This is a genomic window from Niabella drilacis (assembly GCF_900101395.1).
GTDB lineage: Bacteria > Bacteroidota > Bacteroidia > Chitinophagales > Chitinophagaceae > Niabella > Niabella drilacis.
The window spans coordinates 488,197-603,539 of sequence record NZ_FMZO01000002.1 but is presented as its reverse complement, the minus strand read 5'-3'; the positions used below and the strand labels follow the sequence as shown (position 1 = coordinate 603,539).

Sequence of the window (115,343 nt, the reverse complement as noted above, 5' to 3'; positions counted from 1 at the left end):
TTTCTGTACCGGCCATCTGTGCAGTACCTACCACGCGCTCCCCTTTTTCAACCTTTAATGAAGAAATGATCCCGTTTATCGGCGAAAAGATCGTAGCCCGGCCCAGCACTTTATTGGCTGCTACCAACCCTGTTTGAGAAGAACGCACACCGGCCTGCAGGCTGCGTATATTCTGCAGGCTTGCATTATAACTGGCCTTTGCAGATGCCAGGTCCGTTTCGTACTGTTCAAACTCTGCCTTTGAAATAACCCGGTCGTCATAAAGCCGTTTGTTCCGGTCATAGGCCTGCTGGGCCCGCACCATTGTAGCTTTCTGAACACCCAGGGCCTCCTGGCTGTTCGCTACATTTGCCTGCGATTGTCCAAGGCGGGCCGAAGCTTCATCGCGGTCCAGCGCATAGTTATCCGCGTAAACCCGCGCCAGCACCTGCCCTCTTTTTACGCTGTCGCCCTCCTCAACATTTAATTCCGTGATCTCCCCGCTTACATCCGGGCTGATCTTCACTTCATACTCCGGGTAGATCTGCCCGCTGGCAGTAACCGTTTCGGTGATCGAGCGGATGGCTGCTTTCTCCGCAGCAACTTTTACCAGGTTCTTATCTTTATTGGAAAACACTGCATACAAAACCAGTAGTACGATCACACCGGCTATAATCAGCAAAATCCGCTTCCATTTCTTTTTCATGATCAAAATTTAAACAGGATGCCTGTTAATGATGCAATTTGATACCGCTTCCTTTATAAAATTCCAGCAGCTTCAGCTTAAACACGTAATCATACTGGGCTGAGAGCATATTGATCTTTGCCTTGAACAGGTTGTTCTGGTTGGTGATCAGGTCTATTGGTTTTAACAAGCCCACCTCAAACCGTTTCCGCGCAAAATCATAGGCCTTCTGCGCGGAGGCTGCGGCGATCTCCGACGCATGGAATTTTTCAATAGCGGCCACCGCATTGGTATGTGCCTGGTAAATATCCTGCTTCAGCGTTTGGGCATCCTGCTCCTGTAATAATTCCTGTGATGCTACATTCAGCTTTGCTTTTTTCCAGTTGGTACGGGCCTGGTTACCGTTAAAGATCGGGATGTTTAGCCCAATGCCCAGGTTTTGGCTGAAATTATTGCTCAGCTGCCGGAAATAGGTATTCTTATTAAAGCCGGCAGGTATATTCTGCAGGCTGTTCACCACATAGTTTGTTCCGTTAATATCCACAAACCCGATGGGTACCACACCACTCTGAAAATTGGCCGGTAAAAGTTTCTGCGTATTAGAGTACCGGGTATCCAGCCCTCCAAAGAGTCCGATCGAAGGATACATCGCAGCCCTGGCCACCAATACATTTTTAGCCGCGGCTTTTACGTTCAGTTCATTGATCTTCTGCTGCGGCAGGTTCACCAGCGCGGAGTTAAAAACGACGGCCGGCTCCAGCTCCGAAAGGGGCTCTACCGGTATACTATCCACAGGGGGCGCCTGAACATCAAAAACCGTGGCCGCATCCAGGTTCAGCAGCGCCTGCAGCTGCAGCAACCGCAGCCGGTAATCGGCCCGCGTTCCGATCAGAGTGGCGCTGTCGTTGGCCAGTTGCGTTTCCATTTCAGCAAGATTCAGCTCGGGAAGCGCCCCGGCCAGTACCTGTTTCTTTACATTATCCCTTTGCTCCCGGCTTTGCTGCAGCTGTACCACAGCCGCGTTGATCTGTTCATTCGACAACAAAGCGGCCAGGTATGCATTGGCCACATTCAAAGCCACATCATTCCGCGCCTTATCAAATTTTGCCACACTGGCCTCGTAAGAAAACCCGTTTGCGGCCACCGTATTCCGCTTGCGGAACCAGTTGAACAGATCGGCATTTACATTCAGCGAATGATTGGCGAACAGAATTTCATTCGTGGTGAACTGATTCGACGTCGGATCAATGGAACGCCCGAACTGGTACCCTGCACTATGCTGCGAGTTGGCCGTAGGATATAATGCCGCCTTGCTTTGATCCAACGTAAGACGGTCCATACGTGCCTGTACATCGGCCTGCTTTACCGAGATATTATGCTCCACGGCATATTCCACGCACTGCTCCAGGCTCCATTTTACCTGGCTATGGACAGCAAGGGCGGCTCCCAATGCGGTTAATACCAGTAATGTATGCTTCATTTGACAAAAATAGACGAAAAAGGCTGAATGCAGGACATCCGATATTGAAGGCAGAACGCTGAGCGCCTCCATACCTGTTTCAGGCCGGGCTACGGTGCATTTCCCTGCTCACGGGCCACCGGCTGCGCTAAAGTTCCGGTTGAAAATGTGAAAATGTTCATCAAGTATAAAGCCGTTTCATTCACCGGGAGGACTCTTGAATTGCCGGACCTGAAAACGCAGAAAACGGATCACCGGACCTCATCCGGGCCCGGCAAAAAATCGCGGGGATCAAAATCCTCCTCCGAATCATCCGGGGGAAAATCCGCCGGGTCATTAAACAGATGCCACTCATCCGGGTAATCCTTTGTTTTATCAAAGGTCTTCACCCATTGGATAAACAGCAACCGGAAGGCTTCTACCTCCTCTTTGATCACCTCCAGGTATTCCCTGTTGCCTTTGTAAAATTCCTTTGCTGCAAACAGCTGCACTTTTAGCTCGGTCAGGTTCACCTTTACCAGTACGGCGTTTTCCATCAGTGCGTGATACACATCGTACAACATTTTGGCGCCACTGAGCTTGGCACTGGCAACGGAAATATGCTGCATCATCAGGTGTACCGGATGGGTCTGCTCCTGTTCATCAATCTCAAAGCTGGCCTCAAGGCTCAGGACCAGCTGCAACAGTTTCCTGGCTTTTGCTGATAGTTGCTTCTGCAAACGGAAAAAGGGCTTCCACTGCTCACCCTCTTCAAAAAGATCATCCTCCATATCTGTGCTTTTTATAAGATACTGCCATCCGCACCGGCCGGTTCAAACCGTAACGAGCTCCCGGCCGATAAGGCAATTTACTAAAAAAAATAATGTACATCAGTTCGGGTGCCTTACATTTGCACCGGATCTGGTTTCCCGCATGCGGGAATGAAAAGGGAAGTCCGGTGCAAGTCCGGCGCTATCCCCGTAGCTGTAAGGGTCTCTTTAATTTTCAAAAGAAAATAAAGAACACTTTAATTATTGCCACTGCAGTGCTTTGCGCTGCGGGAAGGTTTTAAAGTGACCCCGAGCCAGAAGACCTGCCAGGACCGTGTTCCGCCACAGAGCGGAGAATAACAATATTCAGCTTTCGGGAGAAAAGTATAATATTAGCGGCGTTTTGCAGGCAACATTCCAGGCCCCTGCCTAAACAATTTCCTGCTATTTTTTATTTCCACCGGGAGCAGTCATTGAAGATCCATTAAAAATGAAGCAAACGATTTTAATGATGACTGCTGTGCTTTGCAGTCACGTGCTGATGGCACAGGAAGACACTACCTCCCTGGACAATGTAACCGTTACGGCAACCCGGTTTCCTAAAAAACTCAGTGAAACAGGGAAAGTAGTTACCATCATTACGAAAGAAGACCTTGAAAAAGCCGGCGGCAAGGATCTCCCTCAATTACTGAACGAACAGGCCGGCATCATCATCAACGGAGCCGGCAGCAACCCGGGCAAGGATAAAAGTGTGTATATCCGCGGGGCTAATTACAATTATACGGTTATCCTCATCAATGGCGTTCCGGTGGTAGATCCTACAGGAGTAGGAGGCGCATTTGACCTGAGAATGTTGCCGGTTGATCAGATCGAGCGCATCGAGATCCTGAAAGGCGCCCAGAGCGCCCTTTACGGATCAGATGCCGTTGCGGGGGTTATCAATATCATTACCCGGAAAGGCGGCGACACCCCTGCCCGTTTATACGGAGGTTTTTCATATGGAACACGGCACACCCTGAGAGCCCATACGGGACTGAACGGGAGCTTCGGGGCTTCCTCTTATAATATTTCTTTCGTACACAATGAAACCCGTGGTATTTCTGAAGCAAAAGACACCCTGGGTACACAGCATTTTCCTAGTAACGGGATGCTTCAGAACGCCATCAGCGCCGACCTCGACGGAGCCCTCACCCATTCACTTCATATAAAGCCGTTCGTCCGGTACGCCTATTTTACCGGCAGCTATTCTCCCGAAGCTTTTAAACCCGGCGGGGACCGGTTCCGCGCCAGCCTGATGACGGCAGGAAGCCAGGCCAGCTACAACTTCAGCAAAGGAAGCCTCACAGGATTGTTCTCCTATGATGAAGTGAGCCGGAGCTACCCCGATGGATTTATAAAAGAATTCAACGGCAGCAAAAAAACGGCTGAAGTATTTACCCGGTATGACCTTCACCCGTATTTCCAGACCCTGCTGGGATTGCGCTACGATGAGGTGTCCATGAAACAGCCCAATGCAACCACACCAGACACCTCCAGTAAGATCATCAGCCCTTACCTTTCGTTATTCCTGCGGAACCTGGGAGGCTTTAATTTTGAAGCAGGGGGAAGATTGACCAATCATTCGAAATACGGCAACAATTTTACATACACCCTGAATCCCTCCTACCTCATAAACGACCGGGTAAAACTATTTGTCAATTTCGGAACCGCTTTCCGCGCGCCGGCGCTGTCGGAGCTGTTCGGTCTGTATGGTGCCAATCCCAACCTCAAACCGGAGGAGTCGCAAACCCTTGAAGGCGGAGCCCAGTTTACAACAACCGATAAAAAAGCAGATGCCCGTATCACCGGCTTTATCCGGAATACAAAAAACATCATTGCCTACGTAAGTAACCGGTATACAAATTATAACCGTCAGAAAGACCATGGTCTTGAGCTGGAGACCACATTGCGGCCGGTTGATCCGTTAACAATAAAACTGTTCTATACTTTTACCGAGGGGAAAGTAACGACAGCAAACAGCAGTAACAACGGCGATACCACATACAACAACCTGTTCCGTCGCCCCAAAAACAGTTTCGGCGCCCATATCGGGTACCAGGTAATACCGGCATTGTATATAAGTACCAACATCAATTATTACGGGGACCGCCGGGATCTCGACTTCAGCACTTATCCTTCCTTAACGGTACCCTTAAAGGCTTACACTCTTTGGGACTTATATACAGAATACAGTTTCCTGAAACAAAAACTCCGCGTTTTTGCACAGGTCACCAACCTCCTGGATGCCGACTATTATGAAACCTACGGCTACGCTGTCTGGGGACGCGCGTTTAATGCAGGTCTCCGGTTCCGGTTATAACAATAAATGCGATGAAGAAGACCCCGATCCTCCTCAGCTGGAGTGGCGGCAAGGATGCGGCTTATACATTGCACAAACTGCAAAAGGATGGTTGGTATGAGGTAGCTACCTCCTCACTGTTTTTAATAAGGACCGGAGGGTGCCCCTGCATGAGATCCCAGAATCCCTTATCGACATACAGGCCTTTCATACCGGCATTCCCCTGTTAAAAATATACCTAACCAGTGATGAAGGCGGCAATTATGAGGCTGAAATGCTGCAGGTATCAGAGCGCGTAAAAAAGGAAGGGATCGGTACCGTAGCGTTTGGCGATCTGTTCCTCGAAGACCTGCGGCACTACCGGGAGCGGCAGCTGCGGCAGGCGGGCATGGAAGCAGTGTTTCCCTTATGGCAAATCAACCCCGACCTCTACTGGCAGCACTTCTTCCGATCCGGTTTTGAAGCAGTCATCTGCTCTGTCAACGGATCGATGCTCGATACCGGGTATTGTGGCCGGCATCTTAAATTGGGCAGCGGGCAACCCGGGGTTACGGTTTTGTAGCCTTAACAAATTACCTTTGCAGGAAAACCAGGGTATGGATTCTCTGAACTATAAAGCAATACTTACCGTTACTTTTACGCTTTTTGCCATTATTGATATTATTGGCTCAATCCCCATTCTTATTTCTATGAAGAATAAGATCGGCGGTATCCGCGAATTTAAAGTAACTGTTATTGCCGGATCTCTGATGATCTTATTCCTTTTCCTTGGAGAACCTATTCTGAATGTATTGGGACTCGATGTAAAATCCTTTGCCGTAGCCGGCTCCATCGTTATTTTCATCCTGGGAATGGAAATGGTACTGGGTGTGGAATTTTTTAAATCAGATGGCGATGTCAAAGCGTCTACCCTGGTACCCCTGGCATTTCCCCTTATTGCCGGATCAGGAACGCTCACCACTATCATGTCATTAAAGGCCAACTATAAAGAAGTAACCATCCTGATCGCTATCCTGCTGAACCTGCTGATCATTTATATGGTATTGAAATCCCTTACAAGCCTGGCAAAACTACTGGGGCCCAGCGGCCTTATTGCGATCCGGAAGTTCTTTGGTGTGATCCTGCTGGCCATTGCTATCAAAATTTTTGCCTCCAATGCAGCGGGTTTATTTCAACATATCCAATAAATTGATGTAATTGTAATAAAGTTCTTTATATTTGCCGACCCTTAAGCGGTATGGCCTCGTAGTACAATGGATAGTATAAGAGTTTCCGAAGCTCCAGATACAGGTTCGATTCCTGTCGAGGCTACAAAAAAAATGACAATCAACAATTTATAATATTGATTGTCATTTTTTTTGTCTTTCCCCATTCATCCGCCTCCGGTCTGTTGCTGACAGCCCCCGAACAAGCCCCCAAGCCAAAGGAAATGCCCAAGCCGGGCTACCAACACGGGACATTTACAATGCCTGATAGTCTTCCAGATCCCTCTTTATACTCCCAATGGAGATGCTTTTGTCCGGCGGCTAATGACCCTGCGTCCCAGGCCAATACTTCACTTTTCATTATCTTTGCGAAAACTTCTGTTTATGTACTACTACAAGCTTGTAGTTCAACCCCGGCACGTTAACAACAATCTTTCTTATATATTTCTGCACGCATCCGAAAAGGAGCTGTCTCCCTCGGCAAATGATTATTTATCCGAGCTGGTAAACCGGAAATTTACCAATGGATCTTTTGCCTACCTGATCGCCATCTCCGTTGAAACATTCAACGAGCTAAAACAAACAGTACTGGAGATCGCCTGAGCCCCCTGTTTTTCAGGCAATCCCCTTCAGGAACACCACCAGGTCCGTTTCCTTGTCAAGATCAAATTTCTGCTTTAGCCGGTATTTCGTCATGCGTACGCTTTTGGGTTCTACGTGCAGCAACCCTGCAATCTGCTTGGTATTCATTCCCAGGTATAAATAGGCACAATACTTCAGATCCAGCGAAGTGAGCTTTTGAGCAGCCCGCTCATGAACATTTTTAAAAAAATCGGGATGCACTTCCTGGATATTAAATTTGGCTTTTTCAAAGTCGCCATCCAGCAGATCCTCTTCCCGGATGATCTGCTGGATATTCACCGGCTGTTCCTCTTTTAACTTTTCTTTCAGGTGCAGCAGCAATTCATTTTTATGCTGCACCTGCAGCTGGCTCATCATGATCTCATTCCTCAGTTTTTGCTGTTGCAGCTCCAGCAGTTCCTGCTCCGCCTTTAAACGTGCCCGTTCTTCCTCCTGCAAACGCATGCGGGTTTGCGCATCATGTTGCTCTGCTTTTAATTTTCTCTCTCGTTCTACAGAGTATTTCAGGTTAAAATGATACGACCGGAACATAAAAAAAGCGCCCAGCAACCCGATGCCGGCCAGGCCCAAATAGAGGTTCTGCGCTTTTTGGCGGCTGCGGGCCTTATCCTTTAACACCTGCACTTCCTGTTCTTTCTTTTCGGCTTGGTACTGTGCCTCCAGCTTATTCACCATTAAGACCTGGTCTTCATCAAATAATTTTGTATTGTTGTCCAGCAACTCCTTTTCCAGTTCATAGGCTTTTATATAATTGCCCTCCGCAGCATGCAGGGCGGCCATATCCGATAACAGCGTATTGCGGGTATGATAAAAGGGTTTGGCGGCTGTGTCCAGTGTCTGCTTCGCCTGCAGGTAATAACGTTCTGCCTGGCGGGAATCATTGGCGCTCCGGGCCAGCGTACCCAGCATACCATAACAACTGGCGATGATATCCTGGTTATCAGCCAGGCCTTTTGCGGCAAACTGAAGCACAGACCGGAGTGTATCTGTAAGAGCCTGCCGGATCTGCGGGTCGCCGGTAGCATAATATTTAAGATAGTAACTGCACAGGTTCATCCGGGCCAGGGCATAAGTATGATAGGCCACTCTCCCGGGATATTTAAAAAACAGGTCACCGGCAGCCCTGGAATAATACATCGTAGAATCCAGGTCGGCCTGCCTTTTTTCCTTGTCGTACCGGTAAGGATATACCACAGCAAGCGCCGAATAGGCAGAACTCAACAGGTTCAGGTCGCCCGCTGCGGCTGCAGCTTCCGCAGCTTTACTGGCATAGTAAAGGCTTTTGGAAAAATCATTATACATCGTATAAACAGCATATAAATAATAATAGCACTTGGCCAGCAGAAACGGATCTTTACCGGAAGGTTCCACATCCTTCAGGATTTGCTGACACAGGGTTACCAATACATCATCTTTATCGATATTATAATAGAAGACAGCCCGGGCCAGCAACGCATAATCCTTCACGAGGCGATCGCCCGACATCCCGGCTGTCATTGCTGCAGAATCAAGGTATTGCTGCGCCCGCTTATAATCTCCCTTGTTGAGCTGAATATGCGTCAGCAGCCCGTAGGCCCGAACCTTTTCCAGGCTGTTCTTTTGCATGCCCGCCATTGCCACATAACTTTTCGCCGTTTCAACGGCACGCTCATAATCGTCGTTATACCGGTATGCCTCCGTCAATTTAAAATACAGGCCTGTTGTGGGAGCACCGGCAAGCGCTTTTTTTAAACTATCAATATAGGGATTTTGGGCACTGACACCCATAAAAAACAGAGGCAGGATCCCCAGGACTGTTACAACGCTTTTCATGGAGTGAATTTATAGAATTTATTACAGCCGGGTTTTATATACCCTAAAAAAACCTTCCAGCCCAACACACCTTTAATAATATGAATAACAATAAGTTACAATACTTGTAGACAGTTTGTAGACAGTACCGGTTCTTATTGTAGCCATTATGTAATAGTGTAAAATTTGGCAAAGAAACTGTCTGTTCTCAGTTTTGAGGCGGTTAACAGCAACCTTTAAAAATTAAAAAATCATGAGCAACAAAGAACTTTCCGTAGTCTCTTACCTTACTATTTTCGGCTGGCTATATGCCTACATCAAAGGAAAAGAACAGGCCGATAGCCTGCTGAAATATCATTTACGACAGTTCTTCGGGCTTTTCCTGCTGGCGCTTGTTGTCAACATTGTAATTACAGTCCTGATCCGTATGGTTCCCGGGGTTGGCCCTCTTTCTTACCTGAGCGGTATCGTGTTCCTTGTTTTATGGGTCTTCGGATTGCTGAATGCCGTCAACGGGGTTGAAAAAAGTATCCCCCTGGTAGGAAAACTCTTTGAGGGCAAATTCGCTTTTATCGGGTAGTATCAGCACCCGGCCGTTGCCAGCCTTCCCCGGTTTTATTATTCATAAACCGGTAAAAACACACTGAGACATCACATTGCCATACAGGTTGCAGCAGTTCCTCGGGGAAGATCCCCGGCGCTTGCCTGCAAAAAATACCGGGGACAAACCATCCCGGCAAAAACGCGGTTATGAACTCATTCAAGCATCTTTTTTCCCCCTACGGCATCTGTCATACAAAGCAGTACCCCATGACCGGCTTTCAGCATTTTTCCCCGGGGAAAATCATTTATGCCCGGATCTTCCTTTATTTTATGTTCATCACCCATTCTGACCTGAACGGGAAACCGAAAAAGTTTGTACTTTCACCAGCAGGGGCTGCAGGAACCCCGCAGGAACTTATGAATGAATGAACCGGCCTCCCCGATCTACCGTTATTTAAAATTTAAAACATGAGCTTACCGTTTATTGAAATCATAGAGTCCCCCACACCCGACCCCAACCTCCTGATGTGGAAATTTGCCGATACGGACAAGGAAATTAAGAATGGAGCTAAACTGACCGTAAGGGAAAGTCAGCAGGCGCTTTTACTGAATGAGGGGCAACTGGCGGATATTTTTTTACCCGGGATGCACACACTTTCAACAGAAAACATCCCCATCATCAGCCGGCTCAAAGGATGGAAATATGGTTTTGAGAGCCCCTTTAAAGCGGATGTTTACTTTTTCAATACCTATCATTTCATTAATAACAAATGGGGAACACCCGCTCCCATTCTAATGAGCGATCCCCAATTCGGACAGGTGCGGATACGGGCCTTTGGCAGTTTTGATATAAAGATCGCCGATCCCGGCACTTTTTTCAGAACCTATGCCGGTACGTTTCCCCGGCTGACCATTTTTGAGCTTCAGTCCCAGCTGCGCGATTTTGTAGCACCCAAGTTTGGAGAAGTACTGGCAAACGAACAGATCCCGGTTACTGCTGTTGCCGGAAACATCACCGAGCTGAGCAAAAAGATCGAGCCACACCTGAAGCCCTATTTTGCCACGCTGGGCCTTGAGCTGACGCAGTTTGTCATTACCAGTGTAACCCTGCCAGAAGAAGTGACCGCGTTCTATGATAAGGTTACCAATATGAATATGGTCACCGATATGGACAAATTTACAAAGTTCAATACAGCCAATGCAATCGGTGATAAAGGTACAGCCCTGAATGATGCTACCCAAACGGGGATGGCCATGGGCCTGATGATGAACCAGCTTCAGCAAAACAACTCAACCATTGCAGCGCCGGCGTCAGCAACTCCCCAGGAAGATATTACCGCAAAGTTGCAAAAGCTCAAAACACTTTTTGAAAACGGGCTGATTGACGAAGAAGAATACAAGACAAAAAAAGCAGAACTCTTAACCCTGTTATAATGGAAGAAAAAAAAGCACAATCCTTTTTAGAAAAACTCAAGGCCAAAGCGCAGGCACAGGAAAAATACGGCGGCCCTGTAGCGGAAAAAGAGGCCAGCATGGGCGCCCGCACCTGTCCTAACTGCGGGGCCGGGAGGGCCAAAGACGATGGTCTTACCCATTGTGCCTATTGCGGTTTTGAATTTTTGCAGGTAACGCTTACAGATGGGCTGCATATCAAAAAAGAAGACAATTCCAGGGAAAATCAATAGCCGGTCTTAAGAATCTGTTTATAAAATTATTTCCGGACCGGTTCCGGAATTTTATGAATGTAACCAGGAGACGCAAACGATACGCGCATCTTCACACTTTTAAAAAACAACCTATGTTTGGTTTATCTGGAAATAATAAAGAGGCCGGTGATCCGGTACCACCGGAATGGACAGAACAGATCCGCGAAACCCGGGAACGCTGGTTCGCCTTTCTTCAAAAACTGGAAGAGCGGGTGGAGGAGCTTTGCCAGGCAGCGATACCCGAACTGAAAGCCATGCGCAGCAGCACCGATGCCGTATATGAAGCCAATATCGGCCAGGTATGGAGCGGCATCCGCGGACAGATCAACCAGGTACGGGAAAAAGCCCGGCAAACAGAAGAGCAAAAGATCCGCCCGTTTTACCGCCGGCTGGACAGCACAGGTATTGCTTATACTACGGCATTGCAGTTCAGCGAAGCCTGCGCGGAACGCTATCGCCGGTTTGAAGTTTTTTGTCATAACTGGCAGGAACAACTGGAAGCCGCTACCAAACAGGACCATGAAGCCTTGTATCAGAAGATCCTGAACGAGCACGAGCAACTGAAGCACCAGTTTAAATGCCTGCAATGCGGAGCACCCATTTACCTGGAAAAAATTTATTTTTCCACCAGTTATCTGCAATGTCCTGCATGCCGCACGCAAAACACCTATGAACCCAGTACCCTTGCCAAAAGCCTGAGCTGGATAGCACGGGATCTTGCCGAAGAGCGCACGGCGCACTTGCTGGATGCTTACAACAAGGATGCAGCGCGGAACCCGGATCTTTACCGCAGCTATCTCCGAAGCATGTTCGACGAATGGAACCGGATCGTGCCGGATATGGCCGCCTCCAATGAAAAATTTTACCAGCGGCTGCTCGATGATTTCAACAAATCTGTATGACCATCTATCTATTCATAACACTCAAAAGCAATCACCATGTTTAAAAAATTCCTGAATAACCTCCTGGGCAATGAAGACGAACCGCAAAAACAACAGGAGCAAACACAAAGCGCATTCAGCCAGCCTGCTGCCCCTCATACAGATCAAGATGACGATGACGACGACGACACTTCGCCGATACAAGATCATCACCAGTACCAGTTTGATCCTCAAACGCAGCATGGCACCCACTACTCTAAAGCCGCATTTGATGCAGCCGCTAACCAGCACTACGAGGGACTGCTGGCTGACCAGGACGAAGCTCCGAGCGAAAATGAAAAACGGAATTTAAAAAGGGAAGCCATTACGCAGCTGTACCTGCAATGGAACGGGCATAATTATGACCAGCTGGTACAATTTGAAATGGCCAACTCCCTTGAACTTACCGGCTATGCCACCCAGGGCTTCAACCAGGTCAAAGAAGAAGGGAATCCGTTGTACGAGCCAATCCATGGTATTTCGCTTTACGACTATGCAGGCATTGCGCACGCAATGACGCAGGGAATTCCTGAAGCAACAATACTAAAAGCCATGGGCATTGAAAAAGCAGTATGGGAAGAAGTAAACCTGCTTTGGCCGGAACGGATGAAAGAAGATGCCAGCTTTGGCATTATGACCAAGTATGGCGAATATTTTGCCATTGCCGGCGAACATCCCAAACTGGCAAACCTGAAACCCGCCGCGGCAACCGCCACGGGAGGAAACGCCAATCTCGAAAAGTTAAAAACCGACCGGTATTTTTACGAAGAGCTTTGTGGCGCAAGGACGGCAGCATACGAATACGGGCTGGATGGAGCCCAATGGATACTGGAGCATTTCGGCATCAACCTCTCCGATTTCCAGGCGGTGGCTATGGACTGGATGACCGCACAAAACCAGCAGTTCAACAGCAACGAGATTCATCACTACATGGATTACCAGTTGCAGAAACAAAAAGAATACGCGGAAAGGTTTGCGAAAGAACAGGGCGGCAATATTGCAGATGATGTGGAGTTCTGAGATCCGATAATACCGCATTCAGGGAAACAGGTATATACAGATCGTTTGTATTCTTTGTGATCCTCTCCCCGGGGTTAAAAGAGTGCATAAAAAACGACGTACCCCCGGCAGGCGCTTACTGACGGCCGCTAAAACATTTCATACACAGATGCAGCAATCGCTGCGGTTATGCACCGGATAATCCGGTGCGCAGCCATCCTTTATTTCATTCATACACACACTATAAAAAAACACATGCAATCCTTCAAACACTTTACGGCAGATGGGAACGTTTACAAAATGAAGCATTCCTATTTCCTGCCCATTGCCCTCATTCTTATCTTACCCTTCTTCAGTTATTTTATATTCAGAGAGGGTAAATATCCCCTCATTGGCTGGCTCCTGCTGGCATTGGCCATCCTGGGGTTTTCAGGATTGATCTCCCGTTCATTGGTCATTGATCTGAACGCCCTGGAAATACGCGCCAAAACGGCCCTGCTCCGGCCGGCTGTGTGCATCCCCCTGGACCATTTCCAAAGCTTTGAACTGCATCAGTTGAAACAGGGCTTTTTCACCACCAATACATCTTTGAATATTTGCTACCTCAAAGACGGGAAAACGAAACGGGCCCTTATAGCCCAGGGGATCACCACCAGGGCCATGCAACATATTCTGAACGAAATCGACGAAATCATTAGTAACTATGACAGCCCGAGATAAATATAAAGCAGAAGAAACCCCGCAGTCCTTTTCCTTGCAACCGCATTATCATTTGCTCAAAAGCCTGTTCTGGTTTTTTATAGCCATCCTGGGCATTGCGGGAGGCATGTACTTCTTTTATCAGCAACTGGGGGAAGGTGGCCAGGTACTTGGCTATTCCATTATCATTTACCTGTTCCTGCATGGCCTGTATGATTTTATTTTCCGGGTTAATGTGCGTTATGTATTTGACAAAGCCAGCAATGCGGTCTATAGGATCAATACCCCGTTCCCTAAAAAACAATTAATGACCCTGGATGAGCTGGTGATCTTTACCAGTGCTGAACAGGGATGCTGGCATTACGCAATGGGTGCAAGAAAAAGGCAATTTATAAAGAGCTATACCCTCAGCGAAGACTTTGGCCCGGGGAAGAAAAGTATGCGCCTGCTGGGAGCCTATGAGGCCGAAGTACTGGACCCCATCCTTCGGCTAAGCGCCAGTTCTGCAGTGCGCGGCAGGTATACACCCGCAGGATAATTACAGCCGAAGGAAGGGACGGCCCCATTTTTACAACAGTCCCTGGTTCCCTGCGCCCCCTGCGGTTTCATGCACTTTACGATTCTACACAGATTCTTTACGAAATGAGCAATAAATCCCTCATTTTTGCCAACAATCAACAACGTAACGATTATCATGAAAGAGCATGCACTCAAAGCGAACAGGCGTTCGTTTTTAAAAGGCGGGCTGGCCATAGGAGGAATGGCCCTGCTGAATCCTCAAAAAGCCCTTGCTACCGGGAATGACCGACAGGATGAAGGCCTTAAAATTCTTGCGGGACCTTATTTACAAACCAATTTTGGCAACAGCATTTCTATTTTATGGATCACCAATAAAAATGCCGCCAGCTGGGTGGAGTATGGTACTTCTGCAGAAAACCAGGATCAAAAAGCATTTGGCAAAAGCGAGCTGGGACTGAAACCGGCCGGCAGGATCAACTGTGTTACACTCGACCATCTAAAACCAGGTGCAACCTATTATTACAAGATCGTTTCAAAGGAAATAAAAGACTTTCAACCCTATAAACTTACCTATGGTGAAACCGTAACAGGTGCTCCCGCATCGTTCATTAATACGGATACCGCCAAAGACAGTGTTTCCTTTGTAATGCTGAACGACATCCACGACCGGCCCCGGTCTATTCCGCACCTGCTGAACCTGGACAAGGGCAATCAAAAAGATTTCGTGTTCTTTAACGGGGATGTATTCGATTACCAGACTGATGAACAACAGATCATCGATCACATGCTGCAACCCTGTACCGACCTGTTTGCAAAGAACCTGCCGTTTATATATGTACGTGGTAATCATGAAACCCGGGGGAAATTTGCCCGCGACTTTTCCGCCTATTTTCAACATGTGGGCCATGCCGCTTTTACCCTGGGTCCGGTCCGTTTTGTGATCCTCGACACCGGTGAGGACAAGGAGGACACTCATCCTGTTTATGCCGGCATTGTGGATTTCGATGTTTACCGGCAGGAACAGGCCCGGTGGCTGGAACAGGAGATCCGCAGCAAAGCATTTAAAAGTGCCCCTTTCCGTATCGTGATGATGCACATCCCGCCCAGGTATTCGGGTAATGCACACGGTGCGGTACATTGTACCGAAGTATTTGAGCCATTACTGAACAAGGGAAAGGTAGATCTTGTACTGAGCGGGCATACACACCGGTACAAAGTACATGCGCCGGACAAGCAGGCCAACCATTACCCCATTATCATCGGCGGGGGCCCACAGGAGGGTACCCGTACCATTACCCGGGTAACTGCTACCAAAAAAGAGATCAGGGTAAGTATGCTGGATGATTCCGGAAAAGAAGTAGGGAGCTATCTTGTCAGCAAAAAATAAAAAGTTGCGTTCCTGCGCGTGATGGTGGCTCATTTCTTTGCCGGCATAGCATTGATCCACTCCATGATCAGCTTCACCCCTTCCTTATGGATCACGGTGCGTGCCAGCTCCGGCATAGCCGTTCCGGGTTCCGTACTGTTCATCCGGTAAGCCAGTATGGAATGCCCTGCGTCACCGGGTACAATATCATAGTTAAGTCCGCCGGCGCCTCCACCCGCCGATACCGGGGACTTCAGTATACCCAGCGCATGCGGATCTGTCTGTTCATATTCCAGGAACAGCCCGGTATTGTATGCGTCGCCGGTGCGCGTGTGGCAATGGGCGCAATTCATATCCAGGTAGGCACGCGCCCTTTGCTCCAGGGTATAATGCTGCGCATCATCCCAGCCGGGAAGCTGATCAACCGTTTTCAGGTCGGGCAAACCGGCCAATATCCCCCTGTTCACCCAATCCGTAAGCTGGTTATGTCCCAGGAAAGCCGGGGAAAAATTCAGGTTCCTCGCTTTGGGTCCTATCGGCATCAACGCTCCGTCCTGCGTATGACAACGCTTGCAGTCGTTGGTATTAGGCACCTGGTAAACGGTGGAAACCGGCTTCTGTTCCTCATCCAGGAAGCGGATCGGAACCCGGGCACCGGTTATATGTTTAACAGCGTCCGTCTGCTCTTTGTTCCACAAATAGTTCATCACTTTCCATTCATGATCGGCGGGATCCTTTACCAGCAGGCGCGTTTCAATAAGGACCTTCTGGTGTTGCTCGCTGGTATAGGCAAAGTTTTTGATGATGATCGTTGAATCCGGAAAATCCAGCGGGCCATGTGCTTGATAATGCACCGTACTATCGCGCGGCAATACGATGAAACGGTCCTTCAGCGAATAATCCGTAAATAAAGGAGTATGCAGCTCATAACGCGCTACACCGGGAAGAGGGTCCAGTGCCCTCAGCTCCCCCTTAAAAAATCCATAATCAGAGAGCCTGGCCTTAAACTCAAAACCTGCCTGCTGGGCCGGGCCATTTTTTTTTGCCGGTTTCCCCTTGCACTGCTGAAACAGGACCATTCCACAAGCAGCCAGTATTCCTGCTGTTATCACAAAGTATTTACGCATCGCTCATCCGTTTTTTAGAACATCATTATTGGCAGACAAAAGCCCGCATATCCGTTGAAGGCTTCCAGGCTGCGGGCTTTTCTATATTTAAAAAATCAGCATTCACAAATACATTATCCCCGGTTTGACGGATGCAGATGCTATCCGGGTTGGCTTCCGTTTTTTTTGTAAGGACATTTGTTGAAATACCATCGTACATGATCAGCGGAATACGTTTATTTTTCCTGTTTGGATCCTGTTGATTCAATTGCTGCTCAATCCCGATCAACAGCTTACCGATATGATGCAATGCCGCAGGTCCGGGAAACGCGGGGCCCATTTCAAGCGTGTTCTCATAGATCTTAATATTCTGTGCAACCGGAAAATACTGATCATTGATCTTATCAGGCGTTTCACCCACTGCAAAACCAGACGCTATTGTAATAGCTGAAGAATTATTATTGATGATCCGGTTCCTGTATAGTTCCACGTTAGAGGTAGCCAGGATAATGACGCCGCTGCCGGGCGCTGCATTGCCTACCCCCCAGGAAGTACCAAAGCTGCCGGCTTTAGCAAAGTTGATCCGGTTATTATCATGCAGGTAATTATCGTATGCCTTTACATGCCCGCCGCGCTGGGAGAGCCCGGGAAGATCAAAGACCAGGAACCCGGCAGTATTATCATAAAACTCGTTATTATATACCGCCGCATGCGTGGTATTCTCAATTTCACAGCCTGCAACATTTTTAGCGGCCTTACATTGCCGTACAACAGCGCTGTCCGACTGTCCTATGTAGATGCCCGCGTCTGATGCGCCTTCCGCATAACAATTTTCAACCAGCACATTTTTGCACAACACCGGATAAATAGCATATCCCCCGCTGGTGGAATCGGAAGTTTTCCATATCGCATTCAGCTCCCGCACCACAATGTCCCTGCTTTTATTGATCTTCAGCAGATCGCCTTTAGAATCCCGGATGGTCATATCCGATATGGTAAAACCGGCAACATCGGTGATACGCAGCCCTTCCCCACCCTGGGATTGCGCAGAAAAATCAAGAATGGTCCTGTCCTTTCCCTCTCCTTTCAACAGTACCTGCTTTGCCTTTACAATACTTAAATTATCGAATGTATAGGAACCCGCCTTAAGCAGGATGCTGGTACTGTCTTTAATGGTGAGCAACGCCTCCAGCACTTTAGCTTCATCGCCGGGTGCAAACACCAGCTGATGTACGTAAGCCTGCTGCTGCTCTTTGTCCGCATCGCTATTGCAGGAAACAAATGCTGCAAACACCAGGATAGGGAAACAATACCAATTATTTTTGATGATGCGGTTCATTGTACCGGGTTTTATGATTTAAAAAATATTATAAGCAAAAGTAGCATAGTAAACAGCGCCGATAGACGGATTGGCGATACCGGTTGAGTAGTACCGGTTGGTTATATTGGTACCGCCGATCCGGATACCAGAATGCGCCTTAATCAATTTATAACTGACCTGGGCATCGATCACCGCAGAAGCCGGCACAGTACCCTGCGCGAGCCCCCCGGATACCACATAGAAATAGCCGGGTTTATAACGCAGCGCCGTATTAAAGGACCACTGCTGTTTTTTACCAAGGCCGCTGTTCCCAAATTCCATATTGATATGATAATGCGGAGTATTGAAATTATTGACCTGGCTGTTGTTCCTGTTCTTGAGGTAGTCGGAATAATAATTCACTTTTGCCAGGAAGTTATGGTTCAGATCCACGCTTACACTGGCTGCATAGCCATAAGTATTTACCCGTTCCCCTCCGTTAAAGGCGATGTTATACTGAACGTACTTGCTGTGATCTTTAAAGGCCGCCGGATCCTGGGTGCCGGGTGTGTTGGCCACGTTTGCATACCCGATAAAATTCTTCCACTGGGAATAATACCCCAGCACATCGATCAGCACCCTTTTGCCGATCAGGGCTGCATAGCCCAGTTCAAACGCATCTACGGATTGTGGCTTGATATCATTGTATACAAACCGCTTTAATACCGAAGGATCTCCGGATTGCTGGTAAGCCTCTACGCTGCTGAGTGTATAGGGAGGATACTGGTCAAACTGGTACTTTCCATTCAGCAAAAACGAGGACCCCCCGGAAGAATAGCTGTTATAACCGTTCAGCGTATTCTGGAGCGCCTGTATATTTGAAGGGAAGCTGTATGCATTCTGATAAGAGAAGCGGATATAATGCTCCGGAGCGGCTTCAAATACCAGCGAGGCCCTTGAGGTAACCTTCGGTTCTTTAAACAGGGTATTCTTATCATAACGGAAAGAAGCTGCCGCGCTCAGCCGTTCCTGTATCATCTTTTTTGACAGCTGCAGATAGCCGCTGTATTCGTTTACATGAATGGGTTTATCATCATCCGGGAAAAGGGTGTTCCTGCTGTTCAAATTATACAGCCGCCAGTTGGCACCGGCAATCACGTTTACAAAGGGGATCAGGCCGGCAAAATTGTACTGCGCCTCGGTATTGTACAATTTGCTGCGGTCCAGGAACAGGGTTCCCCCTTCGGATATTGGCGTACCGGAGATCTTGCTTTTCAGTGCTTCAAATTCAGGAGTGCCCGGCAATAGCCTGCCCTGGTCGGCTGCCGCCCGGGCCGCAAGATGTGCATCGGTAAGCCCCGTCCCGCCGGCCAGCGCCGTCACCAGTCCCATGGTATACTGCGGATACCAGCCATCCTGGATGGCTTCATCATAGCTCGGTTTCCAGCCCTCGTTGATATACTGTGCCGTAGGTCCGGCAATCAGCGTTTTACCGGAATTTTCCTGGGTCGTATAGCTCCGGATAAACCATTTGTCGCCACGGGCCTCGAGGCGATATTGCCCCACTTTAAAATCCTTTATCTGGTAGCGGGTATCATTGGTATACACCACGCTTCCGGTGCCAAAGGTACCTGAAGCAATCAACTGTGTTTTGGGAGCAATAAAATACCGGAGCTCCGCGTTGGTCTTTAAAAGTCGGGCATTGTTATCAAGATAGCCGTATTCCGCATAACCCGTACGGGCAACGTAATTGGGTTGCTGCAGCAGCGGGTCGATCAGCGGGGCTAAAGATTCATCCATTGCCCGGGCGGCTTCCAGGAACGGGTTAATGTCTACCGATGTAGCACCCCCATAATAATTGGGGCTATTATAATTGGGGTCGGTAAACCGGCTGCCGGGACCATTTTTATTAGAAGTGTCGGTAGCCACCCAGTCCTTCGCCTGCGTGTACTGCACGTTTACCTTAAATGCCAGCTTTTCATTGATCTTTTTAGCCCAGCGCAGCGTCCAGTCATAATAAGGAGCCGCTCCTACCGGATCGTTGCTTTTCCTGTTCTTGATATGGTTGACGCCCTGGGTTACCAGCAGGCTGAGCCCCTGGTATTTGAACGGATCCTTGCCCGTCATCACCATGGTACCGTTCAAACCGCGGGAGCCATATAAAGCAGAAGAAGCCCCCGAAAGCAACTCGATATTATCCACGTCCAGCTGGGTAAGCCCGATGGCCGATCCCAGAGGAAAGTTCAATCCCGGCGCCTGGTTGTCCATACCGTCCACGATCTGGGTAAAATTCGTATTACCGCTGGTATTAAAACCGCGGGTGGTAACGCTGGTAAACCCGAGGCTGGACACCGTTACATCCACCCCCTTCAAGCCCTGCATCATGTCCATATAATTTAACTGCGGCGCATTGGCAACATCCTTATTGCTCAGCTGTTCGATGGTTACCGGTGATGCCAGTTTCCGCTGCCGGGTGCGGCTGGAGGAAACCACCACTTCCGTTCCCAAAACGGATGCCGGGTTCAGCAACACTTCCAGCGGCTGCCGGGCATCTGTGACCGCCACTTCCCGGGATTCATATCCAACACAAGATACCAACAGCGTCACGGGCAGGATCTTGTGCGTACGCAATTCGAACCGCCCCCGTTGACTGGTATAGGTTCCCTCGGAAGTATTCCGGATACTTACCGAAACAGCCGCAACGGTTTCCCCGGTAACTGCACTCCTGACAACACCCCTGATGGTTTGCTGTGCCCGGGACGCACCCGCCAGCCATAGCTGGAATACAATGCTCATCAATAAGACTTTCCTCATAGCCATTATGATTAGTGATCAATTAAAATACAGCATCAGCAACAGGCCCGCTCCTATACCGGGCCAACCGTTTCCTATTTTTTTAATCCCCGGAAAATGAGGGATACCAGCAACTTCATATCCTGCAGACTGCGTGCATAGTCAATACCCGGGTCTCTTTTCAATATGGCTTTCTGCTCTGCGCTGTGTTTCAGCGCGTCGCTGATATTGATCAGCACTGACGCGATCTGTGCCGGGTTAGCCTGTGCCAGCTCTCCCTTAGCAACAGCCTGCCGGATCAGTTCCGACAGGAACAATTTCTCCCGGCTCATAAGCGCATCATACAGCTCAAAAAAGCGCGGAAGGATCTTATTAAGCGTATCCGTAGATACCCGGTTCATGTTCAATACCTTCTTATAATAATTGAACCGCGCCTGCATATAATACGACACCTGGTTCTCAATACCTTTCCGCTGCTGTGCCTTTTCCTGCAGCGCAAGGATATAATCCTCTCCCTCCCGCAAAGCAGTTTCGACAAAAATATCTTCCTTATTCTTGTAATAATAATACAGGGATGCTTTGTTCAATCCAACCGTTTGTGCAATATCCTCCAGCGTAGTTTTATCAAGACCAAATTTTTCAAAACACTGCATCGCTCCTTTTCCGATCTGTTTTTTAACCAGGTCCCGTTTGTTCATTTGGCGCATCTTTGCTACTAAGATAATTTAATTTTTCAAACAAATCATTAAAATAGTTGAAAAAAAAATTCTTACCGGAACTGGAAGCTCCCCAACGCCCTCATCCGGGAAAACAGGTGCGTTGACCTGCATTCCGAAAAAAACAGGCACTTCTTTGCTTTTATCATTATAATCGTATTAGATTGCAGTGTTCGTGCGCTTATGCGCTTATTAAGCAAAAGATCCGCTAAAGCATCAAAACCAGTAACAACATGAACCGTTTGTTAATAGCCAGTATGTTTCTTTTTGTGTGCCTGCCGGTACGGGCGCAGGAACAGCCTCCCACAAAAAACATCAGTACCTACTTCATCTCAGAAAAAAAATACCTGGTCCTGCCGGTAAAGAACGGGGCTCCGAAACGGAACCTGGAGCTTTGGGTAGACGGTATCAATACCCGGTTCTGGGATATGGAGCTGGCGGAAGACCAGCCGGACTGGTATGCGTACCTGCGTATTGATGCATGGAAAGGCAAAGCTATTGAGCTTCGCGTAGATAAGGTAGCCGCCTCTTCAAAAGTATTTGAACCGGTGTTGCAAAGCGACCAGGACACGAATACGAACCAATACCAGGAAGCACTACGGCCGCAGTTCCACTTTTCACCCAAACGCGGCTGGACAAACGACCCCAACGGAATGGTCTACTTTAACGGGGAGTACCACCTGTTCTTCCAGCACAATCCCTATGGCCGCAACTGGGGGAATATGACCTGGGGCCATGCCGTGAGCAAAGACCTGATCCACTGGACGGAGCTGGACGATGCACTGCACCCCGACCAGGGCGGGCCGGTATTTAGTGGCGGGGCTGTAGTGGATAAAGAAAACACCAGCGGACTGGGAGAAAATGGCAAACCGGCCATGGTACTGTTCCATACGGGGGCCAGGGGCTGGGGCCAGTATATGAGCTGGAGCACCGATGGCCGTAGCTTTCACAACTATGGCAAGGCGGTGGTGCCCCGTATCAACAAGGACAACCGCGACCCTAAAGTGATCTGGCATGCGCCTACCCGAAAATGGATCATGGTACTATGGGTTGAACGGGGTAACAATGAGCAACACAGCATGCAGTTTCTAACCTCCCCCGACCTGAAGAACTGGACCCCTGCCAGCATTACCTATGGCGGCACCGGTAATGACCGGTATCTTTTTGAATGCCCGGAGTTTTATGAACTGCCGGTACAAGGCCTTAACGGGGTTAAAAAATGGGTACTTACCGGAGCCAATACACAGTATGCCATCGGGAGTTTTGACGGCATCCGCTTTACCGAGGAAGAGCGAAAACTACAAAACCAGTATGGACGCGACTTTTATGCACCGCAGACCTTTAGCGATGAACCCACCGGCCGCCGGATAGAGATGGGATGGTGGCGTACCAATACGGCTAAGGATCATATGCCCTTTAATCAATCCATGAGCCTTCCCCTGGAGCATAAACTGGTCAAGACACCCGGGGGCATCCGGTTAACACGTATGCCGGTGAAAGAAGTGGATCAACTGCGCGCCAGGGTCTACAACCCGGGAAATAAAATCATCAGGGAAAGCAGTGCAAACCCCTTAAAGGATATCCGAATTGAGCTGGCAGAGATCCGGATGGAGCTTATGCCGGGTAACGCAAGGGAGATCCGCCTGGATGTACGGGGTGTGCCTGTCATTTACGACGTAGCCCGGCAGCAACTGGTTGTGGATGGGGTAACGGCACCGGTACCTTTGCAAAATGGCAAACTATCACTGCTGGTATATGCGGACAGAACAGGGCTTGAGATCTTTGCCAGCAAAGGTCTCGTATTTATGCCCATCAACATCAATATCGACCGCAACAACCAGTCCCTGTCCCTGTCTGTGAAAGGCGGGCAGGTTCAAGTACCGGAACTTAAAGTGTACGAATTAAAAAGTATCTGGGAATAATCCTGCAGGAAACCCCAACAACCGTAATAAAACCCGCAAAGCGCTTTTGTTTTGCATGCCTACCCTGTCTCCTGTTGATACGGGCGCTGCATGTAGCGGAACCTGCGATCTGCAGCTCCGGCTATGCGGAAGCTTCCTTCTTGTAAAGTTTCCTGTATTCAAAGGGCGTCATACCGGTATACTTCTTAAAATGCCGGTAAAAATTGGAAACATTGTTAAACCCGCATTCATAACAGATCATAGCAATCGGATACCGGTCTTCGATAATCATCCGGCAGGTATGGCTGATCCTTACCTCGGTAAGAAAATCCAGGTAGGTCTTATTGGTTACCGTTTTAAAATAGCGGCAAAAAGAAGTAAGGCTCAGGTTGCCGACAGCCGCAGCTTCTTCGAGCGATATTTCCCTTTTAAAATTTGCCAGCGTAAATGCAAGCACATTATTGAACCGCACCGATTCATGCGCGCCGGGTTTATAAAAAGCATGCGCAGACGCAATGGTTGTAAACTCCTCCCGTTCGCTGATCACCTGCAATATCTGTAACAGGATAAGCACCCGTTCAAAGCGGGTTGCTGTTACAGACCGGTACATCAGTTCCTTTATGAGGCCAGACGATGTACCATGGAACAGCAATCCCTTTTTTGCCAAATCAAAGATCCGGGGCAGCAAATATGCTTCCGGCAATTGAAAAAACCCGCTGCCCAGGCATTCCGTTGAAAACTGGATTACGATGGCCTCCACCCAGGAGCCCTCCATAATGGTTCCGGTCTCCTGTTCTTTCCCTCTCCAGGCATGGGGAAGGTTCTCACCCAGCAAGATCACTTCGCCTTCTTTAAAGTGCGCCACATTGTCACCAATCAGCCGGATCCCCGTTCCTTTTATTGTAAAATGCAATTCCAGTTCAGGATGATAATGCAGGGGTTTACCAAAATTGGGAGCACGATCATGCCTTATCGAAAAAGAATCCTGTAATGGCACCGGCACTTTGTGAAAATGAAGCTTCATAAAACGCAAAACGTTAAGTTATAACAGGTCTTTCTATACAACCATCGGGCCCTGCCGCTGTTGTCATTATGTGTATCTCTACGAATTTATAGCTATTTCCTCTAAAAAAGCGACTTCACCATTGCAAAAGGTCCAGGTACTGCGCAAGGTGCTTTCCCTTTTAAAGGCTATACCTGTATCGTCAACGGCTCATTTCCGGGTCATACTGTTCAAAACAGGAGCTCGTCGGCTTCCCGCAGGAAAAGTTTATGCAGCCCCGTGTGACGGGAGCGCATAACCATTCAACCAACCGGCACCAGTCAGTGCAGCGCAACCGCCATAACCTGCAGCCATAGTTGCCCCTCCTGCGGCCTGTACTGGTTAAAGACCAGCATCCGGCCATCAGGAGAAAATGAAGGAGCGCCTGCTACCTTAGGATCGTCCGGCTTGTTAAACGTTACCTGCCTGCTTTTATTTGCCAGCAGGTCTAACAAATAAACATTGTTGTCCGTTACATAAGCGATATGGGTTCCGCCCGGGTTCAGGTTAAACGAATAGTCAACCGGGGTCGTATTGTGTGTCATATAGCTAACCTGGCCGTTATTGACCGTACAACGCACAACCTGTGCAATACCCGTATCATCCGGAGCCAGGGCATAAATAAACCGGCCATCCGGCGAAGAGCGCAGCCAATGTCTTACCTGCGATAAGCCTTTTTCGGTTCTGGTTGCCCTCCGCACCCTTACGCCGTTTGGAACATGCGGCCTTTCTCCGCAGGTGCCGGTTGCTGCAGTATCTTTTACTATTTCCGCAGGGTCAAGATCTGCAATAAATATTTCGGTAACAGTTTCCCCTCTCCGGTTCCGGGTGTTTCCCTGGAAGGCGATGGCATAAGCAATCCGCTGCCCGGAAGCATTGGTATAGCCAGACGTCCCCACCCAGCATTCATCAAACGCTTTGCTGATGTTGTCCGACCCCGGCTTCGGAAGCGGAACAACCTCCGCAATAACAGCCGCAAAATACAACCCACTGTTATTTCCGGATGCTGTGTCCACCAGAACAGGACGCCCCCCGTCCAACATCACTCCCACGGTCCGAAGCTCCGGAGCTATCAGTGCGTCATTGTAGGTAAAGCTGATCAAACGGCCGTCCCCGCTCCAGCAATGGGAATGGGTACCACCTCTTAAAGAACCCGGAATATAAGGAGCTGTCATATCCCTTGCATCCATAAAAACCGGCCGGAACGGTTGTTCCAGGTCAACGGCCACGCCTGTCCGGCGGGATATATCGTAAGGTTGTTCTTTACCGGCATCAACCAGCCCGTGAATAAACAGTACCCGGTTGATCACCGGGCTAAACGAAGCGGCGCCTACCCCCGGTCCATACGGAGTCGCATTTTGCGTTTGATAAATGGTCTTTTCTTCATGCGTATGGAGGTGCACCATACCGATCATACCCGTTTCCCCGATCCTGGTATCTTGATTTCTCCCGTCAAAAACAATCCAATGACCATCTTTTGAAAACACGCCGTTGTGATGCAGCGTATGTCCCATTGCGGTACTGGTCAATTGCATGACTGCCTTTTCCTCTTTTCCTGGTACACAACTATGCATTCCCATAAATATTCCTGCTATTGAACATATAGAAAACCACCTGTTATTAAACATTGCCGGGTAATTATTCATTCGTAAAACATCCGTATCACAAAATGCCGTATTCAAAAGTACTTACTCCATTCGTATTTTTCTTTCGCTTTCTTTGCATCCTGCTATACGATCTTACCGCTATTCATTTTATTATCGTAATTTTAAAGTGCACCTGTTAAAACACATAACCTATGCGCTTCGACGATTCCCTGTGGAAAGGTATCCTGGAGGACCTGTTTGCCGATTTTCTGCGATTCTTTTTCACCAATGCTGATCAGATCTTCGACATGAAAAGGGAATTTGTGTACCTCGACAAGGAGATGGCGCAGATCGCCGTGGAGGCAGCCACTGAATCGCCAAAATACGTGGATAAACTGGTGAAGGTATTTACCCGGGAAGGAAACGAGCAATGGATACTTGTTCATGTGGAGGTTCAGGGCTATGTGGACAACCAGTTCGAAGAACGGATGTACCGGTACTATTACCGCATCTTTGACCGCTACCGGCAGCGGATAACCGCTATAGTGTTGTTAACCGACAGGAATAAAAAATTCTATCCCAAAGAATACCGTTGCGAATTCCTGGGAACGGCTGTTCATTTCTGCTTTAACAGCTATAAGATCATTGCACAGGACGCAGAAACGCTGTTAAAAAGTAGCAATCCTTTTGCATTCGTGATCCTTACAACATTGCTGGCCCTGCAGCGCAGCCGGCTTACAGACAAGGCGCTTTTTGATCTTAAAACAGCTCTTGTACGCCGGTTATTGGAACAAAAATTTTCCAGGGCGGTCATAAAAGGGATCTTTTACTTTATCCGGAACTATGTAGTTTTTGCCAACCGGGAAAATAACAATAAATTTGATGAAGAAATTGATTCCATTACGCAAAAAAGCAGGCATATGGGTATCGTTGAAATGATAAGAGAAAGGGAAACCCAGGAAATTCTTCAAAAAGGAAGGACCGAGGGGAAATTGCAGGGAAAGATCGAAATCGTCGGTAATTTACTGACAGCTAATCAATTCACTGAAGATGAAATTGCGGCTTTCGCCGGCGTGCCCGTAGATTTTGTACTCGAAGTACGCAACACGCTGAAAAACAAATAAACATTTATAGCTGTTGATTTACGTCGGCAGCAACAGTCCGTTACGGAATGCGGTCAGCTCCCATACTCCTGAAATTCTTAATGCGGTGAAAGGTCAGAAAGTTGGCGTCGTGATTATTATGTGCTTCTTCCTTACCATCAAAACAGGCGGTCCGGCAAAGAAAGATGATATCCTTTCCCTCAAATGACCAGTCTACATATTGGAACCCATGTTTCAGTACATCCGGATGCTCCAGGATCACCTGTACATCCTCCCAATGGACCAGATCACCGGATTTTCGCAACATCAATACATTTCGGAAAGTTGCGGGATTACGTCCCGGATATTTGTCCCGGTATTTTTGTGGAACCGAATTTGTTAATGCGTAGTAGTAATGAGAAACGCTATCATACTTTATGACAAATTTCTTGCTTCCTCCATCAAAAGGAATAAACCCCTTTTCCCGGTCAAAACGTAAGGTCTTACCATCAGCCGATACAGCCACCATGGCCGCTTTTTCATCAAAGCTGGCCTTATCGTCTACCCTGAGCATATCCCATAGCTGTCCATTTTTATCCACTACAAAATTACCTTCCAGCCAGCCGCCAAACCGGCCATTCAGATAAGTACTATCATAGTACAGAACGCTGCTGGTGCTCCATGATCCCGCATTTAAAATATCTGCATCTACCGGCGCGGACATCACCATGGCACCATAACGTTTTCCCCATTGCAGAACCGGGCCATGGGCGGTTTCCATAGGGCGCCACAGCCGTCCGTTATAAGCCACAACCGGCATGGGGGCACAATGATACATTCCCTGGAGCAGTAACCCGTTACCCGCTCCCGTTGGCTTCGTCCAGGTTCTTCCTCCATCTTCTGAACGCCGGATCAATACGGTGCCATGATGACGATCCGGGCCCAGCAGGTACAGCATACCTTTATGCACAAACAGACTGGACCAGAAAGCACCTGATATTTCACTTACCTGCTTCCAGGTTCTCCCCCGGTCAGCTGACCGGAATACCCGGGTAACCGCCTGCACAAACTCTGAACTGCCCGGGCCAAAGAAATCATGTGAAGCCACATAATCGCCATTGGGAAGGGTGGCCAGGCTGGGTGAGCCTATATACTGCATGCTGGCAGCCGGGCTATAGGTCACTATGGTACCCGGAGCATCTCCTGATCCCTGTGCCCGGGCGTTCCCGCTGCCGGCCAGCGCCGCTGCGCCAAGAAGCAATACTGCCATCACTGTTTTTATCATAAATTCCCGTTTACGCAGAGGAATTGTAACACCTTCCCCCTTCAATTTAAAATTAGTCTAAGATATGGATCTTTATGATCACAACTTAACCCATGAATACCCACTGCCCGGTACGGCTCCCGGGGTCATAGCTGACCCGGGATCTGTGCCAGCAGCCTCCCATAACTCCGTTCCAGTTTTTCCATATCCTCCTTCATCCCGTAAGAAACCTGGCTGTTTCCGGAGTCCCGGGTAAACACAGAGAGATTCATTCCTTTTTTCCATAGATAGTATTTTGCCGATTTAGGATAGTCTTTATGCATCACTTCCATTTCCTCGCTGAAGAATTGCTGCACTTTGTCTACCTCTTTCCGGAGTGCACTATTATCGTAATTGCTGCACAACCAGCTAACCAGTTCGGGAAAATAATTTCCCTGGATACAGGAGAGACCCGCAGTACCTGACCGAAGCGAGGCCACCGCATGCCCCATATATGCGTCATAAACGCCAAATCCCCTGTTTTCCGGGCACAAGCGGTTCTTAGCCCGCACCTGATCTATATCCAAACTGGTGTCTTTATCGTAGATCACCCTTCCCGTTGCTACCAGCCGGGCCAGCAGCTCCGGGGAAAGCAGGACTTTGTAAGGAACCGGGCTGTATTTCAGCTCCGGGGCATTCCTTTTTTTTGAAACCTGGTAAACAAAAGGCCAGACAGGAAGATCACCAGGGTACCTACTACAATGATCATATTGGCATGCAGCGCACTTTTTACATAGTGATAAGTTTCCGGTATCCAGGCGGAGAAGGTCATCCACAGGATCACTATGATACCGGTAACAGTGGCCAGGAGCGCCGCCGTATTGCCGGTCTTCCTACTGATGATCCCCAACAGGAACAGGCCCAGCATTCCACCGGCAAAGATGCCGGAAAGCTGCCACCAGATATCCAGCACACTCTTAACCCCAATCATCAATACCCCCGCGATCATTCCCAAAAAACCAAATACCACGGTGGCTACGTGTAATAAACGCAGTCCCTGTGCTCCGTTCATGTCACGCTTAATATATCTTTTATAGATATCCTCTGCAAACACCGTAGCGGAGGCATTCATCCCGGAACTGATCGTACTCATACCAGCCGATAATATTGCTGAAATGATCAGTCCCACCAGGCCGGCAGGGATCATCGTCACCATGAAATGCGGCATTACCTTATCGCCATAATCTCCCGGGGCCAGGCTGGCCGCCAACGCCGCCACCTGCCCGGATGCTGCACCCTGGCCCAGCCGCTCGGTTGCTACCTGCAGCTTCACCGCATCCAGCAATGCCGGGTTGAGCTGGTAATAGGCGTACAGGCAGGTACCAATGATAAAGAACAGCAGGGATGCCGGGATATAGATCCAGACACAGAGCCAGACTGAGCGGGCTGCTTCCTTTTGAGAGGTGGCGGTATGATAGCGCTGCACATAGTTCTGATCCATACCAAAATTATTAAGATTGATAAAGAAGCCGTATAACAGCACCACCCAAAAACCGGAACTGGTAAAGTCGAGGTTCAGGCCGCCCAAACTGAATTTATGATCCGCCTTCCCGATATCCATGATCGTAGAAATGCCTCCGTTTACATTGGAGATAACCAGGTATACGATAAGGATAGCGCCCAGTGTTTTTAAAATACCCTGTACCACTTCCGTCCAGATCACCGCTTCGATGCCCCCCATCACTGTATAAAGGATGATACAGGCCCCCGTAACCAGCATAATAACCTGCATATTAAACCCGGTAAGCGCCTGAAGTGTAAGCGACAAGCCAAAGAAGATGGATCCCATACGGGCGATCTGCGTGAGCAAAAAACAGATCACGGCATAGGTGCGGGCCCAGGGGCCAAACCGCTTCTCCAGGTTGGTATAGGCCGATACTTCGCCTACACCGCGGTAGAACGGAACAAAGTATTTTGCTGCTACCCAGGCTGCCAGCGGCATGGAAAGGCTGAACGCAAATGCATTCCAGTTGCTTCCAAAAGCTTTTCCCGGAACGCCAAGAAACGTGTTGCTGCTCAAAAAAGTGGCATAAATAGAAAGTCCCACCGCCCAGCCCGGTATACGGCCGGAGGCTGTTGTGAACTGATCGGCATTTTTGTTCTTCTTTGAGAACAGGTATCCTACCAGTACCATGGCAACCAGGTAAAGCAGGATCACACTTAAGTCAATAAAAGGCAATTTCTTCATATGCAAAATTTATCGTTCATTGGAAGCTCCCGGACCGGGATGTAAAAATATCACTGTACGCGCAGCCCGCAATTTAAATATTTGCCCGTTTTTTATACGATCCTGCCCCGGGAGCCTGCTGATGCCCTTTGCCGCAATATAGTATCATAATCAAAAATAAAAGTAACAAAAGGAATCGGCGACAACCCCTACCTTCGGCCTGATGAATATGCATAACGATCTCCTGCCTGCTGCAAAAGCCACACGCGGTGCCTGGCTCACCGTTTTTCTTTTATTTGTCATAGGCTTTCTTAATTACCTGGACCGCATCATGCTTACCACCATGCGCGGCTCCATCGTAGAAGCGATACCGATGACCGATGCCCAGTTTGGCCTGCTGACCTCCGTTTTCCTGTGGGTATATGGCCTCCTGAGCCCTTATGCCGGTTTTCTTGCAGACCGGTTCAGCCGCAGCCGGGTCATTATCGTCAGCCTCTTTGTATGGTCGGCCGTAACCTGGCTTACTGCCCATGCGCAAAATTTTGAACAATTGCTGGCAACACGTGCCCTGATGGGCATCAGCGAGGCCTGTTATATTCCCGCGGCACTTGCCCTCATAGCAGATTACCACCAGGGCAATACCCGCTCACTGGCAACCGGCATCCACAATGGCGGCATCATGATTGGCCAGTCTATGGGATTTTTAGGCGGATGGATTGCCGAAAATCATCACTGGAGCTCTGCATTTACCGTATTTGGTATTTTCGGTATCGTTTATGCCGTATTTATGCTTTTCTGGCTCAAAGACGCGCCGGGGCGTATGCCACCTCCATCAACCCCGGCGGCAGTATCTCCCCTGCGCTTTACAGACGGGATCAAAAACCTGTTCCGCCATTCCTCCTTTGTCCTGCTGGTTATTTTCTGGGGGCTTATGGGTGTGGTGGGCTGGATGATCCTGGGGTGGCTTCCTACCTACTACAAGGAACACTTTAACCTCACCCAAACCCAGGCCGGCATCTACGCAACATGGTATGTATACCCGCTCAGCTTCGCCGGCGTACTCCTGGGCGGGCTCCTGGCCGACCGCTGGCATCGTTCCAACAAATACGCCCGGATCCTGCTGCCGGCGATAGGGCTGCTTATAGCAGCTCCGGCGGTATTCATTGCAGGATCCTCCGCCCTGCTGGCCGTTGCTATCGGAGGATTTATGGTTTACGCCCTTACCCGCACATTTACAGACGCCAACCTGATGCCCGTCTTATGCATGATCGCGCATGAAAAATACCGGGCCACGGGTTATGGCATCCTGAACCTGTTTGCCTGCATCGTAGGCGGGTTGGGCATTTATGCCGGAGGCGTACTTAGAGATGCTTCTGTAAATATGCAGGTGCTGTTTCAAGCCGCGGCCGTTATTATGGTTCTATGTGCCCTGCTTCTTTTAATGATCAGAAAAAAACAGGCCGGATAGAACAACAGTAATTAATGTTTATTTTAGAATGATGAAAATGAGATCCAGCAAAGTATTACAAAAATTAAGAAGCGGCGGCTTTGCCAGCTGCATTAAGATCAATATCTCTAACGCCCAGGTTGTGGAACTGGCTGCGCGCAGCGGCTTTGACTGCATATGGGTAGACCAGGAGCATTGCGCCCCCGACTGGCAGGTACTTAACAGCCAGGTATGGGCAGCCAAAGCCTACGATGCGGACCTGCTGGTGCGTGTACCCCGCGGCAGCTATAGCGATCTCGTCCGGCCACTGGAGATGGATGCTACGGGCATTATGGTGCCACATATCATGAGTTTACAGGATGCCGCCGGTGTAGTGCATATGACCCGGTTCCACCCTCTTGGCAGAAGACCGATCGACGGAGGCAATGCAGATGGCGGATATACCAATATGGATTTCCAGGAATACCTGGCAACCGCCAACCGGGAGCGGTTTGTGATCCTGCAGATCGAGGACCCGGAACCTTTGAAGGACCTTGATGCGATTGCTCAACTGGAAGGATATGATATGCTATTTTTTGGACCGGGCGATTTCAGCCAGGGAATCGGCGCACCGGGCAACTTTAGTCACCCCGAACTCCTGGAGGCCCGTAAAAAAGTAGCTGCCGCCGCCCGCCGGTATGGGAAATTTGCCGGCACTACAGGAAGTATTGATCACCTGGATGCTTTTAAAGAAATGGGGTACCAGTTTGTGAGTGTGGGCGCCGATGTAGTAGGGCTGTCCGGCTACTTCCAGGGGCTCAGTACCCGGATCCATGCATCCGGCACTTCCACAGCTAAAGGAAATGAGGCCTACAAATAAGGCCGGCTGTTTAAACAGCATTCCCGTTTTATATCTTTATTTTACCGGTACAGGGTATCGGCTATACTGCCAAATATTATTACCCAACCCCAGACCCGCCATTCATTTCCCAGTTTTTCTTTGTGGGAACCAGGGGATGCGCAGCCGCTTCCTTTACTAAAAAAACAGGCAGACAGTATTGCTACCATCTGCCCGTTTTCCCCTGTACTGTTAGTTAAACTTTAATGCATACAGGTCCGCGTCTTTAAGATAGAACTTTAACCGAACGGCTTTCCCAGCCAGGGCCGACAGGTTGGTATTCCCTTTCCAGGAAACGATCCGCGCGATTTCGTTGCCAATAATTTCCTGTGCGTCGTTCACGGTATAGCCCGGGACCGGGCTGCCTTTTTCATCCAGGAGCTCAACCTTAACAAAGCCCGCTGCCGAAGTTGCATAGTTAATTTCCAGTTCCCTTCCCTTAAAGATGAAGGGCTTCGTAACCGCGGTGCCCCCCTGAAAGTCCCCGTGCAGGGAAGCAAACCCGTCAATCCGCAAAGAATACCGGTTGATATGCGAAGTAGGCTGTGCGTAATGTTCGTTCACATAGATCGAAAGTTCCGAAGGGCTGGTTTGTACTACATTCAATACCGGGTAGTTGGAACGGGAAACCCAGTTTCCCAGACCGATGCCGGGACGGATATAGGATTCCATAAATGTACGGTCGTAAACGCTTCCGCCACGGGTGCTCATTAAAATCGCATCTGAGCAATCTTTAAAATAGTTCGGGTTTACATCCAGCGCTTTGGCCTGTTCTTCTGTAATGACCTGACGCTTGGGCATGAACCGGGCGCCGATAGCCAGGTAGATCTGCGGGGCGCGGAAATACGGGCTGGTCTGCTGCGTATACAAATGATCCAGCGGCGTATTGCCGAACGTCATTTTAACCGGGGCGCTCCAGTTGATAAAGTCCCGGGATGTAGTCCGGCTCACCGACCGGAATCCTTTGTACCGGGTAAACCCTCCATCACTCCAGGTCCTGAAATAACACACATATTGTTTTTCACTTTCCGACCAGAAAGCCACATTCTGAGAATCAAACACCCCGGTTTTGAAAACAGCCGTTGCCCGCTTCTTTTTCCAATGAATACCGTCTGCAGATACAAATGCAAAGAGCCCGGTACTGTCTGTTCCTCCCACGGCCTTGTACCGTTCCGCAGCAGGCGCATTGGGGTTCGCATCCAGGAAAGGACTGAAATTATGAGTAGCGGGCGCCACATGCGCCAATACCACATTATTGTCTTTTGTACCACCTACGGTATAGATGCCCAGCCGGGGCTTTATCCAGTTGATCCCATCTGCAGATTCCGCGTAGCAGGTCACTTCGTTATCGTTGCCATCCCTGCCTGGATTGCGGATGCCCCGGTAGTAAAGCTTAAACCGGTCTCCATCCTTTATAATGGTACAGTACGCACTGAAGTTGCCTTCCCATGGATTGTCAAATTTGAGCACAGGGCCTTCATTATGGGGATGATGCAGCTGCTGTGTTACATTATTCAACCTGTCGATCAGGTAGCTGTCAACAAAAAGCTCACGGTTGCTCCCTACCGGCAGTGGCAGGGTGGTTTGTGCACGCGGCATTACCGCGGTAAATAATATCAGTGACCAAAGCAGTAGATGTCTTTTTTGCATATTTGTGAATTTAGAATCAATAAACCCGTTATGGCATCGTTTACATGTAAATATCATCAATAAAGCTCCGCCAGCCATTTCAATAGATCAGCGAAGTTGCGCTAATTAAATTTTAATGAAAAAAGGTCTGCGTCCTTTAAATAGATACGCAGTTTTACCGGGGTTCCGGCCAGGGCAGACAGGTCCGTGTTCCCCTTCCAGGAAGCGATGCGTTTGATCTCATTTCCAATTATTTCCTGTGCATCGCTCATGGTATAGCCCGGTATGGGATTGCCTTTTATGTCCTGAACCTCTATCTTAAGCGCCCCTGCCGCAGAAGTTGAATAGTTCAACTCCAGCTCTTTGCCCGAAAACACAAAGGGCCGGGTAAGCACGGTCCCCTCCTTCATGCCTGCGTTAAGCGAGGCGAACCCGTCAATACGCATCGAATACCTTTTGATATGCGCCCCCTCCTGCGCATAGCTTTCATTCATGAAAACCGACATTTCGGTCTCGCTGGTTGGCACCACGTTCAAAACCGGGTAGTTGGTCCTGGAGACCCAGTTCTCCAGCCCGATATCCGGCCTGATAAATGATTCCAGGAACTCCCGGTGGTATTCATTACCGCCCCGCGTTGTCATCAGCACCGCATCGGAACAATCTTTATAATAAGCCGGGTTCACTTTCAGCGCCGCAGCCTGCTCATCAGATACCACCTGCCGGCCCGGCATAAACCGGGCACCTATAGCCACATAGATATGCGGCGCCCGGTAGTAGGCACCGGTTTGCTGCGTATACAAATGATCCAGCGGAACATCTCCAAACTGCATCGGCTCCGGCGTTGTCCAGTTAATAAAATCAGCAGAAGTGGTCCTGCTGACGGACCGGAATGATTTATTACCGCTTTTTGCCGAGGTCCTGAGATAGCACACATATTGCTTTTCGGCGGCCGACCAGAACGCTACATTCTGCGAATCGAAATCGCCCTGGGTGATCACCGGTTGCTCCCGGAGCGGTTTCCAGTGGATCCCATCTGCAGACACATAGGGGATCAGCCCGCTTTTTTTTATCCCTCCCAGCGCTTTATACCGGTAGGCCAGTTTTGTTTCGGGATTTGTATCCAGGAAGGGGGAGAAATTATGGGTTACCGGTGCCACATGCGCCAGGATCACATTATTGGCCCGTGAATTCCCGATCTCATAGATGCCCAGATCCGGTTTTTTCCAATGCTGCCCGTCTATGGACTCTGCGTAACAGGTCACCTCGGCTTCCGCGCCATCCTTGCCGGACTGGCGGATGCCCCTGTAGTACAGCCGGTACAATCCTGCATCTTTTATTACTGTTCCATAGCCGCTGAAGTTCCCTTCCCAGGGCTGATTAAAGTACAATACCGGTCCTTCATTATGCGGATGATGCAGCTTGAATGTAACCTCCTTTGTTTGTGCCACCAGGTAGCGGTCTACAAAAAGCTCGCGCTTGTTACCCAGGTCAAGCACAGGCCCTTCCTGGGCCCTTCCGCTGTTACCGGCAAGACCCGCCGCCATCAGGAATGCGATGGATAGTGATCGTTTCTTCATAATTCTTTTAATAGTATAACCATTCGTTTATTAATATGGTACCGGTTAATACCCGGTATTCTGCTGTACTTTTGGCTCCGAGCTAAGGATGCCCAGTGAAAGCGGCCAGATATACTTGTAGGTATGACCGGGATTGGCTTTAAAATAAGGGATCTGCGTTGCGGCTTTGTCAAAACGCAGTATATCCCACCAATACTTTCCTTCATATAAAAATTCAAGCAACCGCTCCTCAAGGATCGCATTGTCATTGGCTTCTTTTGAACCGGTTACAAATGTATGTTCGCTGAACCTGGCACCAAAGGCTCTTTTCCTTACCTCATTGATGGCGTTGGCAGGATCCTGCCCCAATGCATTCTGTGCTTCAGCTTTCATCAGTAACACATCGGCGTACCGGTATAAGATAACATCATCAATGAAGAGCCGCGCACCTGCATCAACGGTACCATTGAATTTGCGCTGGATGCAGCCATAGAAACTGGTCTTTGCACCGGTAGCCGGATCCACGCTGTACAACTCCGTATAGGTAGCTGCCTTCCGGGTATCATCATCTTTAAACCGGCTGCGGGTATCGTCGGACAGCGTCCAGTAGTTTCCGCCGCCAACGGTTCCGATAAGGGCCCTGGCAACCGGATCTGCGTTGGGAGGATAGGCATCAATATACATATTGGCCATGAATGTACCGCCTGTTTCAAACTGCTGAAAATTATTGGCCATCAATATTTCTTTGTTGCCTTTGTTGTCATAGTTAAACACGCTTTCGAAACCGGTCAGCAGTTGCACATCGGCGGCACCAACCTCGTTCAAAGCCGTCAGTGCCGTATTAAGGTCGTTATTGCCTCCGTTCAGTTTTTTGGCAGTCCATAAAAAGACATCGCCTTTCAACGCATTTACCGCGGGTTTTGACCACCGGTTCCTGCCGGCCTGGAAATTATTATCGGGGAATAGGGACAATGCCTTTTCAATATCATTTTTGATTTGTACAAATACTTCATTCACTCCGGATCGCTCCCGGTAAAGTATCGCAGGGTCGTATCCCTCGGTAGGCTCCAGCACCAATGGCAGTGTGCCCCAGGTCTTCGTCATAATGAAATAACAAAACGCGCGCATGGCAAACGCTTCGGCAAGCAGCCGGTTCCTGTTTGCGTCTGCTCCAAACACAATGCCCGGAAGGTATTTTAAAATAAGATTGGCATCATTAACCACGCGGTAAACGGAGCTCCAGTCCGGACCGGCAGTAGTAGCATCGAGCGTATTATTAAAGATCCTCAGGTTATTAAAATCATTGCCCACCGACTGTTTCATATCCTGGCTCCGGGCTTCTCCCCATAAATACAGGTTGGTGGCAGTAACGCTCCGCAGCCGTATATACATTCCCCTGAGCGCGCCATTTGCATCATCTTCTGTTTTCCAGAAGGAGGCCGTGGAGATCGTGCTGACCGGCTCCAGCTCCAGGTTACGGGTACAGGATACCGGTATGAACGCCAGCAGAACGATATATAAAATGTATGTATAATTTTTCATTTTCTGTCTTTTGTAGTTAAGCATTAGAAAGTAATAGAAGCCCCAAAAATGAAAGAGCGTGGATTAGGATAGGCCGTGTCACTATCCGTTTGCTCCGGGCTTAACCCGGTATACTTTGTAAAATAGACCAGGTTGCTTCCCGTAACATTTAATTTTATATCTGAGATCCGTAGTTTATGCAGGAGCGTGCGGGGCAGGTTATAGGACAGGGTCACTTCCCGCAGGCACAGGAAATCCATACTTTCATAAAACCTTGAGTTTCCCCTGTTGTTCCATACATTCCACTGCCCGTTCTGATCGGCCCAGTAGTACCGGGGAATATCGGTAACATCGCCCTGCTGCTGCCAGGAACGGCGGATATTGGCGCTGATCGCATTGGCACCGGAAAAATTCCCTTCCAGCCTTGCGGCCGTTTCATTGTACATGGTAGCACCCAGCGTATAGTCCATGCGCACGATCAGGTTCAGGTTCTTATAACTAAAGGTGTTGGAAAACCCTCCGGTAAACCGGGGAATAGCATTGCCCAGGTATACGCGGTCGCGGGTATCAATGGTATCATTGCGGTCTACATCCAGCCAGTTCACATCCCCGCCGTATTTGATCTTGTTAGCACTGGGCAAAAGCATATCAACAGGCCCTTTTGCCGCTTCCTCGTCCGTAGCATAAACACTCACCTGCCGGTAGCCGTAAAGGTCGCCGATGCGTCCGCCTTCCTGTAAACCACCCAGCCAGGCATAGCCGCCGCGGGCGGGGTCGTATACATAATATCCGCCAACCCTGTTATGCTCAATCCCGTTCTCCGGGAGGCGGAGTATCTTGCTGCTGACCGTTGCATGGTTCAGCGCAATATTCCATTGGAATGCGGCCGAGGGATCCATCACCCGGGCCGACACCTCTACCTCGAACCCCTTATTTTCCAAAGAGCCATAGTTGGTAAGGATACTGGGGAAGCCTGAAGAAGGTGGCAGGGGCAATGTTGTTAACAGGTTATCGGTAACCCGCCGGTAATAATCCAGTATCAGGCTTACCCGGTTGTTAAGCAGCCCGATGTCGGCCCCTACATCAAACGTTTTTGATTGTTCCCATTTGAGATTCTGGTTGGGCAATACGGAGATCATGATCCCGGAGGCCCCGTTATACCGGGAAGAAGCATTGTACTCGCCCTGCGCCTGGTACAACCCCAGCCCGCTGATATTTCCGGTAACACCATAACTGGCCCTCAGCTTCATCTTTACCAGGTCCGGGGGCAAGGCAGACCAGAAGCTTTCCTGGTCCAGGTTCCAGCCTGCGGATACACCCGGGAATAATCCCCATTTATGATCTGTTCCCAGGTTGGAGGCCCCATCATAACGCAGACTCATATTGAAAAGATACTTCCGCTTATAGTTATAGGTCGCCCGCGAAAAATAGCCGATCAGTGCCTGCTGGGTCTCGGCACCCGAAACAGCCGTTGGCGTTGCTGATGCATTCAGCGTGGGGATGATATCCGTAGCAGCATTATTACCGGTGGCAGAGAGTGATATATTATCCGTCCACAAATAGGACATCCCTCCTTTTAATTCAAAATCATGATCGTTGCTGAAGATCTTGTTATAAGTAAGCACCGCATTGGCCTGCGGTCTGAAGTTCTCTGCATAGGACCCTGTAGCCGTACGGGAAGTCACTTTGGTGGCAGGTCCATCCAGATAGGATTTCAGAAAGTTCCTCGAATAAGTTCCTTTATACTGAACGGAAAACTGCGGGCTGAAACTGAGCCCGTTAACGATCTCCAGGTTTCCGCCCACGATCATCGTGAGATCATTGGACACGTTACGGGGATTATATACGGAGATCCGGTAAAAAGGATTGGAGTACCCAAAGTTCCGGCCCGGAGAAAGCGTGCCGTCCTCAAAATAAAGTTTATTGGTCACCGGCGCAATCAGTGAAGATTTGAATACATCGGTTGTAGGCACCTGTGTGTTTTGCATATGCGCGTACATAACCCTTGCAAACAGCTTCATCCGGTCGTTCAGATTCAGCTCCCCGTTCAGGTTTAACGAAAAACGTTTATAATCAGTTTCGATCGCTATTCCCTTGTTGTCAAGATACCCGATCCCCAGGTAGAACCGGGCTTTCTGGCTGCCCCCGGAAACCGTAAGGGCATGATTCTGGGAAAGCGCTTTGCGGAACAACATGCGCTGCCAGTCCGTGCTGGAAAAGATCAGCGTCCTTGAGGCATCCACAGGGTCGGGGATGCTGTACCAGCCCTGGCTCAATTTATACCGGTTATCCTGTGTAAGGTACTGGAGGGAATTGGTCGTATTATTGGTAAGATCATTGCCCGCTCCGCCGAGGTACACATTGCGATCCAGCTGTACCTCAAACGCCGGGTTGATCCTGCTGGTAGCGATCAGTCCCAGGCGTGAGAAATAGGCTTCTTCTTCGGCCGTCAGCAGGTCATATTTTTTTACCACTTCCGAGCGGACCAGGTCAAAGGAATAGGTAACCTGTGGCTTCCCGGGTAATCCGCTTTTTGTTTCCACGATCACCACGCCGTTGGAGCCCTGCGCCCCGTATATAGAAGTGGCCGCTGCATCCTTTAATACCTGTATGGATTTGATATCATGCGCTGCAATATCATTCATATTGGAGCGCTGCACCCCATCGATGATATAGAGGGGCGGGGAACTGTTGGGGCTATTAATGGAAGTACCTCCCCTAATCACAATATTAGGGGCTGCCCCGGGTTGCCCTGAATTGGTTTGCACCCTCACCCCGGCAAGGTTCCCCTGCAATGCCGCAGCCGCATTTGAATAGGGAATATTTTCCAGCACTTTGTTGTCCAGTTTTGAAACGGCTGTTGTAACCACATCCCTCCGTTGTTTCCCGTATCCTATAATCACCACTTCCGAAAGTGCATTACTCCCTGACTGTTTTAATACCACCTGGATCTCCGCCCGGCCATTCAACAACACTTCCTGCTGCTGGTAGCCCACGGCGCTCACCACCAGGGTTCCTTTCGGATCCCTGACCGGCAGACTGAAGCTTCCGTCGTTGCCGGCGCTCACCCCGGCTTCCGCACCTTTAATACCAACTGTTGCGCCGGCCACCGGTTCGCCGGCCTCGTTGAGAATGGTTCCCGTTAAACTTGTTTGCGCCTGCATAACAGCAGCATACAGCATACATAAAAACAGCAAAAGCCACTTTTTTTCGTGAACGGAACGGTGTTCCATAACAACCTTGTTCCGGTAAAAAAATTTCTGAATCATTTCCACAATTTTGAAGTGATGATTTAATCAAAATGCAACAGGATCGTTAACTAGTTACAAATTCAAATTTAGTTTTGACCTATAAGAGAAGCTGCTATTATTATGTACATTTTCAGTATTTTCTTACTTCCGGGTATGGGACAACTGCATTTGATAACCTGCCTGCGGCCCTCGTCCACAGGGGCTTTGGCAGGCGTTTTTGACTCAACTGCTTTTTACCGGGCACCAGTAGTTTCAGGTTTGAAGAGGGATCCGGTTGTATACGTTCACACTTCGGGGGCTTTGCTTTGTGCAAGGTTTAACGTTGAACAGTTAGACCCGGTTTCATACCGGGCAGCACCTTCCACTCCGGCCCCCTAACCTGGGGGACCTGCATTTTCCAATCCTGAACTACATCTTATACCGGCAACGGGCAGTTTACCGTTCCGGCGCCTGCTCCAGGTTTGCGGGAGTTATTTTCCCTCCAACAGGGGAATAGTGGCTGCTGCCCGCCCGGGGCGGATCGGATCCGTTTTATATTTGAAAAGAAGTGCTTCCGGGGCTTCGGAACTGGCAGCTGATGGCAAATCAATATCGTTTCTTCAGCGCACAGACGCTCCATCTACCGCTCACAGCTTCCACGGATATTTGATTGGCTAAAGGCTAATAGCTGTTTACCGCCAAACCGTTTTTATATTCACAAACTCCCGGATCCCGAAACTTCCCAGCTCGCGCCCGTAGCCCGATTGATTAATGCCGCCAAAGGGCACCCGGGGATCAGATTTTACCAAAGTATTGACAAAGCAGGCACCTGCCTGTAATTGTTCACGCGCAATACATTCTCCTTTTTTAATATCCCTGGTAAATACAGCGGCCCCCAGCCCAAAGCTGGTATCGTTGGCTATTTCAATAGCGTGTGCCTGGTTGCGCGCAGTAATAACACAGGCTACCGGACCAAAAAGCTCTTCCCGGTAGCCAGACATTCCTTTTTTTATGCCCGTCAGAATTGTCGGCGTATAGAATGCATGTGTTCCTTTAAAATCCGGGATCGTTCCTCCCAGGATACAGACAGCACCAGCCTCAATATTTTCCAGCACCTGCCGGTGCAGTTCATCCCGGAGATCTGCACGGGACATGGGTCCCAGGTCGGTAGCAGGATCCAATGGGTCACCCAGCCGTTTGTTGCTCATCTTTTCTTTAAACAATCGAACAAATTCTTTTTCAACCTGCCTTACAACAATAAATCTTTTTGCGGCAATGCAGCTCTGCCCATTATTGATCAAACGACTCTGGGCGCAAACGGTGGCCGCCAGCTCCAGGTCGGCATCTTCCAGGATCACATACGGATCACTGCCGCCCAGTTCAAGCACCGTCTTTTTTATCTGGCCGCCGGCCTGTGCGGCCACCTGCCTGCCTGCTTCTGTGCTGCCGGTAAGCGTTACGGCTTTTACCAGCGGATGCTCAATGATCCCTTTTACAGCCTTACTGCCAACCAGCAAGGTATGGAACACACCCCTGGGAAAACCGGCCTTTAAAAGTACCTGCTCTATCGACAGGGCACAGCCCGGCACATTCGAAGCATGTTTCAGTAATCCTGTGTTACCCGCCATCAATGCAGGAGCAATAAAACGAAAACATTGCCAATAGGGAAAGTTCCAGGGCATCACCGCCAGTACTACGCCAATAGGCTGACAGGTAACAAAACTGTTACGGGCATCGGTCTTTATCTTTTGATCCTTTAAAAAAGCTGCCCCGTTTGCAGCATAATATTCGCACACCGAAGCACATTTTTCGACCTCGGCAATACCATCTTTCAACGGCTTGCCCATTTCCTGAGCCATCAATAGTGCAAGGCCGCTCTTTTGCTGTTGTAATACCGCCGCTGCTTTCAGCAGCAAACGCCCGCGCGCTTCAAAGGAAGTGGTGCGCCATTTCAGCCAGGCCTTGTGCCCCGCTTCAATTTTTTCCCCAACTGTTTTAGCTGTTTCTTCTTTATATGTTTGAATCCGTTTCCCGTTTAAAGGATTGATCGATTGTATTGCCATCGTACTATTTTTTTAAGCGTTCAGACCGCCATCCATCAGGATATTTTCGCCGTTGATATAGGCGCCGGCCTCTGAGGCCAGCAGCACCACCAGGCCTTTTATATCGTCGTGGTTAGCCATCCGCCCTAAAGGTACTTTTTTTGTATAATTCTCAAGAAATCGTTCCGGCTGGTTGTTCAGCAGCCCCCCGGGGCTCACGCAATTTACCCGCACGTTCTTTCCCCTCATCATCCGCGCCCAGTAACGCGTAAGGTTGATGAGCCCCGCATTATGGAAATAATAATCCGGTGGCGGGCTCTGCGTCATGGTGGTGCCTTCATAATTAGAAAGATCCGGACCAAACATGCCCATCATCGAAGCAATATTAATGATGCTGCCACCTCCGTTTTTGATGATCATATCCGTTATTTCGCGCATCAGGTCTACCATCCCGGTCGCGTTCACACGCATCGATTCTGCAAAGGCTTCAATAGGCGCATCATAGGTAGCCATCGGGCGCGCCACTGCATTGTTCACAAAAACATGCAGGGCTCCGAACTGCTTTTCAATGGCAGCTTTCAGATCCCTTACTGATGCGGGATCCCCCTGGTCCAGCTGCTGCGCATATACGTTCAGCCCCTTTTCCTTTAGCTGGTTCACAAAGGCTTCATTGGCCTCCAAATTGCGGGAAGCGGTGATAACGGTCCCGTCTGCCTCTGCCAGCCCTTCCACAATACACTTACCATAATTACCGGCCCCACCGGTAACCAGGATGATCTTTCCTTTTAAACTCAACAGGTCTTTTACATTCATAATACGTCGATCATTATTTTATTACCACCGGCTTCCCGGCTTTCCTGCGCAGCGATCAGCACCTGCATAATCCGCCGCGTTTCTTCAAATGCGATCCGCGGTTTTCCTTCTTCAACCGACCGGATAAATTCAATGATATTATCCCGGAACATGGCATAAGAGTTTTTTATATCGGCCATGCGCCAGGCATTTTTTCCAAATACAGAAACCTGGAAGGTAGGCGCAATATCCATAAACAAATGCAGGGTGGCTTTAAGTCCGTCTTCAAATTCGAGCGTCGCTATTTCCTTTCCGGTATCCCCGGTATTGATCACAGAAATCACGCGTGTCTGACCAGCAATGGCAAATATTGCTTCCAGCATATGTACGCCGTATTTCATCCAGTCCTTTTTGCCAACCGCCGTTATCAGTTGCAGAGGTCCCAGGTTTGAAAGATCCTGCCGAACCGAACGGCATTCGCCGGCATAACGCATCGAGGAACAGGACATAAAGAAGCGGCCTTTTCCGGCTTCCGCTTCAAACCAATCCAGGTCCGCCCTTGTAGCGGCTAGTGGTTTATCAATAAAGAGCGGCACTCCGGCAGCCAGGAATGGACGGGCCATTGCCACATGGTTTTCCGGGTCATCCCGGCAAAGCAGGACGGCATCCACTTCTGCGGCCATTGCTTCCAGGGAGCCTGCAATATACTCAATACCGGTTGCCTGCGCTATGCTGCCTGCAATTTCCCGCTCCTGTGCCCATACATGTGTAACACGTGCATGCGGAAGCCCCAGTGTTTCTTTATTGGCCTGTAAATAAGCGGCCACTGCGGGATAGCCGATCCTTGTGATTTCGCCCGCGTCGAACCGGCCGTTCACGATCGCCGACCAGGAATAAGGATGCGCATTCCCTTCGCTCATTCCGATCATGCCTAATTTTATCATTGCCTCATTTTTATTTTAACCAGCCCTGAACGCTCCACTCGTGCAGGTTTAAAAAGCCGGGATCCTTAAAGGCCCCGTTCCGGGCCTGTTCAAAAAACTCGGGCTCCAGGACCTTCCCCGCAACAGTATCCAGCGCTTCCTGCAGGTATTCCATCCGGTCGATCCCCACCAGCACGGCAGATACCTGCGGAAATGCCAATACGAATTTTGTAGCCAGCTGTGGCAAACCCAATCCCGAGGCTTTGCTTAGCGGGGCGTAGGACGCTATATGCTGCTCCACTTTTTTCAATGCGGGATGCAGCTGCTGTCCTCTTTCACTTAACAGGCCTTTAAGCAATACAGAACGGACCACAATGCCCATACCCCGCTGGTCCAGCGCATCAAACAACGCCGCCTGCCGCTGGTCCATTAAATTAAAGGGCACCTGCACCACATCCCACCCGCCGCTGTCCATTACGGCTTTTGTCTCCTGCGGCGTGTAAGTAGATACTCCGGTGGCCCGGATGACGCCTTCCTTCTTATACGCTTCGAATATTTTCCGGATCCCCACATGCCTGATGATCTCCTCATCTCCGTCATGCAGCATCAAGATATCTACATAGCCGGTTTGCAGGGCTTCCAGGCTTTCGGCAAGCGACCGTTCAATGGCTGCGGCCAGCTCTTTCTCTGCCGGCAATGTATGATCCTTATTCCGCAGATGCGCGCATTTGGTTGCGATCACCACCTCCTGCCGCCGTTGCCGGAAGGCCCGCCCCAGCAATGCTTCACTCTTTCCATACTGACGCGCCGTATCAAAAAAATCAATCCCCCGCCCCAGCGCCGTTTGCAGCAGCTGAACGGCTTTGTCTTCCGGAAGCAATTGCGATTCATGTTCAATCCCCAGGCCATATGGAAGCCCCAGGGCCACTGTTCCGAAAGCCATTTCAGAAACTTCGATACCTGTTCTGCCTAATTTTCGTTTTTTCATTTTTTGAAAGATACTTCATTCATGCGGCAACCACGATTCCTGTGCCTGAAAAACAGATGTAAAAATACCGGCACCGGCAGCAGCTACCATGGCCGCGCCCCTGCAGGCTGCTTCATTATTTTTATTGCGGTAAAACCGCCTCCCGATCAGGGATTCTTTTATAACGCCCCATAGCGCACTTTTAGCACCACCACCGGTGGAAAAAACAGCATTGCTTTCCCGTTCTGTATCCACCTTGCTGATCAGCTGCTTTAAGCTGATGGCGGTTGACTCCATGATCGCCCGTATATAATACCCATGGTGAAACCGGTCCTGTTGATTCAAAAATCCGCTTTTGCCTGCATACAGATGGGCACAGGGCAGTGCCTCCAGTCCTTCACATCCGGCAGGAACCGCTGCCGCCATTTCAAGCAAAGCCTCCATCGTATACGGCAGTGCATAGGTTTCCCGGTACCACTCCAACGCGGCGGCCCCGTTGCGGTCAAAGCTCATTTTAAAATAAGCACCCGCTTCCAAAGCTGGCGCCATACAGACTTCCTTTAAACGCTTTGGGTTCCGGCTGTATAAGACGGCCGCAATAACGGTTCCCGTAGATTCACTCAGCTTTGCTTTTGCACCGGTACCTACTCCCACTGCTGCCATATGATGATCTAATCCCCCCGCAAATAATGGCACACCGGAGGGAAGCGCCAATGGATTTCCGGGCTGAAGCGTGCCGCCGGCTGCCCCTATAGCGCACAGCGGTGAAAGCAACCCTTCATCGATTCCGGACACTGCCAGGGCCTCCGGCCACCATACCTGCTTCTCTACATCCATCAGCCCCAGCAATGATGCGGTACTTGTATCCACCATCCTTTCCCCCGTCAGGCAAAACGTAAAATAATCCGGCAGCGTCAGCAGGGCGGCTGCCCTTCGCCACAGGTCCTGGGCCTGCTCCCGGAACCACTGGGCTTTGCTAATGCAAAAGCCTGCCCCGAAAGGAATACCGATACCGGTTGTTTCCGTCCATTGTTCCTGCGCGGTAAATATTGTAAGCGACCGGCTGTCTGGCACCCGTTCATCCGTCCAGAGCACCAGGGGCGTTAACGGGCCTCCTCCTGTATCCGTTAATATAAATGTATTGGCCTGGGAAGAATAGGCCATTGCCGTAAGCGTTCGCCGGTCGGCCTTTGCTTCTTCAAAAGCGGCATGGATGCATTGCCGTAGCGAGTGCCAGAACCGGGCCGTATCGAGTTCTGCGCGCACACCCTTATTATGCACAGGCACTTTTACGCTGCCCGAGCCCACCAGCTGCCCTTCCCTGTTGAAGAGCCCCGCTTTAAAATAGCTGGTCCCCATATCAATGCCCAGGAACAACATATTATTGCAAGCTATTTAATAATGCTTTTGTTTTTGCTACGAGAAGCGCGCCGCAGGACGGATCAAAAACAGCGTTCGATGCTTCATAGACGCCCTCAGCGGCGGCTTCGGGTGTTACAATATACCCCTGCAGTTCTCCGTTGACCAGGGTTATTACGGCTGCGTCCGGATAGTGTTCTTTAATTTCAAGGCCATATTCCACAAAGATCTCTCCCGGCCAGCCAATAAAGGTATATAAGTCTGTTTTAAAGATAAGGATCTCCGCCTGTTCCGTTTTCCTGTAGGTTTCTTCCAGCGCCCCGTTGGCCACCAGTTGTGAAAGATATGCCATCTCTCTTGCACCGAACCAGTTCACCTCCCTGGAGCGGACCTCCTGCGGAGTAAGCCCCATGGCCCGGGCACTGTCCAGCTCCAGTTGGCAGGTTGCCACATAATCCCGCGCGTCTGCAGGAAGCGGGAACGTTTTACGGACCAGCTTTACTGTTCCTGCCGCTGTTCTTATTCCAAGATCACTTTGATACCGCGCTCCGCGGATGGCGGTCGTAATGGCGGTCGCCAGGATACCGGCAAGCCGTCCCGCTTCCCCAAAGGTATTGCCGGTTGTAACGTGTCTTGGGCTTTGGTTGCCCGCAGTTCCCAGCTGGAACAGGAATACGGTGTCCTTTGAAAAGTATTGCTGCAGTATCTGCCGCGCCACCCCCGGGAAATCGCCGCTGTACAACGTGGAATCTTCATGCAATACCGTGGGATGCATACAGCATACAACCATACAGGCTATTACAGACAGATCGGCTTTACGGCGTACCATTAATACCGGCATCTTCAGGTCCGAGGCTGCTTCCGGGCTATGCCGGTTGGTGCCGATACCGGTGGCATCTGCTTTTACCAGTGCGGCCGCTGCCGGCCCTGCCTGCACTATAGCCTGTAGCACTGCCTCCATTATCCGTTCCTCAAGAAAAGAAAGATACCCTTCGTCTACCGGTTGTTGCAGGGCATCATGCGCACCGGCAATAAATGTTACCGTGGCCGGTCCGGAATGAGTATGGGTGGCGGTGATCATTATATTTGCCCGGGGGATGCCATGGCGTTCCTGAACCTGTTCGCATATACGCAGGGCTAAATCCCGTCCTATATAAATCAGATCACAGGAAACAAAGAGCAGGGCCGTTTCCCCGTTATGAATATACAGAACAGATGCCAGCAAAGGGTCATGCACCCCGGTGCCTCTCCGTTCCACGAAGGGATAACCTGCCAGCTGAAGATCATTTCTGGGGGTGATATCGGTTGCAAATGCCCCGGCTTTTATCATTGGAGATTTAAGATTTGAGGTTTGAGATTTGTCCTGTCTGCTTTTAGCTGATTTCTGATGACTGACTGCGGTCCGTTAATATCCCTTGTTCCAGTCCGGTTCAATGTCCATCGCCGCCGTTTCTGAAACCAGTACGTCTGTTCTTAATGTTTGCAGGATGGATTCCGGGATCAGCGGTGTCACCGGCCCATGCAATACCAGCCGGGTCATCAGCCGTTGCCAGGAGGTAGTAGTGCCATGTACCGAGATAGAATGCGTATCTACCCGGTGTCCGGACCGGATCACTTCTTTAGGACCAATAGTAGCAGCCCTGGGCGGCACGGCAGAAAGATCGCCGCTTTTGCCAAAGCTGCCATGCAGTGAGTTTTGGGCCAGCGTAAAAGGACTTAAGGTAACAATACGCGCACTCATTTCCTTCCACTCCTCCAGGCTCCCGGCAAACTCCGGTGCATCCGGCTCAATAAAGGCCAGGTGCCCCGTCCAGCCCGGTCCGCTGTAGCAGACATCTGCTCCGCCCAGGTCCCCGATCATTTTCCCATAATCATTGATATTCCTGTTTGTGAATCCTACAAACTGTTCCGGTGGCGGCCGTAGTGCCGGGTCGATCCGGTCATAGAAATAATGAAACATGGCATAGGTGAATCCATATTTCCAGCCGGCGGGTGCAATGTTCCCCTCTTCATCCGCATACTCATCCATTGCAAAAGCATAAATATTTTTGCAGCTTACCTTATTGGCATTGATAAGGCGTACCACATGCCGGTAAGACGGGCAGGGATTGGGTAATATCAGCACCAGCTTTTCATTATTCCGTGATGCAGTCAGGATCCGTGTAAACAGATCTGTTACCCATACATACTCAATATCAGCATCCGGGTATACGGCTATTTTAAAATCAGGGTTTGCATGTTTGCCGATGTCTCCGCTTTTAATACCCCGCACCTGTTCAATAACGGCCTTATCTTTAAAGGGCACCCACTTCGATGCTTCAAACTGAAAGTCACTCATAACCGAATCATTTATTTTTTTATTATTCACGTTTCATCACTCACTCCACACATCTCACTCCACACATCTCACTATCAACCGCTCACTATCAACCGCTCACTCTTCTTTTCACTCCCCCCTGACAAACCGCCGCTCCCCCGAAACCCAGGTCTGAACCACATTATAATCCGCATCCAGCACCACCATATCCGCATCAAACCCGGCTTCAATCTTTCCTTTTTTATCAGACACCCCCAGCACCCGGGCAGGATTGGCACTGGCCATTGTTACAGCTTCCGGCAAACCGATCTCAAGATACTGCATGGCATTCCGTACGGCCTGGTCCATCGTAAGGCCGCTGCCCGCCAATGTATTGTCCGCCGTCTTTCTTACCGGGGCTCCTTTGTAAGCGATCTCCACCTCCCCGTTCTCCCCGAAAACAAACCGCCCTGCATGCAAACCGGCACCGATATTGGAATCGGTGATCAGGCACACCCTGCCCGGCCCGTTGGCCTTACAGACCATGGCCATCTTTACGGCAATAGGGTCTACATGCACTCCATCCAGTATAAAATCAACACTGATCTGTTCATCGGCCAGGATGGCTTCCACGATCCCGCAGGGGCGTACGCCCGGCTCCGTAACCGGCGGGCAGGGAAATACATCATAAAAATGTGTTGCATGAGAAGCACCCAGCGCAATAGCAGCCCTGGTCTGTTCCACATTGGCCGCGGTATGTGTCATAAACACCGGTGTATTATCCGCGGCCATCAGGGGGATGATATCGGTAACATGATCCAGGTCCGGCGAAATACTGAAAACCGACCGGTAGGGCTTCGCTGCGTCGATCAACGCCTTTACCCGTGCCGGGTCCGCCTTCGCAATGGTGTTGGCCACCAGGGAGCCGGTCAGTTTTATAAAGGGTCCTTCAAGATGGAACCCCAGTATATTGGCCCCTTCAGACTGAACAACTGCCAGTGTTTTTAAGAACGAGATATCTTCTCCTTCCCTGCGCGGGCAAACAGTGGGCAAAAAACTGGTAATACCATATTGAAGAATGATCTGTGCGATCTGTTTGAGATCGGCCGGCCCGTTATCGATCAGGTATTGATGAATACCGTGCATATGCAGATCAATAAACCCTGGCACAACAAATGCCTCGCCCACTTCTATGAGCTGCATGTTTGCTTCCTCCGCATTAAAGGCCTCGCCCACGGCCCTGATCTTACCGTTTTCAAACCAGACGGCCGTTTTCTGGAACCCGGTATCTGTTAAGATATTGCCCCTGATACCGGTTATTTTATTTGTGTTTTGTAGTTCGGATATGGCTTGCATCTATTCTGTTTTTACACGTATCCAAATTGTTTTTCAACATCCGAGATTGCATCTTCGATCATATCGATCCCTTTCATAGCGTAAGTTTCATCCATAATAAGGGGCGGCGACATGCGCAGGATATGTCCGGCCGGGATCCAGGCCAGTCCCCGCTGAAAGGCCTTTTGATATACCAGGGTTCCCGCCTCAGCAAAAGGTTCTTTTGTGATCTTGTCCCTGACCAGTTCTATACCCAGCAGGAATCCTTTTCCTTTTACATCGCCGATGATCGGGTGCTCCGCTTTCATCTTTTCCAGGCGCTTCATGATAGCGGCTCCTACCGTTCGCACATTCTCCAGCAGTCCTTCCTCTTCAATCACTTCAATCGATGCCAGGGCTGCCGCGCAGGCCATTGGATTACCGCCATAACTGGAGGAGGCCGAAATGCTTTCCAGCGCCTCACCATACTCTTCTTTTAACACCATGGCTGTTACCGGAAACCCGTTGCCAAAGGATTTTCCCAGGGTTACGATATCCGGCTCTACGTTCCAGTGGTTCATGCAAAGGTATTCGCCCGTTCTTCCCATACCTGCCAGTACTTCATCATCAAACAGCAGGATCTTTTTCTTTTCGCAAAAGGCTTTTAACTTGGGAAAGAAATCATCCGGCGGAAAAATGGACCCCGCCCATCCCTGGGCCGGTTCCAGTACAAATGCGGCCACATTGCCTACCGTGCTCTCCGTGATAAACTGATCATAAAACGCGATGTATTGATCGGTGTCAATGGTCCCGTCGGCCCTGGTCCATAAGGGGCGATAGGGATCCGGGCGCGGCACCATGTAAAACCCCGGCGCCCGCGTGGGCCCGTAGCTGTATACATCGCCCCGTATCATCTGGGCACAGCTTACTGCCGCCATGCTTTTCCCATGAAAGTCGCGATACCCCGAAATGAATTCGTGCTTGCCCGTAATAGCCCGCGCAGCCCGGATGGCTGCTTCCACGGCTGAAGCCCCATCGCTGTACAGCTGGATAGCATTCAGATTTCCGGGCAACACCCCGGCCATTTTTTCCAGCAGCTTTTCTTTAACCGGCGTGGTAAAATCGTGCGCGTTCATCAGTTTTTTTGCCCAGTAAGCAATGGCCTCCGATATTTTGGGGTGGCAATGCCCCAACGATGTAACGTAGATACCGGAAGAAAAATCAAGATACCTGTTTCCATCCACATCTGTAAGCGTAACGCCATACCCTTCTTCAAAACATACAGGAAAAAGTTTTACCTGGCTGCTCAGTCCTTTCATATAACGGGCTGCACGTGCATGCATTTCTTTTGAACGCGGACCCGGTGTTGCTGTGATCAGCCGCGGCACATCGGCAGCATTTTCCTTCCACCAGTCTCTTGTTAAGGTTAATTTCTGTTCGTCTGATTGTTTCATAAAACTTATTATTTCCAGATCCGGCAACCGGATATTTCCGGTTTCAAATTTGCTCTATAAAATCCGGTTTGATGCCACAGGTTCTACCGAATCATGATACTAATTTTTATTTTTATCCCGGCTGCCCTACCGGGATCGCATAAAAAAAGGGAGCCGGTAAGCCCCCTGTCAAACAGCATCTTTTTTCCTGTATATATCCGCTCCGTTTTACCCTAACCTTCCCCGGCCTGTCGCGAACAAATCCCATTCGTAAAACCGGTCATCGTTTTTGCAACAGCAGCATTCCCGCTGCAAAACGCCGTCCGTATTCAGTTGCCGAAGGGCTGTCGAAATGTGTCGTATCTCCTTTATGTACCAGTCCCTCTGAAGAGACCACCAACGTAAACGGGACTGTTTTGGGAAGAAGGGCCAGCTGCTCATTTACCAGGCGATACTGGGTCCTGTAACGTCCCAGTTCGCCTACTACAAAAGGCAGCTCCGGGTCGCCTGCTTCTTTCCTGATCCGTTCAATAAGAGCAGTAAGGCGGGCCAGGTATTTCTTTGCGGAAACCGGGTTGCTGTCACCCTCGCCCTGCAGCCAGATCACCCCCTTTATAACACCCCGCTTCCGGGCAGCCTTCAGGCGGAGGATTGCATCATCATAAGGGTGTGTCCGGGTCACTTCATCAAAAGCCCCGGGCTCCCATTTTGAAATGGCAGTGCCTCCAACCGCACAGGGAACCAGGCCAATGGTATCTTTGGAATAAACCTTTGCTAATGCTGCACCAAAAGACAGACCTGGTCCAACTCCTGCTACTTTGGGCTTGTCAAAATGCAGGGGATGCCTTGCCGGAACCCACTCGTTCTCCCGGTCCAGCATCAGTACCCTTTCAGCACGGATACCCGTATACTCCCCTGTAAGGATGCCCCTGCCGGCCATATTTGACTGGCCCATCAGCAGGTAAACCTGATAGTTGCCCGGGCGCCCCTTTTCTTTTTGCACGCTGCCTGTTCTGCCTGGCGGGCTGCAGGAAAGAAGCAGGCTTACCAGCAAAATACTCCAATATCTTCTTAATACAACATTGTTCATATAGCCATTTGATTTCAGGGGCATAAAATACAAAAAATCCGGATAGCGGTGCTCACAGGCGCTTTTTCCCGTTGCCAGTGTTTGTGTATGCAACCGGGCATACAAAAAAGTAAGCGAAACTATTGCAAAAAAAGGCGGGCGGTGCCGCTTATTTAAACGGCCGCAGCCGTTGCAGGAAGTCCGGGTCATCAAACAATGCGGCATCAACGGCCTGCTGCAGGTGTTCAACGGAGCGGGCCCCAACCAGGACCAGGTCTACATCCGGATGATGCAGCGCCCAGGCCAGCGCCCACTGTACCTGCAGGTCTTTTTGCCCGCCGGCTGCCGTGCTCAATCTTTGTAAAGATTCCAGGCTTTCCTTGGTAAAATAAATATCCCGGTGTGCCGGCATCCGGTCAAACCGCGATCCCTGCTCAATACGGCGCGTGTGCTTTCCGGTAAGAAAACCGGCGCCCAGCGGACTATAGGTAATGACCCTGACCTGGTGTTTCCTGCAAAGGGAAAGCAGCGATACATCCAGGTCTGAAACAGCCAGGTTATGATTATTTTGTACAGCTGCAACCGGGGACAGCCGATAACGCTGCTGTACTTCCAACAGGCTGGTTAGCTGTGCAGCATTGAAATTACTGACGCCAAAGGCTTTCACTACGCCCTGTTGTATCAGTGCTTCTGCACGGATCAATACATCCGGGTTTAAAACAGATGGATCCCAGCTGTGAAAAAAGAGCAGATCGATATACGAACGCTTCAGCCGCCGGAGGCATGCTTCAACACGCTGTTTAAAGGATGCGGAACTATAGGGAGGAAGCAGCTTGCTGGCGATGGTCACCTGTTGTTTCATTGAAGGATGTGCCTGCAGCCAGCTGCCAATAATGGTTTCCGACGCGCCCTGGCCATACGCTTCTGCCGTATCAAAAAACAGGATGCCCCTTATTGCCGCTTCGTCCATGACCCGGAACGACTGCAGCCGGTCAATTTCCCGTCCGAAAGTAACGGTACCCAGTGCGATCTTTTGTATCGGTCCTTTCATCTTCATTACTTACCAGGCCGTCCACCCTCCATCAACCCGGATATTCTGCCCGGTAATGTAAGAGGCGGCTTCTGAAATTAAGAAGGCAACAGTTCCTGCAATTTCATCCTTCCTGCCTACACGGCCCATGGGCGATTTCTCCGACAACCGTTTAATGAACTCGGGATGCTTTTCCTGGACGCCGGGATTTGGAAACGGGCCCGGCGAAACACAGTTGCACCGTACATTCTTCCGTCCCCAGTGTACAGCCAGGTAGCGGGTCATCTGTATGATGGCCGCCTTTCCGGCTCCATATTCAACAGGGTTCTTATTCATGTCCAACCCGTCATACACCGCCGGGTAAGGAGCTACATTGCCATACATGCTGGAGCATAATACGATGCTGCCGGCCTGGTGCTCCGCCATACGGGTGCCTACTTCCCGGGCCATCAAAAATGTATTGGTAAGCGCCTTATTCGCATTATTGAATTCCTCTGCAGTAAGCTCCTCCAAAATTTTAGCAGTAGCGCCAAAGGATAGATCCACCAGGCCTTGCGGTATCCCCCGCTCCGCTACCTGGCTTTCAACAAAGGCCTTCACCCCTGCTTCATCACCGGTATTGATATCAACCGGTGTAACGCTTGCCTCCAGTCCGCTTGCGGCCACAAATCCTGCGGCGCGCCCGTCCAGGTCGCAGCAAAGCACGGTGGCGCCGGCCGCGGTTAATACCTGCACCGTTGGCTGCCCCAGGTAGCCGGCGCCTCCGATCACCCATATGTCTTTTCCTTTCAGATCGAATATATTACCAGGCGCTTCCATCTTGATCCGTTTTTCCTTCTTTTAATATGGCCAGGCAGGTATCAACAGAATAGCCGGTATGTACCATCCCCATCAGCGCCCTGGTTATACGATCGGGGAAAGCATGCTGGATAATGTTGCGGCCGTATACAATACCGGCGATCCCCTGCTCCAGCAATGTCTGGGTGCGCCTCAGGATCTCTTCATCACCGGCCCTGCCTCCGCCCCGCACCAACACCGGCACTTCGCCTGCAGTTTCTATCACTTTATGATATTCTTCAAGCCGGTCGCAGGGATCTGCTTTAATAATATCCGCTCCTAACTCAACGGCCTGCCGCACCAGCGGCAGGATCTTATCCAGATCACCGTCTACCATATACCCGCCCGCTTCACTATTGGCACGGAACACCAGGGGCTCTATCATCAGAGGCATACCATAATGCTCTGCCTCCATTTTTATTTTGATGATGTTGTCGATACACTGCGCCGTTACTTCAGGAGCACCGGGGATACGGAACAGGTTCACACACATACAGGCGGCATCTGCTCTTACGGCCTGCAGTACCGGCGTTTCTATCATTTTGCTAAAGGCAGCAGCAGGCAACTCTTTGCCGTAAACATTGGCAACATCTGTGCGCAGGACCAACGCGGGCTTCGCTTTCCCCGGCACCCGCTGTAAATACTTCAGCTGGCCCGGCGTTAACTGTATTGCATCGGGATTAGCCTTAACGATCACCTCAACAGCGTTGCGGATATCTTCAATTCCTTTTAAAAAAGCCAGTTCATTAAAGAAGCCATGATCGATGGCTACATCAAAACATTTACCCGAATCCGGGTTCATCAGCCGATTTAAGCGATATTGTTTCATTCGTTTATTTTAAAAGGTCATTGAGTGGAATGCGGGTAAAATAGATATTCGTTTTCCCTCTATGCGAGGAATAGTAGCTGATCCAAAGTTCTTTTCTCCTCACCAGCATCCCGGGGTAGCTGCAATCGCCCCCGCTCTCCAGCTCCACCGTCCTTAACAGCCTGCCGCTGAGGTCTGTAACAAGGATACCCGTTTTGGCTCCGCCCGGCAGATACAGGCGCGTTCCCACGATCAGTTTTTTCTGATCCGGCGTAAACATAAAATCGGGCCCGCCCAAACGGTAATCCAGTTTTTGATAGCTGAAAGAAGTAAAAGGGGCCTTCCCCGTAGCCAGTACACCCAGCTTATCGCCCTGCTCCCTCCGGATCAGGATATACATTTTTCCCTTTTTATCAAACCGGATCGTCGATTCGTTGGGCATTCCGTCCACCTCCAGATCCGTTATGCCGGTGAAGGTTTTACCATCTGTTGTTTTCACCAGCGTGGCAGACCGCCCGCTTCCATAGTCGATGCCATAACCAACCCCCTTATACCAGGTAAGCCGCCACACCCAGTGATGACCAGGGTTTCCGATCACCGCTTTTTCAGGCGTCGTAAATTTCATATCCTTTCCCATAAAGGCTACATGAGGGTACATACCCAGCAGGCGGGAAGGTTTCTTTGCGGTATCGTATACCGACCCGCCCATCAGGCAAAGCATACGCCCATCCGGCATTACCGAAAGCTTCTGATCCCTCAGATCAATACCGTCTTTACGAATCAGGGCGAAGGATTCCCAGGTGTTACCGTCCTTTGTGCGAAGGATACGGCCGGCGCCATTGGAGCCGGGCACATGCCCCGATCCCTCCCGGAAGCTGCAGTATATATATCCTTTGTATTCGATCAGATCGGTAAAGGCATTGTGCGGCGCCCCGCTCCAGATCTCCGTCCCCCCTGATGCAGGAGCGGTAACGGGGGCCGGAAACTGTGCCGGGCAAAGCCGGGCTAGCAGCAGAACAACAGCGAGTGCGATCATTTTTTTCATTTGCTTCCTGTTTTTAAACCCCGTCAGTTCCGTACCCGGTTGACCAGGATCCTCAAAGTAATACTATATTTCGGGTGCCTCTATACCGGCCGGCCGTTTCTCCTGCAATAATACCGGGCATCCTTCAGCGGGAATGACCCCGGCCGTGCTATCACACCCTGTTTTACTCCTGGTTATGAACAATATACCCGGGAAGAACAGTAAGATGCCAAACCTGCCCTGCAAGCTCCCGCTCTTCGTTCCTCCCTGTCAAAAATACTGGGCCTGTAAAGGATTATATAGTATTATCTGATCGACTCATGGTACTTTCTTTCACCCCGCAACCAGAACTGGTACTATTTTACCTAAATTTATAACAGAATAATATCAGCCTTAATTTTCGAATTATGAAAGCGATTGAACAACGTTTGCCCCAGGATTATGATAAGTCATTTATTGTGTTTCGTGAAAGTGGCCAGTTTTTTCCCTGCCCCTGGCATTACCATCCCGAATATGAGCTGGTGTTGATCACCAGCAGTACCGGCCGCCGGATGGTGGGCGACCATATCGGGTATTTTGATAAAGAAGACCTCGTCTTTATGGGCCCCGGGCTTCAGCATGTATGGCTGAATGATGAAAACTATGTAAACGGAGAAGCCCGGGAACAGGCGGATGGGATCGTGATCCAGTTTGTTGAAAAATTCCTGGGAGAAAAATTCCTGGAGATCCCGGAAATGGAAAAACTGAAAAAAGTATTTCAACTGGCATCCCACGGGATGGTGATCCAGGGAGACACCAGGAACCAGATCAACAATATCATGAAGCAGATGCCGACAATGACAGGGCTGGAACGGTTATCGGCGCTCTTCAATATTTTTCACCTGCTGGCCCATACCAGGGAATATGAATTGCTGGCGAGCCCGGGATATGTGCAAAAGGGATGCTGGAATGGCTCCGACCGGTCCGCAAAGATCACCGAATACATCATGCGCAATTTCGACAGCGACATCTCACTCCCCGAAATAGCAGCACGGTCGAATATGGCGATCACTACTTTTTGCAATTTTTTCAAAGAAAATTACCGGACCACTTTTGTAGAATACCTCAATACGGTAAGAGTGGGATACGCCTGCAAACTGATCGCCGAAAAAAACAAGAATGTAGTAGAGATCGCGTATGAATGTGGTTTTAAAAACCTGGCGAATTTTAACCGGCAGTTTAAAAAGATCAAAAAAATGACGCCTACTGATTACCGGCGCACGGTAGATGCTTCGGCCTGAAGCTCCCTGCCTGATCTTTATAACCCTTTTAGCAGCTGCTCCATCCGGCTTTTAATTTCCGGCTCGGCACCCGCCTCCTGTTTGCTTGTACGGCAACGCCAGGTCTCATATCCTCCTGCCTCCAGCTCATGCGGAGGTGGCGCATAGCCGATATTCCCGTTTGCCAGGCAAATGGTAAAATAAGGGGTACCCCGGAAGCGTTCTTTCAGCCACAGCCCTGTTTCAGCAAAGAGCTCCCCGGGAAACGCACCGATCCGCCCCGCACCGATCCGGACTCCCTGGATATATACCGGGCAATGATCCGGCTCAGCAGCTAAAAGCAATTGCTCTCTTGCATAGATCCGTTGTACGGTTTCCCGATCCAGGGACCTGCGCCCTTCCAATACGCCCCCCTCCACCTGTTGCTGCGCCCGCATCAATGCCGCATGCCCGGGTTTACGCACCGGCAGCTCAAACACCGCGGCGCCTGCCGAAAGCGTTGCGGCAGCATCCCACTGTAATTGCGGCAAACAATCAACAATATGCGCTGCCAGCTCCCGGCCAATTAACCTGCTTTTTTCAAACGGTTCGCCGGGATAGCGGTGCGGATTTAAAAAATCCCAGATATTTATGTTACCGCTGGTGCCGTTTGACATAAGGGCCACAAAGTCGGCGCCCGCTCCCAGCCTTTCTTTTAGCGAACGGGCAAAATGCCCGAAATAATCGGCGGAGACCACTGTTTTTGAAAAATCACCTACATAATGCAGGGAATAGTTTGCCAGTACGGCCAGCCATGTTCCCTCCAGTGAACGGAGGGCCATAAAAGCCAGTTCCGGATCCGTTTCACCGGCCTGCTCCAGTATCTGGTCTTCATACCCGAAAGGATTGGTTACAACCCTGTCTGTACCCTTCCCAAACGGGTCAAAAGGCGTAAAGTCCTTTTTCATATGATACCGCCGGCAAACCATGTGTTCCGGCACCGGAACCGATCCATAGGCAACCATGCAGGGCGTCAGGCACTCAAAAGCCTTCGCAACTACCTGCACCAGGGCTTTGCCCAGGAGGGCACAATAGGCGGTATCCACTTCCGACAAAAAAATACCGTTAACCGACCCGCCGGAATGAATATGTGTGGCTGCGATCAGCTGGTGTTGCTGAGGGATGCCCGTTATTGCTTCTATCTGCTGTTTTACAGGGCCCAGGAACTCATAAGTAAGCGAGCAGGTATCCACCATCACCAACGCAAAGCGGATGGCACCCGATTGCAACACGATAGCCTTGGCGTAAAGCGGGTCCCCGACCGACTGCGCACGGTGCGAAAAAAAGTCTCCGTTTATAATGGAACCAACCGGCGGAGTGATCTCTGTTGTTGCCGTACCGGCTGACAGCATCTTTTCGTTCATCATTTAATCTTAAACAATAAGAAACGTTTTGCTATTTTTCTACGCAATCATAATACGATCCTGCAGCAACAGCTGCCTGCCGGCCACTTTTTATAATTTTATGCCAGGCATCACTATTGCTCAATAGCGACTAAGATAATCGAATTTAGGTGGTGATTCAAAAAAATTATTGCATCTTTTATGACGGCATCTTTTAACGAAATCCTGTTGAAATCCGCTTCCGGTACCAGCCTTATAAAACCTGTTCCTCCCACTGCTATGGGCTGGCAGGCCATTCAGCAATTGCCTGACCTGCTGCTGCAGGCGGGCGGCGGTCCTGTCCTGATCGTTGCCGATCCTGCGCTGGTATCGCTTCAGATCATTCGGCCGGTGCTGGACATCCTGGAACAGCAACAAACAATTTATACGATCTATAGTGATCTCCTTCCAGAGCCTACGGTGAAAACGGCGCAAAACGCGATCGATTTTGGGAGGAACGGCCATTTTAAACTGGTCATCGGTTTTGGAGGAGGCAGCGCCCTTGACATGGCCAAACTGGTGGCCGTATTTGCACACAATGCCGGTCCGGTAAGCAATTACCTTAACCTGGGCGGAACTCAAAAAATTGAAAAGCGCGGGTTGCCCAGGATCCTGATCCCTACCACCTCCGGAACGGGCGCCGAAGTAACCAATATTTCGGTACTGGCACTGGAACGCACCAAGGATGTGATCGTACATGATTACCTGCTGGCGGACGCTGCCATTGTAGACCCTGCTTTTACGCTCTCCGTTCCCCCCGGTGTTACGGCCGCTACCGGCGCGGATGCGCTTACCCACGCCATCGAAGCCTTTATTTCCGTAAATGCCAACCCCTATTCGGATGGACTGGCACTGCAAGCCATCCGCTTGATCAGCTCTTCGCTGCGTACTGCCGTAAAAACAGGTAGCAGCCGGGAGGCCCGCACGGCCATGGCCTATGGCAGCTATCTTGCCGGTATGGCATTCTTTAATGCGGGAGTGGGCGCCATACATGCGCTGGCTTACCCGCTGGGCGGCCAGTTTCACCTGGCCCATGGTGCATCCAATGCGGTGCTGATCCCCTACGTGCTGGGTTATATTGCGCCCTCCTGTGCAGAACGGCTCGCGGTCATTTACCAGGCACTGGGATCCCCCGCGGCGGATCTTGATATAAATGAAGCCGCAGGAAAATGCATTGAGGCCCTGGCTGCATTAACAAAAGACATCGGCATTCCGGAAACACTGGCGGGCTACAGAATCCCCCGGGCAGCTATTGGCGTACTGGCCGCAGACGGCTTTCTTCAGAAACGCCTGCTGGCCCGCTGTCCTATGGAACTTTCGGAACAACAGATCCGGGAGATCTATACCGATGCGTTTACAGGCACACACCGGTATTGACCGTCTCTCCCCGGCACACACTGGGATCTGCCAGGGCACCTGTGCCGCGGCCTTGTTCCATTATTCCTGCACCGGCACGCCGTCTATCAGCACTTCAAGGTCGCCGAACCAGGCTTTACCCGTCCCGATCATTTTACAGCCGAATGCGACCGACTGTACATTGCCGGAAACGGGAAGTTCGATAGCGTACTGTTTCCAGCCGGAATTACCCTTTACACTTTGATCGTCGCTGTTCTTATCTGCAATAATGGCATCAACGCCATTAAGCTGCATCCAGATGCTGGCCACACCATCGGCAAGGCCCTCGGTTTTTATAAATACGCCCCCCGGTGCCGGAAGCGGGCGTTTTGTTACAGGAAGCTACAGATCAATAAGAGCCTGTTTAAAATTCATTCAATGGCTTTATTATGGCTGTTTTGGGCTGCAACTGCGTTAAATTTTTCGCCATAGTGGCCTACTATGCCTGCAAAATTTTCCTTGTTTCGCTCCAAAATAGTTTCATAATAAATTCCATCAATAAAATTTAAACAGGCTCTTAATATATGCAATATATTTTAAACCGATGCAGCATACAGCCTTCAACCCGGCAGCATCATAAGCTCCTCATTCCGAAGGGTATAATTTAGTTCACCTAAAGATGTATTTTTTTGATGCCGCTTTTGTATCTTCGCCGCTATGCCTTTCCGGCTAAATAAAATGCCGGGCACGCATGAACGTTTAATAGAATTATAGAATCTTTTTCTGAAAAGAAAAATAAAAATGAAATTTAATGGATCCTTTAATAATTGTTTATATCCTGGGCGGCCTGGTAGTAGGTATTATCGCCGGTAAACTGATCTTTGCAAAAAACACACAGCAGAAAATTGAAGAAGCGGAGTTACATTCCAAAAACATCCTCAAAGAAGCAGAACTAAAAGCAGAAACCATCCGCAAGGAAAAAGAGCTGGAAGCCAAAGAACGTTTTGTTTCTTTAAAAGCCGCTCATGAAAAAGAAGTCAATGAGCGCAACCGGAAACTGTCAGAATCGGAGAACCGCATCAAGCAAAAAGAACAATCACTCAGCCAGAAAGAGACCAATGCTGAAAAGCAGATCAAGGAAAATGATGCTATTAAAGAGAACCTCAATCGCCAGATAGAGGTAGTTAATAAAAAACGGACGGAACTGGAAAAGCACCAGGAAGAGCATATCCGCCGGCTGGAAAAAATTGCCGGCCTGTCTGCCGAAGAAGCCAAAAGCCAGCTGGTGGAAAGCCTGAAGAACGAGGCCCAGACCCAGGCCATCGGCATCCAGCAGGAGATCATCGACGAAGCCAAACAAAAGGCCAATAAAGAAGCCCGCAAGATTATTATACAAACCATCCAGCGCACCGCGGCTGAGCAGGCTATTGAGAACTCGATCACCGTGTTCAACCTGGAAAGCGATGAGGTGAAAGGACAGATCATTGGCCGCGAAGGACGTAATATCCGGGCGCTGGAAGCTGCTACAGGAGTGGATCTTATTGTAGACGACACCCCCGAGGCCATCCTGCTCTCCTGCTTTGACCCGCTGCGCCGCGAAATTGCGCGGCTGAGCTTACAGCGCCTGGTTACCGACGGACGGATCCACCCGGCCCGTATCGAGGAGGTGGTTGAAAAAACCCGCAAGCAGATCGAAGAGCAGGTAATGGAGATCGGGGAACGAACCGTTATTGACCTGGGGATCCACGGATTGCATAAAGAACTGGTACGGATGGTAGGCCGTATGCGCTACCGTTCGTCCTACGGACAGAACCTGCTGATGCACAGCCGCGAAACGGCCAACCTTTGCGCCATCATGGCCTCTGAACTGGGACTGAACCCCAAACTGGCCAAACGCGCAGGCCTGCTGCACGATATTGGTAAAGTGCCGGATGAAGAATCAGAACTGAGCCACGCGCTGTTAGGTGCAAAGCTGGCAGAAAAATATGGTGAGAACCCCGCCGTGGTAAATGCTATAGCAGCACACCACGATGAAGCGGAAATGCAATATGTGATTGCGCCCATCGTACAGGCATGTGATGCCATCAGCGGTGCCCGCCCCGGCGCCCGCAGGGAGATCATGCAGCAATACCTGCAGCGGATCAAGGACCTGGAGAACCTGGCCACCAGCTATCCGGGCGTGGAAAAAGCCTATGCCATCCAGGCCGGCCGCGAGCTGCGTGTGATCGTAGAATCGGATAAGGTAAGCGACCAGGACAGTGATAAACTATCTTTTGAAATAGCCCAGAAGATCCAGACAGAAATGACCTTCCCGGGTCAGATCAAGGTAACCGTGATCCGCGAAAAAAGAGCGGTGAACGTGGCAAGATAGAACTGCTTTACAGCAATAAAACAATTAAAGTCTTTACAAAATGTAAAGACTTTTTTATTTACGTTTTATTCTGATAATCATTCGTTAAACCCGTTTTTACACAATTGTCCTTCCCTTATTTTTGAACCCTTATTGAAAATTGATTTTTAACCTTCAAAAAACTGAATTTATGAAGACAAAACTACTCATGGTGGCCTTGCTGACATGCGCCTATCTTTACTCGAACGCCCAGGTTGAAAAAGGGTCCACACTCATTGGCGGGGATGTTTCGTTTGCCAGCAAGAGTGATACAGCCAAAATGCGCGGAGGAATGGTCACTTTAAAAGCGGGCCGGGCTTTTTCAGAGAACGTGGTATGGGGCGTTTGGGGAGCCATTGGCCATACAACCACCCGGTCGCGTTACAACTCCTTCCAAACGAAAAGCGACACCTACGGCGGAGGTGTTTTTAACCGGTTGTACAAGCCGTTAGGAAAAGGCTTCAACCTTTACGGTGAAACCTCGCTGTCGTATATGCATATGGTATTCACATCGTCCGACGAAAACCTGAAACCGACAAGAGACCAGGTGTCGCTTGGGTTTTCCCCCGGTATTTCTTATAAAATCTTCGATTGGGCGCAGCTGGAATTAACCCTTCCTAATATCCTTTCTGTAAACTATACAAGCACCCGGACTGTTTTCGGTGGCACGAAACTCAAGGACAAGCATTTTAATGTAAACACCAGTTTAAGCGGAAGCACTGCCGACCTGCTGGGCCTGGGCTTTACCCTGCTTTTTTAGGAAAAACGTCCGTTATCCGGCTGCCCTTTTACTATATGTTCCACTTTTAAAAATCAATCATGAAAAAAGAAATATTCATAACTACGCTATTTGCTTTTTGTTGCCTCATCCACGCCCATGCCCAAACAGAAAAGGGGTCTACACTCATTGGGGGAAGCATCAACTTCAATAACAATCAATTAAACGGCACCGATCACATAAAATCAGGAACAGTCCAGTTGAAGATCGGGCATGCGTTTACGCCCAACATGCTGTGGGGGGTACAGGGAGGTTACCTGTTTGGTGATAAGGCCAACAATACAAGTCCGGGGCATTCCGGTTTTTCCGCTGGTGTGTTTAACCGGGTATACAAACCGCTGAGTAATGCTTTTCATCTTTTTGGGGAATCTGCAGCAGGCTATTCCCATTTAAGCAGCAGGATCAGTGCCGCCAGTGATAAAAGATCGATGTATGACGCGGTTAGTTTAGGCTTTACCCCCGGGCTGTCCTACAGTGTGCTGGACTGGGCCCGCATCGAACTGATGCTTCCCAATATCTTTTCGGTCAACTACACCCAAAACCATACAGGACCCGGTACAACAGAAAAGACCTTTGCAGCAAGAACCACTATTGGCCGCGATGCGCTTCATACGCTGGGACTGGGCTTCAGTGTGGTTTTTTAAACAGGAGAATACCTTCTTACCTTAATCTTTCATTTCCATAACTATTCTAACCTTAACCTTACCTTTGCTCCTGATTTATGAAGGAGCAAAGGTTTATCCGTTTATTAATATTAGGCCTGTTATCGGCTATTGGCCCCTTTTCCATCGATATGTACCTCCCGGGTTTCCCGGATATAGCAAAGGACCTGCATACAGATGTTAGTAAAGTGTCGCTTACCCTTTCCGGCTTTTTTGTAGGGATCTCTGCCGGGCAATTATTATATGGTCCGCTGTTAGATAAATATGGACGGAAAAAGCCCCTGTATATTGGTATGGCTGCTTATATCCTGGCCTCTTTCGGCTGTGTATTTGCCCGTTCCATCGAAATGCTGATCGGGTTACGCTTCCTGCAGGCCATCGGCGGCTGTGTGGGCATGGTGGCATCCCGGGCTATTGTACGGGATCTGTTCGACGTAAAGGAAAATGCCAAGATCTTTTCCCTGCTGATGCTGGTAGTAGGCGTATCTCCTATTATTGCCCCGACTGCCGGGGGCTACCTGGCTGCAGCCTTCGGCTGGCAATCCATCTTTATTGTGTTAGGCGCCATTGGCACTATCATTGTTGCCCTGGTGTTCTTCCTGCTGCCCGAGTCCAAAAAGCCGGACCCCGGGTATTCCCTGTATCCCCGGGCCATCCTTGGCAAATTCGGAACCGTTTTCAGGGAACGGCAATTCGTTACTTATGCCTTTGCCGGGTCCTTTACCGCAGCCGGCCTTTATGCCTATATTGCCGGGTCCCCGCATGTATTCATGGAGATCTTCGGGGTCAGTGAAAAAGTATATGGCTGGATCTTTACCATTGTAGCAGCGGGCCTGGTAACCGCCACACAGATCAATGCCCGTGTTTTGCGGAAACGTACCAGTGCGTATATCATTCCCCGCGCCGTCAGTTTCCAGGTCCTGGCCGGGGTCCTGCTTTTTGCAGGATTTGCCCTTAACTGGTGGGGATTGTACAGCAGCATCCTGCTTTGCTGCATTTTTCTTGCCTGCCAGGGTTTTACCTTTCCCAATGCCTCGGCCCTGGCCATTGCCCCTTTTCATGAAAACGCCGGCAGCGCTTCGGCCCTGCTGGGCTGCATCCAGATGGCGGTAGGTGCGCTCAGTACGGTGATGGTGAGCCTGTTTCATAATGAAACGGCTGTTCCTATGGGCGGGATCATGGCATTTTGTGCGTTTACGGCCCTCTGTATCCTGTTGTCCGGCAGCAGCAGCTTAAAAAGGAGAAAGGAACCTATTGAAAGCCAGACCGTTGATATGCTGAAGCGCTTATAATGAGGATAAATAACAATATCCTTTGTTTTTTTTGGAAAATATCGATTTCCTTGCTACCTTTGCATCCCGATAATAAAAAATCGGGACTAAAAATTTAGAGTTATGAGCAGCGCTATAGACTTTGTACACGAACAACTGACTCCCAAAAAGACATTCCCCGCTTTTAAAGCCGGTGACAACATCACTGTTAATTATAAGATCATCGAGGGAAACAAAGAACGGATCCAGTCTTTTAAAGGTGATGTAATTAAAAAACAAGGAAACGGCAGCACTGCTACTTTTACGGTACGGAAAATCTCTGACGGTATTGGTGTAGAAAGACTTTTCCCTTTTACCTCTCCCAACATCGACTCTATCGTGTTAAATAAAGTAGGCCAGGTACGCCGTGCAAAACTGTTCTACCAGAGAGAGCGTTTTGGTAAAAGCGCCCGTATCCGCGAAAAGCGTATGGCAGTGGCTACTGAAAAATCAAAGAAAGCAGCGGAAGCATAATCCGGCTGAAATAATATCTTTAAGATCCCGCTTTGGCGGGATTTTTTTGTTACCGGCAACAGTACCTGGCAAATATGCGGCACCTGCCGCGTCTGTATTGCCATACACCACCTCATCATTGCTATTTCCAACCGCCTACCGACCCATTCCTACATTCGGAAAATGTACTATTTCGGGGCTTGTCCTTAATCACAAACCTGCTCATTTACGGCAGGTTCCCGTTAACTACTACCAAAACAGGCCTTATCCTATACAACTACCAGGAAAATGAAAAAGCGGTTTGGCAACGGCAGAACCGCCACCAAACCGCTTTAAAATAAGCTGATATCTTATCAGCGATGTGTAGTATTCAAAAGCCGCACCACCAGTCTGTAAGAACCCGGAACAAAAATCCGCATGGGGATTCTTATCGCGTAGTCATATGCATTATCCGGATAAATACCTACATAGTGCGGGTCTGCTGTGCCTTTATAGAAATTGCCGGCCGCATTCGCGCTCCAGGTAGATGTATTATCGATCCGTACAAACCGTGCCGGCAGCCTGTAATACATATTATAGCCGTTACCCAGTGATTGAAGCGGGAAGGGCACCAGCGGGTATCTTAAGACCATTGCTGTATCCAATGCGGTAAACGTATCCGGGGCATAATCCTCCAGGTTTTGCAGGAACGGAGGATTCGGGTTCAAACCCGAATTAGGCCGCTTTGCGATCTCTCCCTTTGCCGGGCTAAAAACCACTCCATTCCGGTCCTCTACCCGTAACACAAATACATTGGGTGTATCCGCCGTCCGTGTTATCGAATACTGCACAAAAGGGTTATTATTTCCGTTGAATAAGGTTCCAGCTCCCGAAGCGGTTCCGGCTACAAGCAATGAGGCGCTGAAACTACCTGTTTGCGGTGTAATTTCAACCGGGTCTCCATCAACAAGCTTCAACTTGATGATCTTCTGAACCACCTCGCTTCCGGCTTCATTGGACACTTCCAGGTCGAGCGAATAAGTTCCCAGCGGAAGATACAGAGTGCCGGCATTGGATTCAATAGTACCGTTGGATTCGTTCACGGTAATGGGAGGAAGATCCACCGTTTTTTGTTTTGCTTTGATGGCCGCATAACTCTTGTCTACTAAAGGATCATACCTTTCTGTCCATATCTCCACCGGGTATGCCTTCTTAAAAACATCGTCTACAATTTCTCCGGCCTCATTATAAATGTGTAAAAGCTTTACCTTGATCGGAAGACTGGATCCATCAGTAACCAGGGAGTAAGACTTGCCTACCCTTCCACGGATAACCGTAAAATCACTGGCATACTGGACATAAGGACTCAGGAACCCTTTATCAACCTTCGTACATCCCGCAACGACCGCTATCAACAAAACCAGCAGCGCCTTAAGCGTAAATATCATTCTATTTTTCATTTTTAAATCAATTTAAACTGTTAAGCCAACTTGTTTATTGTGATATGTTACCACGCCAGTTTGAGAAAAACAATACATGTGACGCTTCCAGTTCATTCATGATCCCATTCTGCGTGCGCAATCCTGAAACCTTGCATAAAGACCTCACTCCTACAACGGATGGGATATCGCTTGCAGGATTCGAATCGCTAAGATCATATGGCTGGTACAGATAACTCAGGTAAACCACCCGGGGTATTGATGAAACAATGGGATTATACCCCAAATCACCGGAACGAACATATTCATACGATACGATTACTTTTTTTGCCGAAAGCCCCGTTTCATAAAACTGGCCGCTCGCTGTAAGATCCCCGTAATTTAAAGCAGGCTTAACAATGTAAAGCCGGAACGAATCTTTGGTATTGTTGATATTATTTTTCAGGTAGTAGATCAGCGAATCCAAACCGAACTTTTTAGTGTCCCCGTATACAGATTGCACATACAGTGTGCGGTCATTCAGATAGTTCATTACTGCATAGTCGGTGGGTGCAAAAAAAGTGGTATTGGAAGTATTCACCTCATTCTGCAGGCCGGCCGCCTCGATCAGCTGGACCAATGTATCATAGACTGCGTCTGTCTTTAATACATCAAACGTGGGCGTATTTTTATAGGCGTTGATATCTTCCTGTTCCCCGCCGATAATATGGTCCTTTGTGCAGGAAGCAACAAGGGTTGCTATTGCGATTAAGATATATAAACCTTTAGTTCTCATAAAATTTCTTTTAATTTTTTAATAAAACGGGTTACCGGTTCTTGGCCCACCACGGATTTTGGGTCAGCAGGTTATCCTGGGGAAATAAGGTTCCCATGTTCAGCGGCCAGTAATACCCTTTATTGTTATCATCCAGCCGTTCTCCTGCCGGGTAGCCTACATACTCCAGCCATCCCTGGGTTTTATTGGTCCGGATAAGGTCGTAAAACCAGGTTCCCTCCCCGGTAAGCTCGCGTGCCCGCTCCATGACCACTTCATCAACAATATCATATTGGGAAGAAAGCGCCTCATAGGAAGCAATGCCCGCCCGGTCTTCTGTCTTTGCAAGATTCGCTTTTGCACCGGACAGATCATTTTGAAATGCCAGCGCCTCCGCGTTCAGGAGGTAGATATCCGACAGCCGGAATAATACGAGGTTATTGTCCAGATAAGGATCCGATTTTGTATCGGGCGCAGCATACTGAAAGTTGCCATACTTTGTGAGCAAATAACCCGCGGGGTCCCCGTTGCCCGCATTTACCTTTGTAAATACCCGGGACAGGCGCAGATCACTGCCGTCATAGAACTGGTCTACAAACCCGTTATTGGGAGATACCCAGCAATTATTGGACCTTCCGTCCACCAGGGAACCTTTCAGGAAAGTAGCAAAAAAATCATAGTCCGTCTCGCTGGTGCTGTTCTGGGTCGCTTTCATCGACAGTTCCCAGATATTCTCATTGGAGGCTTCGCCTTTCCATATATTTTTATAGCTCTCAATGGGCTCCAGTTCATATCCTCCCTTGTCGATAATTTCCTGGCATGCCAGGTGCGCATTATTATAATCATGCTTCCAGGCATACATATGCGCCATTAAGGCCAGTATCGCTCCCTTACCGGCTCTCGTAACCTTGCTCCGATCATTGCTGAACGAAAGATATCCCGAAGCCGTTTTAAGATCCGCCAGACAACTATCGATCACTGCTCCTTCCGCAGTTCTGGCCACCGGCGGAATTTTACCATAATCCACATCATCATATACCTTGGTCACATAAACAGGATCGCCCCATACACGGATCATATAAAAATAAACGAATGCCCTCATGAACAGCGCTTCCGCCATATAACCATTGCGCACCTGCTCACTGGGGAAGGTTCCGGCCGGCATAGCGGGCACATTTTTCAGTATGATATTCGCCTGCGCTATAATACGGTAAAAACGGCTCCAGTCCTGTAACTCAGGAAGATAGGGCACATAAGAAAAATTATAGGCCGGGTTATTGGAAGCCTTCAATGTAGCATAGTTCCACTGGTTGGAAGCCGGCACATAAAAACCGGAAACCAGGTCTCCGTTGATAAAGAATGAGCGACTGGCCCTGAAGCTGCTTCTGAGCTGGATATACATGCTGTTGCTGGCCTGCTCCACCGAGGTTTTCGAAGTCCAGAATTTTTCGCCATACGTTGAGGTGATCGGAGTCTGGTAAATATACTTTTTACAGCTACCGCCCAACACCAGTATTCCGCAAAGCAGCAGCAAATATTTTATTGAATTATTTTTCATGATACTCAAATGTTTTATTGTTTAGAATCTCACATCCACACCGAGGGTAAATTTAACCGGCGTAGGATAAGCGCCTCCTGTATAAACACCCAATTGATCTACAAGCTCCGGGTTGGGCATGGTACTGTTCTTTAGTGTCAGCACATTATCCACGATAGCGTAAACGCGTGCGCCCTTTAACCGGACACGGTCTATCAGGGTTTGAGGTATCTGGTATCCCAGTGTAATATTTTTTACCTTAAAATAGCTTCCATCCTCATTGAACATACTGGAAATGGGTATATATTGATAGTAAGATCCCATCAACGGGTTGATACTCGGGAATCCTGCTTTATAATTGGGGTCGGCAGCTTTCTCAGGAGTCCAGTAATCAACCCCTTCAAAGTTAGGCAGGCGCCCCTGTGCAAATGTGTAGATATTGCTGCTGTATCCTCCTGTAACATTGCTGATCTGGCGCTGAAAATACGTGTTGATGATATCGCGCTTCCAGGTAAAAATACTCAATATGCTTAAGCTGAAATTTTTGTAGGATACTTCATTGGACCAACCGCCGGTGAATTTCGGGTTGGGATCACCGGTTGGGATCCGGTCCCCATAGGCCGCGCCATTATCTTCATCGGGCCACACATCACCGCTGTTATTCACATCCTTCCATTTAGGGTCGCCGGGCACTACTTTGTGATTCCCCTTATAATAGGTAAGCCCCTGCCCTGTAAGCGGGTTGAAAGGAATCTCGCCCGCATGATTATAAACCCCTTCATATTTCAGCTGGAACATTTCATACACGGGCTGACCAACGGAATAGATCCTTGAAAATCCATAGTAGTCGTCCAGTACCAGCGTGCGGTTATTGTTGGGCAATTTTGCAAAAAGATTTTTATTGTAAGAGAAATTCACTTGTGTATTCCATTGCCATTCGCTTTTTGCCGGCAGCACTTTTACATTCAACTGCACATCGGTACCCCGGTTACTAACCCACAGATCCGTCGCATTAAAATTGATAGATCCAAAACCGGTATAAAAAGGAAGAATAAAATTATAAAAACCATCCTTTGTAAGTTTATCATAAACATCAACATTCATGGTAACCCGGCCACGGAAAAGATTTACATCCAACCCTATATTTTTCTGGATGACCTTGGACCAGGTCAGGTTGTTTTTAGTTAACCCGTTATTGTAGTCTGGTTGAATGGCCGGACTACCGTTATAGGTGCCTGATATCACATAAGAATTAAAAGGCGCATAAAAGTCGCTGGAGTTATCACCGGATACCCCGTAGCTTCCCCTGAGTTTCAAGAAGGTGATCGTATTTTTCAATCCCTTCATAAATCCCTCGTCCGAAATAACCCATCCGGCTCCTACTGCAGGGAAATAGCCCCACTTTGAGTCACGTCCGAAACGGGAAGAAGCATCGCCCCTGTAAGATCCGTATAGAATGTATTTTTGGTTAAAATCATATTGCAATTGCCCGAGAAATGAAAGCATCGCACTTGCAGCGTAGCCGGAGTTCGTATAATAACGGTCATAATCATTAGGCTGTAATGCATCTTTGCCGGGAATTACCTGGATATCGTTGGACGGAATGCGATACGCCTGCAGATAGTTACTGTTGATCACATCAGAACTGAACTGTTGCCCGGCTGTAAATATTATATTATGCGCATTGTCACGGGCAGTGGTTATGGTTTTGTTCCAGTTCAGGGTATTGGATACAAAATATTGGGAATAGGTGCCCTTTTGAGAAATCGCTTTTGACGGTGTAGGTGTGGCATCCGGGTCAAGGGATGCAACCTCATCAATATTGGAGGGCTCGAAATAATCCTTATCCGAGCCGGTAACGTTGACACTTCCCTGTAACGTATATCGCAGCGCAGGCAGGATGTCGTAGTTGACCGTCAAAGCCGCCGAATAATAATTATCCGTATTATCATTGCGAAGCTTATTGTAAAGCCCTCTGAAATTCAGCGAATCAAAGGCAGTAAGCCGATACAATGAAGAAGGCTGATCAAACCCGCTTACGGGAGTATTATCATCACTGTTGTTCTCATATTTCCGTCCCCGCTCCCGGTTCGCTTTTGACATGCCTAAAACGAGCTGGCTGTTCAGCTTGTCGCTCAGTTTAAAGTCAAAATTGCCTCTGAAACTGTATCGCTGAAAACCGAAGGAGCTGATAATACCGGTCTCATCAAAATAGTTCATGCTTACGCGGTAGTTCAGCAGGCTGCTGGCCGCAGACATGGAGGCATCCACGTTGCGGATCGACCCGTTGCGGTAGAATAAGCCCTGCCAGTCCGTAGCATTATTAAAAGAGGGGTTGTACCGGTCGGTCAGCATTTGCGGCAGGTCTGCCATTTGCGCCGGAGTGGCATACTGCCGGATGATATCCATTTTCTGCTGTCTTTCTGCTGCGCCGGTAGCTGTTTTCAGCAACTCGGGCATTTTCACAAATCCGCCATAGACATTTACCCGGAACTCCGGCTTTGCACTGCGCCCTCTTTTTGTTTTTATATAAATAACCCCATTGGCACCACGCGATCCCCAGGCTGCGGTGGCAGCCGCATCTTTCTGAACATCCACGCTCTCAATATCGTTTACATTAATGCCCGCCAGGAAGTTAGTACCGGTTGCCCCCAGGTTGGAGGAAATGTCGTCTGTATTCACCGGTATCCCATCGATGATGTAAAGCGGCCCGCTCAGCGCCTTGGCCTGCGCAATATTAGGATCCTCCCCGATAGAAGTGCTTACCCTTGAGTTTCCGCGGATCACAACAGTAGGTGCCACACCCGGCTCACCGGAAGTGATCTGCACATTCATCCCCGGCACCCGTCCCTGAAGCAGCTGATCCACACTTGGAGCAGGCCGGTTCTCAATGTCACGGGACAAAACGCTGGAAATCGCCGAAGTTGCGGTCCTTTTTGTCTGGGTTTGCACCCCAACAACAATCACCTCATTGAGACTGGTTTGCTGGGCCGGTTCTAGTTTGACCAATATTTCCTTTCCCGCCGCTGCAGTAAGTTTCTGACTTACAAAACCAATCAGGCTAAACTCCAGACGTGCCGAAGCCTTGGGTATGGCAAACGTAAATTTCCCATTCTCATCGGCAACGGTTCCCTGTCGGGTTCCCAGATTGATAATCGATACATTAGCCAGTGGCTGACCAGAAGTATCCGTTACCATCCCTGAAACGGAATAATTCTGAGCTTGAGCGGTAATCGCAAAAAGGACAACCAATAAGCTTAGAAACAGTTTCCTCATCTTATTTAATTTAATGTTAAAAGACAATATTATTACAAATGATTTAACATATCCTGTGCAAACGATTGTTCATAATAAAGTATTCGAAATTGTTAAATAAACAATCGTTTGCACAACTAATATGAACATTAAAACGGCAGTATAACCGCAGTAAAAAAAGGGGATGGTAACCTGCTCCGTAAGGAAGCCTCCTTTTAAACCGCCTGGGGCCCCCTCATAAAAAATATCTAAAATCCCCTGCTTTTTTTAGAACAAATGCGCTTTTTTGATGTAATATTCCAGGGAAATTCTCAAACTAATATTTAACCGTTCGGATTACGATACAAACCGTATATTTGAACACTAATTTTTACAGATCATGGCAAATTTTCAATTATTGGGTGCGTTGGGTACAAACGAGATCATTATCATAATGGTTATTGTGCTGTTGTTATTCGGAGGTCGCAAAATTCCTGAATTAATGAGGGGCTTAGGTAAAGGGGTGCGTGAATTTAACGATGCAAAGGACAATGTGAAAAGAGAGATCGAAGAAAGCGCAAATACAATAGCATCTGAGCCTAAAAAGCCCGCCGCTTCCCAGGAATAAGACCCGGTTTTTCAACATTTAATATCTGACTACAAAAGCGATTTTCTTTTGCAGGACTTTATTTCTATTGCCCGGTACCAAACCCAGCTGCAAAATGGCGAAACGACCTGTAAAGCCACAGTTGAGGATTACCTGAAAAAGATTGATGCCAGCAAACACCTCAATGCTTTTATTGAAGTATATGCTGCAGAGGCGCTGCAGCGCGCTGTAGCGCTGGATCAGCTGCCCGCTCCGCAGGGGAAATTGCATGGGGTTATTGTAGCACTCAAAGATGTGATCTGTCATAAAGATCACGGGCTTACTGCGGCTTCCCGGATACTGGAAGGATTTACCTCGGTGTTCTCTGCCACGGCGGTGGAGCGGCTTCTGGCTGAAGGCGCCATCATCATCGGGCGGGTGAACTGCGATGAGTTTGCCATGGGGTCCACCAATGAGAACTCTGCCTACGGAAAGGTACTGAATGCCGCCGACGAAAGCCGCATTCCCGGCGGATCTTCCGGGGGTTCGGCGGTTGCTGTTCAGGCCGGTCTCTGCATGGTATCCCTGGGGAGCGATACCGGGGGATCCGTAAGGCAGCCGGCAGATTTCTGCGGCATTATCGGCCTGAAACCTACTTATGGCCGGGTATCGCGGTACGGACTGATCGCCTACGCTTCATCCTTTGACCAGATCGGCATCTTTGCCAAAACAATACCAGACACAGCCCTGGTACTGGAAGTGATCTCCGGTGCTGATGACTATGACAGCACGGTATCACAGCAACCGGTGCCGGCCTACTCACAGCTGCTGGAACAGGATCGCAGTTATAAAATTGCCTATTTCCCGGAAGCCCTGGAGCATGAAAGCCTGGATCCGGAGATCGGCAATGCAATTAAAGAAAAACTGAAGGACTGGGAAGCCGCAGGACATACTGTAACGCCCATCCGCTTTGACCTGCTGGATTATGTTGTTCCTACCTATTATGTTTTAACCACCGCAGAAGCTTCTTCTAACCTCTCCCGCTATGACGGTGTCAAATATGGACACCGGTCGGAAGAAAGTAATCTTGCAGAGCTGGATGATTTCTACAAAAAGAACCGCTCCGAAGGATTTGGAAAGGAAGTAAAACGCAGGATCCTCCTCGGGAACTTCGTTCTAAGTTCCGGCTACTATGATGCTTACTTTACCCAGGCACAGAAAGTAAGACGTATTTTAACAAATAATTTACAATTGATTCTCAAGGAGTTCGATTTTATTTGTTTACCCACTTCCCCTGCTGTCGCCTTTAAGATCGGTGAAAAATCAAAGGACCCGATCGCTATGTATATCGCTGATATATACACAGTTATGGCAAACCTTACAGGAATTCCTGCCATCTCACTCCCTCTATTTACCCATCCAACCCACCAGATGCCCTTTGGCGTCCAGTTAATGGCGGCTCCGTTCAATGAACTATCTTTGCTGTCTTTCAGCAACAATAATTCAACTACAGAATCGTTATTCTAAGGTTTACACTCCAAACTGCGTTTTTTATAAAGCATTAATTATTAAAACACGACAGCAAATAATGACCAGGAATCCATTGACTGTTTTCATTGGCAGCATAATGGTATCCCTTTGTACCATAACCTCCGCTCATGCGCAGCTGAGCCCCGTAAAAGAGACGGCGGCAGCACCTGCAGCGCCTGCCGAGCAACTGGTAAAAGCGGATCCCAAGGCCGGCTTTAAGGACCTCTTTGAAAATGCGGATCTCAAAACCACCAGCTTTAAAGGCATTAAAACCGAGCACCTGAACCCGAAAGCGGTCAGCTTTGTAAAGGATTATATCGACCGCAATTCGCGGGAACTGAATGAGCTGAAAACCTGGGCACGTCCTTATTTTGATATGATGGACGACGTGTTGTCGCAAAGCGGGATCCCCAAGGAATTGAAATACCTGGCCGTTATTGAATCGCACCTGCGGTCGAACCTGGTTTCCTGGGCCGGTGCTGTTGGCCCCTGGCAGTTTATGCCGGAAACCGCACGTGGGCTGGGACTCAATGTTTCCCGTGGCAGGGATGAGCGTACCGACTATCTGAAAAGTACAAGGGCGGCCAGCAAATACCTGAATTATCTCTTTAATATTTACAAAGACTGGTTGCTGGTAGTAGCCGCCTACAATTGCGGCCCCGGCCGTGTAAATTCTGCTATCAATAAAGCCGGAAGCAACGATTTCTGGGATCTCCAGTACTACCTCCCGGCAGAAAGCCGCAACCATGTAAAGAAATTTATTGCCACCCATTATATCATGGAAGGCCAGGGAGGCGTAACAACGGTTTCCAGAGACCAGGCACTGGCCATGATGAAAACCGTAAAGGATGAGGTTACCCAGCAGAATGTAAAGGTACAAACCATCAGCGGGCGCTATAATGCAACCGCCATTGCCAAATACCTGGAAATGTCCCTTGCTGATTTCAACAAGCTGAACCCCAGTCTTGATAAGGTACTGGCCTCCAACAGTACTTACCAGCTAAAACTTCCGGAAGATAAAATAGACCTCTTCCTGGAGAAAAAGAACGAAATGCTGAACGAATCCATCCAGATGCTGATCAATCCGGAGTACCGGAATTGATGAGCAGCGCTTTAATTCGATTAACATCCTGCACTCCCGGTATGATCCGGCATACAATGCACCGGGAGGGTTGCTATTATTTACAGATCGTATAGAAAACCGCCAATGCTGCCGGCCATATTTCCATAATTGATACAGGTAACTATTGTATCGGTCCGGCCTATTACAAGATGTATCACAGCACATACGTTTGAGTAATCCACCTATTTCACCGGCCACCTTCACCCGGCCCGACCGCCCGTTGCCACACGGGTGTTTTTATATCACCATTAACAAAACAAGCAACCGCAATGTGCTATCTTAGTCCCTATCAAATACCCCTGGCATGCTGGAGATAACATCCATTGTAAAACAATACAACCGGCAGTTGATCCTCAACATTCCGTCATTACATCTTCAAAAGGGCATCTATTGGTTAAAGGGCGAGAACGGCTCCGGCAAAACAACCTTTCTGAAAATGGCAGCAGCGCTGATCCCTTTTAAAGGAACCATTTCAGTTAACGGGATCTCACAAAAAGCTTCTCCCCTGCGTTACCGTCAGCAAATCAGCTGGGCCGAAGCAGAACCCCTGTACCCCGGCTTTCTGACCGGGAATGAGCTGATCGCTCTTTACCGGCAGATCCGCAATGTAACCGGCAATGAAACAGCCACACTCATCCGCCTGCTGGATGCGACATCTTACCTGCACAACCGGGTAGATACGTATTCTGCAGGAATGCTTAAAAAATTATCCCTCATACTGGCTTTTACGGGTGCTGCCGGCTTGATATTACTGGATGAGCCGTTCATTACACTGGACGCCCAAGCCTGTGTCACACTGGAGCAGCTGATCCTGGAAAGGAACCGGGAAAACGACACCGCGTTTATCCTCAGTACCCATCAGGATCCGGGTGAGGACCTGCGGCCTTTTTGTAAGCAACTATTTGTACGCAACAAAACCATCCTTAGTTGAGTGCCCTCTTTCGCATATTTTACCAATCGTTTATAAAACCCTTTTACCGGGAAAATGCCGGCACATTTGTATTTGTGTTCACTATGTTCTTTTTTGTTGTTGGTACCGTAGATGGCGCAGGGCTTTTTAAATATCATTACGGGTTAATAAAAGCGCTGTTAAGCATCAAACCATTCCTGGGTGCCGCGTTGCTGCTATGGGCCTTATATGCGCGAAAATGCGCTGTATTCATTGCCCATCTTCTGCGGCAGCCGCACTATCAGTTTATTTCCATTTTCAGAAACCTGCCTCTGCACCGGCAGTACCTGCTTTTCTTTATAACGGACTTTATCCTGCTTTTGCCACAAACTTTTTATATACTGCTGGTACTTACAGAGGGGCTTTACCTCCACCTGTTTCCGGCAACCGTTTTGGTACTTGTTTTTCTGCTTGCCTGCTGCGTCCTGCTGCCCGTTCGGCATGTTCATGTGTTGAACCACCCTGAGAAAAAGCAATGCTTCTTTTTGCAGCGCCTTACGGGAGCATTGCCGCAGTTCGCAGTTTATCCGCAGATCCTGATCCGCGCCGTACTCCGGACCCAGAAACTCGTTTGGCTAAGCATTAAATTGTTCGCAGGCGCCCTGCTATGTCTGATGTCTATGAACAATACCCTCGCTCACGACGATCTGCAACTTATGTTTTTGCTCTTCAGCTTCGGAGTACTGGCCAATGGTGTATTTGTCAACCACCTGCGCCGGGTTGAGGAGCAATACCTTTCCTTTTACCGCAGCCTTCCGGTACCGCTGATCAGGCGGCTGGCACAGTATGCCTGCTTTAATATCCTGCTCCTGCTGCCGGAAGCCGGGTTACTCTGCTTTCTTTCACCCGCACACATCAGCGTGGAAAACGCGCTTGCATTGGGGTTCTATGCCTTTTCTGCAATCCAGTTGCTTATCAGCATCAGCTTTGTGAAACAAATGGCCGTTAAACATCTGGTGGTTATTTTATTGCTATTATTCTTTCTTGGGTATTTTATCCTGATGGTTTCCGGCATCGGGTTTATCGGCCTGTTATTTCTTCTTTTAGCCATCATCCTTTTTTTGACCCGGTATTATCAATCGGAAACAATCATTTCCTGAACCGCATCTTCCGGCGGCCTTTTCTTTACCTCCCCTCGCGCCGGATATACATCCTACTGATTCACTCCCCGGAGTTTTTCCGGAGCAATGGAATACGGTGGTTAATGGACCATTACGATTTCGCTTATATAAGCGGTTCCCGCATCCGTGTTGGTGTTCCTCACTTTAAGCCGGTTAGCCGTAAACTCCACGATGGTATAGGTTGTTGCATCCGCACCCGTTCCGATAATAATGCCGGCCCTGTCATTGGTAAACTTCCAACGACTGGTCGTTAGCACAGGAGTAGGATCATCATCACACAGTGTTTTGGGATCCATAACCACATCCCCATTGGCTTTAAATATGGTTACATCATCTTTTTGACAGGTTTCCATGGGAACAGAAGTGCTACTTTCGTTATCTTCATAGGGCGCCACCGTCCCTGCAGGATTAACGATCCAGGTCCAGGTATCCAGTTTCCATTCGCCTGTTGTCAGCAGTGCTGTCCGGATCTTCTCCGCCTCATTATCCGCCGCTATATCATGCTTGCGGCAGGCAGTAGAAAACAGTATCAGGGATAAGGCCGGAACCAGTACATGGTGGCATATAAGCTTACAGGCACTCGAAAGTGCAGTTAGTTTTAATTGTCTCATAATAAACCCATTGGGTTGTCAATTCAGAAGCGTGGTTGCTGATGTAAAAGTAGCATGGCAAACTGCGCAGGTCAATACCCACAAGTAGTATTTTTTAAAATCACAGTTTTTAGTGTTAGCTTTGATAGGTACAAGAAAGCCGGATGTTTACGCGTATATATGACCCCAAGCCCAAAACCAGGATCAGGCCCCATGCCTGCTCCGATATTCCTAAAAAGCATGAACACCCCGCAGATTGTAAAGACCATTCGGCTGCGGGGGGTAACAGGCAATTCCCCATACCCGCTGTTATTCCCTATAGCTCCGGGACCGTTCAAACACAGGTTGCCATCCTTTTTGCAGGACCGGCGGTGGAGGACCGACGTTTTTCCCCTGGCCTCCGGGAGCTTGATCTGATCCCGGTTATTGTAAAGAATAAAAAGGGGTTATACCTTCTGCACAGAATGATTACCTCCTGGTTATACCCAATATTTAGAAAACCATTTTTTAAAAGATGACTACTGCCCGATCTTATAGCTATGTGATCATTGAAGATAATCCTGTAATGCAAAAAGGATTAGCCTATATATTGAGACGATTTGAAAACCTGACCTTAAAAGGGCAATATTACAATATCGAGAGCGCCCGCGAACCCCTGACCAAGATCCAGCCTGATCTGATTTTGCTGGATATCATTTTAACCGGTGTAAACGGGGCCAAAGGATGTGCTCAGCTAAAGAAAGACCTGTTTAAACCACCCAAAGTGATCGCCTATACGAATTCTTCCCTCAATAAAAAAGACCTGATCAAATGGGGGTTTGACGGGTACGTGCATAAGAACGAACCGGTGGATACCCTCATATCGGTGATCCGGGATGTGCTTGAAGGCACCTCCAGTTTCCAGACCTCTAAGAATGCAGGCCCGGCAAAAGAGCATTATTCTTATAATGACTCAAAAGCGCCCAGGGAATTCCAGATCATGGCCCTGGCTGTTATAGGGAAAACGAATAAGGAAATTGGGGATGAACTTCATATCAGCATTGAAACCGTTAAAAAAAGCCGTCAGAATTTTAAAACAAAAGCAAACCTCCAGGACAAAAGTATCTATGGCATCCGCGAATATCTTGAAAAGGAGCATGGGTATCGTTTCGGAGCCAATGGCTTTGTTAAGACCGGGGAAGATGATTAGGCAAGACCGGCATCTGTCCGGTTGGAAAAAGACCAATGGGGGCCTTCCTGGCGACTTTTAACAAGGGATCAGAGAATACCTGGTCTGAACTTTTTACAATAGTGGTCCGCCTTCAGTACAACGCTCCTGCGGAGCGGAGCAATGCTGCAATCAGATGCGTTTGCCCGGGTTTAAAAGCCGGGGAAAAACCGGGATCCCGATCGGCTGCTAAGAGGCACACCCATTACCGGCCTTCCAGCACCGCTTCTATTGCCTTTGCTTTTAACAGGCACTCCTCCCATTCCAGCTCAGGATTGCTGTAAATAGTGATGCCGGACCCTACTTTATAAGACAGGTAACGCGATGAGGCATTGTACATCAAGCTGCGGATCACTACATTAAAATCAAAGTTGCCATCAGGCTGTACATAACCCAGTGCGCCGGAGAAAATGCCCCGGGCCGTTTTTTCATAATGGTCGATCAGCTGCATTACGCGGATCTTGGGAGCGCCGGTCATAGAACCCATCGGGAAGGTTGCCCTTAAGATATCCGCCATACGTATATGCTCATCAACCGTTCCGGAAACAGTGGAAATCATCTGGTGTACCTGCGCGAAGCTGTAGATGCCGAACAGCTCATCCACCTGCACCGATCCCCGGCTACAGATACGTGACAGGTCATTTCTTACGAGGTCAACCACCATTACGTTCTCGGCCCGGTCCTTACTGCTGCCGGCCAGGCGTCGTTGTTCCTCCTTTAAGCTTGCGGTATCCGTTCCGCTTCGCGAAAGGGTTCCTTTAATCGGCTGACTGATCAGCCGGCTGCCTGTTCTTTCTAAAAACCGCTCGGGGCTGGCACAGATCAGCCACCGGTCATCAAACCGGTAAAGCCCCGAAAAGGGATTAGGGGAACGGGTTGTGAGTTGCTGGTATACATCAAAGGGATTCATCCGGGCATCCGCCGAAAAAAATTCCACGCAATAGTTGATCTCATAACAATCGCCCCGGTGAATATGCGCCTGCAATTGCCGGATCGTTTCCAGGTAGGCTTCTTTGGTAACCCGGCATTGAACCGGCAACTGTAATTGTAAGGGCTCCGGAGCAGATGCCGGTTGCCCGAGCAATGTTTTGTAAAGTGCCGCGGGGTCCTCCCCCTCAATATAAAGCCGGCCTTCTTTTACATACAGCAGCCATTCCGGCTCAAAGAAAAAACCCTCAGGAAAGCCAACTGCATCAGTGTGCCCGGAATGGTTCAGCCCCGTACCGGTTTGCAGCTCATAGCTCCAGTGCCCCAGTAGCCAGGTATCCTTTTCCTTTAAGAAAGTATCAAAATCCTCCGGGGCGCACGCACCTGAAAGTATGACCTCCCGCTTTAGGCCCGCTCCCGCAAGAAATTCAAAACGCCCCCCCGGGAAACCACAGGAATCCAGAAAACAAAAGGTGTTAAACTGCCTTAACCAGTTTAACACCTTTGCCTTAATAAAGACAGCGTCTTTTAACGGAAAACTTTGACCTTTTGTTGGTTCACTATCCAATGCCGTTTATTAAAATTCTGTCCCGATGATCCTTATCTGAAATCGTCGTCGTCATCAAAGTCATCATCGTTATTACCGAACAGGTCATCAAATTCCTCGTCCGGCTTAAACTCTTCCTCATCTTCATCATAGGATTTCTTTCCTTTGCCCCCGGATTTTGATTTCGACTTCGGAATATCAAACTCCTCGAAATCCTTATCCCAATCCTCATCTTCTTCTACCTTATCCCAATCATCATCCTCCTCATCAAGATCCTCGTCGTCATCGTCGTCGTCTTTTGAAGCTTTTCCTTTCTTCCCCTTTACAGGAGCTTCATCATCCTCCCCGTAAAGATCATCATCCTCCTCTAATTCATCCTCTTTCTTCTTCGATTTTGAGGACGCTTTTTCCACAGGGGCATTGCCTGCATTTGTCTTCTTGTCTGTTCCAGCTGACTTATTTGATTTTGCCATAACCTAATAAAATCTGATAAATGAAAATGTAAATTTTAATCGAAGTTTTTAATTCTCCAAATTTTTTAAACTGATTTTTTATGAATTAAATTTTGATCAATTGCTCTCTTTCGGGGCCATTGGAAATATACTTTACGGGAACTCCAAGATAATCATTAATAAAGGTGATATAGTCCTTCATTTTCCCCGGAAGCCCGTCATAGGATTTCGCCTGGGAAATATCGGTATGCCAACCCTCAAACGCTTCGAACTTCGGCTGGTACGATGCAAGGTCCAGGCGCAGCGGTACTTCGGTGATCTCTTTTCCATCCAGGGAATAGGCAGAGCAAACCTCCAGCTTTTCAAAATGATCCAGTACATCGGCCTTGGTCATCACCAATTGGGTAACACCATTGATCATGCAGGCAAAATCCAGGGCCACCAGGTCGATCCAGCCGCAACGTCTTGGCCGGCCGGTAACGGCGCCATACTCTTTCCCGATATCACGCAGGCGCTGACCATCCTCATTATCCAATTCAGAAGGAAAGGGACCACTTCCCACCCGCGTACAATATGCTTTGGTAATACCGATCACCTCTTTAATATGCTGCGGTGCCACGCCCAGTCCGCTGCAAACACCGGCGGAGATCGTATTGGAGGAGGTCACAAACGGGAAGGTTCCAAAATCCACATCCAGCATGCTTCCCTGTGCACCCTCTGCCAGTACCTTTTTGCCCTCTTTCAGCAGTTTGTTAATGAAATATTCCCCATTAACAATATTGAGCGTTTTGAGGAATTCAATAGCGTTGAAAAAATCAGCTTCGTCCTGGCTGATGTCTTCATCAAACCCGTATGAGTTCAGGATCACATAATGCTTTTCCTTTAAGGCCTCATACATATTTTTGAAATCAGGATTCAGAATATCGCCCACACGCAGGGCATTGCGCCCGGTCTTGTCCATATAGGCGGGACTGATCCCTTTTAATGTGGAACCGATCTTACTGTTTCCTTTCGCCAGCTCCGATGCCTTATCCAGCGCCCGGTGCGTGGGAATGATCAGGTTGGTCCGTTCAGCTACATAAAGATTTTTTTTCAGGTCGCCTTCAAACTTTGTCAGCTGCTCGCACTCTTTCTCCAGGGAAATGGGGTCCAGCACCACTCCGTTCCCGATAAGATTGATCTTACCTTCATTAAAAATCCCCGATGGGATCTGGCGCAATACCAGTTTTTCGCCGTTCCGGTAAAGGGTATGGCCGGCGTTGGGCCCACCCTGAAAACGTGCTACCACGTCATAATCCTTTGCAAAAAAGTCTACAATCTTGCCTTTGCCTTCATCGCCCCATTGCAGACCCAGAATAACATCTATCATTATGAACTTTTTATAAACGATTCTTAAAGCTGCAAAAATAGAGGTTTGGAAGCGAAACCGCTGCGGGGAATTAAAAATATGCCCCGAATCTTCGGGGGAAAAATTTTAAATGTAAAAGTACAGGAGCTCCCGCTACCGCCCCGGGGTCCTCATCCCCCGAACCCAACCGCTTTGCCGCGGGAATTTTAAATATAAGCGGGAGGTCAGGCCCACTCCTCCCCGGGAACGAGCGCCACTTTTTTTTATGAGAACAAGGAACCACAAGCTAAGAGCGGTACCCAGCCCCTTCCCCTTTCGGAAATCAAAAATATCCAGCAAAAAACACCCAATGTAGCAGTAAAAAGAGCCCACTGCTGCTCCGGAGCCTTTATCCCCAAGCGTCCTCCTGCCGCTCCTATCCGGTATCCCACATTCCCCATCTCGCTATTCACACGCTACCAGCCCTCTATCCGCCTTTACGATTTTGCCGGCAGGTCTTCTGTATCGTACCGCTCCACCGCCTCAATCCCGTCCAGGTCCTTCAGCCGGTTCACCAGTTCATCCAGCTCTTCTTTATCATGCACATATACTTTAATATTTCCCTCAAACAATCCTTCCGAAGCCTCGATGGTGAGCGCCGCTATATTGATCTTGAGCTCGGCCGAGATCAGGCTGGTGATCTTGCTTACCACGCCCACATCATCCATCCCGATGATCCTAACACCCGTAAGGAATGAGATTTCTTTGTTCTTCGCCCATTTGGTCTTTACGATCCGGTGCCCGTAGTTGGCCAGCAGCTTGGGGGCATTGGGGCAATTGGTGCGATGAATGGCCAGCCCTTTGCCGGTGGTAATAAAACCAAAAACATCGTCCCCCGGAATAGGTTTACAGCAATTGGCCAGGTGGTACATGATCTTATCGCTGCTTTCACCAAAAATGATCAGCTCGGTATCCTGTTTATTGTGTGCCGGGGTATGACTTTCGATCTTATTTTCCTGCACGATCTTCACCGGCCTCGGGTATTCGATCCGGTCGCCGATCACCTTAAATTCCTTTAGTTCTTTAAGATCAATATTTTTGATGGCCACCTGGTAAAACAGTTCCAGGTTGGAGTGCAGTTTATAAAACTGCACCAGCTCATCCAGGTTGGCCTGCTGCAGCGATACCCCCATACCTTCCAGCTTACGCTGGATGGTATAGCGTCCTTCATCTGCCACCTTTTTCTTTTCCTCCTTCAGCGCCTCTTTTACCTTAGCCTTAGCCTTGGCCGTTACCACAAACGACAGCCAATCCTCCGATGGCGTTTGCTTGTTACTGGTGATGATCTCCACCTGGTCGCCGCTGCGCAGTTTATAGCTGATAGGGACCAGTTTATGATTCACTTTTGCACCAATCGTTTTAGCGCCAACGGCCGTATGAATGGCAAATGCGAAGTCCAGCGCGGTACTGCCCACCGGAAGCATTTTTATATCCCCTTTGGGCGTATAGATATAGATCTCCTCGGTCAGGAAACTCATCTTGAAATCCTGTAGGAAATCCACGCTATCTGCATCCTGGTTGTACAGCACCTCCCGGATCTGCTGAAACCATTTATCAAACCGGTTCTCATCCCGGTAACTATCAGGACTTCCCTCCTTATACTTCCAGTGTGCGGCAAGCCCCTTTTCAGCGATTTCATTCATGCGCTTGGTCCGGATCTGTACCTCCACCCATTTTCCCCGGGGGCCCATTACCGTGGTATGCAATGCCTCATATCCATTGGATTTGGGGTTACTGACCCAGTCGCGCAGCCGCTCAATAGACGGTGTATATTCATCAGTGATCAGCGAGTACACCTTCCAGCAGTCTTCCTTTTCCCGCTCCTGCGGGGAATTCAGGATGATCCGGATGGCAAAAAGATCATAAACCTCTTCAAAAGTCACCCCCTTTTTCTTCATTTTATTCCAGATGGAATGAATATTTTTAGGGCGCCCGTATATTTCAAAATCAAACCGGTTCCTTTCCAGTTTTTCCTTAATGGGTTTGATAAACTCGTTGATATACCGGGTCCGGTCGCGCTTGGTCTCCGCCAGCTTTTTGGCGATCTCTTTATAGGTGTCCGGCTCCAGGTACTTCATAGCCAGGTCTTCCAGTTCCGTTTTGATACTGTAAAGCCCCATCCGGTGCGCCAGGGGAGCAAAAACATATACCGTTTCGGATGCGATCTTTAACTGTTTTTCCCGCTTCATGCTGTCCAGCGTACGCATGTTGTTCAGGCGGTCGGCCAGTTTAATGAGGATCACCCGGGGATCATCTGTAAGCGTAAGCAGGATTTTCTTAAAGTTCTCGGCTTGCTGGGAGGCCGAGGAATCAATCACATTGGAGATCTTTGTGAGTCCGTCTACGATCCGCGCAATTTCTGAACCAAATTCCCGCTCAATATCCTGGAGGGTGATATCCGTGTCTTCTACCGTATCATGAAGCAATGCGCATACAGTTGACCGGACACCCAGCCCGATCTCCTCCACACATATTTTTGCCACGGCGATCGGGTGCAGGATATAGGGCTCACCGCTTTTACGCCGCATGCTGCTGTGTGCATCCGCTGCCATTTCAAACGCCCTCCGGAGAATATCTTTATCTCCCGGTTTTATTTTATCCTTCAACGCGCGCAACAGTGACCGGTACTCCCTTAAAATCAGTTTTTTCTCCTGCTCCTCGTTAAGACCATATTTGGGTTTTTGCTCTACAGTTTTCATGCAATAATGGACACACTCCTCTTCCTTTTGTTTCTTTGATAACGATTCATTCCTCCTGTTAAAAATACAGAAATTCTGCTGCGCGGCGTCATCTCTCCCTAAACAACAAAAATAAAGGTCACCCGTGCGTTTTGGCAGCCTTCAAATAGCTGTTCTTTTATATTATTTTTTGATTATATTTGACATAAGATTACTTTGTAATACACTAACCACTTGAAACAGGTCCAAATGAAACACCCTGCTTATCCCTATGAAATAAGTGCTGGCAACAGGTATTCTTTTATCAGTACCGGAAGAATGCATATAGAAAAAATTGTTGAATTTTCGCCAACCGGTATACCGCATATTTACAACCTGGGCTTTGGCGATCTGTGTCTGGACGGAACAATTGATGATTCCGTGCACTCCAACAACGGAGATAATATAAAAGTACTGGCAACCGTTGTACGCATCCTGAAAGTATTTACCCTGCTAAAACCTGGTATCAAAATAGTATTTACCGGAAGCACCCCCGAACGTTTAAGACTTTACCAGCGAATTTTAAAAATGTACCACGCTGAGTTTACAAAAGAATTTGTGATCACCGGCCTTGTAAACGTTGGTCAGCAATATAAAGAATTGACTTTCAATCCTGAAATTCCTGTTCCGTATTTAGCTTTTTTTGTTGAAAGAATTTATTAAATTTGTATATATGAGCACCTTAAAAAATACAAAAAAAAGCAGCCGCAAAAAAATGGTATTAAATGGTACCACGGTTTATGTAGAACGGTTTGATCCCGCCGTTGATGGTTCGCTGTTTAGTGATAAACTAAGGAAGGTTAACAATCTTTTGCAAAAAACCATATTCCTGAAACGGCCATAATTCTTTAAAGCGGTATTCGTAGGTCTGTCAATATTCAGGGTCGCTGATCCGCCGGTACATGCCAGGCATTTGGACGCAGACTCATTTCATTTTAAATACCGGAATTCAAATCAGCGCTTCTGTGGCCCGCCGTGTCCGCATTCCCCGTATTTTTTCCGGGAACTGTGATTTTTTATGGCAGAATATACTACATTTGCAGCCCGAAATAGAGTTCTTATCCGGATGTGGTGGAATTGGTAGACACGTCAGACTTAGGATCTGATGCCGCAAGGTGTGGGGGTTCGAGTCCCTTCATCCGGACTAAACAGGTTTGAGGTTTAATGTTTAATGTTGCTAGTTAATAACCTTAAACATTGAACCTTTAAACATTAAACAATACAAATGGCGACAATTACACAAGAAAAAATTGGCCCTCTTCACGAAAAGCTCAGCATAAAGCTGGACAAAACGGACTACTTACCCGGATTTGAAAAATCCTTAAAAGAATACAGCAAGAAAGCCAGTATCCCCGGCTTCCGCCCCGGAAAAGTTCCTGCTGGTCTGATAAAGAAAATGTACGGGCCGTCTCTTTTCATGGACGAAGTATTGCGGTCTGTTGATAAAGAAGTTGTAAACTACCTGGATACCAATAAAGTAAATATTTTCGCCCAGCCACTTCCCCTGGAAAACGACATGTCGAAACTGGACGTGAGCAATCCTTCGGACTATGATTTCCATTTCGAGATCGGCCTGAAGCCCGATTTCAAAATGCAGGACCTGGCCAAGCTGGATATTACCGGTTACAATATCGACATTACCGATGAAATGGTAAATGAAGAAGTAGAACGCCTGCAGAACCGCTACGGCAACATGACGGATAAAGAGGCCGTTGATGCGGATGATAATGTGCTGAATGTAACATTTACTGAAACCGACGCAGCAGGTAACCTGGTTGAAGATGGTATAAAAAAGGACAACTCGCTGCTGGTAAAATACTTTGCACCTGCGGTAAGAACCGCGCTTAACGGTAAAAAAACCGGCGATAGCATTAGCATTAAACTGGGCGAGGCTTTCGGAGAAAAAGAACTGGAATTTATTGCCCAGGATCTTGGTCTTGACAAAGAGGATGCTGCCACCAGGGATAAAACGTTCCAGCTGGAGATCACAAAAGTGGGATTGCTTGAGAAGAAGGAACTGAATGAGGAATTCTTTAACCAGCTGTACCCCGCAGGCGATGTAAAAACAGAAGAAGACTTCAAAGCAAAGGTAAAAGACGAGATCTATCAGTACTGGGCAGCCCAGAGCCGCAACCAGATCCACGACCAGTTGTTCCACAAACTGGTTGATGATACAAAAATAGAATTCCCTGAAACCTTCCTGAAGAACTGGCTCACGACTCAAAACAGCCAGCCGCAGGAAGGAGAAGATCAGCAACCCGCCAAAACACCGGAGCAGATCGAAGCAGAAATGCCTTCCTTCCTGAACCAGCTGAAATGGACCCTGATCACTGAAAAGATCATTACGGATAACAGCATACAGGTAGCACCCGATGAGATCCGGAACTTTGCCAAACAGCAATTATTCCAGTACATGGGCGGAGCAATGGGTATGACAGAGGATCAGCCCTGGGTAAACGATTATATAGAACGCATGATGAAAGACCGGAAATACGTGGAGGATGCTTACAACCGCCTGCAATCCCAAAAGGTATTTGAATGGGCAGAAACCAGGGTAAAACCCAAGGCAACATCCATCAAAGCGGAAGAATTTGCTAAAATGGTCAGTGAACACCAGCATCACCACCATTAATCGATACAAGATGTTTAAAAAAGCCGTTCTCAAAAGGAACGGCTTTTTTTATGTACTTTTAAAATGGCACGAACCATCTAACAGGTAAGGTACAATACCGGAACTTTGAAAAAGGCTCCAAAGGCTTGCCGGATTTTTATTTTGGTACTGCGCAGCACCTCATCAAATATCAAAAACAGGATATTTTGAAGATCGCCTTTTCAGGTCAATCAAACTCGCGCAGCCCCGTTCGCGATTTTGCAGTGTATACGATCTTTTTGAACAACGGAACCCGGCTTTCGTTTACCAGCATCCTGATCACTCCGGATCAACTGCGCAATAAAATGACCGGTGTACGCATTGAAGAAATGCACCGGTTTGCATGGCCCGCTTTTAAGGCCTTGTGAACCACGTGCAGCCGGTTTCCTTGCGCTCAGTTCCCTAGCGCCGTTGGCTGGCTATAGCCGTGCTTCATTCAGGCGTTCAACCGGATTCATAATATAGGTCAGCACGCTTTCATCTGCCAGCAGCTCCACTACCCGGAATCCCTGGTACGGGGTTCCCCAGTTGCCGCCTACGTGCGCATCAAAAACAAATGGGATATCCAGCTTTTTCTTAATGCCATCCTCATCATGATCATGCCCGTTAAACACAGCCCTTACATTTTTATAACGCTTCAGCAATGCCAGAAACTCGGGGCAGTCGATGCCGTGGGTCGTTAATTTAGCGGGATTGATATGTACGATCACAAAAAGGTTCCTGGCTTTTTTATACTGCTCCAGCTTCGCCGCCATCCATTGCAGGTCCGGGCAGATATACTCCCCCTTTTCATTGGAAGTCGTACCTGCCAGGAACACCGTCCCATTCACTGCAAAATCATAGTTCACCGGCCGGTTCCAGATCCGCTGCCAGCGTTCAGGCGTTACCATATCATGATTTCCGGGCGTTACATAATAGGGCATCTTTAATTGTTCTATAAGTGCTTTGGCCGCCGGGTAATGTACCGGGTCATTATGCACGATATCACCATTCAGCATACAAAAATCAAAAGGCGCTTTTGCGTGTTCCTCATTGATCCGCGCTATCGCATTTTTCAAAAAGCGGTCATAGTCCGTACCCGGCTGCCCGTAATGAAGATCGGAAGCAAGGGCAAAGCGTACCCGCTTTTTCTTTTTCAGCAGGTCCCCCGCCTGCTCCCCTGCCCGTACAATATTACCGTTTGCCAGCAGCAGAAAGGCCGGCCCTGCTATTTTTAAAAATTCTTTACGCTTCATTTTTCGGGATTTTGCTAAAGTTATTTCAAATTGCAGATATAACACACTACCCCGCCGTCAACAAATTATTAACAAACAGTCAATACCGCAGGCATCAAACAAGTGTCTGCATTGTACTAAAAATACCGCCGGGCTTTCTGCAGCTCCCGGCAGGAAGCATACAGGAAAGCCCCATAGCGGGGCCGGGTCTGCAGAAGACCGGGAATCAAAGCTCCTGGCACCGGGGCTGATCGCCGGGAAGGCTGACCCAAGGCCCGTGAACAAAAGAGCCGGATACGCCCGGGGCACATGCATATCTGACGAATTTACCGGGGCAAAATCAGCCAAGTTGGCATTTAAAACCACTATTTTGTAAATGGAGAAATATTTGATTACTTTTAAAAGCTGTTTGTACAGCGCCCGGCAAAACATCCGGGCAGCGGCAACGGCAGCAATTAAATTTAACCTGTAACTTAAGATTATTATGACGTATAACTCGGAATTTGAAAAATATGCGGTAAAGCACCGGGGTATTTCAAGCAATACCCTGCACAGCTACGGTAATCACCTGGTAACCGCATTAACGCCCAATATCATTGAGGAAAGACCCATGAACGTGGCCGTAATGGATGTATACAGCCGCCTGATGATGGACCGCATCATCTTCCTGGGTTATCCTATCAACGATGAAGTGGCCAATATCGTAACCGCCCAGCTGCTGTTCCTGGACAGCACGGATCGGGTACGCGATATCAATATGTATATCAACAGCCCGGGCGGCAGTGTTTATGCAGGGCTGGGTGTTTACGACACGATGCAATATGTAACTCCTGATGTGGCCACCATTTGTATCGGTATGGCTGCATCCATGGGCTGTGTATTACTGGGTGCCGGCACACATGGCAAAAGAGCCGCGTTAAAACATGCCCGCATTATGATGCATCAGCCCAGTGGGGGTATTGGCGGGCAAGCCAGTGATATTGAGATCACCGTGAACGAGATCCGCAAATTAAAGAAGGAACTGTATGAGATCGTAAACCATCACACGGACAAACCGATTGACCAGATCGAAAAGGATTTTGAACGGGATAAATGGATGACCGCTTCTGAAGCCAAGGAGTATGGTTTTGTGGATGAAGTATTGCTGGTAAACAAGAAGAAAAAGTAGGACAGTTTACAGGTTGAAAAGTTTACAGGGTGCTTTTTGCCCCCTTTTAAACCGATCAACTCATTAACTTATCAAACTAAAAAAAATAACATGATATCCAATTTAAAAGAAGATAAATGGTTAAATCCGCTTCGCTTTGATGGTGAAGGAGAAGAAGAAGAGCCTAAAGAGGCCGCCGACAAACGGGATGACCTGATGATGCTGAACAAACGCCTGGAGCAACTGTTCTTTGAAAAAAGAGCCGTATACCTGTGGGGCGTTGTGGATGATAAAAGCGCTCGCGAAATTACTACCAAGCTGTTGTTGCTGGATGCCGACAAACCGGGAGAAGAGATCAAATTTTATATCAACAGCCCCGGTGGCGTGGTAACCAGCGGAATGGTGATCTATGATACCATGAAGATGATCAAAAGTCCGGTAAGCACCATTTGTATGGGTTTGGCGGCATCGATGGGCAGTATTTTGCTCAGCGGCGGTGAAAAAGGAAAACGGCATATCTATCCGCATGGTGAGGTAATGATCCACCAACCCTCCCTGGGTGGTTTTATCCGGGGTGTAAGCAGCGATCTGGAGATACAAGCCAAACAAACACAGCGGGTTAAAATGATCGGCGCCCAGATCCTGGCAGAGAACTGCGGCAAGACCGTTGAGGAGATCCTCCGGGATTTTGACCGCGATTACTGGATGGATGCACAGGAGGCCATTGCCTATGGTATCGCTGATAAGGTTGTAACCCAACTATAAACGCATCCCGAAAAGTAATAATAAAATCATAAAAAATGGAAAATCGCTGTATTCGCAGCGATTTTTTTAACTTTGCAGCTTAATTCTTAATAATCGGACTATGCCGGATAATGTGTTAAAGTGTTCATTTTGCGGAAGGAACCGGGACGAGGTAGAAATACTGATCGCGGGGCAGGATGGACATATTTGTGAAAACTGTGTGGAGCATGCACAGGAAATTATTAACCAGGAGCTTCATTTCAGGGAAGACACCAAAACCGTTAGCGGGTTTAACCAGTCGATCCGGAAGCCGATGGAGATCAAAACGTTCCTTGATGATTATGTGATTGGTCAGAATGATGCCAAAAAGGTACTTGCCGTGGCCGTTTACAATCACTATAAACGGCTGAAACAAAAGAGCAGGGACATCGACAGTCATAACGACGTTGAAATCGAAAAGAGCAATATCATTATGGTGGGGGAAACCGGAACCGGAAAGACCCTGCTGGCGAGGAGCATTGCCAAAATGCTGAATGTACCGTTTGCTATTGTGGATGCCACCGTTTTTACAGAAGCCGGTTATGTAGGCGAAGATGTGGAAAGTATTTTAACCCGGCTGCTGCAGGTATGCAACTACGATGTGGAAGCTGCCGAGCGCGGTATCGTGTACATTGATGAGCTGGACAAGGTAGCCCGCAAAAGTGATAACCCCAGCATTACACGGGATGTAAGTGGAGAGGGCGTACAACAGGGTCTTCTGAAACTGCTGGAAGGAACAGATGTGCTGGTGCCGCCACAGGGCGGACGTAAACACCCCGATCAGAAACTGATCAAGGTCAACACCCAGAACATCCTCTTTATTTGCGGAGGCGCATTTGACGGGGTAGACAAGATCATTGCCCGAAGGGTACAAACCAACACGATCGGTTTTAACGTGGATAAGGAAGAGCAGGAAGATATGAAGAAAAACCTGCTGCGCTTTGTAAATGCGCAGGATCTGAAAACCTTTGGACTGATCCCTGAGCTGCTGGGGCGTTTACCGGTGGTTACGCATCTGGACCCTCTGGATGCTACTACCCTTAGGGCCATCCTCACAGAGCCCAGGAACGCACTGATGAAACAATACAAAAAGCTGTTTGAGCTGGAGGGTATTGAACTGGATGTGGAACCACAGGTACTGGATTTTATGGTGGACAAAGCCGTGGAATACAAATTAGGCGCACGCGGGCTGCGCAGCATTTGCGAAAGCATCCTTACCGATGCCATGTACGAGCTGCCCTCAGCATCAGAAACCCATTTCACCCTCACCCGGGAATACGCAAGGCGTAAGTTCGACAAAAGCAAAATGGGCCTTGTAAAGGCTGCATAATATTCTTTGAAGGCAGTGCAGCCGGGGACCACCGCTGCACTGCCTTTTTTACATGCCATTTATTGGAACAGCGCATCCCCGCAGGGAGCAAGCATATACCAGCAGGCAGCACCTACTACCGGCGCCGGTAATAATCAAACGGGAACAACAGGCCAACAATACACTGCCAGCTATACACCATCATCCCCGCCCCTATCCTGGCAATAAGATCAATCAGGACTGTCCAAAAAGATTGGCAACAGCACCTTCCAGCATCGGAAACTTTTCGATGATATAATTCTTAACGGCTTCAATAGCTTTTTGCGCCTGCTCGTCATCGAGATTTACTTCTGCTTTTAATTTGTCGATCAGTTCCTGCATATAAACGTTTTTAATGAAACAGCAAGATAAGAAAGGACTTTATAATCCTCAAAAAAAAACCATTCTTTACGCCTACACCTGTGTTGCGTCAATTATACTTTTTCGCAGGAAAGCCCGGAAGCACTGAAGGCTCTGTGTTTCCGCAGCGCCTAAGTGGCAAATCCTAACAGTCAGCTTATACCCGGCATGGTAAAACCGGGCCAAAGGGGTTTATTTGCAGTTCCTTTGCTTTTTCATATCTTCAATAACAGCTCCAAAAACATTCACCCGATGGCCGGCAGGAATCCCGATTTTGAAATCTATAGTGCAAAGGCGCAACCCTTTGCGCAACCCATCCTGGAACATATACGGTTGCTGGTGCACCGGGCCTGTCCGGATGTTGAAGAAACCCTGAAATAGTCCTGCCCGCATTTCAGCTACAGAGGCAGGATCCTGTGCAGCATGGCCGCATTTAAACAACATGCTACCATGGGCTTTTGGCTGGGCAACACCATCAATGCCTTAAAACCCTACCTGGTGCAGGAAGGCGATGATAAAGCGCTCTTTTTGAAAGATATCAAGTAATTTTACACCATGAAGCAGTTTGATGTGCCTGTTTTTTACAGGAGCCCGTTGATATCCGCTATAAAAAGAAAACGCAAGGAAAAGGATAAACTTAAAAAGGATTTTGCCCCTACGCTGCTGGATTTTGGCCCGGTACAGATTTACCTGGCCCGGCACTTCGGCTTCTGCTATGGTGTGGAAAATGCCATTGAGATCGCATTCAGGACAATTGATGAAAATCCCGGCAAGCGGATCTATCTGCTGAGCGAGATGATCCATAACCCGCAGGTAAACCAGGACCTTCTTTCCCGTGGGGTCCGCTTCTTACAGGATACTCATGGCCGGCAGATCATTCCGTTTGAGGAGCTGACGCCCAATGATATTGTGCTCATTCCTGCCTTTGGCACCACACTGGAGATTGAAAAAAAACTCAACACGATCGGCATTCATACGGAAAAATACAATACCACCTGCCCCTTCGTGGAAAAAGTATGGAACCGGAGCGAGGTCATTGCCCGGAAAGAATATACGATTGTCATACACGGCAAACCAACCCATGAAGAAACCCGGGCCACTTTTTCACATGCAGCCTTTAACGCGCCATCCGTGGTGGTTAAGAACATGGCGCAAACCGTGGAACTGGCCAAATACATTACCGGCGAAAAGCCTGCCGCCGGTTTTTACCAGGAATTTAAAGGACAATACAGCGTAAACTTTGATATTGCCAAAGACCTGGAGCGCCTGGGAGTTGTGAACCAGACCACCATGCTGGCCAGCGATACACAGGCCATCGCCGATTATCTCAAGCAGATCATGATCGACAAATACAGGCTTACCAAGGAAACGCTTGCAGAACGCTTTGCAGATACCAGGGATACGCTTTGCTATGCCACTAATGATAACCAGACCTCCGTAACTGAAATGCTGCGTACACCTGCAGACTTCGCGGTTGTAGTGGGGGGATATAATTCCTCCAACACCTCGCACCTGGTGGAGCTTTGCGAAGAAAAACTGCCAACCTATTTTATCAATAATGCCGAAAAGATCCTGAGCCGCAGGGAGATCCTGCACTATAATTTCCATACCAAAGAGGAACTGCTAACCGCCGGTTTTCTTCCGGATCCCACTCCCGTAAAGATCCTCATGACCAGTGGTGCTTCCTGTCCGGATGCGCTGGTAGAGCAGGTGATCGAGAAGATCACCGGTTTTTTCAGCAACACTGTTCCCACAGCTACCGTAGCTGCGAATTTTTTATCACAGTAAACCCAAAAAGAAGGTTTTCCCCGGTAACATGACACAAAAATCTGTGTCAATTTTATTTTGCCACAAAAAAAATGACACAACTTTTTTGGCTTCGCCCACATGACTGCGAAAGAAGGGCTGACTAAAAGGCTGCCTACGCAGTCCTTCTGGTCAGTCCCGGTTTTAAACGTACCAATACCTTAAAAGGCTACTGGTTGGCGTTATACATCAGTGCATAATATTCATGTGCCATACGGTTGCTTTCAAATTGCCAGCGTACATCCTGCATACCGTTCTTCATGATCTGCCTCCAGGTATTGTAATCCTGGTAATACAGGGGAATCACCTGGCCCGTGAGGATCTCGTAAAGTTTATCCAGGTCATACTGATCCTGTTCGTGCGTATGCATGTTCGCGTAGTCGGCCTTGGGGATCACAAACCCGTTGTGGCCATGGTTAATGAATTCGGGGATCCAGCCATCATCAGTGGAAAAGTTCACGGCCCCGTTCATGGCTGCCGTCATACCGCTGGTACCGGAGGCCTCCCGCGGTACGCGCGGGTTATTCAGCCACACATCAGCCGCCTGCTTCAACCGCTTCGATAGTCCCAGCTCATAGCCCGTCAGTACAGCCACGTTCTTATAGTTCTTGCTCAGGTGTACCAGTTCATTGAATTCGGAGATCGCCGGGAAGTCCATCGGGTACGGCTTACCGGCCCAAATGATCTGGACAGGGAACCCGGTACTATGCACCAGCTGGTTAAACCGCTGCAGATCGGATGCGATCATCCCCGCTCTTTTATAACCGGCAAATCTCCGGGCCCAAACGATCGTCAGCACCCGCGGATCAAACAATTTACCCGTCTGGTCAGCTACAATTTCAAAAGCTCTTTTCTTCAGGAACCATTTACGATCGTCAAAACCATAATCATCCCCAACGTCTTTGAATTTATACATTTGCTTATCGGCCCAGTAATTCCAGTTCTGCGCATTGGTAATGGAAACAATGGGACAGATCCCTTCATATTTCCCCCACATTTCGCGGGATACTTCCCCGTGCAATTTCGACACGCCATTGGCCACATGAGCAAAACGCAGGGCTACCAGTGAATGATTGAACTGGTCGCCATAATCGCGGGTAAGGGTTTTTACCTCATCCACCTCCAGGCCGCAGAAATAACTCATTTTATGGCAGAGCCAGATATCATGTTTTTCATTGCCGGCTTCTTCCGGCGTGTGTGTTGTAAACACCAGCCGCTTCTTTACCTCCTCCAGGTTCCGGTTAAACTTCCGGTACAGGTAAAAGGCCGCCGAAAGGCCGTGTGCTTCGTTCAGATGATAGAGCTCTGGATCAAAGCCCAGCAGATCGATCAGCTTAGCACCTCCTACTCCCAGTAAAATGAACTGGGCCACCTTGGTAGCCACATTGGCATCATACAGCTTATGACAGATCGTTTGAGATACATAATCGTTCTCCGGAAGATCTGTACTCAGCAGGAATAATGGCGCCGTTTTAAATGTTTCAGGGTTCAGGTACCAGGCTTTTACCCACACCGGGGTATCATGAACCATTATCTGGAATTTAATCCCGGTATCTTCCAAAAAACTATACAGCTTTTCGTTCCAGGCCACATCCAGCGTTTGATCCTGGTTGCGCTCCTGGTCATAATAACCATATTTCCACAAAATGCCGATGCCGATCATATTCTGCCGCAATTCATACGCGCTGCGAAAATGCGAACCTGATAAAAAGCCCAGCCCGCCGCTATAGATCTTCAATGGCTGATGAATGGCAAACTCCATAGAAAAATAAGCCACTTTTTTTGCGTACGTCTTATCTACCTCGTAGGGAACCTTAAAATTTTCAAAACTCATACTCATTATTTAACGGTCAGCAAAATAAGTGATTTATGGCAAGAAATCATCATAAAATACAACTGCGTTAATAATTGTGTGGATAACACACATTGACACTGCAAGACGGGGCGGTTTATGTTGAAAGTTCCGGGGCTGATCCCGATAGTCAACCGGGACAGGTCGCATTCATTTTTATACTTAATGAACCCAGGCGCTGGTTGGGGCAATGCATTCGCACTCCACTGGCCACCGGGAGCTTGGATGTGGTTGGAGATTGTTGAAAACAGCTTTTAGCTACCGGTGGGCAGCTGAAGGCTGACCGCTGAAAACGCCGGCGCCTGGCTCAGCAGGGCGCGTTCTTATAACCGATCGCGGCCATGAACCATCGGCGATTGGCTATTGATGCCTATTGCCTATTTCAGAATGATCCCTGCCAGCGGCGGCAGGTTGATGGTGATCCGGTATTGCTGCGTTGCTTCATCTGTTAATTCGATACGGATATCTTTGTTAAACACATCGCCGGTCCCGTCGTATAGGCTGGCATCCGAGTTAAACAATTCTGTTGTATATTCCTTTCCGGAAACGGTTACAACCCAGTTGTAGCGCACTTCCGGGGTCATATTCAGCAATACCAGCAGGTCATCCTCCGGCCGGGTGCCCTTCCGCTTATATACCATAACGCTTTCTGCACGATGCTCCAGGTCTACCCACTCAAACCCCTCTGTCCGAAACTGGTTCACATACATGGCAGGTTCGGTAACCAGCACCCTGTTCAGCGCACGCAAACATTCCTGTGCACCCTTATGACTGTTATGTTGTAATAAAGACCAGTCCAGTTCCGATTTATAATCCCACTCGCTTGTTTGTCCAAATTCTGACCCCATAAATAACAGCTTCGCGCCAGGATGCGTCCACATATAAGTAAAGAACAGGCGCAGGTTGGCAAACTTCTGCCAGAGATCCCCGGGCATTTTAAAGATCAGCGGACTTTTTCCGTGCACTACTTCATCATGGCTGATCGGCAGCATAAAATTTTCGTCATAGTAGTACATCATGCTGAAGGTAAAATCATTCTGATGATACCTCCGGTGTATGGGGTCCAGCTTAAAATAATCAAGCGTATCATGCATCCATCCCATCATCCATTTCATTCCAAAGCCGAGGCCGTCTTCAAAAGTAGGCCGTGACACACCCGGCCAGTCGGTGGCTTCTTCGGCGATCGTCTGCACATCCGGGAAATCGCGGTAAATGGTTTCATTCAGGTGTTTAATAAAAGTGATGGCCTCCAGGTTACCGTCTCCGCCAAATTCATTGGGCTCCCATTCGCCTTCATTACGGGAGTAATTCAGCTTTAGCATCGAACTAACGGCATCTACCCGCAAACCGTCAATATGGAATTGATCCAGCCAGAACCGGGCGCTGCTGATCAGGAATGATTTCACTTCCCCCCGCTTATAGTTAAAGATATAAGAATTCCAATCCGGATGGTATCCCTTCCGCATATCGGCATATTCATAGGTATGTTCACCGTCGAACAGGTAAAGGCCATGTGCATCATAAGGAAAATGCGAAGGCACCCAGTCCAGGATCACCCCGATGCCCACTGCATGAAATGCATCAATCAGGCGCATAAACCCCTGCGGATCGCCAAACCGGGAAGTAGGTGCAAAATATCCTGTAGTCTGGTAGCCCCAGCTGCCATCAAAGGGATATTCAGTTACCGGCATCAGTTCCACATGGGTAAATCCCATTTCCTTAACATAGGGCACCAGCCGGGCCACCAGCTGATCGTAGGAATTATAGGAATGCTCGTCCGAGGGATCAGGCCGCTGCCAGCTGCCCAGGTGTACTTCATACACACTCCAGGGAGCATCCAGCGCATTCTTTTTTTTCCGGTTCGCCATCCATTCCCGGTCCTTCCAGCTATAATGCAGATCCCAGGTGATCGAAGCCGTCATTGGCCGCAGCTCCCAGTAGTTGGCAAAGGGATCGCCTTTATCCGTTACGGTATTTTCTGTGCCAACAATATGATACTTGTACAGCTCTCCCAACTTAAACCCGGGGATAAATCCTTCCCAGATCCCGCTTTGATCCCATCTTGCAGTTAAAGGATGGGTAACCTTGCTCCAGTCATTGAAATTGCCGGTCACAAATACAAAACGGGCATTGGGGGCCCATACACAAAAATACATTCCCCAGTTTCCGTTCACCTCTATGGAATGCGACCCGAACTTTTCATACAACGCGTAATGCGTCCCGTTCTGAAAGTTCTGCACATCATCATCTGTAAGCAGGGAATAGTTCCAGACCGCACCGGTTGTATCAATAAAGTTTGCGGCTTCAAATGTTTCCTGGATCTTCTTTATATCAATTGGCATATGAACAGTTGTTCAGCAATGTACAACATTTTTCAGGAATATTCCTGCGGGAGATTTTAATCCCGTATTTACCGGTGCTCATCACATTTTTTGTATACTTTAACGTATTTTATCCTCAACAATCGGGCATGTATTATGGAAAACATTCATTTTTGCGTCACAAACATATTTGCCTTTGGGAACAAACCATCCAACAATAACCAATGAGAATAAAAAAGACGATTTTCCTGCTACTGTTTGCCATGCTGCAACTGGCAGCGTATTCCCAAAAAGCAGCACTGAAGGGCCAGCTGGTCGATTCTTCTGAGCACAAAAGCCTCCGGTCAACCGTTGTTGCGCTCCTAAGGGCAAAGGATTCTGTCCTGGTTTCGTTTACACGGGCCGATGAAAAAGGCCATTTTTCAATACCCCAACTTGATAGCGGCCGGTACATTATGATGACCACCCACCCCTATTTTGCCGAATATTTCAATACGGTCACACTGGCGCCGCAGCAGCAACTGGATCTGGGGGTTATCCAAATGCTATCCAAAATGAAACTGATGGAAGAAGTGGTCATAAAAGGCAACAAGGCAATGTTCATGTCGGGCGATACCACCGTATTTACCGCCGATAGTTTCAAAGTAAGCGAAGGGGCCAATGTAGAAGAGCTGTTCCGCAAGCTTCCGGGATTTCAGGTGGATAAGGACGGGAAGATCACCGCCCTCGGGAAAAAGGTAGAGCGGCTGCTGGTAGACGGTGAAGAATTTTTTGGAGATGATCCTGGCATTGCCAGCAAAAATTTAAAGGCCGATAATGTAAAGGAAGTACAGGTTTACGAAGGCAAAAGCGACCAGGCGGCCTTTACAGGTATCGACGACGGCCAGTCGAAACAAACGATCAACCTCAAACTAAAAGAGGACCGGAAGAAGGGATACTTTGGAAAGATCGAAGCAGGGGGCGGCCTAAAGGGAAAGCGCGAAGGCGAGCAGGATAAATTCAATAATGCGGTTATGCTGAATGCCTTTAAAGGAAAACGCAAGATCGCTGCCTATGGCATCATGAGCAATACAGGTAAACTCAACCTCGACTGGCAGGACCAGGACAAATACGGATCCAGCTCTTCCGGTGTGCAGGTGAGCGATAACGGGGATATGCAGTTTGACTGGAACGATGACGACTATGTTTCCAGTGAAGGGACTCCTACTAACTGGAACCTGGGGCTGCATTACAATAATAAGTTCAACATGGACAAGCAAAGCCTGAACGCGGGATACCGGTTAGTAAAAATAAACACGCCGGCCACCCTGGAAACATTTGGTGCCAACTACCTTGCAGACTCCGCCTGGAAATCGCACGAAAAAAGAAACAACTATACCTCTTCCCTGAAACATGCGGCCAATCTTACGCTGGAGTTCAAACTGGACTCGATGAATACCCTCAAATTTACCACCAGGGGAAACAGCAATAATTCCAACGCGGCATTCACCTATTTTGAAGATGCCCGTACCATGAACGATGAACAGCTCATTTACTCCAATAACCGTCACGGTAAAATGGAATCGGACAACAGCGCGCTTACTTCCAACTTACTATGGATGCATAAATTCAAAAAACTGTATCGCACCCTTTCCGTCAATATCGGGGGCAACTATAGTAAAACCAATACGGATGAGCTTCTTTATTCCAGCCTGGTTTCCTTTAAGAACGGCGACACTTCCGATATCCGGAAAATTGACCAGCACACACTGGGTCAATATGAGAACCGGAATCTGAATACACGCGTCTCTTATACGGAACCGTTAATGAAGGATACCTATATGGAACTGAACTATGGTTTTTCTTCTACCCGTTCCGTCAACGACCGGGAAGTATATGGCTATAACGACATTTCCGGACAGTACGATCAGTTTACGGACAGCCTCAGTAACGATTTCCTGTATAAGGTAATGGCCAACAGCCCCGGCGTGAATTTCAAGCTCAACAAAAAGAAACTCAATGCCACCATCGGCGGATCTGCAGGTTTTACCAGTACGGAGCAATACAACCGCACCGATGGTACCGACCGGCCTTATGACTTTGTCAACTATACCGCCCGCGGGGAGATCCGCTACATGCCCAAACAATCGGTACGCCTGCTGGCAACCTATTATGGCAATTCCAGCGCGCCTTCACTAAACGATCTTCAGCCCATCATCACCAACTCGGACCCTACCAATATCAAAAAAGGGAACCAGGACTTAAAGCCCTCTTTCTCCAATGTTTTCCGGCTGTCGTATTCCTCCTTTAAAATGTCTACAGAGCGCAATCTCTGGACCTCCATTGTTTACGGGTTCACCAGCAATGCTTTTACCACCTTCAGCCAGTTTTCCAATGCGGTGCGTACCTATTATACCGTAAACACGGGTGGCGTTTCTTATTTAAGTTCATATATTGACTACGGCTTTAAACTCAAAAAATCCGGGATCCGGCTGGGGTCCGGGGCCCGCCTTTCCGTTAATAACAACGTAGACTTTGTAATGACCCAAAGCAGTGCGGCCGTCAAGAACAAAACACAGAACAACAACTATAATCTGAACCTCTCTGTTGGCAAGGACGAGGCAGACAAATACTATATATACTGGTCGCCCACGATCGGGTACAATACTTCCAGGGGATCGGTTAACAAGCTTTCGGATTACAACTACTGGTCTTATGGGTTCAATATCTATGGCAATTTAAAACTGCCCAGGGACCTTGAGATCAAAACCGACCTGAATGCCACCTACCGCCAAAAAGACCCGCGCTTCCCTGCCAACAATAATTTTACCATCTGGAATGCGTTCCTGACCAAATCCTTCCATAAAAAGGAATTTGAAGCCCGCATCAGCGTTTATGATATCCTGGATCAGAACCGCGGATACACACAAAGCCGTTCGGGTTACAGCTTTACCGACTCGTACCGGAACACGCTGCGGCGGCTCTGGCTGGTTTCCTTTATCTGGAATATTACCAGGAACGGTGCATCTCCTGCAAAAAAATAAAAGGATCAACATGAAAAAACGATTCCTCATCCTCCTGCTGATCTGTTGGACACATACAGATGCACAGCAATTCATTACCGCTGGCACCATTGAGTTTGAATCCCGCAAGGCCGTACGAAAATCTATGGATTACGGAGATGAGGACGATGCCTTCTGGAAAGACCTGGTTTCCAAACTGCCCCAGTTTACCACCAATTATTTCACTTATACTTTTGCCAACAACCAGTCCCTATACAAATTTGCGCGCAACGCCGATGTACAAAAGCTGCCTACCTGGTTCCAGGAGAACTATGATGACGATGTTTATTTCAATGACTACGGCAAAGGAACTTTCCTCAAAAGGATTGCTGTACGGAACGACGATACTTACCTGGTGGAAGGAGAACAACCCAAAATGGAATGGAAGATCAGCCCCAATGAAAATACGGTGATCGCCGGCTTTAACTGCAGAAAGGCCAGTACGGTACTGTTCGACAGCGTTTATGTCTTTGCCTACTATACGGATGAGATCTCCATCAGCGGTGGTCCTATGAATTTTAACGGGCTCCCGGGCATGATCCTTGGCATTACCGTACCCCGCCTGCATACCAGCTGGGTTGCTACTACGGTGTCGCTAAAGAGCGAAAATGCAGCGGTTACTCCCCCATCAAAAGGCAAAAAGATCACAGAGCCCAAATTAAAGGACATCTTCCTGGGCTTTCGCAAAAACTGGGGCAAGGATCAGCAGAAATACATTAACCCGACCTATTGGAGGACTTTTTTATAAAAAACAACTACCTTGTTAGTTTTATTACGTAATTTTCGTAGATTTGCCGGCAGTGGCTGTTCTAATGAAACACAGCCCTGATCACCATATAAACCCATCATCAAAACACGATCAATGAGAGTCAAACGATTCGTCTTATTGCTGCTGTTCGCCTGTTGCATCCAGGCGGCAAAAGCCCAGTCAACCGGAGCCATCAAAGGACAGCTTACCGACACCACGGAGCACAAGGACCTGACCAATGCCCTGGTAACGGTTATGAACGCAGCAGATTCATCACTGGCTGGCTTTACCCGGACCTCGAAAGACGGGGCGTTCCAGGTTTCCGGGCTGGATACCGGCCGGTACGTGATCATGATCACCCATCCCTACTTTGCCGATGTTTTTGAAAATACAGCACTCGCCGCCAACGCCGTTTCTGACCTCAAAACGATCCATTTGCTCTCCAGGATCAAACTCATGGAGGAAGTAATCGTAAAGGGCAACAGGGCCATTTTTATGTCGGGCGATACCACCGTTTTTACTGCCGATAGCTTTAAAGTTGCAGAAGGGGCCAATGTTGAAGAACTTTTAAAAAAGCTGCCGGGGTTCCAGGTGGATAAGGACGGGAAGATCACCGCACTGGGCAAAACCGTGGAAAGGGTACTGGTGGATGGTGAAGAATTTTTTGGAAGCGACCCGGGCATTGCCACCAAGAACCTGCGGGCCGACAATATAAAAGAAGTACAGGTATACGAGGGAAAAAGCGACCAGGCAGCTTTTACCGGCATCGATGATGGCAAAAGTAAACAAACCCTCAACCTGAAGCTGAAAGAAGATAAAAAGAAAGGATACTTTGGAAAAATTGAACTGGGGGGCGGCCTGAAAGATAAATCAGAAACCGGTGGAGCAAACAAATTCAACAACTCCGTTATGCTGAATGCCTTTAAAGCCAAACGGAAAATAGCCGCCTATGGCATTATGAGCAATACCGGTATGCTGAACCTGAACTGGGATGACCAGGAAAAATACGGAGGCGACAATGATAATATGCAGGTATCGGACGACGGCAGTGTGATGATGTATTTTGGAGGCGGTGATAACTGGAGTGATGGGATCCCGACCAACTGGAATGCCGGTTTTCATTACAGCAATAAATTCCGTGAAGACAAGCTTGGTTTGAACACCGGGTATAAATTTGTAAAGATCAATGCCCCCTCTTATACCCGCAGCAACTCCATTTTATTTGCACCGGATTCAACCTGGCGCAACAACTCCGTAAGCAATAGTTTCAGTTCCAATACCCGCCACCGTATGAACCTGATGGTAGAAGATAAGATCGACTCCATGAACACTGTAAGGATCCGCGCCAACGGGAATAAGGGGCTCCTGGAAACCGATGGCAACCAATATACGGAGAACCTGACCGAAGCGGGCCGGTTCATTACCCGGAGCGAGGCCCGGAGCTCCGATAAAACCAATAACGGGGGAATTGATGCCAATGTATTATGGACGCACAAGTTCAAAAAACAATACCGCACTTTTTCTGCCACGGCAGGTATCAATTACAGCAGCTCCGAAAACAATGGTTACCAGTATTCCAAAGCAGATTTTTTCAAAACACTGGGAGATGTACCGGACTCCACGGCCCTCATCGACCAGCAGCGCACCAACACGAATGAAGCAAAATCGGTAAATGCACGTGTTGCCTATACAGAACCGATTATAAAAGATTTTTACCTCGAATTCAGCTATGCCTTCAGCAAAAGCAACTCCGCCCGCAAGCGTTCCAGCTACGATAAAGGCAGCTCCGGCAATTATGATCAATTGAATGGTTTGTACAGCAACGACTTTGAATTCAACAATACCAGTAATGCCCCTGGCGTAAATTTCCGGGTGAACAAGAAAAAGTACAATTATTCTTTTGGAAGTTCGGTGAACTTTAATCAATATGAACGGATCAACCATACCGACAACAGCAGCAATCCCTACCATTTTACCAACTACTATCCAAGAGCAAACTTTAACTACAAGCTAAAGCCTTCTGAAAGCGTTTACGGGGGCTACAACGGTAGTGCCAATGCTCCTTCCCTGGATATGCTGCAACCGGTGGTTGACAATACAGACCAGCTGAACCTGCGTGTTGGAAATCCTGACCTGAAGCCATCCTTCAGGCATTCATTTAACATGGGATATAATTCCTGGAAAATGCTTACACAACGTAACATCTACGTTTATATGAGCTACAGCTTTACCCAAAATGCTTTTGCAAGCCTGAATGATTATACCAGCCTGGTCCGGAAATACCAGACTGTAAATGCGAACGGAGTCTCCAATCTTTATGCCTATCTTGGCTATGGGTTCAAGCTAAAAAAAGCGGATATACAATTTAACATCAACCCCGGCATTAACGGCGGAAGATCTGTTGAATTTATCCGGAACAGCAACAGCTCCAGCCCGGTTCAAAACACAACCACCCGGAATACCTATGAGCTCGGCTTCAGCGTACGAAAGGCGATCCAGGATCAGAAATTCGTTATCTGGATACGTCCGGAAGCAGGATATAACAATACCAGGGCCACGGTAAATACCCGCGTTAACCAAAAATACTGGTCGTATGGTATTAATGGGGATGTTACTGCAAAAATCACCAAGGATTTTGAACTCAGAACCGATGTGAACGGCACCTACCGGCAAAAAACACCGGACTTTGCCAACAATGTAAATTTCACGATCTGGAATGCTTCGGCCATCAAGCGCTTTCACAAAAATGAATTTGAGCTCTGGTTCCGGGTAAACGATATCCTTAACCAGAAAACCGGCTACAACCGGTATGGGTTTACCGAAACCTACCGGACAGTGCTCAAAAGATTTTACCTGTTGTCCTTTGTATGGAACCTCAACAGTAACAAAACCCCTTCACCCGCAAAATAAAATAACGGCATCATGAAATATTTGATAACATTCCTGGCCCTGGCAGTCTTATTAACCGCAATCCCCGTGCATGCCCAAAAATTCATCACCAGCGGCACCGTCGAGTACGAGGTAAAGACCAATATCAAAAAGGGACTGGAAGCGGAGGATGATATGTGGAGCAGGGCCCTGCTGGATAAGATCCCGGCATTCTCTGTGAACTACTACAATTTCTCCTTCCAGGACAATAAAGGCCTCTATAAATTTGATCATACCGGCGATAAACAAAAGATCGGCAGCTGGCTAAGCGGCGTGGAAGAAGATAACATCTGGTATAATGACTATGGTACCCAAAAGTACACAAACCTCATCACCATCGACAACTACAATATCGTGGAAGGCGATCTCCGGAAGATCCGGTGGAAACTCAGCCCAACCGAAACCACCGTCATTGCCGGTTTTAATTGCCGCAAGGCAAGCGCCGTGCTGTTTGACAGTGTTTATATATTTGCCTATTACACCGAAGAGATCCCCGTAACTGGTGGACCCATGGGACTGCATGGATTACCGGGCCTTATCCTGGGTGTGACGGTACCCCGGCTTTATACCAGCTGGATCGCCACTTCTTTAAAGCTGGATCCTGCAGTTGCCATTAAGCCCCCCTCCAAGGGTAAAAAAGTTACCGAAGCATTCGTGATGAATGCACTCAATGAGTACGGGAAACGATGGACCGGGGGAAGCAAATTCACCAATACGTTGATCTGGAGAACGTTTCTTTAGTGATCAGTTGTCAGCTATCAGTCTTTAGTTTTGATCATCAATAGAATATTGCTATCAGCCGTCAGTCTTCAGCTCAGGATTTGAAAATATAGAAATGTCGAAATATGGGAATGTGGAAATGTGAAAGTTCAACATTGAGCAAAAACACGGCTCTGGCTTGCAACATTGAACGCTAAACCTTGAACCAAAGAAAATCTTTCAAGCATAAAAACAGAGCTAACGCAGACATCAAGCGTCAAACCAGAAACATGGAACTTTAGCCTACTGCAATTCCAACACCAGGTTTGACATCGGCTGCAGCGCAAGCGAATCGCCCAGCGCAACACGGCTTCCACGGACCACATCCGTTCCCTGTCTAAAGCGCTGAAGCACCTCCCCAAACCTTGATGTAGCAATGGTTGCAAGTTTATTATTGGTATTCATCGCGCACATAATGGTTTGCCGGTCATCGTACCGGAAATACACATATACCCCATCGTAGGGTGCAAACTGCAGCAGCTTTCCGCTGGTTATGGCAGATGAGCGCTTCCGGTAATTAGCCAGTGCGCGGATATAATCGAATACTGCATTTTCCTTTTCTGTGCGTCCTGCCGCTGTAAATTTATCCTGCGCATCGCCCTTCCATCCGCCCGGAAAATCCAGGCGTACATACCCGTCGTTGGGCCAGGTTGTTCCCTTCATCAATACCTCGCTGCCATAGTACATCTGCGGGATCCCTCTTCCGGTGAGCAACCAGGCAAATGCCAGTTTGTATTTGGCCGTGTCTTCGTTCACCACGGAGTAAAAACGGGACAGGTCATGATTATCCAGGAAGATCACCTGCCGCATCGGATCTTTGTAAACAAAATCCTGGGCCAGCGTGGTATAGAGCTTGTTGACCCCTTCTGTCCAACCGAAAGGCTGTGTAACAGCCGGAATGATCCCGTAAAAAAGGGTCTGAAAATCGGTGGTTGCCTGCAGGTTACTTTTAAAAGGAATGGCATAGTTGTTCTGGCAAAAGTAGCTCTGGTTGGGCACTCCATGCACCCAGGTCTCACCAAAAATACTGATGCGGGGATACTCGTTATACAATGCCTGGTTGCACCGGTTCATAAACGGAAGATCATTATAGGCATAAGTGTCTACCCGCCAGCCATCAATGCCAAACTCCTCTACGCTCCATAATGCATGCTGTATTAAAAACGTCTGAACAAAGGGATTGCTTTGATCCCAATCCGGCATAGAGGGCACAAACCACCCGTCTTCCATTATTTTCCTATCAATTTTGGAGCCGTAGGGATCAAATACCGCCTGGTCTTTATAGTTGGTCTGCGTAAATTTTGGCCAGCGGTGAAACCAGCTGCTGTCCGGCTGATCCCGGAACAGTACGTGCTCCAGGCCGGTATGGTTATACACTGCATCCTGTATCATTTTGATTCCCTTTGCATGCGCCGCCCGAACCAGGCTTTTATACGCCGGGGCGCCACCGATCCTGGGATCAATTTTATAATGATTGGTAAACGCATACCCGTGTTCCGTACGGTCCGGCATATCGTTTTCAAGAACGGGGTTCAGCCAGATGGCAGTAACTCCCAGGTCTTTTAAATAATCCAGGTGATCCTCTACCCCTTTCAGATCTCCGCCATGCCGCTCAAAAACGGAATCCCGGTTCAGCGACTGATCCCGCATACCCGGCACCCGGTCGTTGGAGGGGTCCCCGTTGCTGAACCGGTCCGGCATAATAAGGTAGATCAGATCCGCTGAAGTAGCACCGTTGGCAAAGGCGGTGCCGTTCCCCGTCCGCCGGCTTCCCAGGGGCCATTGTACCACATCCTTACCGATCTTTATATTTACGATACCCGGACGGGCGGCCGGCCCTATCGCCAGGTGCAGCACCATATAATGCGGGTTCTCAAACCGCGAAACCTTCTCCAGCTTTACACCGGGATACTGAACGGATGCCGTCTGCGTCTTCAGATCTTTGCCAGGCGCGCGTACCAGTACCTGCACCTGGTTCCATTTCATATGCACCCACCAGTTGGTTGGGTACAGCTCATATTGCGCACGGGCAAACTGCAGCATCATACCCATGCATAAGAATAAAATCCATTTTTTCATTATCATTCATTTTTATCAGTAATCAGCTATCGGCCATAATTTGAAGAAAAGATGCAGCGCTAACGTGGAACATTGAACTTTAAACAACATTCAACAATCTTCGCCCCCATTAAAACCTGAAGCTTCTTAGTGAAAAGAGAGATGTGTTGCGGACCCGATCTTCGGGTATCAAACGGATCCAAACCTCAAACCAGGAACGCTCATTAGCCTTCAGTGATCAGACTCAGTTGCCAGCTATCAGTCCGCAATGTCATAAGCTCTGGGATGAGATATCAGGCACCAGGCAACCAACGAATCTAACCTGAAACTTTAAACCAGACACCTTTCCTTACCCTCCTTCACCAACAAAAAACAAATAACTGCCGCAACAATCATCAAAGCTCCGCCCACCTGCACGGCCAGTAACCGGTCGTTGTGCAATACATTACGCATCAGCCATCCAAAGCCCAATGAAGCGATGATCTCGGGCAATACTATAAAGAAATTAAAAATACCCATATAGATCCCCACTTTGTCTTTGGGTAACACACCGCTCAGCATCGCATAAGGCATGCTCAGGATGCTGGCCCAGGCAATGCCCACGCCCGTCATACAAACAAACAACATATATTTATCCGTAACCCAGGCCACGCTGATAAGGCCCAGCGCGCCCGCCAGCAGGCATAAAGCATGCGTTGCCTTCCGGCCCAGCCGGTCCGCAATTACAGGCAGGACCAGTGCAAACAGGAAGGTAACCACACTATAATACGCCAGGGTGAGGCTTCCAAAATCTGCGCCGGCCGCGTACACCGGGTCATTAGCATCTTTGCCTCCAAATACATTTACGGCCACAGCCGTGGTATAGTAAAACCACATCAGGAACAGGCCCGGCCAGGTAAAGAACTGCACCAGTGAAATGATCCGCATTTTGGGCGGCATATTTCGCAATGCATGCATGATTTCCCCAAACCCACCACCAAATCCCCTGCGCGATTTTGTTGCTTCTTCCTTATGGCCCGGGGCCTGCGGCGGGTATTCCTTAGAGGTGAACACGGTGTATAAAACGGAAGCCAGGAAAAAGAAAGCGCCCAGATAAAAAGACCATTTTACGTTTTCCGGAATGTCGCCGGGCGCTGCGGTGTTTTGAAAATGAAACAGGTTCTTCATCATCCAGGGCAGGGCCGATGCGATGCTTCCTCCCAGCCCGATCATAAAACTCTGCATAATAAAGCCCCGGTTTACCTGGCTGTCCGGCAATTTATCAGTTACAAAGGCACGGAAAGGCTCCATGGCCACGTTCCCAAAAACATCCAGCACCCATAGCAACCCGGCCGCCATCCAAAGGGCGCTGCTGTGCGGCATAAAGAGCAGCGCGATGGAGCTGATCAGCGCGCCGATCATAAAATAAGGCCGCCGCCTGCCCCAGCGGGGATGCCAGGTCTTATCGCTCAGGTATCCGATAACAGGTTGTACCAGCAAACCGGTGAGCGGAGCTGCCAGGAACAGCAGCGGTACCTGGTCCGGGTTGGCACCCAGGTTTTCGTAGATCCGCCCCATATTGGCACGCTGCAGATCCCAGCCAAACTGGATTCCAAAGAACCCGACACTCATGTTGATGATCTCCGACAGGGATAATTTAGGCCGGGAGTCGTTTATTGTTGCAGCCATAGCAAGCATATTTAAACAGCAAATTTAATATGTATTAAATACACATTAAAATTTATTTTTAAAGAAGGGGTTGTACATCCCAACCCCTTTCCTGTATAAAAGATAGTTTCGCGGAAGCGTTCCGCGTTAGCCGGAGCAACGGGAATCCGTTGTTGCCGGGGCTAGACCACAAACCCGCTGGGAAGGACTGCGCCTTTTTTCACCACTATGATCCCGTCTTTTACTGTATACAATTCATGATCCGTATTTTCGAGATGTGTGCCCCCATTCATCCGTACATCGTCGCCGATACGGCAGTTCTTATCAATGATGCAGTTACGCAGGTAGCAGCGCTTTCCGATACCGATAGGCGGTATACCTTTATTCTGATCCCGGCTCAGGTCCTCGATCGTTTCATAAAAGTCGCTCCCCATGATGTAACAGCTTACAATAGTGGAACCATAACCTATCCGGGACCGGATACCGATCACACTATGCTCAATGCGCGAGGCATTGATGATACAACCTTCAGCGATGACCGTTTTTTCCAGTGTGGTACCGCTGATCTTTGCCGGCGGCAACATACGGGGGCGGGTAAAGATCGACTTGGTATTGTCGAACAGATTAAATTCCGGTATATCGGAGGTCAGCTCCAGGTTCGCCTCAAAAAAGGAATAAATATTCCCGATATCAGTCCAATAGCCTTCGTACTGGAAACTGGCCACTTTATATTCACTGATGGACGCAGGTATGATCTCCTTTCCAAAATCGGTCGCCTCCGGATGTTTCTTCAGCAACAGGGATTCCAGCAGCTTCCGGTTAAAGATATAGATCCCCATTGAAGCCAGGTAGTTCCTTCCCTTCTGCTGCATGGCCGGTCCGGTATCACTCTCCCAGTCGCCAAGCACATCCTTGGATGGCTTTTCAATAAAGGAAGTGATATAATGCTCCTCATCGGTTTTCAAGATCCCGAACTCCGGCGCTTCGCGATCACCAACCGGTATGGTTGCTATAGAAATTTCCGCACCGCTATCCTTATGGTGCTGCAACATCTTATTAAAATCCATCTGGTAAAGCTGATCGCCCGAAAGGATCAGCACATAGTCGCTGGAAAAAGGCCCCAGGTGGCGCAGGCTCTGCCGGACAGCATCTGCGGTACCCTGGAACCAGGTAGGGTTATCCGGTGTTTGCTCTGCCGCAAGAATATCGACAAAGGCAGTGCTGAAGGCACTGAACCGGTATGTATTTTTTATATGGCGGTTCAGCGAGGCCGAGTTGAACTGCGTCAGCACAAACATGCGGTGTATATCCGAATTGATACAATTGGAAATAGGAATATCAACCAGGCGGTACTTTCCTGCAATGGGCACTGCCGGTTTGGAACGGGTACTGGTCAATGGCGCCAGTCTCGATCCGGCCCCCCCGCCCAGGATCATGGCAATAATCTGATTTGAAATGGACATATAGTAATAGTTTAAAATTGCTTGGTACGATAAATATAAACAGGAATTGATTATCCCGGCATTATTATTTTATTGCTCCGGCTGAAGCGATTCATAGATCTGGAGATACTGTTTGGCCGACATGTCCCAGCTGTGATCGATGGTCATCATTTTACCGCGCATGGCATCATAAAGGTTGTGCTTATTCGCATACAGGTCGATGGCCCTGCCTACGGAATAGGCAATATCTCCTACACTGGACTGTTCCATTTTAATACCAAAGCCTCCGGGATCGCCATAGTCCACTACCGTATCTTTGAGGCCGCCGATATTCCGCACCACGGGTACCGTCCCGTAACGCAATGCATACAGCTGATTAAGCCCGCAGGGCTCAACGCGACTGGGCATCAGCAAAAAGTCGGACCCTGCATATAGCAAGTGGCTGAGTCCCTCATTATATCCTATATACGCATTAAAATATCCTTTAAACCGGTGCTTCATCTGGTCCAGCTGGTCCTCGATCTCCGGGTCCCCGGAACCCAGGATCAGGAAATTCGCCTTCCCCTGGTACTGGTATATCGACTGGCCGATGGCATCCGGCAACAGGTCGGCGGCCTTCTCTCCCACCAGGCGGCCAATGAACGTGATCAACGGCTTCTCCGGATCCAGCCCGAACTGCGCCGTCAGCTCCTTCTTATTTTTTTCCTTACCGGGTATCACCTCTTCATTGTCGTAGTTCTTAACAATGAAGCCATCCGTTTGCGGATTCCACACTTCTGTATCAATACCATTGATGATGCCAATACTCTTCCCTTTTTCATATTCAAAAAGATTTTCCAGCCCGTTGGCGGCATGCTTCAGCTCATCCATATAGCTGGGGCTCACGGTGGTCACCTTCCAGGCGCATTTTATAGCTGAGGCCATCGGGTTAATGGCATTGTTCCAGTCCAGCAGCCCCCAGTTCCAGGAATCGTAAGCAGGCAGGTAATAATATTTATCCCAGCTAAACTGTCCCTGGTATTCCCCATTATGTACCGTAAACACGGTTGGTACGTTACCCAGCTGGTAACGGAAGGCATAGGCGTGCCGCGCCATAAAAGGGATCAGCCCTGTATGGTGGTCATGACAATGGATCACATCCGGGCGATGCTGCCAGCGGCCGATCCAATCGCAAACCGCCAGCTGAAAGGCTATGAACCGTTCCGTATCATCCTCATAGCCGTAGATCTTCTCCCGGTCCAGCTTCCCGTTGATATCCACAAGGTAAAGGTCAAACCCAAGCTTGTTGGTTTTTTCCTTTATAATGCTGTACTTAAACCATTCGCCCCCCAATGCCTGTCCGCCTTCATGCACCAGCTCCCACTCATTCTGATATAAGAACTTTGTCCGGTACATCGGCATCACAACCTTGGCCACATGGCCCAGTTCATTCTGGTACTTTGGCAAGGCCCCTACCACATCCCCCAGTCCGCCGGCTTTGGCCATGGGATAACACTCTGCTGATACATGAATTATTTCCATAATACTGATTTCTTCCGTTACTAATGTAAGCATTATTTATAAATGAACAGAAATTGCTAAAGAAAGAATTAAAATTTTTATTTAGATGATAACTATTTACATTTACTTCCTGTAAAACAATAAACGATTGACATGAGTAATCAAACGACAAAGTGGTCCCAGTTTGGAACACTCATTATTGTGTTTTTCTTTTGGGGATTTGTTGCAGCCAGTAATGATATCCTGATCCCCGTGTTTAAAGAAAAGCTTCATTTGAGCCAGGTTCAATCTCAAATGGTATCCTTTGCATTTTATGTGGCTTATACGATCGGATCACTGATCTTTTTGGTGATCAGCAGTGTCATCGGAAAGGATCTGCTGCAAAAGATCGGTTACAAGAACGGCATATCCCTGGGATTGATCATTTCAGCCCTGGGTACGCTTATGTTTTATCCCGCGGCGCAACAGGAGTCCTTTTCCCTATTTATCATAGGGCTCTTTATTGTAGGCCTTGGTTTCTCCCTGCAGCAAACTGCCGCCAACCCGCTGGCTATTATCATGGGTGATCCCAAACTGGGCTCCCAACGTCTGAGTCTTGCAGGTGGTATCAACAACTTCGGCACCACCATCGGGCCGCTGGTGGTGAGCTTTGCCATCTTTGGGTCTGTTACCGCCTCCGGTTCCGACGCAGATATCCAGAGCATTAAAGTGCCGTACCTGATCCTGGGGCTGGCCTTTGTCATTGTTGCAGTTATTTTCAGGTTCTCTTCTGTACCCAATAAAATCAACCTCGAAACGATCGATACAACGGATAACGTAGAGCCGGATGGCAGCAAACAGGCACTGGAAACGGAAGCCGTCAGAACGCCGCCCGCCCGCCATTCGGTACTGGCGTACCCGCAGCTGGTGATGGGAATGATCGCCATCTTTTTATATGTAGGCGTAGAAGTAAGCACGGCAGCCAACCTGCCGGAATTTATGAAGGAGCACCTGCAAACGCCCACCGACAAGATTGCCCCCTTTGTATCGCTTTACTGGGCCAGCCTTATGATCGGCCGCTGGACGGGGTCTGTAGGCGCCTTCGACCTGTCGCAAGGTGCAAAAAGCATTTTGCGATTCCTGATGCCTTATATTGCTTTTGGTGTTTTCCTGCTGGTTAACAAGATCGCCAATCATGATATTACGCCCTTTTATATATATGCGCTGCTGATCGTTGGTCTGATCGCCTGCGATATCTTAAGCAAGGGAAATCCGGCACGGCAGCTGCTGATCTTCAGCTGTATGGGCATCCTGGCATTACTGA

95 protein-coding genes, 2 tRNA genes and 1 riboswitch (2 of these 98 only partly in view) are annotated in these 115,343 nt (G+C 48.8%); of the genes, 47 read left to right on the top strand and 50 right to left on the bottom strand.

Annotated features, from left to right (window positions below):
• From BLS44_RS05950 to BLS44_RS05940, 3 genes are all read right to left on the bottom strand, one after another.
• A protein-coding gene (locus BLS44_RS05950; protein WP_090389106.1) for an efflux RND transporter periplasmic adaptor subunit crosses the window boundary here: on the bottom strand, window positions 1-685 show its 5' portion. Its footprint begins 689 nt before the window's first position; the window shows 685 of its 1,374 coding nt (coding positions 1-685); the start codon lies at window positions 683-685; its stop codon lies beyond the left edge, outside the window.
• A gap of 25 nt (window positions 686-710) precedes the next feature.
• Window positions 711-2,144 (bottom strand): TolC family protein, encoded by a 1,434-nt coding sequence (locus BLS44_RS05945; protein WP_090389105.1) that lies wholly within the window; start codon window positions 2,142-2,144, stop codon window positions 711-713.
• A gap of 230 nt (window positions 2,145-2,374) precedes the next feature.
• Window positions 2,375-2,893: a hypothetical protein gene (locus BLS44_RS05940; protein ID WP_090389104.1), complete on the bottom strand. Its 519-nt coding sequence runs from the start codon at window positions 2,891-2,893 to the stop codon at window positions 2,375-2,377.
• 114 nt (window positions 2,894-3,007) lie between these two features.
• Window positions 3,008-3,217: riboswitch (cobalamin riboswitch) on the top strand.
• Between the two features lie 145 nt (window positions 3,218-3,362).
• Here BLS44_RS05940 and BLS44_RS05935 point away from each other — a divergent pair.
• The 5 genes from BLS44_RS05935 to BLS44_RS05915 all read left to right on the top strand — a co-directional run bounded on the left by BLS44_RS05935 (window position 3,363) and on the right by BLS44_RS05915 (window position 7,018).
• A complete protein-coding gene (locus tag BLS44_RS05935; RefSeq protein ID WP_245729113.1) occupies window positions 3,363-5,231 on the top strand; it encodes a TonB-dependent receptor plug domain-containing protein in 1,869 nt (622 codons plus the stop codon).
• Window positions 5,232-5,370: 139 nt separating this feature from the next.
• Window positions 5,371-5,772, top strand: a complete 402-nt coding sequence (locus BLS44_RS05930; protein ID WP_090389102.1) for a Dph6-related ATP pyrophosphatase — start codon at window positions 5,371-5,373, stop codon at window positions 5,770-5,772.
• 16 nt (window positions 5,773-5,788) lie between these two features.
• Window positions 5,789-6,397, top strand: coding sequence for a MarC family protein (locus tag BLS44_RS05925; protein WP_245729112.1), 609 nt, complete (start codon window positions 5,789-5,791; stop codon window positions 6,395-6,397).
• Window positions 6,398-6,449: 52 nt separating this feature from the next.
• Window positions 6,450-6,521: transfer RNA gene (locus BLS44_RS05920), tRNA-Arg, on the top strand.
• A 278-nt stretch (window positions 6,522-6,799) separates the two neighbouring features.
• On the top strand, window positions 6,800-7,018 hold the full coding sequence (locus BLS44_RS05915) for a hypothetical protein (protein ID WP_090389101.1): 219 nt from the start codon (window positions 6,800-6,802) through the stop codon (window positions 7,016-7,018).
• A 12-nt stretch (window positions 7,019-7,030) separates the two neighbouring features.
• On the opposite strand, the gene BLS44_RS05910 is transcribed toward BLS44_RS05915, so the two are convergent.
• Window positions 7,031-8,869 (bottom strand): helix-turn-helix transcriptional regulator, encoded by a 1,839-nt coding sequence (locus BLS44_RS05910; RefSeq protein WP_090389100.1) that lies wholly within the window; start codon window positions 8,867-8,869, stop codon window positions 7,031-7,033.
• A 232-nt stretch (window positions 8,870-9,101) separates the two neighbouring features.
• Between BLS44_RS05910 and BLS44_RS05905 the strand changes: the two genes are divergently transcribed.
• From BLS44_RS05905 to BLS44_RS05865, 9 genes are all read left to right on the top strand, one after another.
• Window positions 9,102-9,428, top strand: a complete 327-nt coding sequence (locus BLS44_RS05905) for an import component protein (protein WP_090389099.1) — start codon at window positions 9,102-9,104, stop codon at window positions 9,426-9,428.
• A gap of 170 nt (window positions 9,429-9,598) precedes the next feature.
• Window positions 9,599-9,820, top strand: coding sequence for a hypothetical protein (locus tag BLS44_RS26200; protein WP_143019674.1), 222 nt, complete (start codon window positions 9,599-9,601; stop codon window positions 9,818-9,820).
• 39 nt (window positions 9,821-9,859) lie between these two features.
• Window positions 9,860-10,825 (top strand): SPFH domain-containing protein, encoded by a 966-nt coding sequence (locus tag BLS44_RS05895; protein WP_090389097.1) that lies wholly within the window; start codon window positions 9,860-9,862, stop codon window positions 10,823-10,825.
• Window positions 10,825-11,076, top strand: coding sequence for a hypothetical protein (locus BLS44_RS05890; protein WP_090389096.1), 252 nt, complete (start codon window positions 10,825-10,827; stop codon window positions 11,074-11,076). Before BLS44_RS05895 ends, BLS44_RS05890 begins: the two co-directional genes overlap by 1 nt.
• 113 nt (window positions 11,077-11,189) lie before the next feature.
• A complete protein-coding gene (locus BLS44_RS05885; protein WP_090389095.1) occupies window positions 11,190-11,999 on the top strand; it encodes a hypothetical protein in 810 nt (269 codons plus the stop codon).
• A 36-nt stretch (window positions 12,000-12,035) separates the two neighbouring features.
• Complete coding sequence (locus tag BLS44_RS26925; protein WP_245729111.1) at window positions 12,036-13,037, top strand: DUF6620 family protein; 1,002 nt, start codon at window positions 12,036-12,038, stop codon at window positions 13,035-13,037.
• 234 nt (window positions 13,038-13,271) lie between these two features.
• Entirely contained in the window at window positions 13,272-13,736 is a 465-nt protein-coding gene (locus BLS44_RS05875; protein ID WP_143019673.1) for a hypothetical protein, read from the top strand.
• Window positions 13,720-14,253 (top strand): hypothetical protein, encoded by a 534-nt coding sequence (locus BLS44_RS05870; protein WP_090389093.1) that lies wholly within the window; start codon window positions 13,720-13,722, stop codon window positions 14,251-14,253. Before BLS44_RS05875 ends, BLS44_RS05870 begins: the two co-directional genes overlap by 17 nt.
• A 126-nt stretch (window positions 14,254-14,379) precedes the next feature.
• Window positions 14,380-15,621 carry a metallophosphoesterase gene (locus tag BLS44_RS05865; protein WP_245729110.1) on the top strand — a complete coding sequence of 414 codons (1,242 nt, stop codon included), beginning with the start codon at window positions 14,380-14,382 and terminating at the stop codon, window positions 15,619-15,621.
• Between the two features lie 29 nt (window positions 15,622-15,650).
• Here the strand turns inward: BLS44_RS05865 and BLS44_RS05860 are convergent, their stop codons facing one another.
• The 4 genes from BLS44_RS05860 to BLS44_RS05845 all read right to left on the bottom strand — a co-directional run bounded on the left by BLS44_RS05860 (window position 15,651) and on the right by BLS44_RS05845 (window position 21,497).
• Window positions 15,651-16,727 (bottom strand): SO2930 family diheme c-type cytochrome, encoded by a 1,077-nt coding sequence (locus BLS44_RS05860; RefSeq protein ID WP_090389091.1) that lies wholly within the window; start codon window positions 16,725-16,727, stop codon window positions 15,651-15,653.
• A 25-nt stretch (window positions 16,728-16,752) separates the two neighbouring features.
• Complete coding sequence (locus BLS44_RS05855; protein WP_090389090.1) at window positions 16,753-18,045, bottom strand: parallel beta-helix domain-containing protein; 1,293 nt, start codon at window positions 18,043-18,045, stop codon at window positions 16,753-16,755.
• 18 nt (window positions 18,046-18,063) lie between these two features.
• A complete protein-coding gene (locus tag BLS44_RS05850) occupies window positions 18,064-20,820 on the bottom strand; it encodes a TonB-dependent receptor (RefSeq protein ID WP_176954327.1) in 2,757 nt (918 codons plus the stop codon).
• 74 nt (window positions 20,821-20,894) lie between these two features.
• A complete protein-coding gene (locus BLS44_RS05845; protein WP_176954326.1) occupies window positions 20,895-21,497 on the bottom strand; it encodes a TetR/AcrR family transcriptional regulator in 603 nt (200 codons plus the stop codon).
• A gap of 251 nt (window positions 21,498-21,748) precedes the next feature.
• Between BLS44_RS05845 and BLS44_RS05840 the strand changes: the two genes are divergently transcribed.
• Window positions 21,749-23,437 (top strand): glycoside hydrolase family 32 protein, encoded by a 1,689-nt coding sequence (locus BLS44_RS05840; protein WP_090389087.1) that lies wholly within the window; start codon window positions 21,749-21,751, stop codon window positions 23,435-23,437.
• 121 nt (window positions 23,438-23,558) lie between these two features.
• On the opposite strand, the gene BLS44_RS05835 is transcribed toward BLS44_RS05840, so the two are convergent.
• Together BLS44_RS05835 and BLS44_RS05830 are read right to left on the bottom strand one after the other, a co-directional pair.
• Complete coding sequence (locus BLS44_RS05835; protein ID WP_090389086.1) at window positions 23,559-24,440, bottom strand: AraC family transcriptional regulator; 882 nt, start codon at window positions 24,438-24,440, stop codon at window positions 23,559-23,561.
• A gap of 299 nt (window positions 24,441-24,739) precedes the next feature.
• Window positions 24,740-25,993, bottom strand: coding sequence for a DUF3748 domain-containing protein (locus BLS44_RS05830; RefSeq protein WP_245729109.1), 1,254 nt, complete (start codon window positions 25,991-25,993; stop codon window positions 24,740-24,742).
• A 263-nt stretch (window positions 25,994-26,256) separates the two neighbouring features.
• On the opposite strand from BLS44_RS05830, the gene BLS44_RS05825 reads away from it, so the two are divergent.
• Window positions 26,257-27,168 (top strand): RpnC/YadD family protein, encoded by a 912-nt coding sequence (locus tag BLS44_RS05825; protein ID WP_090389085.1) that lies wholly within the window; start codon window positions 26,257-26,259, stop codon window positions 27,166-27,168.
• A gap of 40 nt (window positions 27,169-27,208) precedes the next feature.
• On the opposite strand, the gene BLS44_RS05820 is transcribed toward BLS44_RS05825, so the two are convergent.
• From BLS44_RS05820 to BLS44_RS05810, 3 genes are all read right to left on the bottom strand, one after another.
• Window positions 27,209-28,411 (bottom strand): sialidase family protein, encoded by a 1,203-nt coding sequence (locus tag BLS44_RS05820; RefSeq protein ID WP_218127698.1) that lies wholly within the window; start codon window positions 28,409-28,411, stop codon window positions 27,209-27,211.
• 125 nt (window positions 28,412-28,536) lie between these two features.
• Window positions 28,537-28,956: a hypothetical protein gene (locus BLS44_RS05815; RefSeq protein ID WP_143019672.1), complete on the bottom strand. Its 420-nt coding sequence runs from the start codon at window positions 28,954-28,956 to the stop codon at window positions 28,537-28,539.
• A gap of 95 nt (window positions 28,957-29,051) precedes the next feature.
• Entirely contained in the window at window positions 29,052-30,617 is a 1,566-nt protein-coding gene (locus tag BLS44_RS05810; RefSeq protein WP_090389083.1) for a sodium:solute symporter family protein, read from the bottom strand.
• A 208-nt stretch (window positions 30,618-30,825) separates the two neighbouring features.
• On the opposite strand from BLS44_RS05810, the gene BLS44_RS05805 reads away from it, so the two are divergent.
• Both BLS44_RS05805 and BLS44_RS05800 read left to right on the top strand, forming a co-directional pair.
• On the top strand, window positions 30,826-32,064 hold the full coding sequence (locus tag BLS44_RS05805; RefSeq protein WP_176954325.1) for an MFS transporter: 1,239 nt from the start codon (window positions 30,826-30,828) through the stop codon (window positions 32,062-32,064).
• A 37-nt stretch (window positions 32,065-32,101) separates the two neighbouring features.
• Complete coding sequence (locus BLS44_RS05800; protein WP_218127697.1) at window positions 32,102-32,902, top strand: HpcH/HpaI aldolase family protein; 801 nt, start codon at window positions 32,102-32,104, stop codon at window positions 32,900-32,902.
• A 210-nt stretch (window positions 32,903-33,112) separates the two neighbouring features.
• On the opposite strand, the gene BLS44_RS05795 is transcribed toward BLS44_RS05800, so the two are convergent.
• From BLS44_RS05795 to BLS44_RS05710, 18 genes are all read right to left on the bottom strand, one after another.
• Entirely contained in the window at window positions 33,113-34,570 is a 1,458-nt protein-coding gene (locus BLS44_RS05795; RefSeq protein ID WP_090389081.1) for a glycoside hydrolase family protein, read from the bottom strand.
• A gap of 101 nt (window positions 34,571-34,671) precedes the next feature.
• Entirely contained in the window at window positions 34,672-36,126 is a 1,455-nt protein-coding gene (locus BLS44_RS05790) for a glycoside hydrolase family protein (protein ID WP_090389080.1), read from the bottom strand.
• Window positions 36,127-36,171: 45 nt separating this feature from the next.
• Window positions 36,172-37,647 (bottom strand): RagB/SusD family nutrient uptake outer membrane protein, encoded by a 1,476-nt coding sequence (locus BLS44_RS05785; protein ID WP_090389189.1) that lies wholly within the window; start codon window positions 37,645-37,647, stop codon window positions 36,172-36,174.
• A 23-nt stretch (window positions 37,648-37,670) separates the two neighbouring features.
• A complete protein-coding gene (locus BLS44_RS05780) occupies window positions 37,671-40,895 on the bottom strand; it encodes a SusC/RagA family TonB-linked outer membrane protein (RefSeq protein WP_218127696.1) in 3,225 nt (1,074 codons plus the stop codon).
• Window positions 40,896-41,548: 653 nt separating this feature from the next.
• Window positions 41,549-42,919: an NAD-dependent succinate-semialdehyde dehydrogenase gene (locus BLS44_RS05775; protein WP_090389079.1), complete on the bottom strand. Its 1,371-nt coding sequence runs from the start codon at window positions 42,917-42,919 to the stop codon at window positions 41,549-41,551.
• A 12-nt stretch (window positions 42,920-42,931) separates the two neighbouring features.
• Window positions 42,932-43,711 carry an SDR family oxidoreductase gene (locus BLS44_RS05770; protein WP_090389078.1) on the bottom strand — a complete coding sequence of 260 codons (780 nt, stop codon included), beginning with the start codon at window positions 43,709-43,711 and terminating at the stop codon, window positions 42,932-42,934.
• On the bottom strand, window positions 43,708-44,634 hold the full coding sequence (locus BLS44_RS05765; RefSeq protein WP_090389077.1) for a Gfo/Idh/MocA family protein: 927 nt from the start codon (window positions 44,632-44,634) through the stop codon (window positions 43,708-43,710). The genes BLS44_RS05770 and BLS44_RS05765 overlap by 4 nt, the downstream gene beginning before the upstream one ends.
• Before the next feature lie 10 nt (window positions 44,635-44,644).
• On the bottom strand, window positions 44,645-45,601 hold the full coding sequence (locus BLS44_RS05760) for an aldo/keto reductase (RefSeq protein WP_090389076.1): 957 nt from the start codon (window positions 45,599-45,601) through the stop codon (window positions 44,645-44,647).
• Window positions 45,602-45,616: 15 nt separating this feature from the next.
• The gene (locus tag BLS44_RS05755; protein ID WP_090389075.1) at window positions 45,617-46,960 is read right to left on the bottom strand and encodes an FGGY-family carbohydrate kinase; all 1,344 of its coding nucleotides are present in this window, start codon (window positions 46,958-46,960) and stop codon (window positions 45,617-45,619) included.
• Window position 46,961: 1 nt separating this feature from the next.
• A complete protein-coding gene (locus tag BLS44_RS05750; RefSeq protein ID WP_090389074.1) occupies window positions 46,962-48,269 on the bottom strand; it encodes a neutral/alkaline non-lysosomal ceramidase N-terminal domain-containing protein in 1,308 nt (435 codons plus the stop codon).
• Window positions 48,270-48,344: 75 nt separating this feature from the next.
• Entirely contained in the window at window positions 48,345-49,277 is a 933-nt protein-coding gene (locus BLS44_RS05745) for a sugar phosphate isomerase family (RefSeq protein ID WP_143019671.1), read from the bottom strand.
• A gap of 108 nt (window positions 49,278-49,385) precedes the next feature.
• Complete coding sequence (gene nagA, locus BLS44_RS05740; RefSeq protein WP_090389072.1) at window positions 49,386-50,591, bottom strand: N-acetylglucosamine-6-phosphate deacetylase; 1,206 nt, start codon at window positions 50,589-50,591, stop codon at window positions 49,386-49,388.
• Window positions 50,592-50,602: 11 nt separating this feature from the next.
• Window positions 50,603-52,003 carry an aspartate aminotransferase family protein gene (locus BLS44_RS05735; protein WP_143019670.1) on the bottom strand — a complete coding sequence of 467 codons (1,401 nt, stop codon included), beginning with the start codon at window positions 52,001-52,003 and terminating at the stop codon, window positions 50,603-50,605.
• Between the two features lie 259 nt (window positions 52,004-52,262).
• Entirely contained in the window at window positions 52,263-53,072 is an 810-nt protein-coding gene (locus BLS44_RS05730; RefSeq protein WP_176954324.1) for a sialate O-acetylesterase, read from the bottom strand.
• Between the two features lie 148 nt (window positions 53,073-53,220).
• A complete protein-coding gene (locus BLS44_RS05725) occupies window positions 53,221-54,108 on the bottom strand; it encodes an aldo/keto reductase (RefSeq protein ID WP_090389069.1) in 888 nt (295 codons plus the stop codon).
• Window positions 54,109-54,111: 3 nt separating this feature from the next.
• Complete coding sequence (locus BLS44_RS05720; RefSeq protein ID WP_090389068.1) at window positions 54,112-54,900, bottom strand: SDR family oxidoreductase; 789 nt, start codon at window positions 54,898-54,900, stop codon at window positions 54,112-54,114.
• On the bottom strand, window positions 54,884-55,747 hold the full coding sequence (locus tag BLS44_RS05715) for a class I fructose-bisphosphate aldolase (protein WP_090389067.1): 864 nt from the start codon (window positions 55,745-55,747) through the stop codon (window positions 54,884-54,886). Before BLS44_RS05715 ends, BLS44_RS05720 begins: the two co-directional genes overlap by 17 nt.
• Window positions 55,748-55,751: 4 nt before the next feature.
• Window positions 55,752-56,771, bottom strand: a complete 1,020-nt coding sequence (locus BLS44_RS05710; RefSeq protein WP_090389066.1) for a hypothetical protein — start codon at window positions 56,769-56,771, stop codon at window positions 55,752-55,754.
• Window positions 56,772-57,157: 386 nt separating this feature from the next.
• Here BLS44_RS05710 and BLS44_RS05705 point away from each other — a divergent pair, with 386 nt between their 5' ends.
• A complete protein-coding gene (locus BLS44_RS05705) occupies window positions 57,158-58,030 on the top strand; it encodes an AraC family transcriptional regulator (protein ID WP_176954323.1) in 873 nt (290 codons plus the stop codon).
• A gap of 17 nt (window positions 58,031-58,047) precedes the next feature.
• Here the strand turns inward: BLS44_RS05705 and BLS44_RS05700 are convergent, their stop codons facing one another.
• Window positions 58,048-59,415 carry a hypothetical protein gene (locus tag BLS44_RS05700; RefSeq protein ID WP_176954322.1) on the bottom strand — a complete coding sequence of 456 codons (1,368 nt, stop codon included), beginning with the start codon at window positions 59,413-59,415 and terminating at the stop codon, window positions 58,048-58,050.
• A gap of 177 nt (window positions 59,416-59,592) precedes the next feature.
• Between BLS44_RS05700 and BLS44_RS05695 the strand changes: the two genes are divergently transcribed.
• Window positions 59,593-60,807, top strand: a complete 1,215-nt coding sequence (locus BLS44_RS05695) for an iron-containing alcohol dehydrogenase (protein ID WP_090389064.1) — start codon at window positions 59,593-59,595, stop codon at window positions 60,805-60,807.
• Between the two features lie 60 nt (window positions 60,808-60,867).
• On the opposite strand, the gene BLS44_RS05690 is transcribed toward BLS44_RS05695, so the two are convergent.
• Window positions 60,868-61,095, bottom strand: coding sequence for a hypothetical protein (locus BLS44_RS05690; protein ID WP_090389063.1), 228 nt, complete (start codon window positions 61,093-61,095; stop codon window positions 60,868-60,870).
• Between the two features lie 481 nt (window positions 61,096-61,576).
• Between BLS44_RS05690 and rny the strand changes: the two genes are divergently transcribed.
• The 5 genes from rny (at window position 61,577) to rplS (ending at window position 66,378) form a co-directional block, all read left to right on the top strand.
• On the top strand, window positions 61,577-63,136 hold the full coding sequence (rny, locus tag BLS44_RS05685; protein ID WP_090389062.1) for a ribonuclease Y: 1,560 nt from the start codon (window positions 61,577-61,579) through the stop codon (window positions 63,134-63,136).
• A 169-nt stretch (window positions 63,137-63,305) separates the two neighbouring features.
• Complete coding sequence (locus BLS44_RS05680; protein WP_143019668.1) at window positions 63,306-63,914, top strand: autotransporter domain-containing protein; 609 nt, start codon at window positions 63,306-63,308, stop codon at window positions 63,912-63,914.
• 59 nt (window positions 63,915-63,973) lie between these two features.
• Complete coding sequence (locus BLS44_RS05675; RefSeq protein WP_090389060.1) at window positions 63,974-64,576, top strand: outer membrane beta-barrel protein; 603 nt, start codon at window positions 63,974-63,976, stop codon at window positions 64,574-64,576.
• Window positions 64,577-64,653: 77 nt separating this feature from the next.
• Window positions 64,654-65,886 carry a multidrug effflux MFS transporter gene (locus tag BLS44_RS05670; protein ID WP_090389059.1) on the top strand — a complete coding sequence of 411 codons (1,233 nt, stop codon included), beginning with the start codon at window positions 64,654-64,656 and terminating at the stop codon, window positions 65,884-65,886.
• A gap of 102 nt (window positions 65,887-65,988) precedes the next feature.
• Window positions 65,989-66,378: a 50S ribosomal protein L19 gene (gene rplS, locus BLS44_RS05665; protein WP_090389058.1), complete on the top strand. Its 390-nt coding sequence runs from the start codon at window positions 65,989-65,991 to the stop codon at window positions 66,376-66,378.
• 332 nt (window positions 66,379-66,710) lie between these two features.
• On the opposite strand, the gene BLS44_RS05660 is transcribed toward rplS, so the two are convergent.
• From BLS44_RS05660 to BLS44_RS05645, 4 genes are read right to left on the bottom strand one after another with little or no spacing between them, the layout of a single operon-like run.
• The gene (locus BLS44_RS05660) at window positions 66,711-67,796 is read right to left on the bottom strand and encodes a DUF5007 domain-containing protein (RefSeq protein ID WP_143019667.1); all 1,086 of its coding nucleotides are present in this window, start codon (window positions 67,794-67,796) and stop codon (window positions 66,711-66,713) included.
• Between the two features lie 34 nt (window positions 67,797-67,830).
• Complete coding sequence (locus BLS44_RS05655) at window positions 67,831-68,550, bottom strand: fasciclin domain-containing protein (protein ID WP_090389056.1); 720 nt, start codon at window positions 68,548-68,550, stop codon at window positions 67,831-67,833.
• Between the two features lie 31 nt (window positions 68,551-68,581).
• Window positions 68,582-70,087, bottom strand: coding sequence for a RagB/SusD family nutrient uptake outer membrane protein (locus tag BLS44_RS05650; protein WP_090389055.1), 1,506 nt, complete (start codon window positions 70,085-70,087; stop codon window positions 68,582-68,584).
• A 21-nt stretch (window positions 70,088-70,108) separates the two neighbouring features.
• Window positions 70,109-73,342, bottom strand: coding sequence for a SusC/RagA family TonB-linked outer membrane protein (locus BLS44_RS05645; RefSeq protein ID WP_090389054.1), 3,234 nt, complete (start codon window positions 73,340-73,342; stop codon window positions 70,109-70,111).
• 358 nt (window positions 73,343-73,700) lie between these two features.
• Between BLS44_RS05645 and BLS44_RS05640 the strand changes: the two genes are divergently transcribed.
• From BLS44_RS05640 to BLS44_RS05620, 5 genes are all read left to right on the top strand, one after another.
• Window positions 73,701-73,928, top strand: coding sequence for a Sec-independent protein translocase subunit TatA/TatB (locus tag BLS44_RS05640; protein ID WP_090389053.1), 228 nt, complete (start codon window positions 73,701-73,703; stop codon window positions 73,926-73,928).
• Between the two features lie 48 nt (window positions 73,929-73,976).
• A complete protein-coding gene (gene gatA, locus BLS44_RS05635; RefSeq protein ID WP_090389052.1) occupies window positions 73,977-75,413 on the top strand; it encodes an Asp-tRNA(Asn)/Glu-tRNA(Gln) amidotransferase subunit GatA in 1,437 nt (478 codons plus the stop codon).
• A gap of 61 nt (window positions 75,414-75,474) precedes the next feature.
• Complete coding sequence (locus tag BLS44_RS05630; protein ID WP_090389051.1) at window positions 75,475-76,518, top strand: lytic transglycosylase domain-containing protein; 1,044 nt, start codon at window positions 75,475-75,477, stop codon at window positions 76,516-76,518.
• Between the two features lie 325 nt (window positions 76,519-76,843).
• Window positions 76,844-77,470, top strand: coding sequence for an ABC transporter ATP-binding protein (locus BLS44_RS05625; RefSeq protein ID WP_090389050.1), 627 nt, complete (start codon window positions 76,844-76,846; stop codon window positions 77,468-77,470).
• Complete coding sequence (locus BLS44_RS05620; protein ID WP_090389049.1) at window positions 77,467-78,588, top strand: hypothetical protein; 1,122 nt, start codon at window positions 77,467-77,469, stop codon at window positions 78,586-78,588. Before BLS44_RS05625 ends, BLS44_RS05620 begins: the two co-directional genes overlap by 4 nt.
• Before the next feature lie 101 nt (window positions 78,589-78,689).
• Here BLS44_RS05620 and BLS44_RS05615 read toward each other — a convergent pair whose 3' ends face one another.
• Window positions 78,690-79,220 carry a lipocalin-like domain-containing protein gene (locus BLS44_RS05615; protein ID WP_090389048.1) on the bottom strand — a complete coding sequence of 177 codons (531 nt, stop codon included), beginning with the start codon at window positions 79,218-79,220 and terminating at the stop codon, window positions 78,690-78,692.
• A 493-nt stretch (window positions 79,221-79,713) separates the two neighbouring features.
• Here BLS44_RS05615 and BLS44_RS05605 point away from each other — a divergent pair, with 493 nt between their 5' ends.
• Complete coding sequence (locus BLS44_RS05605; RefSeq protein ID WP_090389046.1) at window positions 79,714-80,388, top strand: response regulator transcription factor; 675 nt, start codon at window positions 79,714-79,716, stop codon at window positions 80,386-80,388.
• 223 nt (window positions 80,389-80,611) lie between these two features.
• Here the strand turns inward: BLS44_RS05605 and BLS44_RS05600 are convergent, their stop codons facing one another.
• The 4 genes from BLS44_RS05600 to BLS44_RS05585 all read right to left on the bottom strand — a co-directional run bounded on the left by BLS44_RS05600 (window position 80,612) and on the right by BLS44_RS05585 (window position 86,418).
• On the bottom strand, window positions 80,612-81,901 hold the full coding sequence (locus BLS44_RS05600; RefSeq protein WP_090389045.1) for an anthranilate synthase component I family protein: 1,290 nt from the start codon (window positions 81,899-81,901) through the stop codon (window positions 80,612-80,614).
• A 32-nt stretch (window positions 81,902-81,933) separates the two neighbouring features.
• On the bottom strand, window positions 81,934-82,353 hold the full coding sequence (locus tag BLS44_RS26465) for a hypothetical protein (protein WP_176954321.1): 420 nt from the start codon (window positions 82,351-82,353) through the stop codon (window positions 81,934-81,936).
• Between the two features lie 85 nt (window positions 82,354-82,438).
• Complete coding sequence (locus BLS44_RS05590) at window positions 82,439-83,701, bottom strand: adenylosuccinate synthase (protein WP_090389043.1); 1,263 nt, start codon at window positions 83,699-83,701, stop codon at window positions 82,439-82,441.
• A 455-nt stretch (window positions 83,702-84,156) separates the two neighbouring features.
• Complete coding sequence (locus BLS44_RS05585) at window positions 84,157-86,418, bottom strand: RelA/SpoT family protein (RefSeq protein ID WP_090389042.1); 2,262 nt, start codon at window positions 86,416-86,418, stop codon at window positions 84,157-84,159.
• 228 nt (window positions 86,419-86,646) lie between these two features.
• Here BLS44_RS05585 and BLS44_RS05580 point away from each other — a divergent pair, with 228 nt between their 5' ends.
• The 5 genes from BLS44_RS05580 to BLS44_RS05560 all read left to right on the top strand — a co-directional run bounded on the left by BLS44_RS05580 (window position 86,647) and on the right by BLS44_RS05560 (window position 89,454).
• A complete protein-coding gene (locus BLS44_RS05580; protein ID WP_090389041.1) occupies window positions 86,647-87,099 on the top strand; it encodes a DUF6934 family protein in 453 nt (150 codons plus the stop codon).
• 10 nt (window positions 87,100-87,109) lie between these two features.
• The gene (locus tag BLS44_RS26460; protein ID WP_176954320.1) at window positions 87,110-87,280 is read left to right on the top strand and encodes a hypothetical protein; all 171 of its coding nucleotides are present in this window, start codon (window positions 87,110-87,112) and stop codon (window positions 87,278-87,280) included.
• A gap of 218 nt (window positions 87,281-87,498) precedes the next feature.
• A tRNA-Leu gene (locus tag BLS44_RS05570) sits at window positions 87,499-87,580 on the top strand.
• An 81-nt stretch (window positions 87,581-87,661) separates the two neighbouring features.
• A complete protein-coding gene (gene tig / locus BLS44_RS05565; RefSeq protein WP_090389039.1) occupies window positions 87,662-89,068 on the top strand; it encodes a trigger factor in 1,407 nt (468 codons plus the stop codon).
• Window positions 89,069-89,193: 125 nt separating this feature from the next.
• A complete protein-coding gene (locus BLS44_RS05560) occupies window positions 89,194-89,454 on the top strand; it encodes a PH domain-containing protein (RefSeq protein WP_090389038.1) in 261 nt (86 codons plus the stop codon).
• 51 nt (window positions 89,455-89,505) lie between these two features.
• On the opposite strand, the gene BLS44_RS05555 is transcribed toward BLS44_RS05560, so the two are convergent.
• Window positions 89,506-90,321, bottom strand: a complete 816-nt coding sequence (locus BLS44_RS05555; protein ID WP_090389037.1) for a metallophosphoesterase family protein — start codon at window positions 90,319-90,321, stop codon at window positions 89,506-89,508.
• Between the two features lie 463 nt (window positions 90,322-90,784).
• Between BLS44_RS05555 and BLS44_RS05545 the strand changes: the two genes are divergently transcribed.
• From BLS44_RS05545 to clpX, 3 genes are all read left to right on the top strand, one after another.
• On the top strand, window positions 90,785-91,468 hold the full coding sequence (locus BLS44_RS05545) for a ClpP family protease (protein WP_090389035.1): 684 nt from the start codon (window positions 90,785-90,787) through the stop codon (window positions 91,466-91,468).
• A gap of 90 nt (window positions 91,469-91,558) precedes the next feature.
• The gene (locus tag BLS44_RS05540) at window positions 91,559-92,212 is read left to right on the top strand and encodes a ClpP family protease (RefSeq protein WP_090389186.1); all 654 of its coding nucleotides are present in this window, start codon (window positions 91,559-91,561) and stop codon (window positions 92,210-92,212) included.
• A gap of 100 nt (window positions 92,213-92,312) precedes the next feature.
• Window positions 92,313-93,560: an ATP-dependent Clp protease ATP-binding subunit ClpX gene (gene clpX, locus BLS44_RS05535; RefSeq protein WP_090389034.1), complete on the top strand. Its 1,248-nt coding sequence runs from the start codon at window positions 92,313-92,315 to the stop codon at window positions 93,558-93,560.
• Window positions 93,561-93,773: 213 nt separating this feature from the next.
• Here clpX and BLS44_RS26455 read toward each other — a convergent pair whose 3' ends face one another.
• The gene (locus BLS44_RS26455) at window positions 93,774-93,920 is read right to left on the bottom strand and encodes a hypothetical protein (RefSeq protein ID WP_176954319.1); all 147 of its coding nucleotides are present in this window, start codon (window positions 93,918-93,920) and stop codon (window positions 93,774-93,776) included.
• A 225-nt stretch (window positions 93,921-94,145) separates the two neighbouring features.
• Here BLS44_RS26455 and BLS44_RS05525 point away from each other — a divergent pair, with 225 nt between their 5' ends.
• The 3 genes from BLS44_RS05525 to BLS44_RS05520 are packed head-to-tail and all read left to right on the top strand — an operon-like array spanning window position 94,146 to window position 95,726.
• On the top strand, window positions 94,146-94,319 hold the full coding sequence (locus tag BLS44_RS05525; RefSeq protein WP_143019666.1) for a DUF1801 domain-containing protein: 174 nt from the start codon (window positions 94,146-94,148) through the stop codon (window positions 94,317-94,319).
• A 42-nt stretch (window positions 94,320-94,361) separates the two neighbouring features.
• Complete coding sequence (locus BLS44_RS27010; RefSeq protein ID WP_262492841.1) at window positions 94,362-94,484, top strand: hypothetical protein; 123 nt, start codon at window positions 94,362-94,364, stop codon at window positions 94,482-94,484.
• A 9-nt stretch (window positions 94,485-94,493) separates the two neighbouring features.
• Window positions 94,494-95,726, top strand: a complete 1,233-nt coding sequence (locus BLS44_RS05520; protein WP_090389031.1) for a 4-hydroxy-3-methylbut-2-enyl diphosphate reductase — start codon at window positions 94,494-94,496, stop codon at window positions 95,724-95,726.
• A gap of 187 nt (window positions 95,727-95,913) precedes the next feature.
• On the opposite strand, the gene glgP is transcribed toward BLS44_RS05520, so the two are convergent.
• Both glgP and glgB read right to left on the bottom strand, forming a co-directional pair.
• Window positions 95,914-97,578, bottom strand: coding sequence for an alpha-glucan family phosphorylase (gene glgP / locus BLS44_RS05515; RefSeq protein ID WP_090389030.1), 1,665 nt, complete (start codon window positions 97,576-97,578; stop codon window positions 95,914-95,916).
• Between the two features lie 395 nt (window positions 97,579-97,973).
• Window positions 97,974-99,938, bottom strand: a complete 1,965-nt coding sequence (gene glgB, locus BLS44_RS05510) for a 1,4-alpha-glucan branching protein GlgB (protein ID WP_090389029.1) — start codon at window positions 99,936-99,938, stop codon at window positions 97,974-97,976.
• A gap of 203 nt (window positions 99,939-100,141) precedes the next feature.
• Between glgB and BLS44_RS05500 the strand changes: the two genes are divergently transcribed.
• The 4 genes from BLS44_RS05500 (at window position 100,142) to BLS44_RS05485 (ending at window position 107,375) form a co-directional block, all read left to right on the top strand.
• On the top strand, window positions 100,142-102,940 hold the full coding sequence (locus tag BLS44_RS05500; protein ID WP_090389027.1) for an outer membrane beta-barrel protein: 2,799 nt from the start codon (window positions 100,142-100,144) through the stop codon (window positions 102,938-102,940).
• 10 nt (window positions 102,941-102,950) lie between these two features.
• Window positions 102,951-103,706: a GLPGLI family protein gene (locus BLS44_RS05495; RefSeq protein WP_090389185.1), complete on the top strand. Its 756-nt coding sequence runs from the start codon at window positions 102,951-102,953 to the stop codon at window positions 103,704-103,706.
• Window positions 103,707-103,820: 114 nt separating this feature from the next.
• A complete protein-coding gene (locus tag BLS44_RS05490; protein ID WP_090389026.1) occupies window positions 103,821-106,616 on the top strand; it encodes a TonB-dependent receptor in 2,796 nt (931 codons plus the stop codon).
• A 12-nt stretch (window positions 106,617-106,628) separates the two neighbouring features.
• Window positions 106,629-107,375, top strand: a complete 747-nt coding sequence (locus BLS44_RS05485; protein WP_090389025.1) for a GLPGLI family protein — start codon at window positions 106,629-106,631, stop codon at window positions 107,373-107,375.
• Window positions 107,376-107,636: 261 nt separating this feature from the next.
• On the opposite strand, the gene BLS44_RS05480 is transcribed toward BLS44_RS05485, so the two are convergent.
• The 4 genes from BLS44_RS05480 to BLS44_RS05465 form a co-directional block, all read right to left on the bottom strand.
• Window positions 107,637-109,472, bottom strand: a complete 1,836-nt coding sequence (locus tag BLS44_RS05480) for a glycoside hydrolase family 13 protein (RefSeq protein ID WP_090389024.1) — start codon at window positions 109,470-109,472, stop codon at window positions 107,637-107,639.
• A gap of 309 nt (window positions 109,473-109,781) precedes the next feature.
• Entirely contained in the window at window positions 109,782-111,119 is a 1,338-nt protein-coding gene (locus BLS44_RS05475; RefSeq protein ID WP_090389023.1) for an MFS transporter, read from the bottom strand.
• A gap of 161 nt (window positions 111,120-111,280) precedes the next feature.
• Complete coding sequence (locus BLS44_RS05470; protein WP_090389022.1) at window positions 111,281-112,561, bottom strand: glucose-1-phosphate adenylyltransferase; 1,281 nt, start codon at window positions 112,559-112,561, stop codon at window positions 111,281-111,283.
• A 69-nt stretch (window positions 112,562-112,630) separates the two neighbouring features.
• Window positions 112,631-114,094, bottom strand: coding sequence for a glycogen synthase (locus tag BLS44_RS05465; RefSeq protein ID WP_090389021.1), 1,464 nt, complete (start codon window positions 114,092-114,094; stop codon window positions 112,631-112,633).
• A 99-nt stretch (window positions 114,095-114,193) separates the two neighbouring features.
• Here BLS44_RS05465 and BLS44_RS05460 point away from each other — a divergent pair, with 99 nt between their 5' ends.
• On the top strand, window positions 114,194-115,343 hold the 5' portion of the coding sequence (locus BLS44_RS05460) for an MFS transporter (protein WP_090389020.1). The gene runs 341 nt beyond the window's last position; the window shows 1,150 of its 1,491 coding nt (coding positions 1-1,150); its start codon is at window positions 114,194-114,196; its stop codon lies off the right edge, out of view.

Coding starts and splice junctions, on each gene's coding strand:
- BLS44_RS05945 (WP_090389105.1), bottom strand. CDS start 2,144: ATGAAGCATACATTACTGGTATTAACCGCATTGGGAGCCGCCCTTGCT.
- BLS44_RS05940 (WP_090389104.1), bottom strand. CDS start 2,893: ATGGAGGATGATCTTTTTGAAGAGGGTGAGCAGTGGAAGCCCTTTTTC.
- BLS44_RS05935 (WP_245729113.1), top strand. CDS start 3,363: ATGAAGCAAACGATTTTAATGATGACTGCTGTGCTTTGCAGTCACGTG.
- BLS44_RS05915 (WP_090389101.1), top strand. CDS start 6,800: ATGTACTACTACAAGCTTGTAGTTCAACCCCGGCACGTTAACAACAAT.
- BLS44_RS05910 (WP_090389100.1), bottom strand. CDS start 8,869: ATGAAAAGCGTTGTAACAGTCCTGGGGATCCTGCCTCTGTTTTTTATG.
- BLS44_RS05905 (WP_090389099.1), top strand. CDS start 9,102: ATGAGCAACAAAGAACTTTCCGTAGTCTCTTACCTTACTATTTTCGGC.
- BLS44_RS26200 (WP_143019674.1), top strand. CDS start 9,599: ATGAACTCATTCAAGCATCTTTTTTCCCCCTACGGCATCTGTCATACA.
- BLS44_RS05895 (WP_090389097.1), top strand. CDS start 9,860: ATGAGCTTACCGTTTATTGAAATCATAGAGTCCCCCACACCCGACCCC.
- BLS44_RS05890 (WP_090389096.1), top strand. CDS start 10,825: ATGGAAGAAAAAAAAGCACAATCCTTTTTAGAAAAACTCAAGGCCAAA.
- BLS44_RS05885 (WP_090389095.1), top strand. CDS start 11,190: ATGTTTGGTTTATCTGGAAATAATAAAGAGGCCGGTGATCCGGTACCA.
- BLS44_RS26925 (WP_245729111.1), top strand. CDS start 12,036: ATGTTTAAAAAATTCCTGAATAACCTCCTGGGCAATGAAGACGAACCG.
- BLS44_RS05875 (WP_143019673.1), top strand. CDS start 13,272: ATGCAATCCTTCAAACACTTTACGGCAGATGGGAACGTTTACAAAATG.
- BLS44_RS05870 (WP_090389093.1), top strand. CDS start 13,720: ATGACAGCCCGAGATAAATATAAAGCAGAAGAAACCCCGCAGTCCTTT.
- BLS44_RS05860 (WP_090389091.1), bottom strand. CDS start 16,727: ATGCGTAAATACTTTGTGATAACAGCAGGAATACTGGCTGCTTGTGGA.
- BLS44_RS05855 (WP_090389090.1), bottom strand. CDS start 18,045: ATGAACCGCATCATCAAAAATAATTGGTATTGTTTCCCTATCCTGGTG.
- BLS44_RS05850 (WP_176954327.1), bottom strand. CDS start 20,820: ATGAGGAAAGTCTTATTGATGAGCATTGTATTCCAGCTATGGCTGGCG.
- BLS44_RS05845 (WP_176954326.1), bottom strand. CDS start 21,497: ATGAACAAACGGGACCTGGTTAAAAAACAGATCGGAAAAGGAGCGATG.
- BLS44_RS05840 (WP_090389087.1), top strand. CDS start 21,749: ATGAACCGTTTGTTAATAGCCAGTATGTTTCTTTTTGTGTGCCTGCCG.
- BLS44_RS05835 (WP_090389086.1), bottom strand. CDS start 24,440: ATGAAGCTTCATTTTCACAAAGTGCCGGTGCCATTACAGGATTCTTTT.
- BLS44_RS05830 (WP_245729109.1), bottom strand. CDS start 25,993: ATGCAATTGACCAGTACCGCAATGGGACATACGCTGCATCACAACGGC.
- BLS44_RS05825 (WP_090389085.1), top strand. CDS start 26,257: ATGCGCTTCGACGATTCCCTGTGGAAAGGTATCCTGGAGGACCTGTTT.
- BLS44_RS05820 (WP_218127698.1), bottom strand. CDS start 28,411: ATGATAAAAACAGTGATGGCAGTATTGCTTCTTGGCGCAGCGGCGCTG.
- BLS44_RS05810 (WP_090389083.1), bottom strand. CDS start 30,617: ATGAAGAAATTGCCTTTTATTGACTTAAGTGTGATCCTGCTTTACCTG.
- BLS44_RS05805 (WP_176954325.1), top strand. CDS start 30,826: ATGCATAACGATCTCCTGCCTGCTGCAAAAGCCACACGCGGTGCCTGG.
- BLS44_RS05800 (WP_218127697.1), top strand. CDS start 32,102: ATGAGATCCAGCAAAGTATTACAAAAATTAAGAAGCGGCGGCTTTGCC.
- BLS44_RS05795 (WP_090389081.1), bottom strand. CDS start 34,570: ATGCAAAAAAGACATCTACTGCTTTGGTCACTGATATTATTTACCGCG.
- BLS44_RS05790 (WP_090389080.1), bottom strand. CDS start 36,126: ATGAAGAAACGATCACTATCCATCGCATTCCTGATGGCGGCGGGTCTT.
- BLS44_RS05785 (WP_090389189.1), bottom strand. CDS start 37,647: ATGAAAAATTATACATACATTTTATATATCGTTCTGCTGGCGTTCATA.
- BLS44_RS05780 (WP_218127696.1), bottom strand. CDS start 40,895: ATGATTCAGAAATTTTTTTACCGGAACAAGGTTGTTATGGAACACCGT.
- BLS44_RS05775 (WP_090389079.1), bottom strand. CDS start 42,919: ATGGCAATACAATCGATCAATCCTTTAAACGGGAAACGGATTCAAACA.
- BLS44_RS05770 (WP_090389078.1), bottom strand. CDS start 43,711: ATGAATGTAAAAGACCTGTTGAGTTTAAAAGGAAAGATCATCCTGGTT.
- BLS44_RS05765 (WP_090389077.1), bottom strand. CDS start 44,634: ATGATAAAATTAGGCATGATCGGAATGAGCGAAGGGAATGCGCATCCT.
- BLS44_RS05760 (WP_090389076.1), bottom strand. CDS start 45,601: ATGAAAAAACGAAAATTAGGCAGAACAGGTATCGAAGTTTCTGAAATG.
- BLS44_RS05755 (WP_090389075.1), bottom strand. CDS start 46,960: ATGTTGTTCCTGGGCATTGATATGGGGACCAGCTATTTTAAAGCGGGG.
- BLS44_RS05750 (WP_090389074.1), bottom strand. CDS start 48,269: ATGATAAAAGCCGGGGCATTTGCAACCGATATCACCCCCAGAAATGAT.
- BLS44_RS05745 (WP_143019671.1), bottom strand. CDS start 49,277: ATGAGTGACTTTCAGTTTGAAGCATCGAAGTGGGTGCCCTTTAAAGAT.
- nagA (WP_090389072.1), bottom strand. CDS start 50,591: ATGCAAGCCATATCCGAACTACAAAACACAAATAAAATAACCGGTATC.
- BLS44_RS05735 (WP_143019670.1), bottom strand. CDS start 52,003: ATGAAACAATCAGACGAACAGAAATTAACCTTAACAAGAGACTGGTGG.
- BLS44_RS05730 (WP_176954324.1), bottom strand. CDS start 53,072: ATGAACAATGTTGTATTAAGAAGATATTGGAGTATTTTGCTGGTAAGC.
- BLS44_RS05725 (WP_090389069.1), bottom strand. CDS start 54,108: ATGAAGATGAAAGGACCGATACAAAAGATCGCACTGGGTACCGTTACT.
- BLS44_RS05720 (WP_090389068.1), bottom strand. CDS start 54,900: ATGGAAGCGCCTGGTAATATATTCGATCTGAAAGGAAAAGACATATGG.
- BLS44_RS05715 (WP_090389067.1), bottom strand. CDS start 55,747: ATGAAACAATATCGCTTAAATCGGCTGATGAACCCGGATTCGGGTAAA.
- BLS44_RS05710 (WP_090389066.1), bottom strand. CDS start 56,771: ATGAAAAAAATGATCGCACTCGCTGTTGTTCTGCTGCTAGCCCGGCTT.
- BLS44_RS05705 (WP_176954323.1), top strand. CDS start 57,158: ATGAAAGCGATTGAACAACGTTTGCCCCAGGATTATGATAAGTCATTT.
- BLS44_RS05700 (WP_176954322.1), bottom strand. CDS start 59,415: ATGATGAACGAAAAGATGCTGTCAGCCGGTACGGCAACAACAGAGATC.
- BLS44_RS05695 (WP_090389064.1), top strand. CDS start 59,593: ATGACGGCATCTTTTAACGAAATCCTGTTGAAATCCGCTTCCGGTACC.
- rny (WP_090389062.1), top strand. CDS start 61,577: ATGGATCCTTTAATAATTGTTTATATCCTGGGCGGCCTGGTAGTAGGT.
- BLS44_RS05680 (WP_143019668.1), top strand. CDS start 63,306: ATGAAGACAAAACTACTCATGGTGGCCTTGCTGACATGCGCCTATCTT.
- BLS44_RS05675 (WP_090389060.1), top strand. CDS start 63,974: ATGAAAAAAGAAATATTCATAACTACGCTATTTGCTTTTTGTTGCCTC.
- BLS44_RS05670 (WP_090389059.1), top strand. CDS start 64,654: ATGAAGGAGCAAAGGTTTATCCGTTTATTAATATTAGGCCTGTTATCG.
- rplS (WP_090389058.1), top strand. CDS start 65,989: ATGAGCAGCGCTATAGACTTTGTACACGAACAACTGACTCCCAAAAAG.
- BLS44_RS05660 (WP_143019667.1), bottom strand. CDS start 67,796: ATGAAAAATAGAATGATATTTACGCTTAAGGCGCTGCTGGTTTTGTTG.
- BLS44_RS05655 (WP_090389056.1), bottom strand. CDS start 68,550: ATGAGAACTAAAGGTTTATATATCTTAATCGCAATAGCAACCCTTGTT.
- BLS44_RS05650 (WP_090389055.1), bottom strand. CDS start 70,087: ATGAAAAATAATTCAATAAAATATTTGCTGCTGCTTTGCGGAATACTG.
- BLS44_RS05645 (WP_090389054.1), bottom strand. CDS start 73,342: ATGAGGAAACTGTTTCTAAGCTTATTGGTTGTCCTTTTTGCGATTACC.
- BLS44_RS05640 (WP_090389053.1), top strand. CDS start 73,701: ATGGCAAATTTTCAATTATTGGGTGCGTTGGGTACAAACGAGATCATT.
- BLS44_RS05630 (WP_090389051.1), top strand. CDS start 75,475: ATGACCAGGAATCCATTGACTGTTTTCATTGGCAGCATAATGGTATCC.
- BLS44_RS05625 (WP_090389050.1), top strand. CDS start 76,844: ATGCTGGAGATAACATCCATTGTAAAACAATACAACCGGCAGTTGATC.
- BLS44_RS05615 (WP_090389048.1), bottom strand. CDS start 79,220: ATGAGACAATTAAAACTAACTGCACTTTCGAGTGCCTGTAAGCTTATA.
- BLS44_RS05605 (WP_090389046.1), top strand. CDS start 79,714: ATGACTACTGCCCGATCTTATAGCTATGTGATCATTGAAGATAATCCT.
- BLS44_RS26465 (WP_176954321.1), bottom strand. CDS start 82,353: ATGGCAAAATCAAATAAGTCAGCTGGAACAGACAAGAAGACAAATGCA.
- BLS44_RS05590 (WP_090389043.1), bottom strand. CDS start 83,701: ATGATAGATGTTATTCTGGGTCTGCAATGGGGCGATGAAGGCAAAGGC.
- BLS44_RS05585 (WP_090389042.1), bottom strand. CDS start 86,418: ATGAAAACTGTAGAGCAAAAACCCAAATATGGTCTTAACGAGGAGCAG.
- BLS44_RS05580 (WP_090389041.1), top strand. CDS start 86,647: ATGAAACACCCTGCTTATCCCTATGAAATAAGTGCTGGCAACAGGTAT.
- BLS44_RS26460 (WP_176954320.1), top strand. CDS start 87,110: ATGAGCACCTTAAAAAATACAAAAAAAAGCAGCCGCAAAAAAATGGTA.
- tig (WP_090389039.1), top strand. CDS start 87,662: ATGGCGACAATTACACAAGAAAAAATTGGCCCTCTTCACGAAAAGCTC.
- BLS44_RS05555 (WP_090389037.1), bottom strand. CDS start 90,321: ATGAAGCGTAAAGAATTTTTAAAAATAGCAGGGCCGGCCTTTCTGCTG.
- BLS44_RS05545 (WP_090389035.1), top strand. CDS start 90,785: ATGACGTATAACTCGGAATTTGAAAAATATGCGGTAAAGCACCGGGGT.
- BLS44_RS05540 (WP_090389186.1), top strand. CDS start 91,559: ATGATATCCAATTTAAAAGAAGATAAATGGTTAAATCCGCTTCGCTTT.
- clpX (WP_090389034.1), top strand. CDS start 92,313: ATGCCGGATAATGTGTTAAAGTGTTCATTTTGCGGAAGGAACCGGGAC.
- BLS44_RS26455 (WP_176954319.1), bottom strand. CDS start 93,920: ATGCAGGAACTGATCGACAAATTAAAAGCAGAAGTAAATCTCGATGAC.
- BLS44_RS27010 (WP_262492841.1), top strand. CDS start 94,362: ATGGCCGCATTTAAACAACATGCTACCATGGGCTTTTGGCTGGGCAAC.
- BLS44_RS05520 (WP_090389031.1), top strand. CDS start 94,494: ATGAAGCAGTTTGATGTGCCTGTTTTTTACAGGAGCCCGTTGATATCC.
- glgP (WP_090389030.1), bottom strand. CDS start 97,578: ATGAGTTTTGAAAATTTTAAGGTTCCCTACGAGGTAGATAAGACGTAC.
- glgB (WP_090389029.1), bottom strand. CDS start 99,938: ATGCCAATTGATATAAAGAAGATCCAGGAAACATTTGAAGCCGCAAAC.
- BLS44_RS05500 (WP_090389027.1), top strand. CDS start 100,142: ATGAGAATAAAAAAGACGATTTTCCTGCTACTGTTTGCCATGCTGCAA.
- BLS44_RS05495 (WP_090389185.1), top strand. CDS start 102,951: ATGAAAAAACGATTCCTCATCCTCCTGCTGATCTGTTGGACACATACA.
- BLS44_RS05490 (WP_090389026.1), top strand. CDS start 103,821: ATGAGAGTCAAACGATTCGTCTTATTGCTGCTGTTCGCCTGTTGCATC.
- BLS44_RS05485 (WP_090389025.1), top strand. CDS start 106,629: ATGAAATATTTGATAACATTCCTGGCCCTGGCAGTCTTATTAACCGCA.
- BLS44_RS05480 (WP_090389024.1), bottom strand. CDS start 109,472: ATGAAAAAATGGATTTTATTCTTATGCATGGGTATGATGCTGCAGTTT.
- BLS44_RS05475 (WP_090389023.1), bottom strand. CDS start 111,119: ATGGCTGCAACAATAAACGACTCCCGGCCTAAATTATCCCTGTCGGAG.
- BLS44_RS05470 (WP_090389022.1), bottom strand. CDS start 112,561: ATGTCCATTTCAAATCAGATTATTGCCATGATCCTGGGCGGGGGGGCC.
- BLS44_RS05465 (WP_090389021.1), bottom strand. CDS start 114,094: ATGCTTACATTAGTAACGGAAGAAATCAGTATTATGGAAATAATTCAT.